Source organism: Nocardioides sp. Root122 (genome assembly GCF_001425025.1).
In the GTDB taxonomy this organism is placed as follows: Bacteria; Actinomycetota; Actinomycetes; order Propionibacteriales; family Nocardioidaceae; genus Nocardioides.
The window spans coordinates 55,566-167,594 of record NZ_LMDE01000015.1; the positions used below are offsets into that span (position 1 = coordinate 55,566).

Annotated in this window: 105 protein-coding genes, 5 tRNA genes and 1 other RNA gene (2 of these 111 running past the window's edge); 57 read left to right on the top strand and 54 right to left on the bottom strand. The window is 72.5% G+C overall.

Annotated elements, in window-relative coordinates; genetic code table 11:
* The 3 genes in view from ASC64_RS19870 to xylB are tightly spaced (at most 23 nt apart) and all read right to left on the bottom strand, a layout consistent with a single transcriptional unit that may run on beyond the window.
* Positions 1-992, bottom strand: partial view of an ROK family protein gene (locus ASC64_RS19870; RefSeq protein ID WP_056909294.1) — the 5' portion only. Its footprint begins 211 nt before the window's first position; only the first 992 of its 1,203 coding nucleotides appear in the window; it begins with the start codon at positions 990-992; its stop codon lies beyond the left edge, outside the window.
* A gap of 23 nt (positions 993-1,015) precedes the next feature.
* A complete protein-coding gene (gene xylA / locus ASC64_RS19875; protein WP_056909295.1) occupies positions 1,016-2,182 on the bottom strand; it encodes a xylose isomerase in 1,167 nt (388 codons plus the stop codon).
* Positions 2,179-3,597 (bottom strand): xylulokinase, encoded by a 1,419-nt coding sequence (xylB, locus tag ASC64_RS19880; RefSeq protein ID WP_056909296.1) that lies wholly within the window; start codon positions 3,595-3,597, stop codon positions 2,179-2,181. The genes xylA and xylB overlap by 4 nt, the downstream gene beginning before the upstream one ends.
* 127 nt (positions 3,598-3,724) lie before the next feature.
* Here xylB and ASC64_RS19885 point away from each other — a divergent pair, with 127 nt between their 5' ends.
* Genes ASC64_RS19885 through speB form a run of 3 tightly spaced genes read left to right on the top strand, consistent with a single transcriptional unit; the run spans position 3,725 to position 6,459 of the window.
* Positions 3,725-4,300 (top strand): TetR/AcrR family transcriptional regulator, encoded by a 576-nt coding sequence (locus ASC64_RS19885; RefSeq protein ID WP_056909297.1) that lies wholly within the window; start codon positions 3,725-3,727, stop codon positions 4,298-4,300.
* Positions 4,297-5,430: an SGNH/GDSL hydrolase family protein gene (locus tag ASC64_RS19890; protein ID WP_056909298.1), complete on the top strand. Its 1,134-nt coding sequence runs from the start codon at positions 4,297-4,299 to the stop codon at positions 5,428-5,430. The genes ASC64_RS19885 and ASC64_RS19890 overlap by 4 nt, the downstream gene beginning before the upstream one ends.
* Positions 5,431-5,448: 18 nt before the next feature.
* Entirely contained in the window at positions 5,449-6,459 is a 1,011-nt protein-coding gene (gene speB, locus ASC64_RS19895; RefSeq protein WP_056909299.1) for an agmatinase, read from the top strand.
* On the opposite strand, the gene ASC64_RS19900 is transcribed toward speB, so the two are convergent.
* Positions 6,456-9,374, bottom strand: a complete 2,919-nt coding sequence (locus ASC64_RS19900; RefSeq protein WP_156385310.1) for an ATP-binding protein — start codon at positions 9,372-9,374, stop codon at positions 6,456-6,458. The two genes, speB and ASC64_RS19900, sit on opposite strands and share 4 nt — an antisense overlap.
* 150 nt (positions 9,375-9,524) lie before the next feature.
* On the opposite strand from ASC64_RS19900, the gene ASC64_RS19905 reads away from it, so the two are divergent.
* Together ASC64_RS19905 and ASC64_RS19910 are read left to right on the top strand one after the other, a co-directional pair.
* On the top strand, positions 9,525-10,136 hold the full coding sequence (locus tag ASC64_RS19905; protein ID WP_056909440.1) for a ClpP family protease: 612 nt from the start codon (positions 9,525-9,527) through the stop codon (positions 10,134-10,136).
* Positions 10,133-10,735 (top strand): ClpP family protease, encoded by a 603-nt coding sequence (locus ASC64_RS19910; RefSeq protein ID WP_056909301.1) that lies wholly within the window; start codon positions 10,133-10,135, stop codon positions 10,733-10,735. Before ASC64_RS19905 ends, ASC64_RS19910 begins: the two co-directional genes overlap by 4 nt.
* Before the next feature lie 11 nt (positions 10,736-10,746).
* On the opposite strand, the gene ASC64_RS19915 is transcribed toward ASC64_RS19910, so the two are convergent.
* On the bottom strand, positions 10,747-11,046 hold the full coding sequence (locus tag ASC64_RS19915) for a helix-turn-helix domain-containing protein (RefSeq protein WP_056909302.1): 300 nt from the start codon (positions 11,044-11,046) through the stop codon (positions 10,747-10,749).
* Positions 11,047-11,208: 162 nt separating this feature from the next.
* Here ASC64_RS19915 and ASC64_RS19920 point away from each other — a divergent pair, with 162 nt between their 5' ends.
* Positions 11,209-12,414 carry a glycoside hydrolase family 16 protein gene (locus tag ASC64_RS19920; protein WP_056909303.1) on the top strand — a complete coding sequence of 402 codons (1,206 nt, stop codon included), beginning with the start codon at positions 11,209-11,211 and terminating at the stop codon, positions 12,412-12,414.
* A 25-nt stretch (positions 12,415-12,439) separates the two neighbouring features.
* Here ASC64_RS19920 and ASC64_RS19925 read toward each other — a convergent pair whose 3' ends face one another.
* Both ASC64_RS19925 and ASC64_RS19930 read right to left on the bottom strand, forming a co-directional pair.
* The gene (locus ASC64_RS19925) at positions 12,440-12,979 is read right to left on the bottom strand and encodes a hemerythrin domain-containing protein (RefSeq protein ID WP_056909304.1); all 540 of its coding nucleotides are present in this window, start codon (positions 12,977-12,979) and stop codon (positions 12,440-12,442) included.
* A 53-nt stretch (positions 12,980-13,032) separates the two neighbouring features.
* Complete coding sequence (locus ASC64_RS19930; RefSeq protein ID WP_056909305.1) at positions 13,033-13,845, bottom strand: DeoR/GlpR family DNA-binding transcription regulator; 813 nt, start codon at positions 13,843-13,845, stop codon at positions 13,033-13,035.
* 88 nt (positions 13,846-13,933) lie between these two features.
* Between ASC64_RS19930 and ASC64_RS19935 the strand changes: the two genes are divergently transcribed.
* Genes ASC64_RS19935 through ASC64_RS19965 form a run of 7 tightly spaced genes read left to right on the top strand, consistent with a single transcriptional unit; the run spans position 13,934 to position 21,640 of the window.
* Complete coding sequence (locus ASC64_RS19935; protein ID WP_056909441.1) at positions 13,934-15,286, top strand: family 4 glycosyl hydrolase; 1,353 nt, start codon at positions 13,934-13,936, stop codon at positions 15,284-15,286.
* Positions 15,287-15,288: 2 nt separating this feature from the next.
* Positions 15,289-16,653: an ABC transporter substrate-binding protein gene (locus ASC64_RS19940; RefSeq protein WP_082550673.1), complete on the top strand. Its 1,365-nt coding sequence runs from the start codon at positions 15,289-15,291 to the stop codon at positions 16,651-16,653.
* Positions 16,650-17,576 (top strand): SIS domain-containing protein, encoded by a 927-nt coding sequence (locus tag ASC64_RS19945; protein ID WP_056909306.1) that lies wholly within the window; start codon positions 16,650-16,652, stop codon positions 17,574-17,576. Before ASC64_RS19940 ends, ASC64_RS19945 begins: the two co-directional genes overlap by 4 nt.
* Before the next feature lie 17 nt (positions 17,577-17,593).
* Positions 17,594-18,520 (top strand): carbohydrate ABC transporter permease, encoded by a 927-nt coding sequence (locus tag ASC64_RS19950; RefSeq protein ID WP_200937921.1) that lies wholly within the window; start codon positions 17,594-17,596, stop codon positions 18,518-18,520.
* Positions 18,517-19,425: a carbohydrate ABC transporter permease gene (locus ASC64_RS19955; protein ID WP_235563846.1), complete on the top strand. Its 909-nt coding sequence runs from the start codon at positions 18,517-18,519 to the stop codon at positions 19,423-19,425. The genes ASC64_RS19950 and ASC64_RS19955 overlap by 4 nt, the downstream gene beginning before the upstream one ends.
* The gene (locus ASC64_RS19960) at positions 19,422-20,333 is read left to right on the top strand and encodes an ROK family protein (RefSeq protein WP_056909308.1); all 912 of its coding nucleotides are present in this window, start codon (positions 19,422-19,424) and stop codon (positions 20,331-20,333) included. The genes ASC64_RS19955 and ASC64_RS19960 overlap by 4 nt, the downstream gene beginning before the upstream one ends.
* 2 nt (positions 20,334-20,335) lie before the next feature.
* The gene (locus ASC64_RS19965) at positions 20,336-21,640 is read left to right on the top strand and encodes a D-tagatose-bisphosphate aldolase, class II, non-catalytic subunit (protein ID WP_235563847.1); all 1,305 of its coding nucleotides are present in this window, start codon (positions 20,336-20,338) and stop codon (positions 21,638-21,640) included.
* 185 nt (positions 21,641-21,825) lie between these two features.
* On the opposite strand, the gene ASC64_RS19970 is transcribed toward ASC64_RS19965, so the two are convergent.
* Positions 21,826-21,898 (bottom strand) — tRNA-Arg (locus ASC64_RS19970).
* A gap of 201 nt (positions 21,899-22,099) precedes the next feature.
* Between ASC64_RS19970 and ASC64_RS19975 the strand changes: the two genes are divergently transcribed.
* From ASC64_RS19975 to ASC64_RS20000, 6 genes are all read left to right on the top strand, one after another.
* Positions 22,100-23,938, top strand: coding sequence for a phosphoenolpyruvate carboxykinase (GTP) (locus ASC64_RS19975; RefSeq protein WP_056909309.1), 1,839 nt, complete (start codon positions 22,100-22,102; stop codon positions 23,936-23,938).
* A gap of 38 nt (positions 23,939-23,976) precedes the next feature.
* Positions 23,977-26,229: a putative bifunctional diguanylate cyclase/phosphodiesterase gene (locus ASC64_RS19980; RefSeq protein ID WP_056909310.1), complete on the top strand. Its 2,253-nt coding sequence runs from the start codon at positions 23,977-23,979 to the stop codon at positions 26,227-26,229.
* 47 nt (positions 26,230-26,276) lie between these two features.
* Positions 26,277-27,704 (top strand): glycosyltransferase family 2 protein, encoded by a 1,428-nt coding sequence (locus ASC64_RS19985; RefSeq protein ID WP_056909311.1) that lies wholly within the window; start codon positions 26,277-26,279, stop codon positions 27,702-27,704.
* A 10-nt stretch (positions 27,705-27,714) separates the two neighbouring features.
* Positions 27,715-27,999, top strand: coding sequence for a hypothetical protein (locus ASC64_RS19990; protein ID WP_200937923.1), 285 nt, complete (start codon positions 27,715-27,717; stop codon positions 27,997-27,999).
* Between the two features lie 127 nt (positions 28,000-28,126).
* Positions 28,127-29,974, top strand: a complete 1,848-nt coding sequence (locus ASC64_RS19995; protein WP_056909312.1) for a phosphoenolpyruvate carboxykinase (GTP) — start codon at positions 28,127-28,129, stop codon at positions 29,972-29,974.
* A 143-nt stretch (positions 29,975-30,117) separates the two neighbouring features.
* Positions 30,118-31,128 (top strand): TrmB family transcriptional regulator, encoded by a 1,011-nt coding sequence (locus tag ASC64_RS20000; protein ID WP_056909313.1) that lies wholly within the window; start codon positions 30,118-30,120, stop codon positions 31,126-31,128.
* Between the two features lie 193 nt (positions 31,129-31,321).
* On the opposite strand, the gene ASC64_RS23050 is transcribed toward ASC64_RS20000, so the two are convergent.
* From ASC64_RS23050 to ASC64_RS20010, 3 genes are all read right to left on the bottom strand, one after another.
* On the bottom strand, positions 31,322-31,453 hold the full coding sequence (locus ASC64_RS23050) for a hypothetical protein (protein ID WP_268788257.1): 132 nt from the start codon (positions 31,451-31,453) through the stop codon (positions 31,322-31,324).
* 172 nt (positions 31,454-31,625) lie between these two features.
* Positions 31,626-31,716, bottom strand: a tRNA-Ser gene (locus ASC64_RS20005).
* Between the two features lie 63 nt (positions 31,717-31,779).
* Entirely contained in the window at positions 31,780-32,241 is a 462-nt protein-coding gene (locus ASC64_RS20010; protein WP_056909314.1) for a hypothetical protein, read from the bottom strand.
* Positions 32,242-32,341: 100 nt separating this feature from the next.
* Between ASC64_RS20010 and ASC64_RS20015 the strand changes: the two genes are divergently transcribed.
* From ASC64_RS20015 to ASC64_RS20025, 3 genes are all read left to right on the top strand, one after another.
* Positions 32,342-32,426 (top strand) — tRNA-Ser (locus ASC64_RS20015).
* Positions 32,427-32,557: 131 nt separating this feature from the next.
* On the top strand, positions 32,558-33,430 hold the full coding sequence (locus tag ASC64_RS20020) for an AAA family ATPase (protein WP_056909315.1): 873 nt from the start codon (positions 32,558-32,560) through the stop codon (positions 33,428-33,430).
* Between the two features lie 7 nt (positions 33,431-33,437).
* Complete coding sequence (locus tag ASC64_RS20025) at positions 33,438-34,802, top strand: VWA domain-containing protein (RefSeq protein ID WP_056909316.1); 1,365 nt, start codon at positions 33,438-33,440, stop codon at positions 34,800-34,802.
* A gap of 101 nt (positions 34,803-34,903) precedes the next feature.
* Here the strand turns inward: ASC64_RS20025 and ASC64_RS20030 are convergent, their stop codons facing one another.
* Genes ASC64_RS20030 through ASC64_RS20040 form a run of 3 tightly spaced genes read right to left on the bottom strand, consistent with a single transcriptional unit; the run spans position 34,904 to position 37,576 of the window.
* Positions 34,904-36,229 (bottom strand): hypothetical protein, encoded by a 1,326-nt coding sequence (locus tag ASC64_RS20030; protein ID WP_056909317.1) that lies wholly within the window; start codon positions 36,227-36,229, stop codon positions 34,904-34,906.
* Positions 36,226-37,155: a hypothetical protein gene (locus ASC64_RS20035; protein ID WP_056909318.1), complete on the bottom strand. Its 930-nt coding sequence runs from the start codon at positions 37,153-37,155 to the stop codon at positions 36,226-36,228. Before ASC64_RS20035 ends, ASC64_RS20030 begins: the two co-directional genes overlap by 4 nt.
* 1 nt (position 37,156) lies before the next feature.
* The gene (locus ASC64_RS20040; protein ID WP_082550674.1) at positions 37,157-37,576 is read right to left on the bottom strand and encodes a hypothetical protein; all 420 of its coding nucleotides are present in this window, start codon (positions 37,574-37,576) and stop codon (positions 37,157-37,159) included.
* Between the two features lie 219 nt (positions 37,577-37,795).
* Here ASC64_RS20040 and ASC64_RS20045 point away from each other — a divergent pair, with 219 nt between their 5' ends.
* Positions 37,796-39,313, top strand: coding sequence for a potassium/proton antiporter (locus ASC64_RS20045; protein WP_056909319.1), 1,518 nt, complete (start codon positions 37,796-37,798; stop codon positions 39,311-39,313).
* Between the two features lie 15 nt (positions 39,314-39,328).
* Here ASC64_RS20045 and ASC64_RS20050 read toward each other — a convergent pair whose 3' ends face one another.
* Together ASC64_RS20050 and ASC64_RS20055 are read right to left on the bottom strand one after the other, a co-directional pair.
* The gene (locus ASC64_RS20050; protein ID WP_056909320.1) at positions 39,329-39,832 is read right to left on the bottom strand and encodes a LytR C-terminal domain-containing protein; all 504 of its coding nucleotides are present in this window, start codon (positions 39,830-39,832) and stop codon (positions 39,329-39,331) included.
* Entirely contained in the window at positions 39,829-40,128 is a 300-nt protein-coding gene (locus tag ASC64_RS20055) for a type II toxin-antitoxin system VapB family antitoxin (protein WP_056909321.1), read from the bottom strand. The genes ASC64_RS20050 and ASC64_RS20055 overlap by 4 nt, the downstream gene beginning before the upstream one ends.
* Before the next feature lie 69 nt (positions 40,129-40,197).
* Here ASC64_RS20055 and ASC64_RS20060 point away from each other — a divergent pair, with 69 nt between their 5' ends.
* A complete protein-coding gene (locus ASC64_RS20060; RefSeq protein ID WP_056909322.1) occupies positions 40,198-41,790 on the top strand; it encodes a helicase HerA-like domain-containing protein in 1,593 nt (530 codons plus the stop codon).
* Positions 41,791-41,852: 62 nt separating this feature from the next.
* Here ASC64_RS20060 and eccCa read toward each other — a convergent pair whose 3' ends face one another.
* The gene (eccCa, locus tag ASC64_RS20065; RefSeq protein WP_235563848.1) at positions 41,853-45,857 is read right to left on the bottom strand and encodes a type VII secretion protein EccCa; all 4,005 of its coding nucleotides are present in this window, start codon (positions 45,855-45,857) and stop codon (positions 41,853-41,855) included.
* A gap of 120 nt (positions 45,858-45,977) precedes the next feature.
* Here eccCa and ASC64_RS20070 point away from each other — a divergent pair, with 120 nt between their 5' ends.
* The 8 genes from ASC64_RS20070 (at position 45,978) to ASC64_RS20105 (ending at position 54,866) form a co-directional block, all read left to right on the top strand.
* On the top strand, positions 45,978-47,357 hold the full coding sequence (locus ASC64_RS20070; protein ID WP_056909324.1) for a hypothetical protein: 1,380 nt from the start codon (positions 45,978-45,980) through the stop codon (positions 47,355-47,357).
* A gap of 138 nt (positions 47,358-47,495) precedes the next feature.
* On the top strand, positions 47,496-47,807 hold the full coding sequence (locus ASC64_RS20075) for a WXG100 family type VII secretion target (RefSeq protein WP_056909325.1): 312 nt from the start codon (positions 47,496-47,498) through the stop codon (positions 47,805-47,807).
* A gap of 34 nt (positions 47,808-47,841) precedes the next feature.
* Positions 47,842-48,132, top strand: a complete 291-nt coding sequence (locus ASC64_RS20080) for a WXG100 family type VII secretion target (RefSeq protein ID WP_056909326.1) — start codon at positions 47,842-47,844, stop codon at positions 48,130-48,132.
* 171 nt (positions 48,133-48,303) lie between these two features.
* The gene (gene eccD / locus ASC64_RS20085) at positions 48,304-49,686 is read left to right on the top strand and encodes a type VII secretion integral membrane protein EccD (protein ID WP_056909327.1); all 1,383 of its coding nucleotides are present in this window, start codon (positions 48,304-48,306) and stop codon (positions 49,684-49,686) included.
* A gap of 4 nt (positions 49,687-49,690) precedes the next feature.
* A complete protein-coding gene (locus tag ASC64_RS20090) occupies positions 49,691-51,106 on the top strand; it encodes a type VII secretion protein EccB (protein WP_056909328.1) in 1,416 nt (471 codons plus the stop codon).
* A complete protein-coding gene (locus tag ASC64_RS20095; RefSeq protein WP_056909329.1) occupies positions 51,106-52,365 on the top strand; it encodes a S8 family serine peptidase in 1,260 nt (419 codons plus the stop codon). The genes ASC64_RS20090 and ASC64_RS20095 overlap by 1 nt, the downstream gene beginning before the upstream one ends.
* A gap of 79 nt (positions 52,366-52,444) precedes the next feature.
* Positions 52,445-53,524, top strand: a complete 1,080-nt coding sequence (locus ASC64_RS20100; protein WP_056909330.1) for a sugar phosphate nucleotidyltransferase — start codon at positions 52,445-52,447, stop codon at positions 53,522-53,524.
* A gap of 40 nt (positions 53,525-53,564) precedes the next feature.
* Positions 53,565-54,866, top strand: coding sequence for a UDP-N-acetyl glucosamine 2-epimerase (locus ASC64_RS20105; RefSeq protein ID WP_056909331.1), 1,302 nt, complete (start codon positions 53,565-53,567; stop codon positions 54,864-54,866).
* Positions 54,867-54,942: 76 nt separating this feature from the next.
* Here ASC64_RS20105 and ASC64_RS20110 read toward each other — a convergent pair.
* Positions 54,943-55,028: transfer RNA gene (locus ASC64_RS20110), tRNA-Ser, on the bottom strand.
* Between the two features lie 107 nt (positions 55,029-55,135).
* Here ASC64_RS20110 and ffs point away from each other — a divergent pair.
* From ffs to ASC64_RS20140, 7 genes are all read left to right on the top strand, one after another.
* Positions 55,136-55,225: signal recognition particle sRNA small type (ffs, locus tag ASC64_RS21825), an RNA gene on the top strand.
* 54 nt (positions 55,226-55,279) lie between these two features.
* Positions 55,280-57,442 (top strand): DNA polymerase III subunit gamma and tau, encoded by a 2,163-nt coding sequence (locus tag ASC64_RS20115; protein WP_056909332.1) that lies wholly within the window; start codon positions 55,280-55,282, stop codon positions 57,440-57,442.
* A 45-nt stretch (positions 57,443-57,487) separates the two neighbouring features.
* Entirely contained in the window at positions 57,488-57,865 is a 378-nt protein-coding gene (locus ASC64_RS20120) for a YbaB/EbfC family nucleoid-associated protein (RefSeq protein ID WP_056909333.1), read from the top strand.
* Between the two features lie 9 nt (positions 57,866-57,874).
* The gene (recR, locus tag ASC64_RS20125) at positions 57,875-58,471 is read left to right on the top strand and encodes a recombination mediator RecR (RefSeq protein WP_056909334.1); all 597 of its coding nucleotides are present in this window, start codon (positions 57,875-57,877) and stop codon (positions 58,469-58,471) included.
* A complete protein-coding gene (locus ASC64_RS20130; RefSeq protein WP_056909335.1) occupies positions 58,468-59,070 on the top strand; it encodes a DUF5063 domain-containing protein in 603 nt (200 codons plus the stop codon). The genes recR and ASC64_RS20130 overlap by 4 nt, the downstream gene beginning before the upstream one ends.
* A gap of 135 nt (positions 59,071-59,205) precedes the next feature.
* Positions 59,206-60,489, top strand: a complete 1,284-nt coding sequence (locus tag ASC64_RS20135; RefSeq protein WP_056909336.1) for an aspartate kinase — start codon at positions 59,206-59,208, stop codon at positions 60,487-60,489.
* A complete protein-coding gene (locus tag ASC64_RS20140) occupies positions 60,486-61,532 on the top strand; it encodes an aspartate-semialdehyde dehydrogenase (RefSeq protein WP_056909337.1) in 1,047 nt (348 codons plus the stop codon). Before ASC64_RS20135 ends, ASC64_RS20140 begins: the two co-directional genes overlap by 4 nt.
* Positions 61,533-61,569: 37 nt before the next feature.
* Here ASC64_RS20140 and ASC64_RS20145 read toward each other — a convergent pair whose 3' ends face one another.
* The 4 genes from ASC64_RS20145 to ASC64_RS20160 form a co-directional block, all read right to left on the bottom strand.
* Complete coding sequence (locus tag ASC64_RS20145; RefSeq protein WP_056909338.1) at positions 61,570-62,244, bottom strand: hypothetical protein; 675 nt, start codon at positions 62,242-62,244, stop codon at positions 61,570-61,572.
* Between the two features lie 65 nt (positions 62,245-62,309).
* Positions 62,310-62,383 (bottom strand) — tRNA-Pro (locus tag ASC64_RS20150).
* A gap of 87 nt (positions 62,384-62,470) precedes the next feature.
* Positions 62,471-63,100, bottom strand: a complete 630-nt coding sequence (locus tag ASC64_RS20155; RefSeq protein ID WP_056909339.1) for a dihydrofolate reductase family protein — start codon at positions 63,098-63,100, stop codon at positions 62,471-62,473.
* Positions 63,101-63,113: 13 nt separating this feature from the next.
* The gene (locus ASC64_RS20160; RefSeq protein WP_235563849.1) at positions 63,114-64,058 is read right to left on the bottom strand and encodes a metallophosphoesterase; all 945 of its coding nucleotides are present in this window, start codon (positions 64,056-64,058) and stop codon (positions 63,114-63,116) included.
* A 25-nt stretch (positions 64,059-64,083) separates the two neighbouring features.
* Between ASC64_RS20160 and ASC64_RS20165 the strand changes: the two genes are divergently transcribed.
* Positions 64,084-64,542 (top strand): GatB/YqeY domain-containing protein, encoded by a 459-nt coding sequence (locus ASC64_RS20165; protein ID WP_056909340.1) that lies wholly within the window; start codon positions 64,084-64,086, stop codon positions 64,540-64,542.
* A gap of 18 nt (positions 64,543-64,560) precedes the next feature.
* Here ASC64_RS20165 and ASC64_RS20170 read toward each other — a convergent pair whose 3' ends face one another.
* Positions 64,561-66,912 carry a transglycosylase domain-containing protein gene (locus ASC64_RS20170; RefSeq protein ID WP_162245825.1) on the bottom strand — a complete coding sequence of 784 codons (2,352 nt, stop codon included), beginning with the start codon at positions 66,910-66,912 and terminating at the stop codon, positions 64,561-64,563.
* Positions 66,913-67,105: 193 nt separating this feature from the next.
* On the opposite strand from ASC64_RS20170, the gene ASC64_RS20175 reads away from it, so the two are divergent.
* Positions 67,106-67,393 carry a WhiB family transcriptional regulator gene (locus ASC64_RS20175; RefSeq protein WP_056909341.1) on the top strand — a complete coding sequence of 96 codons (288 nt, stop codon included), beginning with the start codon at positions 67,106-67,108 and terminating at the stop codon, positions 67,391-67,393.
* 3 nt (positions 67,394-67,396) lie between these two features.
* Here the strand turns inward: ASC64_RS20175 and ASC64_RS20180 are convergent, their stop codons facing one another.
* Together ASC64_RS20180 and ASC64_RS20185 are read right to left on the bottom strand one after the other, a co-directional pair.
* Positions 67,397-68,533 carry an ArsA family ATPase gene (locus ASC64_RS20180; RefSeq protein ID WP_056909342.1) on the bottom strand — a complete coding sequence of 379 codons (1,137 nt, stop codon included), beginning with the start codon at positions 68,531-68,533 and terminating at the stop codon, positions 67,397-67,399.
* Positions 68,530-69,555 (bottom strand): ArsA-related P-loop ATPase, encoded by a 1,026-nt coding sequence (locus ASC64_RS20185; RefSeq protein ID WP_235563850.1) that lies wholly within the window; start codon positions 69,553-69,555, stop codon positions 68,530-68,532. The genes ASC64_RS20180 and ASC64_RS20185 overlap by 4 nt, the downstream gene beginning before the upstream one ends.
* A gap of 102 nt (positions 69,556-69,657) precedes the next feature.
* Here ASC64_RS20185 and ASC64_RS20190 point away from each other — a divergent pair, with 102 nt between their 5' ends.
* On the top strand, positions 69,658-70,479 hold the full coding sequence (locus tag ASC64_RS20190) for a CoA transferase subunit A (protein WP_056909344.1): 822 nt from the start codon (positions 69,658-69,660) through the stop codon (positions 70,477-70,479).
* A gap of 1 nt (position 70,480) precedes the next feature.
* Entirely contained in the window at positions 70,481-71,149 is a 669-nt protein-coding gene (locus ASC64_RS20195) for a CoA transferase subunit B (RefSeq protein WP_056909345.1), read from the top strand.
* Here the strand turns inward: ASC64_RS20195 and ASC64_RS20200 are convergent, their stop codons facing one another.
* The 4 genes from ASC64_RS20200 to ASC64_RS20215 all read right to left on the bottom strand — a co-directional run bounded on the left by ASC64_RS20200 (position 71,150) and on the right by ASC64_RS20215 (position 75,360).
* Positions 71,150-72,034 carry a hypothetical protein gene (locus ASC64_RS20200; protein WP_056909346.1) on the bottom strand — a complete coding sequence of 295 codons (885 nt, stop codon included), beginning with the start codon at positions 72,032-72,034 and terminating at the stop codon, positions 71,150-71,152. It lies immediately after the preceding gene.
* Positions 72,035-72,250: 216 nt separating this feature from the next.
* Complete coding sequence (locus ASC64_RS20205; RefSeq protein ID WP_056909347.1) at positions 72,251-73,186, bottom strand: hypothetical protein; 936 nt, start codon at positions 73,184-73,186, stop codon at positions 72,251-72,253.
* A gap of 159 nt (positions 73,187-73,345) precedes the next feature.
* Entirely contained in the window at positions 73,346-74,818 is a 1,473-nt protein-coding gene (locus tag ASC64_RS20210) for a hypothetical protein (protein ID WP_056909348.1), read from the bottom strand.
* A 164-nt stretch (positions 74,819-74,982) separates the two neighbouring features.
* Positions 74,983-75,360 carry a VOC family protein gene (locus ASC64_RS20215; RefSeq protein ID WP_056909349.1) on the bottom strand — a complete coding sequence of 126 codons (378 nt, stop codon included), beginning with the start codon at positions 75,358-75,360 and terminating at the stop codon, positions 74,983-74,985.
* 137 nt (positions 75,361-75,497) lie between these two features.
* On the opposite strand from ASC64_RS20215, the gene ASC64_RS20220 reads away from it, so the two are divergent.
* The gene (locus ASC64_RS20220) at positions 75,498-76,586 is read left to right on the top strand and encodes an alkene reductase (protein ID WP_056909350.1); all 1,089 of its coding nucleotides are present in this window, start codon (positions 75,498-75,500) and stop codon (positions 76,584-76,586) included.
* Here the strand turns inward: ASC64_RS20220 and ASC64_RS20225 are convergent.
* Positions 76,559-77,941, bottom strand: a complete 1,383-nt coding sequence (locus tag ASC64_RS20225) for an MFS transporter (protein ID WP_082550676.1) — start codon at positions 77,939-77,941, stop codon at positions 76,559-76,561. The two genes, ASC64_RS20220 and ASC64_RS20225, sit on opposite strands and share 28 nt — an antisense overlap.
* Before the next feature lie 97 nt (positions 77,942-78,038).
* Between ASC64_RS20225 and ASC64_RS20230 the strand changes: the two genes are divergently transcribed.
* Positions 78,039-79,073: an LLM class flavin-dependent oxidoreductase gene (locus tag ASC64_RS20230; RefSeq protein ID WP_056909351.1), complete on the top strand. Its 1,035-nt coding sequence runs from the start codon at positions 78,039-78,041 to the stop codon at positions 79,071-79,073.
* Here the strand turns inward: ASC64_RS20230 and ASC64_RS20235 are convergent.
* The 3 genes from ASC64_RS20235 to ASC64_RS20245 are packed head-to-tail and all read right to left on the bottom strand — an operon-like array spanning position 79,070 to position 82,187.
* On the bottom strand, positions 79,070-79,465 hold the full coding sequence (locus ASC64_RS20235; RefSeq protein WP_056909352.1) for a low affinity iron permease family protein: 396 nt from the start codon (positions 79,463-79,465) through the stop codon (positions 79,070-79,072). The genes ASC64_RS20230 and ASC64_RS20235 overlap by 4 nt on opposite strands.
* Positions 79,466-79,503: 38 nt before the next feature.
* On the bottom strand, positions 79,504-80,163 hold the full coding sequence (locus ASC64_RS20240; protein ID WP_235563851.1) for a response regulator: 660 nt from the start codon (positions 80,161-80,163) through the stop codon (positions 79,504-79,506).
* The gene (locus ASC64_RS20245; RefSeq protein WP_056909353.1) at positions 80,160-82,187 is read right to left on the bottom strand and encodes a sensor histidine kinase; all 2,028 of its coding nucleotides are present in this window, start codon (positions 82,185-82,187) and stop codon (positions 80,160-80,162) included. The genes ASC64_RS20240 and ASC64_RS20245 overlap by 4 nt, the downstream gene beginning before the upstream one ends.
* Positions 82,188-82,365: 178 nt before the next feature.
* Between ASC64_RS20245 and ASC64_RS20250 the strand changes: the two genes are divergently transcribed.
* Positions 82,366-82,989 (top strand): hypothetical protein, encoded by a 624-nt coding sequence (locus ASC64_RS20250; RefSeq protein WP_056909354.1) that lies wholly within the window; start codon positions 82,366-82,368, stop codon positions 82,987-82,989.
* Between the two features lie 64 nt (positions 82,990-83,053).
* On the opposite strand, the gene ASC64_RS20255 is transcribed toward ASC64_RS20250, so the two are convergent.
* The 4 genes from ASC64_RS20255 to ASC64_RS20270 all read right to left on the bottom strand — a co-directional run bounded on the left by ASC64_RS20255 (position 83,054) and on the right by ASC64_RS20270 (position 88,166).
* Positions 83,054-85,468, bottom strand: a complete 2,415-nt coding sequence (locus ASC64_RS20255) for an ABC transporter permease (RefSeq protein WP_056909355.1) — start codon at positions 85,466-85,468, stop codon at positions 83,054-83,056.
* Positions 85,468-86,214: an ABC transporter ATP-binding protein gene (locus tag ASC64_RS20260; protein ID WP_082550678.1), complete on the bottom strand. Its 747-nt coding sequence runs from the start codon at positions 86,212-86,214 to the stop codon at positions 85,468-85,470. The genes ASC64_RS20255 and ASC64_RS20260 overlap by 1 nt, the downstream gene beginning before the upstream one ends.
* Before the next feature lie 123 nt (positions 86,215-86,337).
* On the bottom strand, positions 86,338-87,009 hold the full coding sequence (locus tag ASC64_RS20265; protein WP_082550679.1) for a response regulator: 672 nt from the start codon (positions 87,007-87,009) through the stop codon (positions 86,338-86,340).
* On the bottom strand, positions 87,006-88,166 hold the full coding sequence (locus ASC64_RS20270; protein ID WP_082550680.1) for a sensor histidine kinase: 1,161 nt from the start codon (positions 88,164-88,166) through the stop codon (positions 87,006-87,008). Before ASC64_RS20270 ends, ASC64_RS20265 begins: the two co-directional genes overlap by 4 nt.
* A gap of 81 nt (positions 88,167-88,247) precedes the next feature.
* On the opposite strand from ASC64_RS20270, the gene ASC64_RS22585 reads away from it, so the two are divergent.
* Genes ASC64_RS22585 through ASC64_RS20285 form a run of 4 tightly spaced genes read left to right on the top strand, consistent with a single transcriptional unit; the run spans position 88,248 to position 90,570 of the window.
* Complete coding sequence (locus tag ASC64_RS22585; RefSeq protein ID WP_200937926.1) at positions 88,248-88,406, top strand: hypothetical protein; 159 nt, start codon at positions 88,248-88,250, stop codon at positions 88,404-88,406.
* Between the two features lies 1 nt (position 88,407).
* Positions 88,408-88,863 carry a RidA family protein gene (locus ASC64_RS20275; protein WP_056909358.1) on the top strand — a complete coding sequence of 152 codons (456 nt, stop codon included), beginning with the start codon at positions 88,408-88,410 and terminating at the stop codon, positions 88,861-88,863.
* A gap of 13 nt (positions 88,864-88,876) precedes the next feature.
* Positions 88,877-89,737 (top strand): NUDIX hydrolase, encoded by an 861-nt coding sequence (locus ASC64_RS20280; protein WP_056909359.1) that lies wholly within the window; start codon positions 88,877-88,879, stop codon positions 89,735-89,737.
* Positions 89,734-90,570 carry an MBL fold metallo-hydrolase gene (locus ASC64_RS20285; protein WP_056909360.1) on the top strand — a complete coding sequence of 279 codons (837 nt, stop codon included), beginning with the start codon at positions 89,734-89,736 and terminating at the stop codon, positions 90,568-90,570. The genes ASC64_RS20280 and ASC64_RS20285 overlap by 4 nt, the downstream gene beginning before the upstream one ends.
* A 1-nt stretch (position 90,571) precedes the next feature.
* Here the strand turns inward: ASC64_RS20285 and ASC64_RS20290 are convergent, their stop codons facing one another.
* Entirely contained in the window at positions 90,572-93,181 is a 2,610-nt protein-coding gene (locus tag ASC64_RS20290) for a multicopper oxidase domain-containing protein (protein ID WP_235563852.1), read from the bottom strand.
* Positions 93,151-93,441, bottom strand: coding sequence for a DUF2249 domain-containing protein (locus ASC64_RS20295; RefSeq protein ID WP_056909361.1), 291 nt, complete (start codon positions 93,439-93,441; stop codon positions 93,151-93,153). The genes ASC64_RS20290 and ASC64_RS20295 overlap by 31 nt, the downstream gene beginning before the upstream one ends.
* 106 nt (positions 93,442-93,547) lie before the next feature.
* On the opposite strand from ASC64_RS20295, the gene ASC64_RS20300 reads away from it, so the two are divergent.
* Positions 93,548-94,084, top strand: coding sequence for a TIGR03086 family metal-binding protein (locus ASC64_RS20300; RefSeq protein WP_056909362.1), 537 nt, complete (start codon positions 93,548-93,550; stop codon positions 94,082-94,084).
* Between the two features lie 64 nt (positions 94,085-94,148).
* Here ASC64_RS20300 and ASC64_RS20305 read toward each other — a convergent pair whose 3' ends face one another.
* The 5 genes from ASC64_RS20305 to ASC64_RS20325 form a co-directional block, all read right to left on the bottom strand.
* Positions 94,149-95,303 (bottom strand): hypothetical protein, encoded by a 1,155-nt coding sequence (locus tag ASC64_RS20305; RefSeq protein ID WP_056909363.1) that lies wholly within the window; start codon positions 95,301-95,303, stop codon positions 94,149-94,151.
* Positions 95,300-95,797 carry a SigE family RNA polymerase sigma factor gene (locus tag ASC64_RS20310; protein WP_056909364.1) on the bottom strand — a complete coding sequence of 166 codons (498 nt, stop codon included), beginning with the start codon at positions 95,795-95,797 and terminating at the stop codon, positions 95,300-95,302. Before ASC64_RS20310 ends, ASC64_RS20305 begins: the two co-directional genes overlap by 4 nt.
* A 68-nt stretch (positions 95,798-95,865) precedes the next feature.
* Positions 95,866-97,032, bottom strand: a complete 1,167-nt coding sequence (locus ASC64_RS20315) for a hypothetical protein (protein WP_056909365.1) — start codon at positions 97,030-97,032, stop codon at positions 95,866-95,868.
* Positions 97,029-97,520 (bottom strand): SigE family RNA polymerase sigma factor, encoded by a 492-nt coding sequence (locus ASC64_RS20320; RefSeq protein WP_056909366.1) that lies wholly within the window; start codon positions 97,518-97,520, stop codon positions 97,029-97,031. Before ASC64_RS20320 ends, ASC64_RS20315 begins: the two co-directional genes overlap by 4 nt.
* A 67-nt stretch (positions 97,521-97,587) precedes the next feature.
* Positions 97,588-98,265 (bottom strand): Crp/Fnr family transcriptional regulator, encoded by a 678-nt coding sequence (locus ASC64_RS20325; protein ID WP_056909367.1) that lies wholly within the window; start codon positions 98,263-98,265, stop codon positions 97,588-97,590.
* Positions 98,266-98,500: 235 nt separating this feature from the next.
* Between ASC64_RS20325 and nth the strand changes: the two genes are divergently transcribed.
* From nth to ASC64_RS20345, 4 genes are read left to right on the top strand one after another with little or no spacing between them, the layout of a single operon-like run.
* Positions 98,501-99,157, top strand: coding sequence for an endonuclease III (gene nth / locus ASC64_RS20330; RefSeq protein ID WP_082550694.1), 657 nt, complete (start codon positions 98,501-98,503; stop codon positions 99,155-99,157).
* Entirely contained in the window at positions 99,154-99,765 is a 612-nt protein-coding gene (locus ASC64_RS20335) for a TlpA disulfide reductase family protein (protein ID WP_056909369.1), read from the top strand. The genes nth and ASC64_RS20335 overlap by 4 nt, the downstream gene beginning before the upstream one ends.
* A complete protein-coding gene (locus tag ASC64_RS20340) occupies positions 99,762-100,490 on the top strand; it encodes an NUDIX hydrolase (RefSeq protein ID WP_056909370.1) in 729 nt (242 codons plus the stop codon). The genes ASC64_RS20335 and ASC64_RS20340 overlap by 4 nt, the downstream gene beginning before the upstream one ends.
* A 4-nt stretch (positions 100,491-100,494) precedes the next feature.
* The gene (locus ASC64_RS20345; protein ID WP_056909371.1) at positions 100,495-101,670 is read left to right on the top strand and encodes a MarP family serine protease; all 1,176 of its coding nucleotides are present in this window, start codon (positions 100,495-100,497) and stop codon (positions 101,668-101,670) included.
* Between the two features lie 26 nt (positions 101,671-101,696).
* Here the strand turns inward: ASC64_RS20345 and ASC64_RS20350 are convergent, their stop codons facing one another.
* Positions 101,697-102,095, bottom strand: a complete 399-nt coding sequence (locus ASC64_RS20350; protein ID WP_056909372.1) for a phage holin family protein — start codon at positions 102,093-102,095, stop codon at positions 101,697-101,699.
* 158 nt (positions 102,096-102,253) lie between these two features.
* On the opposite strand from ASC64_RS20350, the gene nhaA reads away from it, so the two are divergent.
* Positions 102,254-103,672, top strand: coding sequence for a Na+/H+ antiporter NhaA (gene nhaA, locus ASC64_RS20355; protein WP_082550681.1), 1,419 nt, complete (start codon positions 102,254-102,256; stop codon positions 103,670-103,672).
* Here the strand turns inward: nhaA and ASC64_RS20360 are convergent.
* The 7 genes from ASC64_RS20360 to ASC64_RS20390 are packed head-to-tail and all read right to left on the bottom strand — an operon-like array spanning position 103,625 to position 108,985.
* Entirely contained in the window at positions 103,625-104,770 is a 1,146-nt protein-coding gene (locus tag ASC64_RS20360) for a sensor histidine kinase (RefSeq protein ID WP_056909373.1), read from the bottom strand. The genes nhaA and ASC64_RS20360 overlap by 48 nt on opposite strands.
* On the bottom strand, positions 104,767-105,453 hold the full coding sequence (locus ASC64_RS20365) for a response regulator transcription factor (RefSeq protein WP_056909374.1): 687 nt from the start codon (positions 105,451-105,453) through the stop codon (positions 104,767-104,769). The genes ASC64_RS20360 and ASC64_RS20365 overlap by 4 nt, the downstream gene beginning before the upstream one ends.
* Positions 105,454-105,458: 5 nt before the next feature.
* The gene (locus ASC64_RS20370) at positions 105,459-105,872 is read right to left on the bottom strand and encodes a hypothetical protein (RefSeq protein ID WP_156385312.1); all 414 of its coding nucleotides are present in this window, start codon (positions 105,870-105,872) and stop codon (positions 105,459-105,461) included.
* A complete protein-coding gene (locus ASC64_RS20375) occupies positions 105,869-107,038 on the bottom strand; it encodes a molybdopterin-dependent oxidoreductase (protein WP_235563853.1) in 1,170 nt (389 codons plus the stop codon). Before ASC64_RS20375 ends, ASC64_RS20370 begins: the two co-directional genes overlap by 4 nt.
* Entirely contained in the window at positions 107,035-107,685 is a 651-nt protein-coding gene (locus ASC64_RS20380) for a methyltransferase domain-containing protein (protein ID WP_056909376.1), read from the bottom strand. The genes ASC64_RS20375 and ASC64_RS20380 overlap by 4 nt, the downstream gene beginning before the upstream one ends.
* On the bottom strand, positions 107,682-108,332 hold the full coding sequence (locus tag ASC64_RS20385) for a TIGR04282 family arsenosugar biosynthesis glycosyltransferase (RefSeq protein WP_056909377.1): 651 nt from the start codon (positions 108,330-108,332) through the stop codon (positions 107,682-107,684). Before ASC64_RS20385 ends, ASC64_RS20380 begins: the two co-directional genes overlap by 4 nt.
* The gene (locus ASC64_RS20390; protein ID WP_056909378.1) at positions 108,329-108,985 is read right to left on the bottom strand and encodes a glycosyltransferase family 2 protein; all 657 of its coding nucleotides are present in this window, start codon (positions 108,983-108,985) and stop codon (positions 108,329-108,331) included. Before ASC64_RS20390 ends, ASC64_RS20385 begins: the two co-directional genes overlap by 4 nt.
* A gap of 113 nt (positions 108,986-109,098) precedes the next feature.
* On the opposite strand from ASC64_RS20390, the gene ASC64_RS20395 reads away from it, so the two are divergent.
* A complete protein-coding gene (locus ASC64_RS20395; RefSeq protein ID WP_235563854.1) occupies positions 109,099-110,439 on the top strand; it encodes a hypothetical protein in 1,341 nt (446 codons plus the stop codon).
* A gap of 3 nt (positions 110,440-110,442) precedes the next feature.
* Here the strand turns inward: ASC64_RS20395 and ASC64_RS20400 are convergent, their stop codons facing one another.
* Positions 110,443-111,492, bottom strand: coding sequence for an NAD-dependent epimerase/dehydratase family protein (locus ASC64_RS20400; protein ID WP_056909379.1), 1,050 nt, complete (start codon positions 111,490-111,492; stop codon positions 110,443-110,445).
* Positions 111,489-112,029: the 3' portion of an S-methyl-5'-thioadenosine phosphorylase gene (locus tag ASC64_RS20405; protein ID WP_056909380.1), read on the bottom strand. Its footprint extends 263 nt past the window's final position; 541 of the gene's 804 nt are visible here — the last part of the coding sequence; the start codon falls outside the window, past its right edge; the stop codon is at positions 111,489-111,491. Before ASC64_RS20405 ends, ASC64_RS20400 begins: the two co-directional genes overlap by 4 nt.

A 112,029-nucleotide genomic window follows, 5' to 3' on the forward strand; every position in this document is an offset into this window, starting at 1 on the left:
CCGCCGAGCACCACGACCTCGGGGTCGAGCACGCTGCTGAGCATGGCGATGCCCAGGCCGATGTCGCGACCCACCCGGGCCAGCCCGTCCCGCACCGCCGGGTCGTCCGCGGCGCGGGCGGCGACCGCCTCGGCGGTGCGCAGCGGGGTGTCGAGCTCCGGCATGCCGACGGCCGCGAGCATCGCGTGCAGGCCGACCGACGCCTCCCAGCATCCGCGCCGGCCACATCCGCACAGGGCGCTCGAGTCGCCGACGGGCATGTGGCCGACCTCGCCGGCGAACCCGGCGCCGCCACGCATGAGCTCACCGTCCTGGACGATGCCGGCGCCGATGCCGACGGTGCCCGTGAGGTAGAGCGCGTGGGCGACCCCGACCGCGGCGCCGTGGTGTGACTCGGCGTACGCCGCACAGTTGGCGTCGTTGCTCAGCCGGACCCGGCCGCCGGGCACGAGCGCGCCGATCGCGTCGGCCAGCCCGGCGCCCTCGACGGCGAGGTTGGGTGCCCACGCCACCGTGCGGTTGTCCCCGCGCACCAGGGCGGGGACGGCCAGCGTGCTCCCGACGACGGTCCGGTCCGGACCGGCGTGCCCGGCGACGGCGTCGCGGGCGAGCTCGAGCAGGGCGCCGTTGACCGCGTGCCGGCTCTCGCTGAAGAGGACCTCGCCGGCCAGGTCGAGCACCACGGCCGAGACGTAGTCGACGTTGAGCTCGAGCCCGAGGGCGACGAAGCGGTCACCCGCCAGCCGGACCGGGCGGCCCGGGCGGCCGCGGACGCCCGGGCGCGAGCCACCCTCCGCCACGGCGCCGGCCGCCTCGAGGTCGGCCACGATCACGCTGATCGTCGCCTTGGCCAGGCCGGTCTGCTTGGCCAGCTCCGCCCGGGTGGAGGCGCCCTGCTGGCGCAGGGCGCGCAGCACCACCGCGGTGTTCTGACGACGCAGCCCCTCGGTGCCGGCGGTCGGCTTCGCCGGTCCGGTCGAGGGGCTGGTCATGGTGCGAGGGATGGTCGGACGTCTCAGCGGACGCCGTAGAGGTGCTCGAGCGCGAGCTGGTCGAGGTGCTCGGTCGCCGCACCGATCGTGGCGAGCGCCTCCGGGTCCGGGAGCGGCCAGTCGAGGAGCTGCTGCCAGCCCTCGCCGTCACCGAGCGTGGGCTGGGCGAGCTCCGGGAGCCGGGCGGCCTCGAGCGCTGCCTGCACCTCGGGGTCGGCCCGGAAGGCCTTCACCTTCTCGCGCAGGATCAGGTAGTTGCGCATGTTGGCCGCGGCGCTGACCCACACGCCGTCCTCGTCCTCGATGCGGGAGGGCTTGAAGTCGAAGTGCACCGGGCCGTCGTAGCCGCCGGCGAGCAGCGCGTCGACCACCCAGAAGGCACCGCGCACGTTGCCGGCGCCGAAGCGCAGGTCCTGGTCGTACTTCGGGCCGTTCTGGCCGTTGAGGTCGATGTGGTAGAGCTTGCCCTGCCACAGCGCCTGCGCGTAGCCGGCGGCAGCGTTCATGCCGGCCATCTCCTCGTGCCCGATCTCCGGGTTCACGCCGACCAGCTCGGGGCGCTCCAGCTGGTTGATGAACGCCAGCGCGTGGCCGATCGTCGGCAGCAGGATGTCGCCGCGGGGCTCGTTGGGCTTGGGCTCGATCGCGAAGCGCAGGTCGTAGCCCTTCTCTACGACGTAGTCGCCGAGGAGGTCGAAGGCCTCCTTCATCCGGTCGAGGGCCACGGCGGTGTCCTGGGAGGCGCCGTACTCCGCGCCCTCGCGCCCGCCCCAGGCGACGTACACCTTCGCGCCGAGCTCGGCGGCGAGGTCGATGTTGCGCATCACCTTGCGGAGCGCGAAGCGGCGGATCTCGCGGTTGTTGTTGGTGAAGCCGCCGGCCTTGAAGACCGGGTGGCTGAACAGGTTGGTGGTGGCGGTGGTGACCACCAGGCCGGTGTCGGCGAGACCCTTCTTGAACCGGTCGATGATCGCGTCGCGGGTCGCGTCGTCGCTGCCGAACGGGATCACGTCGTCGTCGTGGAAGTTGACGCCGTAGGCGCCGAGCTCGGCGAGCTTCTCGAGCGAGTGCACGGTGTCCATCGGCGGACGGGTCGCCCCGCCGAACGGGTCGACGCCCTGCCAGCCGACGGTCCAGAGACCGAAGGAGAACTTGTCCTCGGGGGTGGGGGTGGGGATCTGGGTGCTCATCGGGTGCCTTCCGTTCGGGTGGTCGGGGGAGTGGTCCAGGGAGCGGTGCGCTCGCGGAGGTCGGCGTAGGACTCGCGCACCTGCGAGGTCGGGTCGGCCTCGAGGACCGTGGTCTCGGGGGACGGCCACTGCGGGGGCTCGGTCGTCCCGGCGAGCGCCCAGGCAGCCTGCCGGGCCGCGCCGAGGGCGACGTACTCCGAGGGCGGCGGGAGGGTGACGGGCGCACCGAGCACGGCGGGAGCCAGGGCGCGCAGGGCCGCGCTGCGGGTCGCGCCGCCGACCATCAGCAGCCGGCGCGGCTGCTCGCCGGTCGCCGCTACGAGGGCGTCGACCGCGTCGGCGAGGGAGCAGAGCAGCGCTTCGTACGACGCCCGCGCGAGGTCGGCGCGCGTGGTGGCGGGCGTCAGGCCGGTCCAGGTGCCGACGGCGTCCGGACGGTTGGGGGTGCGCTCGCCGCCGTAGTAGGGGAGGAAGGTGGCCCCGCCAGCTCCGGGTGTGGAGCCCAGGGCGAGGTCGGCCAGCTGGTCGTGGTCGACGTCGAGCCAGCGGGCCTGCAGGTCCAGGATGCCGGCGGCGTTCATGGTCGTGACCATCGGCAGGAAGCCGCCGCTCGCGTCGGCGAAGCCGGTGACCACGCCGGTGCCGTCGGCGACGGCCGTCGTGCTGATCGCCGACGCGACGCCGGAGGTGCCGACCGAGACGAGGACGTCACCCGGCTGCAGGGCCATGCCGAGGGCGGCGCCCATGTTGTCGCCGGTGCCACCGGCCAGCAGCGCGCCGGTCGCGGTCTGCCCGGCCGCGGCGCCGGGGGCGACGAGGCGCGGCAGGGCCGCTCCGTGCCCGAGGGCGAGCTCGAGGAGGTCGGGACGCCACTCGCCGTCGGCGGTCGCGAAGTAGCCGGTGCCGGAGGCGTCGCCGCGGTCGGTGAACGCGTCAGTCCCCGGCGCGGCCAGGTGGAGCGAGACGTGGTCGTGCGGCAGCCGCACGCTCGCCACCCTCGCGGCCCGCTCGGGCTCGTGGTCGCGCAGCCACCGCAGCTTGGCGGAGGTGAACGAGGCGACCAGGACGCTGCCGATCGCGTCGGCGCAGGCCTGGGGCCCGCCCATCTCGTCGATCAGGTCACGGGCGGCACCGGCCGAGCGGGTGTCGTTCCAGAGCAGCGCGTCGCGGACCGGCCTGCCGGACTCGTCGAGGGCGACCATGCCGTGCTGCTGGCCGGCGACCGCGACGGCGTCGGCGCGAGCGAGCAGGCCGTCGGTCGCCGTGTCGACGGCGCTGAGCCAGGCCGCCGGGTCGACCTCGGTGCCGGGAGGGTGCGGGGCCGTGCGCTGGTCGACCACCGTCCCGTCGTCCGCGTCGACGAGCAGCGCTTTGGTCGACTGGGTCGAGGAGTCGATGCCGAGGACGAGAGCCACGTCACTATTAAGTACGAGACTCGAACTAAAGTCAAGGTGGTCTGGCCGGGTCCGGTCCCCGCTCGTGGAATGGCCGAGCCATACCTAAAAGCTTTAGGATAAAGCACAACCAACGAAGGGAGTCGTCGTGCCTCGTGTCGGACTGACCAGCGACCGCGTCACGCGCGCGGCCGCCGACCTCGCCGACGAGGTCGGGCTCGACGCGGTGACGCTGACCGCGCTCGCCAGGACCTTCGACGTCGCGGTGCCGAGCCTCTACTCGCACGTCCGCAACCCCGCCGACGTACGCACGCGGGTCGCGCTGCTCGCCCTGGAGGAGACCGCCGACCTCGCCGCCGACGCACTGGCCGGGGTCAGCGGTCGCGACGCGATCGCCGCGCTGGGCGGGGTCTGGCGGTCCTACGCCAGGCGCCACCCGGGCCGCTACGCCGCGACCCGGCTGCCCCTCGACCGGGAGACCGCGGCCGCGAGCGCCGGGCCGCGGCACGCCGAGCTGACCCGTGCGGTGCTCCGCGGCTACCGCCTCGACGACGCCGACACCACCCACGCCGTACGCCTCCTCGGTGCGACGTTCCACGGCTACGCCGCGCTCGACGCCGCCGGCGCGTTCGGCCACGGCACCGCCGTGCCCACCTCCGACGAGACCTGGGAGCGCGTGCTCGACGGCCTCGACAACCTCATCCGATCCTGGGAGACCTCATGACCGACCAGATTGACCAGACCGACCTGCCCGCCCTCGTCCACGGGGCGCTCGAGCTCGAGGACACCGGTCGCGGCCTGCTGCCGCACCGGCTGCCGGCCTGGGCCCGCGCCCAGACCGACGACCCGCAGCTCCACCTGGTCGAGGCCCAGCCCGCCGGCGTACGCCTGGCGATGCGCACGAGCGCCACCCGGCTCGAGCTCGACGTGCTGCCGGTGAAGCGGCAGTACGCCGGTGTCCCGCCGCGGCCCGACGGCACCTACGACGTCCTCGTCGACGGCGAGCTCGTCGAGCGGCTGAGCGCCCCGGGTGGCGACGTGCTGCTCGTCGACATGATGACCGGCGCCAACACCTGGGAGCCGGGCGAGCCCACCACGCTGGTGGTCGCCCTGCCGGCCGGCGAGAAGGACGTCGAGGTCTGGCTGCCGCACGACGAGCAGACGGAGCTGGTCGACCTCCGGGCCGATGCGCCCGTGGCTCCCCTCTCCCCGACCGGGCCGCGGTGGGTGCACCACGGCAGCTCGATCAGCCACGGGTCGGTGGCGACGTACCCCACCGAGACCTGGCCCGTCGTCGCGGCCCGCCTGGCCGGCCTCGACCTCGTCAACCTCGGCCTCGGCGGCAGCGCCCTGCTCGACCCGTTCGTCGCGCGCACCATCCGCGACACCCCCGCCGACCTGATCAGCCTCAAGCTCGGCATCAACCTCGTCAACCAGGACCTCGTCCGCCGTCGTGCCCTCGGCCCAGCCGTGCACGGCTACCTCGACACGATCCGCGACGGCCACCCCGAGACCCCGGTCCGACTGGTCTCGCCGATCTTCTGCGGCATGCACGAGTCCGTGCCGGGGCCGACCGGCGTGGACATGTCCGGGATCGCCGAGGGGCGCGTCGGGTTCGTCGCCGAGGGCGACCCGGCCGCGGTGGCCCGTGGCGGCGTCACGCTCGAGGTCGTCCGCGAGGTGCTGGCCGAGGTCGTCGCACGCCGCGACGACCCGCACCTGTCGTACGTCGACGGGCTCGCGCTCTACGGCCCGGCCGACGCCGAGCGGCTCCCGCTCCCCGACGACCTCCACCCCGACTCCGAGACCCACCGGCTCATCGGCGAGCGCTTCGCGGCGCTGGGGGACTGGTAGCCCCCTAGCATCGGACCCATGGCTCGCTACGGCGCTCAGTTCGGCCCCGACATCACCTTCCTGGGCGTGCCCGCCTGCGACCTCGACGACGAGTCGACCTACGCCGATGCCGACGTGGTGGTCGTCGGCGCTCCCTTCGACGGCGGCACGTCGCACCGGCCGGGCACCCGCTTCGGGCCGCAGGCCATCCGGATGACCGACTACCTCCCGCACGACGGCTCGCGTCCCTCCCTGGCGCTGCGCACCGACGGGCTCCAGGACCTGAAGGTCGTCGACGCCGGCGACGTCGAGCTCCCGCCCGGCGACATCGAGACCACCCTCGGCCGGCTCGAGGCCGTGGTGGAGAAGGTGGCGCGCGCCGGCGCGATCCCGGTCATCCTCGGCGGCGACCACTCCATCGCCTACCCGGACGCCAAGGGCGTCGCCAACGTCCTCGGCCACGGCCGCGTCTCGATGATCCACTTCGACGCGCACGCCGACACCGGCGACATCGAGTTCGGCTCGCTGTGGGGGCACGGCCAGCCGATGCGCCGGCTCATCGAGTCGGGGGCGCTGCGCGGCGACCGCTTCCTCCAGGTCGGCCTGCGCGGCTACTGGCCCGGACCGGAGACCCTCGACTGGATGGCGGCCGAGAGCATGCGGTCCTACGAGATGACCGAGATCGTGCACCGTGGCCTGACGGAGTGCCTGACCGAGGCGTTCGGCATCGCCACCGACGAGTGCGAGGGCGTCTTCCTCTCCGTCGACATCGACGTCTGCGACCCCGGCCACGCGCCCGGCACGGGCACCCCCGAGCCCGGCGGGCTCTCCGCCCGCGAGCTCCTCGACTCCGTACGCCGGATCTGCCTCGAGCTGCCGGTCGTCGGCATCGACGTGGTGGAGGTCAGCCCGCCCTACGACCACGCCGACATCACCGCCGCCCTCGCCAACCGCGTCGTCCTCGAGGCGCTCTCCGCCATCGCCCGCAGGCGGCAGGACAGCCGCGACGGCACCACCTGGGACCCCGCCCGGCCCCTGCTGGACCGCTAGGCGGGACGGCGGAGGGCCGCGATCAGCGCAAGGAGCGGGGCGTGCTCCTTCGCCTGCTGGGCCGCCCGTCGCAGCAACCGGTCCGCAGCCGCTGCCTGCCCGCTCGCGACGGCCACCTGCGCGGCGCGCCACCGGGCGTACGCCGCGTCGTGCGGGCGCTCGAGCCGGTCCCACTGGCGCGCCACGGCCACCCAGGCGTCGACGGTCTGCCGGTCCGCGAGCCGCGCCCGCTCGGCGGCGTACGCCGCGGCGTAGGCGGGTGTCGCGACGTCCATGTGGTCGTCGAGGTCCGGCGGCAGGGCATCCATCGCCCCCACGAGGCGGTCGACCGTGACGCCCAGCTCGCGGCGGCGCCCTGGCCGCGCGTCTCGAGGAGTCGCGACGACGATGTCTGCAGCGGACCGGGCGAGCAGCAGGAGCGCCCCGATCCCCGCTCGCGGGAAGCCGCCGGCGATGCGACGCTCGAGATCGCCGACGAGCAGGTCGAACGCCGTCTGGGGCTCGCACCGCCAGAGGCGGACCTCCGCGACGAACGGGACGAAGAAGACCCGCAGGGTGGGGACGATCTCGTCGAGGGCTCCGAGTCCGTCATGCGCGTCCGGCCGCCCGCGAAGCGTGTCGAGCATGGCGCGCGCGAGGTACAGAGGCGCTCGGTCCCCCACCAGCGGACCTGCGGTGAGAGGGTCGATCGTGGCGGCCGCCTCCGCGACCCTCCCGGCCACCCAGGCCGCCTCGGCGAAGTTCCAGGTGAGGTTCGCCGTCCCCCAGTCGTCGATGCCCCACGAGTCCGCGACCTCCAGCCCACGGCGTGCAGCAACCCGGACCTCGTCGTGACGCGCTCCCTCGAGGCGCAGGAGGTAGGAGTAGTCCTGCGCGGAGCGGATGTCGCCCAGCGGGTCCGGGCGGGGTGTCGCGAGCGCCGCCAGGTCGGCGACTCGCCCGAGCGCCGTCCGGTCACCGGTGAGGTAGTCGTGCGTGGCCTTGCGCAAGGAAGCCTCCCGGTGCCTCACCGGGTCTCCCAGGGCGCCACTCACGTCCACTGCAGCGGACCAGGCGGCAGACGCCTCGTCGTCCCGTCCGAGCTCGGCCAGCGCCTCGGCCCGCGAGCTCAGTGCGACCAGGTGGCCGGGTGAGGGCGGGAGGGGGGAGAGCAGCTCGATCGCGCGGTCCAGCAGGGGCAGTCCGGCTGCGGGCTCGCGGAAGAAGGTCCGGTAGCCGCCGGCGCGGGCGTACACCTCACCGGCCTCGAGCGGAGTGAGCTCCGCGGCCCAGGAGAGCGCACCCTCCACGATCTCGACCGAGCGCGGGATCTCTCCCGAGTAGTCCAGCGCGTCGATGGCCCCCCGACAGGCGGCCCAACGGCTGACCGCCGGCGTCCCCGCGGACGCGGCACCGGGGGGCCACAGCTCCAGCACGCGGAGCCACTGGACGGCGGCGTTGGCGAGGGCGAAGCGTTCCTCCGACGCCTTCGCGGCACGCACGCGCCAGTCCAGCTCCTCGCTGCGGTCTCCGGCGGCCTCCCAGTGCGCCGCCACCTCGGCCGCCGACGGAGCCGGACCCGCACCGAGCACCTCCGCCAGCCGGCGGTGCAGGTCCGCGCCCTCGCTCGCCACGACGGCACGGCGGATCGCCTCGGCGAGGAGCGGGTGCCCCAGCTGGACCTCGCGCGCCGAGACGTCGAACAGCAGGCGGCGTCCGGCGAGGGACCTGAGGCCGAGGGTGACGCCCTCGGTCGGGAGCCCGGTGACGGCGACCAGCTCGCGCGCGTCGAGCGGTCGGTCGGCGACGCCGAGTGTCGTCGCCACCGACCACGCCTCGGGACCCAGCCCCTGCAGCCGTTGGTCGAGCACGTCGGTCAGGGCACCGGGCAGGTTGTCGCCGGTCGAGGTGTCGGCGGCGAGGTGCTCGGTGAAGAGGGGATGGCCGCGGCTGCGGCCGTGGACCCGGTCGACGATGGCGGGCTCGACCGGCCAGGGCAGCAGCTGGGCGAGCTGGTCGGCGGTCTCGTCCCGGGTCAGCGGAGCCAGCTCGAGCACCTGCACGCCCGCGAGCCGGCGTACGCGCAAGAGCCAGGCGAGCGCCTCGGGACCGGTGTCCGGGTCGACGGTCCGCCAGGTCCCCAGCACGGGTGCGCGCAGGCCACGCGTCGCGAGGTGCTCGAGCAGGTCGAAGGTGGCGGCGTCGGACCAGTGGAGGTCCTCGACGAGCAGCGCGAGCGGGCGGGAGGCAGCGAGGGCGGCCACTGTCGCCTCCACGGCTGCGAACAGGCGTTGACGGGCCCAGTCGTCCTGCACGTCCGGCGCGGGGTCGGCCACCTCGAGCTCGGGCAGCAGGTGACGCAGGGCACCCGGCACGTAGGCCGGGCAGCCGGCGAGCGCCGCGGTGAGCCAGTGTCCGTCGTCGACGGACAGCACCGCCTGCAGCACGTCCGCCACCGGCAGCATCGGGACCTCGGTCGACAGGCGCAGGCAGTGCCCCGCCGCCACGAACACCTCGTCCGCCTCGAGTCGTGCCGCAGTCCCGACCAGTCGCGTCTTGCCCATGCCCGCCTCGCCCGTCACGAGCAGGAGCCCGCTCCCGGAGGTGAGGTGCCGCCGGACCTGCGGCAGCCCGCGGCGGCGACCGGCAAGGACCGGAGGGACCGCGGGCGCCGTCGCCCCGCCGGTCGCGGCGACCCACAGCGCCTTGAGCTCGCCCGCGTCTCCGCCCATGGACTCGACCAGCAGCTCGACGATGCCCCACGCCGGCACGCGGGACGAGGAGAACACCTTGGAGACCGTCGTGTGGCTGCACCCCACGTGCTGGGCGAGGACGCGCAGCCCCGGCCGTCCCGCGCGCTGGTGCAGCTCGTGGAGAGCCTCGTTGAGGTCGCGATGTGCCCCACGAGGCAGGTCTGGTCGTGGCAGCGCGCCCACAGGACCTCCTCGCACGTGCGACGGGCACTCCTCAGGATGCGCCGCCACGAGGCCGCTGTCACGGCACTTCCGCCGCCGCTCCGCCCGCAGCGGATCCGCCGCCGGCAGAGCACCCTGTGGTGCACCCTCGCGGCGCGTCACGCTGGCGGCATGACGACCACCACTTCCGAACGCATCGAGGACGAGCTCGTCCGCCGCCTGATGCACCAACGCATCATCGTGCTGGGGGAGGAGCTGCGCGAGGGCAACGGCAACCGGCTGATGCACCAGCTGCTCCTGCTCTCCGCCGAGGACCCCCGCGCCGACATCAGCATCTGGATCAACTCCCCGGGAGGGTCCGTCTCGGCGATGCTCGCCATCCACGACGTGATGCGGCTGATCCCCAACGACGTGAGCACCCTCGCGATGGGGATGGCCGCGAGCGCCGGTCAGTTCCTGCTCTCCGCGGGCACGCCCGGCAAGAGGTACGCCCTGCCGCACTCCCGCGTGCTGCTGCACCAGGGATCCGCCGGCATCGGCGGCACGGCCGTCGACATCGAGATCCAGGCCGACGACCTGCGCCACACCCGCGACACCGTGCTCGGCCTCATCGCCGAGCACACTGGGCAGGACCGCGACACCGTCGAGCGCGACTCACGGCGCGACCGGTGGTTCAGCGCCGAGCAGGCGCTCGCCTACGGCTTCGTCGACCAGGTCATCAGCAGCATCGACCACGTCACGCCCGCACGCACGCGACCGGTCGGACTGGCAGGTGTGCGATGAGCACCTACACGATCCCGTACGTCGTCCAGCAGACGCCGCGAGGTGAGCGGACCCTCGACCTCTACTCCCGTCTGCTGTCCGAGCGGATCGTCTACCTCGGCACGGAGATCGACGACGGCGTCGCCAACGCGGTCATCGCGCAGCTCCTCCACCTGTCCTCGGAGAACCCCGAGATCCCGATCAGCCTCTACATCAACTCGCCGGGCGGATCGATCGACGCGATGCTCGCGATCTACGACGCCATGCAGTTCGTCCGGCCGGCGGTCGAGACCGTGTGCGTCGGCCAGGCGACCTGGACGGCGGCAGTGCTGCTCGCCGGAGGTGCGCGTGGCAGCCGGGCGATCCTGCCACACGGCCGGGTGGTGCTCCACCAACCCGCGACCCAGGGGCGCGGCACGGTGCCAGACCTGATCCTGGAGGCCGACGAGGTGGCGCGCGTACGCCTCCTGCTCGAGGAGATCCTCGCCGAGCACACCGGGCGTACGCCGGAGCAGATCCGCCAGGACACCGACCGGACCCTGGTCCTGCCGGGCGCAGCGGCCGTCGACTACGGCATCGTCGACACCGTCCTGAGCGAGCAGGGGCCGGCGTTCGCCTGAGGGGCAGGAGGTCAGGCAGCGAGGGCGAGGGCCTGCGGCCGCGCCACGCGGGTGGCAAGCTCGCGCACGCCCAGGTCGAGCGCGCCGGCCATCGCGTGGAGCATCTCCGACGACGGGTCCTTGAGCCCACGCTCGACCTCGGAGAGGTACTGGATCGAGACGCCGGCCCGACCGGCGACGTCGACGAGCCGCTCGCCCCGTGCCGTGCGCTCGCGGTGCAGCTCACGGCCGACGAGCTCGCGCCACAGCGGCTCGGGTGCCTCGACTGGTTGCTCCGCTGCCCGCTCCGGGAATCGCACGATCTCGCCCATGCACCGACGGTAGCCACCGGTCGCAGGCTCCTACTACGGGTTCTGCTCACAGCAGAACGCCGATCCGCCGGGCGGGCGCCCTCGATTTGGCTCACTCCAGGACGCGGGACACCCTCGATGGGAGAACGACTGCTCATCGACCCCGACAAGAGAGATACCGCCATGCCTGCACGCCGTGTGCTCGCGGGCAGCGCTCTCGCGCTGCTGATGCCCGCGTCCCTGCTCCTGACCACCCAGACCGGGTCGGTCGCCGACCCGGCGGCCAGCGAAGCCGCTGCCGCGTCGTCCGCCCGTCCTGCCAAGCGGTCGCGAGCGCGGATCCAGGTGCTGCCGCAGATCGTGCAGCAGGGTCGCCGCACCGCCAGCCCCGACGCGGCACGGGTGGCTGTCGCCGCCACGGTCAAGCCCCGCCGCGCAGGTCGCCCCGTGCGGCTCCAGGCCAAGCGCGGCTCGCGCTGGAAGAACGTCGGGAAGGCCAGGCTGGACCGACGGGGCCGAGCGGAGTTCTCGGCTCGCGCCGTGCGGCGCGGGGGCCCCGTGACCTACCGCGTGAAGGTCGGCCGGTTCAAGGGCCTGCGCCCTGCGGTGAGCCGCCCGGCGAGCACCGCACGGTGGCAGGCGCCGCTCTTCACCGAGACCTTCTCCGGCCGCTCGCTGGGCCCGGTGTGGAGCCACCGCGGCCAGAGCTACGAGAAGGCCAGCAAGCGCAGGTGCTCCAAGGGCAGCCCCAAGGCCGTCAAGGTGCGCGGAGGTGCGGCGCGCATCAGCGTGATCAAGGACCGCAGCCGCACGGGCAAGTGCAAGGCGCTCAAGCGGGGGAAGTCCTCGGGCCGCTACGCCTACCGCCTCAACGGCCACATCTCGACCCAGAACAGGGTCGCCTTCAAGTACGGCTTCGCGGCCGCGCGCATCAAGATGCACGAGCGGCGCGGGCAGCACAGCAGCTTCTGGCTGCAGCCGCAGACCTCGCGACCCGGCAAGCCGCGCCGGGCGGGCGCCGAGATCGACGTCATCGAGTACTTCGGCAACAAGCACCCGCGTGGTGGCCTGACGAGCTTCATCCACTGGAAGCGGCGTGGCCACGTCGTCAAGACGGGCTCGTGGATCAAGAAGCCGAGGACCTTCCTGAAGAACAGGCGGGACGGCTGGTCGAAGAACTACCACGTGTTCTCCGTCGAGTGGACGCCCCGGACGTACATCTTCCGCATCGACGGCCAGGAGACCTGGCGCACCCGCAAGGGCGTGTCCGGGCAGCCGCAGTACCCGATCCTGAGCCTGCTTGCGTCCGACTACGAGCTCTCGGAGATGAAGGACAAGCAGCTGCCGCAGCACATGTCCGTCGACTGGCTGCGGATCTGGCAGGCCTGAGGCCGCAGGTCCCCGCCGGTGGCGGCTACACGCCGAGGCCGAGCAGGCCGAGCGGCTCGGCCATCTCGGCCTCCTCGTAGGCGAAGTGCGACTCGAGGTCGTGCCTCAGGTCCGCGACGGCGCTGACCAGCTCGGCGACCAGCGTCGGGTCGGAGGGCACCGCCACGGCCAGGTCGTCGACCCGTTCGAGGTGGGCGTGGATGGTGAGGTGCTCCTCGGCCAGCCGCGCCGCCACCGGCGCGTAGTCGTCCAGGGTCGCCACGGCCGGGAACAAGCTCTGGTCCTCGATGCTGTGGTGCATCGTGAGGAACCGGCAGACCTGCTGGCACAACCCGGACACCTGCTGCGCGGTCAGCGCCGGCCCGAGCCGGTGGAGGCCCGCGCGCACGGCTCCGACGTCGCCCGCGCCGTCGCGCAGCGCGGCGACCGCCGCGGAGAGCTGGGCGAGCTGCTCCCGGAAGTGGTCGTGGATCATCCGCAGGTGGTCGCCGGCGAGGCGCTGCGCCGGGGTCAGGTCGACCGACCCGGCCACGCGAGGACGGGTGGAGTCGTCGATGGGCGGCACGACGACGAGCCTAGGCCGTGCCCGGCGGCCGGGCCGTCGTCCTGACCGTCGTGCTAGGTGGCGTGCGGGACGACGGTCACCTTGAGACCGGCCTCCCGCAGCCGGTCCAGGTGTCCTTGGTCGGCGCTCGAGGTGGTGACCAGCTCGTGGACGTCGTCGATCGGCGCGATCTGGGCCATCAACCGGCGTCCCACCTTGCGGCCGTCCGCGACCACGACCACCCGGTGCGCGCGCCGGAGCATCGCGAGGTTGGTCTGCGCCTCGACCTCGTCGTGGGTGGTGAGCCCCGCGGCGGCCGAGACACCGTCGACGCCGATGAACGCATAGCCGAGGGTCAGGCGGGAGAGGGCCTGGATGGCGGAGGGGCCGACGACCTCGTAGGACTGGGGTCGCACGAAGCCTCCGGCCATGAACACGCGGGCGCGGGCCCGGACGGTCAGCTCGCTCGCGATGTTGACCGCGTTGGTCACCACGGTCACGTCGTCGCGGGATGCGAGCGCGCGGGCCACGGCGCTCGTCGTGGTCCCCCCGGTCAGCCCGATCACGTGCGAGCCCGGCGGCACCATCGCGGCGACGGCACGGGCGATCGCCGCCTTCTCGCTGTCGGCCTGCCCGTCGCGATAGCGGACCGGCATCTCGATCGCGGACTGCTGGGCATCGAGCGCCCCGCCGTGCACCCGGGTCAGCAGGTCCTGCGACTCGAGCAGTGCCAGGTCCCGTCTGAGCGTCGAGGCGGACACCCCGAGCTCGCGGGCGAGTGACGCGACCGACTGCTCGCCGCGCTCGGAGAGGGCGCGCAGGATCGCGGCCAGTCGCCCCGACCTCGCCGAGGTGGGGGCGACCGCTGCCGTCGCCTTGGTCGTCATGAGCGGACCGTACCCACTTTGCGCAGAATGAGCACCGTTGTTGCGCGTTTCGTGGCGCAAGTGCGCAGTTGACGTCTTTCATGTGCTCATGAGCACTGAGACCGTCATCACGTTCGTGGGCGCCGGCAGCGTCGAGTTCACGCAGGACCTCCTCACCGACCTGGCCGCCTGGGACGCCGAGATGGAGATGATCTGGCGCCTCCACGACATCGACCCCGACCGTCTCGGCGTGGCTGTCGGTGCTGCCGAGCAGCTGGTGGCCTCCCGCGGACTGCGGGCGCGCGTCGAGAGCCACCGGGACCGCGACACCGCTCTTCCGGGGTCGGACGCGATCGTGGTCACCGTGATGGTGGGCGGGCTCGAGGCCACCCGCGCCGACCTCGAGATCCCGCTGCGGGCGGGGCTGCGCCAGACGATCGGCGACACCCTGGGAGTCGGCGGCATCTTCCGCGGCCTCCGTACGGCGGGGTTCTACTCCCAGCTCGTGGAGGACGTACGTCGCCTGTGCCCGGACGCGTGGATCCTCAACTACACGAACCCGATGGCGATCAACGTCGACCTGATGAGCCGCCTGGCCCCGGAGCTCACCGTCCTCGGGCTGTGCCACTCCGTGCACTGGACCATCGACACCCTCAGCGGCATCCTCGGCGTGCCGATGGCGGAGGTGGAGTTCACCGCGGCCGGGGTCAACCACCAGTCGTGGGTCCTCCGGCTCGAGCGCGATGGTGAGGACCTCCACCCGCTGCTGGACGAGCGCATCGCCGCCGACCCCGAGCTGCGCCGTCGCGTCCGGGTCGACATGTACCGCCGGCTCGGCCGGTTCCCCACGGAGTCGAGCGAGCACAGTGCCGAGTACGTCGCGTGGTACCTCCCGCACGAGGCGCAGGTCGAGCGCTTCCGGCTCGAGCCCGGCGAGTACATCGGCATCAGCGAGCAGAACCTCGCCGAGTACCACCGCACGGCCGCAGCCGTAGCCGAAGGACGCCCCCTGGACTTCGGGACCGAGGCCGTCGAGTACGCGCCCCAGGTGATCCACTCCCTCGCCACCGGCACCCGTCACGACATCTACGCGACCGTCCCGAACCGCGGATGGATCGACAACCTCCCGGCCGAGGCAGCCGTCGAGGTGCCGGTCACGATCGAGGGCAAGGAGGCCCGACCGCACGCGGTGGGTGCTCTCCCCGAGGCCTGCGCGGCGCTCAACCGGCGGTTCCTCGACGTCGTCGGACTCACCGTGGAGGCAGCGCTCAGCGGCGACCCGGAGCTGGTCCGGCGTGCTGCGCTGCTCGATCCGAACGCGTCCGCGTCACTCGCCCCGGACGAGCTCGATGCCGTGCTGACCGAGCTCTCCCGGGTCCACGCCGCCCATCTTCCGGACGGGCTCGCGGACCACGACTACACCGTCGACCGCGTCGCCGCACCCACCACCACGAGGAGCTGACCATGTCCCACACCCCCACGAGCCCGAGTCGCCGTTCCGTCATCCCCCGCGGGCGCCGTTGGGTTGCAGGCCTCGCGGTCGCCGTGGCCGGCTCGCTCCTGCTCGCCGCGTGTGGCGAGTCGACCACCGGAGGGCCGGCGACCGACCTCGAGAAGGCGTCTCCCGACGACAAGGTGACCCTCACCTGGTGGACGGGCCAGGACGACAGCTCCGAGGTCTACATCGACAAGCTCGTCGACCAGTTCGAGGCCGAGCACCCCAACGTCACGATCAAGGCCACCCCGGGCTCGGCCACCACCGATGACCTCCTGGGCCAGCTCTCCGCGTCTTTCGCCGGCGGGACCTATCCCGACATCTCCTACGCCTACGGCTCCTGGGCCTCCGAGCTGGCCGACTCCGGCCGGACCCTCGACCTCACCGACACCATCGCCGGGGACGAGGACGTCAGCTGGGACGAGTTCTCGGAGGCCGCCCGCGCCACCGCGGCCCCGGGCGGCAAGACGATCGGGTTCCCAGCCGTTGTCGACAACCTCGCCGTGGTCTACAACAAGGAGCTCCTTGCCGATGCGGGTCTCGACGAACCGTCGCCCGACTGGACGTGGGACGACTTCCGCGACTACGCGAAGGCGATGACCGGGGACGGTGTCTACGGCACGAACCTGTCGGTGTCGGGAGGCGAGGACACCACGTGGCGGCTGTGGCCGCTGCTCTGGCAGAACGGCGGGGAGATCCTCGACGACGACCAGACCGCAGCGGCGTTCGACTCGCCCGAGGGCGAGGCCGCCCTGGAGACCCTGCGCGCGATGGCGGTCGACGACAAGAGCGTCTACCTCGACCAGACCGACGAGAAGTACGGACCGCTCTTCCGGGAGAACCGGATCGGCATGATGGTCACTGGGCCGTGGGAGATCTACGACACCGTCAAGGCCGGCATCGACTACGGGGTGCAGCAGCTCCCCGGCACGGACGGCGACCACACGACGGTCTCGGGTCCGGACCTCTGGGTGCTCTACGACCACCAGGACGCCAACCGGGCGTACTGGTCCTACGAGCTGATCGCGTGGCTGACCCAGAACGACCAGGACGCCCAGTTCAACCTGGCCCTCGGCAACCTGCCGCTGCGCAGCTCTGCCGTCGACACTCCTGCGTTCGCCACGTTCAAGGAGGAGTACCCAGGCGCGGAGGTCTTCGTCGCCAACCAGGAGAACGCGACCATCCCCCGCCCGACCGTCGCTGGCTACGTCGGCCTCTCGAGCGCCGTCGGTCGCTCGGTCGCCGAGGTGCTCCAGGGCGCCACGTCCGTCGAGGACGCCCTGGCTGAGGCCGCCGAGAAGGCTGACAACGCGCTGAAGGACGCGGCCCAGTGAGCGGGCTGGTCACCGAGGCCGAGATCCTCTCGCAGCCCACGATCTGGACGCGCGCCGCCGAGCTGGCCGCCGACGCCGCCGTCGGTCCGGCCCTCGCTGCCCCTGGGGAGCGGGTCCTGGCCATCGGGTGCGGCACGTCGGCGCACGTCGCCCTGTCCTACGCGGTCCTGCGCGAGCAGGCCGGCCTGGGTCTCACGGACCATGCCTTCGCCAGCGAGCTCCCCGGTCGGGAGCACGTCTACGACCGCGTCGTCACCTTCTGCCGCTCCGGCACCACGACCGAGGTCGTGGACGCCCTGCAGTCGCTGCCGGTCGACTGGCGCCGGGTGGTCGTGACCGGCGTGGCCGACTCCCCGGTCGCGGCTCTGGCCCACGACGTCGTGGACCTGGGGTTCGCCGACGAGACGTCCGTGGTGCAGACAAGGTTTCCGACAGCCACCCTGGTCGCGGCCCGGGTCGCCACTGGTGAGCTCGACGCCGATGGCTTCGAGACGCTGGTCGCCCAGGCCGAGGACGCCCTCGCCAGCGGCCTTCCGGACGGGCTCGACGCGGTCGAGCACGTGGTCTACCTCGGCACCGGATGGGCGCTCGGGATCGCGCACGAAGCCGCGTTGAAGGTCCGCGAGTCGGCACTGGCGTGGGCCGAGAGCTACCCCAGCGCCGACTTCCGCCACGGCCCCCTCGCCGTCGCCGGCGAGCGGTCGCTCGTGACCCTGCTCGGCGGTGACCCCGGTGGCCTCGCGGCCGACATCGCGGTGACCGGCGCGCGCGTGGTGGTCGGGGAGCGCGACCCGCTGGCCGAGCTCGTGCTTGCCCAGCGGGTGGCACTCCAGCTCGCGCGCCTGCGCGGGCTCGACCCGGACCACCCGCGACACCTCACCCGTTCGGTCGTGCTGTCCGACGCCCAGGCGGGAGCCAGCTGATGGCGAGGAGCGCGACGGTGGCCGTGCCTGAGGACGCGTCGACGGCGACCGGCGCAGGGCGGCGTACGCAGCGACGTTCGGAGCAGCTCGCCGGGATGGCGTTCGTCGCCCCGGCCGTGATCGTCATCGTCGGCCTGGGGATCTTCCCGGCGGCTTGGGCCACCTTGCTCGCGCTCCAGAAGTGGAACGGCTTCAGCGAGCCACGGTTCGTCGGTGCGGACAACTTCGAGCGGATGTCCCGCGACACCGACCTGGTCGCGGCCGCGTGGCACACGTTGCTCTACACGGGGCTCTTCATGCCGGTCTCCGTCGTCGGAGGACTGCTGCTCGCCGCCGCGCTCAACCGCCGGATCCGCTTCATGGGCCTCTACCGGACGGCGATCTTCGTCCCGTACGTCGCGTCCGCCGCGGTGACCGGCCTGCTGGCCAACTTCGTGTTCAACCCCGAGGTCGGCGTCGTCAACAACGTCTTCCGTGTCCTGGGCCTGCCCCAGCAGGGGTGGCTGGAGGACCCGTCCCAGGCGATGGTCGTGCTGGTGATCATGTCGCTGTGGGGGCAGCTCGGCTTCGTCACCGTGATCTACCTGGCTGCGCTGCAGGACGTCGACACGGCCTGCCTGGAAGCCGCCGAGGTCGACGGAGCGAGCGCTTCACAGCGGTTCCGGCACATCACCGTCCCGCAGGTCGCGCCGGCGACGGCGTTCGTGGTCATCTGGCAGACGATCCAGTGCATCCAGCTCTTCGACCTGGTCTACACGACGACGCGTGGCGGGCCGATCGGCGCGACGACGACCCTCGTCTACTACCTGTGGGAGCAGGCGTTCCGGCAGCTCAGCTTCGGCTACGGCTCCGCCATCGCGTGGGTCCTCTTCGTGGTCACGATGGTCATGACGCTGGTGCTGGTGGCGATCCAGCGCCGTCGCGGTGGGGAGCAGCCGGCGTGATTGCGACGACGACCGAGAACGACAGCGCGGAGCACCCCGCCGTTCCGACAGCCGAAGCGGACCGTCCGGCCCAGTCCGAGGCACGCAGGCGTCGGCTGCCCTTCAGCCCGTGGCACCTGCTGCTGGCGCCGATAGCGGTGCTCTTCGCCTTCCCGTTCGTGCAGATGATCATGGTGTCCTTCATGCCCAGCCGGGACATCAACCGGCTCCCGCCGCGCTTCATCCCCACGACGGTCACCCTCGACGGCTACCGCGGCCTCCTGGAGCGCTCCGACGTCCTGATCTGGCTGACGAACACGGTGATCGTCTCGACCGTGGCCGTGGGCTCCAACGTCGTGCTCTGCTCCTTGGCCGGCTACGGCTTCGCGCGCCTGCGCTTTCGCGGCCGCAACGTGAGCTTCCTGGCGATCCTCGGCACGATCATGATCCCGATCCAGCTGCTGATGATCCCGACCTACGTGATGTTCGCGCGCCTGCACCTGCTCAACTCGCTCGCCGCCCTCATTGTGCCGTGGCTGGCCACGGCCTTCGGGGTCTTCCTGATGAGGCAGTTCTTCCTCTCGGTGCCGCGCGAGCTGGAGGAGGCCGGGCTGCTCGATGGCGCGAGCCGGCTGCGGATCCTGTGGCACATCGTGCTGCCCCTGGCCCGGCCGTCCCTGATGACGCTGGCGGTGTTCACCCTCGTGGGCTCGTGGAACGACCTGATCTGGCCGGTGATCGCCATCTCCGACAGCAACCTGTTCACGCTCCAGATCGGCCTGGCCAACTTCCAGGGCGTACGCCGGACCGAGTGGTCGCTCCTCATGGCGGGCAACGTGGTCGCCGTGCTGCCGCTCCTGGTCGGCTTCCTGGTCGCCCAGAAGCACTTCCTGGCGACCATGTCGAGCACGGGGCTCAAGGGATGAGCGCCGAGCCGCGGCGACGCACCGGCGTCGTCGACGTCGGGGGCACGACGATGCGCCGGAGCGTGCTCGAGGTGGGCCCCGATGGGGAGCCGGTGCTCGGCGAGGTCGTCACGGAGCCGGCCGCCGTCGAGCCTGCCGGTGCCGTCGAGCAGGTGCTCGCCATGGCGGAGGTCGCCAGTCGCGGGGTCGACGCCCTCGGCGTCGTCCTCCCGGGGATCGTCGACGACGCCAGCGGCACCGGCACCTGGTCGGAGAACCTGGGCTGGCGTGACGTCCCGTTCCGCGCCCTCGTCCAGGAGCGCGTGCGGGTGCCGGTCGAGGTCGGTCACGACGTGCGCGCCTGGGGCGCCGCCGAGCGTCGCTGGGGTGCCGCGCGAGGTCTCTCGGACGTGGCCGTCGTGGTCGTCGGCACCGGCATCGCCGCGGCGCTCGTCGTCGACGGACGGCCGCTGGTCGCGCACGGCCTGGCCGGCGAGATCGGGCACCTCCGGGTCGCAGGCGACGAGCCCTGCGCCTGCGGTGGCACGGGGTGCCTCGAGGCGGTGGCCTCCGCCGCGGGCATCGTCCGCCAGTACAACGCCGTCGCGGACGCCCCCGTCCGGGGGGCGATCGACGTCGCCGACGCCGTACGTCGTCGGGAGCCGCTGGCCACCGAGGTCTGGCACACAGCGCTGGACCGGCTCTCCGACGGGCTAGCCGCCATGGCGACCGTCGTCGCGCCGGAGGCGATCGTGCTGGGCGGCGGGCTGGCCCGGGCGGGGGAGGACCTATTCCTCGCGCCGCTGCGGAGCCGGCTCGCGGCCCGGCTTCGCTACACCCCGGTCCCGGACCTGCGCGCCGCGCGGTTCGCGGGCACCGGCGGACTGATCGGAGCGGCCTGCCTGGCCGCCCGCACGACGGAGGAGTGAACGTGACCATCACCGACCCCATGGTCGAGACCCTGGCCGCCCACCGCGCCGCCACGACGGCGTCGCGCCGCGTCGGCGTCTACTCGGTGTGCTCGGCCCACCCGTGGGTGCTTGCCGCCGCCGTCCTGCAGGCCCGCGAGGACGGGACGGCCGCGCTCATCGAGGCGACGTCCAACCAGGTCGACCAGGACGGCGGCTACACCGGCATGCGCCCTGCCGACTTCCGCGACCTCGTGCTGGGCGTCGCTCGCGAGCACGGTCTGCCCACGGACCGGGTCGTGCTGGGCGGCGACCACCTGGGGCCCAACGTGTGGCGCGGTCTCGGCGCCGAGGCCGCCATGGCGAAGGCCGAGGTGCTCGTCGCGTCGTACGTCGAGGCGGGGTTCACCAAGATCCATCTCGACACCAGCATGGCGTGCGCCGGTGAGGACGCTCCGCTGCCGGACCGGGTCGTGGCCGAGCGGGCCGCGCGGCTGGCTCGCGCGGCCGAGGCAGCGGCGGGCCCGGGCGCCCACCGGCTCGGTTACGTGATCGGGACCGAGGTCCCGGTCCCCGGCGGCGCGCACGAGACGATCGACAGTCTGGCGCCCACCACGCCCGAGGCGGCCCGGACCACGATCGAGGAGCACCGGGAGGCCTTCGCGGCCGCAGGCCTCCACGACGCCTGGCAGCGCGTCCTGGCGCTCGTGGTCCAGCCGGGCGTCGAGTTCGACCACCAGCGCGTCTTCGACTACGACCCGGCGGCGGTCGGGGAGCTGCGCTCGGTGGTGGAGGGGACGCCGTTGGTGTTCGAGGCGCACTCCACCGACTACCAGCTCCGCTCCGGGCTGCGGGCGCTGGTCGAGGACCACTGGGCCGTCCTCAAGGTGGGGCCGGGACTGACGTTCGCCCTGCGCGAGGCCCTGTTCGCCCTCGCCGCGATCGAGGACGAGCTGGTGCCTGCCGACCGGCGGTCCGGCCTGGTCGAGGTGGTCGAGGCGGTGATGCTCGAGGAGCCGCGCTGGTGGTCCGGCTACTACGAGGGGGAGGCCGACGCCGAGCGTCTCGCGCGGCGCTACAGCTACAGCGACCGGATGCGCTATTACTGGCCGAACCCGACGATCCACGCGGCCCAGGACCGGCTGGTGGCGAACCTCAGCCACGCCGGGATCCCCCTTCCCCTGCTCAGCGCACACCTCCCCGCCCAGTACGAGAGGGTCAGGCGCGGCGAGTTGGCCGTCGACCCCCAGGCGCTGGTGGTCGACCGGGTCCGAGACGTGCTCCGCGACTACGCCGCCGCCTGCGGGACGTGCGCCACCCTCGGGTGAGCACCCGCCGGTGCTGGTCCCCGGTGCTCACGGCACGAACGACGAAGCCGCAGGCCAGATGGCCTGCGGCTTCGTCGATCTGCGCGCCTGGACCCGCTCGCTTCGCTCGCGAGCAGACGCTTGCTCGGCGTCAACGTGAGAGACCCCACCGGGGTGAAGCGTTCCGGTGGGGTCTCTCAGCGCTGCGCGCCTGTAGGGATTCGAACCCCAAACCTTCTGATCCGTAGTCAGATGCTCTATCCGTTGAGCTACAGGCGCCTGCCGTTCGCACCAGTGGCGCGAGGACCTGACGAGGATAGCCGACGGCACGCGGGCAGGTGAAATCAGGGACCCGCCCGGCCCGTGACGGTCCCGTCGCACTCGGGACTTCCGGCCCCATCGGGCCGGCCGAGCCGTGCCCTAAGGTGCAGGCACCAGACCGTAGGAGGCGGGGGTCCCGCCGCACGAGGAGGCAGCGCGATGGCAGATCTCGAGGCAGTCCTGGACGAGGCGGGGCTCACGAACCCCAGGGTCCGTGAGTTCGTGAAGGAGTACGCCGAGCTCACCGGCGCCGAGCACGTCGAGGTGGTCAACGCCTCCGACGACGCGCGGCTCCTCGAGGAGGCCGTGGCGGCCGGCGAGCTGCAGCGTGCCGGCGAGGGCCGCTACTACTCCCGCAGCTACTACAAGGACACCGCCCGCTCAGAGGAGCGCACCATCGTCGCGACGAACGACGAGAAGGACAAGGGCGTCTACAACAACTGGCGCCCGGCCTCGGAGATGAAGCCGATGCTCCACGACCGGATGCGGGGCGCGTCCGAGGGCAAGACGATGTACGTCATCCCCTACCTGATGTCGCCCCCCGGCAACGAGCTCGCTCCCTGGGCCGCAGGCGTCGAGCTCACCGACACCCGCACCGTCGTGCTGCACATGATCCGGATGTCGCGCGTCGGCGTGCAGTTCGTCAACGAGCTCGAGGACCCGGACTCCTTCGTCCGCGCGGTCCACGTCACGGGTGACCTGGAGAACCTCGGTCAGGGCACGCCCGACGACCAGCGCTACTTCGTCACCGTCGCCGACGAGCGCACGATCCTGCACTTCGGCTCGTCCTACGGCGGCAACGCGCTCCTCGGCAAGATCGCGCACGGCCTGCGCCAGGGTGCCTACGACGGCTGGGCGAGCAAGAAGTTCCTCGCCGAGCAGTACATGCTCATCGGCATCCACGACAAGGAGACCGGGAAGACCTACCACGTCTGCGGTGGCTTCCCGAGCGCCTCCGGCAAGACCAACCTGGCGATGATGGCGGCCCCCGACGCGCTCGGCGAGCGCTACCACGTCTCCTTCTACGGCGACGACATCGCGTGGCTGTGGGTCGACGAGGAGACCGGTCGGCTGATGGGCATGAACCCGGAGTACGGCGTCTTCGGTGTCGCCAAGGACACCAACGAGAGGACCAACCCCAACGCGCTGTCCTCCATCGGCGAGGGGTCGCAGGCGATCTTCACCAACGTCGCCTACAACCCCACCACGGGCGAGGTCTGGTGGGAGGGCAAGACGCCCAAGCCGCCGACCGACGTGCACGGATGGCTCGACTGGACCGGCGCCCCGCTGGCCGACCGCAAGTCCGACGACAGCGCCAACTGGGCCCACCCCAACAGCCGGTTCACCACCACGCTCGACAACGTGCCCAACATCGCGCCCGACTACGACGACGCCGCCGGCGTGCCGATCGACGCGATCATCTTCGGTGGCCGCACCCGTGACCGCGAGCCGCTGATCCGGGCCATCACCGACCTGGCCGAGGGCGTCTACGACGGCCTGACGCTGGGGGCCGAGGCCACCTTCGCCGCCGAGGGCGTGGACGGCCAGCTGCGCTACGACCCGATGTCCAACCGGCCGTTCATGGCCTATGGCGAGGGCGACTACGCCCGCCACTACCTCGACGTGGTGGGCGCGGCGAAGGAGCAGCCGATCTTCGCGCACGTCAACTGGTTCCAGAAGGACCCCGACGACGGCCACTTCCTGTGGCCCGGCTACCGCGACAACCTGCGCCCGCTCCTCTGGCTGCTCCAGCTGAAGAACGGCGAGGTCAAGGGTCGCCGCACGGCGGTCGGCATCCTCCCCACCGAGGACGAGCTCGACCTCGAAGGGGTGGAGATCGCGCCGGCGGACCTCGAGCGCATCCTCACCATCGACAAGGACCGCTGGCAGCAGGAGATGGGCTTCCGCGAGGAGCACCTGTCCCAGTTCGACCGGATGCCCGAGGAGATCTGGGAAGCGCACCGCCGGGTGGCCGCCGACCTCGAGAACGAGCAGTAACGCCACGGCGTCGCGCCCGACTGGTCTAGTCTGGTCGGGTGCGACGACCCCTCTCGGAGACCCGCGCTGCGGGGGCGCCGTACGCCGACCTGCGGCGGGGCTCGCCCACCCTGGCGGCGCCGTTCGGCGTCGTCGCGCTCCTGGCGCTGGGCACCGTCCTTCTTCCGCCCTACGAGCGTGCGTGGTGGGTGGCGGGGCTCGCGGCGCTCAACCTCGTCCTCGTCGCCGTGGTCTTCCTCCTCGCCCAGCGGCGGGCCGAACGGTCGTGGCTCGACCCCCTCGCGGCCTACCTGCTCTTCCCCTTCTCGGGCCTGGTGCACGACGCCGCGGGAGCGGGCTCGGGCGGGCACGGATCGGGGATGGCGGTCATCCTCCTGCTGCCGATCCTCTGGCTGGCGATCACCGGCACGCCGCGGCAGCTGTGGGTGGCGAGCGCCCTGGCGATCCTCACCTTCGCGGTCCCGATCCTCGTCGTCGGCGCGCCGAGCTATCCCTTCGGCGACTGGCGCCGGGCCGTGGTGTGGGCCGCGATCGCGCTTGTGGTCGCCCCCGTCCTCCAGCACATCGTCCGTGACCTCGAGCGAGAGACCCGGCGGGCCCGCGTCGCCACCGACCGGGTCGAGCGCCTCTTCGACGACGCCCCGCACGGCGTCGCGCTGCTCGACACCGAGGGCCGGATCATCCGCGCCAACATCTCCATGGCGGTCCTCGTCGGGCTCGACCCCCCGGACATGGTGGGCCACAAGCTCAGCGCCTTCGAAACGCCCGGGGAGGCCCGAATCGAGGACCACCTCAGCCGACTCGTGGCAAGTCCCGGCGAGTCCTACGAGACCGAGTGCAACTTCCGCGACTCCGGCGGCAACGACGTCAGCGTCGCGCTGAGCAGCACCCTCGTCGGCGACCGCGGCATGGGCGACATCGTCATGGTCAACGTGGTCGACATCTCCGACCGCCGTCGCTACCTCGACCGCCTCTCCCACCTCGCCGACCACGACGTCCTCACCGGGCTGGCCAACCGGCGCCGCTTCGAGACCGAGCTGCAGCGCCACATCGAGCGCTGCGGCCGCCACGGGCCCACCGGTGCGCTGCTGCTGCTCGACCTCGACAACTTCAAGCAGGTCAACGACACGCTCGGCCACAACGCAGGCGACGAGCTGCTGATCACCATCGCCGGCCTGCTGCGGCGCTCGATCCGCAGCTCGGACCTGGTGGCCCGGCTCGGCGGCGACGAGTTCGCCGTCCTCCTCACCGAGGGCGGTCAGGACGCCGCGCAGCGGGTGGCGGGTCTCGTGGTCGAGCGGGTCCGTGACCACGCAGCCACCCTCGACGGCGTTGGTCGCCGCGTCACCGCGAGCGTCGGTGCGGTGACGTTCAAGGCCGCCTCCGAGCACTCGGCCGACGTGCTGGCGCTCGCCGACATGACGATGTACGACGCGAAGGAGGCCGGCCGCAACCAGGTCGCGGTGCTGCCCGAGGGCGACGAGCGCGGTCCGCGCACGGCGGCCAGGCTGCACTGGCAGAGCCGGATCGAGGCGGCGCTGGAGGAGGACCGCTTCGAGCTGCACCTCCAGCCGATCATGAACATCGCCACGGGTCGGATCACCTCCGCCGAGGTACTGCTGCGTCTGCGCGACCAGGACGAGCTGGTGCCGCCGTCCCGGTTCGTCTACATCGCCGAGCGCGTCGGACTGATGCCGCGGGTCGACGCCTGGGTCGTCGACCACAGCCTGGCGCTGCTGGCCCGGATCCGCGCCGAGCACGACCCGGAGTTCGCGTTCGAGGTCAACCTGTCGGGCCACTCCATCGGCAACCCCGAGATCGAGCAGGCCCTGATCAGCTCGCTGTCCACCCACGGTGTGGACCCTGCCGCGCTCATCCTCGAGATCACCGAGACGGCCGCCGTGGCCGACGTCGCCATGGCCCGCGACTTCGCCGCCCGGATGACCGACCTGGGGTGCGCCTTCGCGCTCGACGACTTCGGTGCCGGCTTCGGCTCCTTCTACTACCTCAAGCACCTCTTCTTCGACTACGTGAAGATCGACGGTGAGTTCGTCGCCCATGTGCACGAGTCGCAGGTCGACCGCACGATCATGCGCTCGATCGTCGGGATCGCGCACGACCTCGGCAAGCGCACCGTCGCGGAGTTCGTCTCCGCGCCCGAGATCCTCGAGGTGTGCCGCGAGGAGGGCGTCGACTTCGCCCAGGGCTACCTCATCGGCAAGCCGACGACCTACGACGACTTCGTCAGCCAGTTCATGAGATCTCCCCTGGAGACGGTGCCGAAGGACTGAAGGACGCGGGGCGTCGCACCCGCGATCAGCGAAGGAGACTCGGGAACATGCAGTGGCTGCAACGCTCGGTGGGAGTGGCGATCATCGGCGCCGCGACGCTCGGGGCGACCGCCTTGTGGGTGGCGGTGGCCTCGGGGGACCCGGAGGCGGGCCGCGCACCGTCCACGGGGGTGCTGTTCGGCATCTGGCAGGTGTTCTACGACACCGAGATGCCCGCGCCTCGCGTGCTGCTGGCCGCTGTGGGCGTGGCGCTGCTGCTCGCGGCGGGGGTCGCCGGCATCGAGCGCCGCCTGCTCACGCGGGCCCGGCGCAGTGAGGACGGCCACCGGATGCCTCTGGCGCCCAAGCTGGTGATGAGCGAGACCCGTGGTGAGTACGCCGGCCCGGTGACGATCACGGTGCTCATCCCGGCGCACAACGAGGAGGGCTGCATCTCCGAGACCCTGGCCTCGCTGCTCTCCCAGTCGGTGCCGCCCGCACGGATCGTGGTCGTGGCCGACAACTGCACCGACGGCACCGTCCGGCTGGCCCGGGAGGCGGGCGTCGACGTCTTCGAGACGGTCGACAACACCCACAAGAAGGCCGGCGGCCTCAACCAGGCTCTGGCCGAGATCCTGCCCGGCCAGGGCGACAACGACTGCGTGATGATCATGGACGCCGACACCACGCTCGACGACGGCTTCCTCGAGGGAGCCACCAACCGGCTCACGTGGGACCGGGCCCTGATGGCGGTCGGCGGTCTCTTCTACGGCGAGGACGGCTTCGGCCTGATCGGACAGTTCCAGCGCAACGAGTACACCCGCTACCAACGCGACCTGCGCCGGCGCCGCGGCCGGGTGTTCGTGCTGACGGGCACCGCCTCGGTGTTCCGGCCGCGGGCGCTGCGCGCGGTGGCCGAGGAGCGCGGCAAGATCCTGCCCGGCGTCCCGGGCGACGTCTACGACACGATCGCCCTGACCGAGGACAACGAGCTGACCATCGCGCTCAAGACCCTGGGCGCCCTGATGATCTCCCCGAGCGAGTGCACGGTGGTCACCGAGGTGATGCCCAACTGGCGGGGCCTGTGGGCCCAGCGGCTGCGCTGGCAGCGCGGGGCTCTGGAGAACCTCGGCGCCTACGGCCTGCGCCCCCAGACGTTCCGCTACTGGATGCAGCAGCTGGGCATCGGCTACGGCGTCATCGCGCTCGCCGCCTACCTCCTGCTGATCCTCCTCATGGTGCTGGCGACCTCGAACTGGGTGTGGTTCCCGTTCTGGATCGGCATCGGGCTCGTCTTCACCTTGGAGCGCGTCGTGACGGTGTGGCGCGGCGGCTGGAAGGCCCGGTTGCTGGGGCTCTCGCTGTTCCCCGAGCTCTTCTACGCGATGTTCCTCAACATGGTCTACCTCAAGGGCATCTGGGACCTCTCCCTGGCCAAGCAGGCCGACTGGAAGCACGTCGTGCAGACCGACTCCGGCGTGAAGGTGGACAGCTGACATGGCACCCGTGCCGATCCCCTTGGTCCTCCCGATGGGGGTGCTGCTCCCCGACAGCATCCTGCGCAACCAGCTCGTGGCCGTGCTGGCCGCCTTCGTCGCGATCAACACGGTCGTCTACGTGACGCTGGCGGTGGGCAAGATGCTGCCCAAGTTCTACCTCCGCGACTGGCTCGCCTCGCGCAACCGGCGTGCCGAGACCCGCAGCATCCGCCCGGACGCGCCGGTGGGCGGCCCGGCCGGTGGCTCGCTCGGTGACCGCATCGCCCAGCCCCGGCGGCGTACGCAGGAGTAGCGAGAGCCAGGTCACACATCTGTGATCGATCCAATATGTGCGTGCAATCACCCGGGCTAGCGTCCGAGCAAGTCGCCGACAACGAGGCCGCGCGAACCAGCCGCTACGCACGCTCAAGGAAACGGTCATGACCGCCACGATCGACACGCAGACGACTCCTCCGACCACCCACCAGGGCATCCTGGCGTGGGTCACGGAGGTTGCCGAGCTGACCCAGCCCGACTCCATCCACTGGTGCACCGGATCCGACGAGGAGTGGGCGCAGCTCACTGCCTCCCTCGAGGCCACCGGCACCTTCACGCGCCTCGACCCCGAGGTCATGCCGAACTCGTTCCACGCAGCCTCCGACCCGACCGACGTCGCCCGCGTCGAGGACCGGACCTACATCTGCTCGGTGGACGAGCGCGACGCCGGCCCCACCAACAACTGGATGGCCCCGGACAAGATGAAGGACCTCATGCGCGGGCTCTACGCCGGTTGCATGAAGGGCCGCACGATGTACGTCATCCCCTTCGTGATGGGTCACGTCGAGGCCGAGCGCCCGATGTTCGGCATCGAGCTCACCGACTCGGCCTACGTCACCGTCTCGATGCGCGTGATGGCCCGCATGGGCACCGAGGTCCTCAACCGGATCGAGGAGCTCGAGGCGGCCGGCGAGTCCCCGCAGTGGGTCCCCGCCCTGCACTCGGTCGGCATGCCGCTCGAGCCGGGCCAGGCCGACGTCGCGTGGCCGTGCAACGACACCAAGTACATCGTCCAGTTCCCCGAGGAGCGGATGATCTGGAGCTTCGGCTCGGGCTACGGCGGCAACGCCCTGCTCGGCAAGAAGTGCTACGCCCTGCGCATCGCGTCGGTCATGGCGCGCGACGAGGGCTGGCTCGCCGAGCACATGCTGATCCTCAAGCTCACCTCGCCGCAGGGCGTCACCAAGTACGTCGCCGCCGCCTTCCCGAGCGCCTGCGGCAAGACCAACCTCGCCATGCTGAAGCCGACCATCCCGGGCTGGAAGGTCGAGGCCATCGGTGACGACATCGCCTGGATGCGCGTGGGCGAGGACGGCCGCCTGTGGGCGGTGAACCCCGAGTTCGGCTTCTTCGGCGTCGCGCCCGGCACCAACGAGCACACCAACCCGCACGCCATGGAGACCATCCGCAAGGGCAACTCGGTCTTCACCAACGTGGCGCTGACCCCGGACGGCAACGTCTGGTGGGAGGGCCTGGAGAACACCCCGGCCGAGGCCACCAGCTGGAAGGGCGAGCACTGGACCCCGGAGATCGCCGCCGAGACCGGTGAGCTGTCCAGCCACGCCAACAGCCGCTACTGCACCCCGATCAAGCAGTGCTCGATCCTCGCCGACGAGTACGACGACCCGCGGGGCGTGCCGATCGACGCGATCCTCTTCGGTGGCCGCCGCAAGACGACCATCCCGCTCGTGGCCGAGGCCCGCGACTGGAACCATGGCACGTTCATGGGTGCGACGCTCTCCTCGGAGACCACCGCCGCGGCCGTGGGCGCGGTCGGCGTGGTGCGCCGCGACCCGATGGCGATGCTGCCGTTCATCGGCTACAACGCCGGCGACTACTTCGGCCACTGGATCAACGTCGGCAAGGACAACGACGCCGCCAAGCTGCCGAAGATCTTCTACGTCAACTGGTTCCGCCGCGGCGAGGACGGGGACTTCCTCTGGCCGGGCTTCGGTGAGAACAGCCGCGTCCTGAAGTGGGTCATCGAGCGCATCGACGGCCAGGCCGCCGCGGTCGAGACCCCGATCGGGCACGTCCCGGCCCCGGGCTCCCTCGACGTCGAGGGCCTCGGCCTCACCGAGGAGCAGCTCACGCAGGCCCTCGCGGTCGACGCCGACGAGTGGAAGGCCGAGATCCCGCAGATCGAGGAGTGGTTCGAGAAGTTCGGCGACGACCTCCCGGCCGTCCTCTGGAGTGAGCTCGACACCCTGAAGGCGCGACTCGACGCCTGAGCCACGCCCGTACGACCACCTCCGACCCGTCCCCGGCTGCCCGGGGGCGGGTCGGTGCCGTCGTGATGCCTGCTTCCCGGCAGGACGGTGCACGGTGGTGTGGCACGATCCTCCCACTGGGTCGGGGAAGCGGGAGGTGAGTCATGCCCTTGGGACAGCGCGAGCGCAGCGTGTTCGAGGACCACGCCACCCCTCTCTACGAGGAGATCGTGACCTCCGGCGGCGTCAGCGCCGCCGACGAGCGCATCGCCAAGGGCGGCGAGCTGCACGAGGCGTTCGGGATCCTCGTCGAGCTCGGGCTCGTGGTGAAGTCGGAGGACGGCGCCCACTGGCGCGCTGTCGACCCTGCTGCAGTCCAGGCGCAGGTCGTGGCCCCGCTCGGCCAGCAGGGCGCCGAGCTGATCGCGGAGTCGGCGCACTGGGCGCAGGCCTTCAGTGCGCTCTCCCAGGCGTGGCGTCGCTCGCCGGGCGCCGTGGGTGGTCCCTTCGCGGAGATCCGCGGCACCGCGACGATCGGCACCTTCATCATGTCGCTGGTCGGCGACGCCCAGGAGGAGGTGCTCACCGCGCAACCCCAGTACCGCCGGGGGATCAAGCAGCTCAACGAGTCGGTCGCCCACGAGATCGCCGCCCTCAAGCGCGGCGTCACCATCCGCACGCTCTACCAGCACGCCGCACGTCGTGGCGCCGACACCCGCAAGTACGTCGCGACGGTGACCGCGGCCGGTGCCGAGGTGCGCACCCTGGACGAGTTCTTCAACCGCCTGATCGTGGTCGACCGGCGCACCGCCATCATCCCGAGCCACGAGGGCCTGGACGCGGCCATGGTGATCAGTGACCGCTCGCTGGTCGGCTACCTCGTGGACATGTTCGAGCGACACTGGGAGCGCGCCCGTCCCTTCACCAGCAGCGAGACCTCCCTCATGCGCGACATCGCCACCGAGCAGCGCGCGATGACCATCCGGATGCTCCTCGAGGGTCGTGCCGACCCGGCCGGCGCGAAGCGGCTCGGCGTCAGCCCGCGCACCTACGCCGGCTACGTCGCGGACCTGAAGAACGAGTTCGAGGTGGAGACCCGCTTCCAGCTCGGCTACGAGATGGGCAAGCGCGGGATCTCCGGCCGCGAGACCGACGAGACGGGCGCAGCGACCTAGGTCTTGGCCGAGTCCCTGGCTGAGGACGTGGCCGCACGGCCCGGAACGAGGTCGAGGGCAGCAACCAGAGGTTGCTGCCCTCGAGAGCTGAGGCTGGGCCTGTGGGGGAGGCCGTCGGACCAGGACTCGTGGGGGGTTGAGAGGGTCCGTGCCTCAGCTCTTCACTGCGTGCCCATCATGGCACGCCCGATCCTCAGTGAGGGGCCTTCGTCTTGCCCCACGTGATGTCGAGAGCGTCGGCGGCGGGAGCCATGCCGACTCCGGCAACTCCCAGCCCGAGCACGGCCACGAGGGCAGCGGCGGCGATGCGGCGTACAGGGGTCATGAGCTCTTCACCTCGATGATCGATCGTCACAGGGGATGACACGATCATTCTCCCCCAGCCGGTACTGGCGCGTAACGCGGAACAGACTGCAGGTCTGTGCATTGCAGGTTCCTGCAAATGCGGCGCTACGGCATGGCTGCGGCCCCCTTCCGTGGAAGGGGGCCGGCCACTGCGGAGGCGGAGGGATTTGAACCCTCGATGGGGTTTTAGCCCCAAACCCGCTTAGCAGGCGGGCGCCATAGACCGGACTAGGCGACGCCTCCATGCCCGACCAGCGCCGGGCGCACAGAAGGTTACAAGGCCGACGCCGCTCGCGCCGAATCAGGTCACAACTTGCGCAGCCCGTGGCCCCGCTGGAGGTGCGCCTGGACGTCGCGGACGAAGGCCTCGCGGTCCACGGCGAGCATCTCGACCGGGATGGTCGTGGTCCGGCCGTCCCGCAGCCGCAGCACCACGACCGGGGAGTCGGCGACGGTGGTGGTGACGGCGTCCTCGACGTCCTTCCAGCGCGCCGACGCGGCACCCACACCGCGCACCCACTGGACGCGGTAGCCCTCGGGGGTGAGCCGGGCGATCCAGCCCTTGGTGCGCCACGCCCACCCACTCGCCGCGAGGACCGCCACGGTGAGCAGCACCGGCACCAACAGGAAGACCGTGTGCAGGTCGAGGACCGCGATCGCCAGGGTGCTGGCCAGGATGAGCACCGCGACCGCCACCAGCGTCACGCCCAGCAGGCGTGCCGCCACGGCGGGTGCGAGGCGGTAGACGGTGGCGTTCTCGTCGGTCACGCCCCGATTTCACCACGCGCGCCCCACGCCCGCGGTCCCCGGGTCGCGCGCGTGGACGTTGGGTAGAGTCCCGCGGTGTGCGGCGCGCGTCGTCGTACGAGGAGGGGTGCCGGAGCGGCCGATCGGAACCGCCTTGAAAGCGGTCGTAGGGAGACCTACCGCGGGTTCGAATCCCGCCCCCTCTGCAGAGCCTGAGCGGAGCGAAAGCTCTGCAGAGGCATCTTGAACGGAAGGGCGTGAGCGAAGCGAGCGCTCCGCTGCACCTCGAACGGTCACCGGGACTGTCCGCGGGGCGAGCCCGGCTAGGCTCGCGCAGGTGACGAGCACCTGGTTCGAGTCCGCGGCCGACGCGACCGCGCGCCTGCGTGGCGTGGGCTACCTGACCGACGAGGCGACCGCGCTGACGGCGTTCCTCGCTGGGGCGCTGGAGAAGCCGTTGCTCGTCGAGGGGCCGGCCGGCGTCGGCAAGACCGAGCTGGCGAAGGCGGTGGCCCGGGCGACCGGGGCCGAGCTGGTGCGGCTCCAGTGCTACGAGGGCCTCGACGAGGCGCGGGCGCTCTACGAGTGGAACTACAAGAAGCAGCTGCTGCGCATCCAGGCGAGCCGCGGTGACGACTCGTGGAGCGAGACCCACGACGACATCTTCACCGAGGAGTTCCTCCTCACCCGGCCCCTGCTCAGCGCGATCCGTCGCGACACCCCGACGGTGCTGCTCGTCGACGAGGTCGACAAGACCGACGTCGAGGTGGAGGGCCTGCTGCTGGAGGTGCTGAGCGACTTCCAGGTGACCATCCCCGAGCTGGGGACCGTGACGGCGACGCGGCGCCCGTTCGTGGTGCTCACCTCCAACGCCAGCCGCGAGCTGTCCGAGGCGGTCAAGCGACGCTGCCTGTTCCTTCACCTCGACTACCCCGACGCCGAGCGCGAGCGGGCGATCGTCACCAGCCAGGTTCCCGGCCTCGACGACAAGGTGGCCGCCCAGCTCGTCGACGTCGTCGTACGCCTGCGCGAGCTGGAGCTGAAGAAGGCCCCCTCGATCGCGGAGTCCGTCGACTGGGCGCGCACCCTCATCGCCCTCGAGATCGGCGACCTCGACGAGGCGACCGTCGCGCGCACGCTCGGCGTGGTGCTCAAGCACGCGTCCGACCAGCAGCGGGCGATCAAGGAGCTGAAGCTGGCCGTGGGATGAGTGCCGGATGAGCCTGCTCGACACCCACATCGGTTTCATGGAGGCGCTGCGCTCCGCCGGGCTGTCGGTGTCGCTCGCCGAGGGGCTCGACGCGATCAGCGCGCTGGAGAAGGTGCACTGGCACGACCGGGAGACCGTGCGTGCCGCCTACGCCGCGACGCTCGTGAAGCGCCAGCCGCAGCGGGTCACCTTCGACGCCGTCTTCGACATCTACTACCCCCGGCTCATCGGCAGCGGTGTCGCCGGCGAGGACGCGGTGCCGGGCGAGGGCGTACGCGACTCGGGCCCCGAGCTCGACCGCTTCCGGGAGGCGTTGGCCGAGGCGCTCGCCGCAGGTGACCGGCAGGCGTTGCAGGACCTTGCAGTGGAGGCGGTGGCGCGCTTCGGGGCGATGCCCGGGCGCGGTCCCGGGCTCTCGAGCTGGTCGGCGTACACCTCCCTCCAGCGGGTCTCGCCGTCCGAGCTGATGGACCGCCTCGTGCAGGGGCTGCTGGCCGGCGGCCTCGACGAGGCGCAGGCACAGCGCGCGGCCGGCCGCCGGGTCGGCGACTTCACCCGGATGGTCGAGGGCGACGCGCGGCGGCGGATCGCCGAGGAGAAGGGGCCCGAGCACGTCGCCGACGTGACCGTGCGACCCACGATCGACCGTCTCGACTTCACCGCCGCCCGGCGCAGCGACCTCGACGAGATGCGGCGCGAGATCTACCCGCTCGCCCGGCGCCTCGCGGCCAGGCTCACCAAGGAGCAGCACGCGCAGCGGCGGGGGCCCCTCGACGTACGCCGCACGGTGCGCGCGTCGATCGCCACCGGCGGGGTGCCGCTCACCACGCACCACAAGCCCAAGCGGCCGCACCGCACGGACCTGGTCGTGCTGTGCGACGTGAGCGGGTCGGTCGCGAGCTTCGCCCAGTTCACCCTGCTGCTGGTCTACGCCCTGCGCGAGGCCTTCGGCGGCGTCCGGGCCTTCACGTTCGTCGACGACGTCGTCGAGGTCAGCGACCGGTTCCGGCCGGGCGCCGACGTGGTCGAGGTGATGGAGGGCCTGGCCGCGAGCATCTCGCACGCCGCGCTGTGGGGGCGGACCAACTACGGCCGCGCGCTGACCCGCTTCGCGGAGGACCACCCGGACGCGATCGGGCCGCGGTCCTCGCTGCTGGTCCTCGGCGACGCCCGGTCCAACTACAGCGACCTCGCCCTGCCCGTGCTGGCCGACCTCGCCGGGAGGGCGCGTCATGCCTGGTGGCTCAACCCCGAGCACCCGCGCCACTGGGGGACCGGCGACAGCGCCGCCGACCGGTACGGCGAGGTCGTGCCCATGACCGAGTGCCGCAACCTCGCCCAGCTCGGCGAGTTCGTGCACAAGATTGTCTGAGTTTGATGGCGCTCGCTCCGCTCGCGCGTGCTCGGCGCCCCCGGAGACGTCGTCTTCCCTCGGTGGTTGAGGTGCGAGCGCAGCGAGCCTCGAAACCCCTGTCAGCCGGCGAGGAAGCCGAGGTCGTGGAGGCGGGTGATCTCGGCGCGGACCTCGGGGTGCTCCGCGGTGTCGGCGGCGCGGGCGCCCTCGACGTAGACGTGGGTGCCCTCGGCCTCCCGGCCGTCGAAGACGACGGTCAGCCGGTTGGCGATCGAGGCGTTGATCAGCGAGCCGAGGAGGGCCACCGGGTCGGAGCGATCTTCCAGCGACAGGACGCGGGTGTCGCCCGGGATCCGCGGCACCTGCGCCGACGGAGCGCCGGCCGTGACGACCTGGTCGACGACGAAGCGCTCGGAGCGTGCGGTGGCCGCGATCTCTGCGGCGATGGCACCTCCGGCCGCGGAGCCCACGAGCATGACGCGGGCGTCGTCGTCGGTGACCGCCTGCTCGATGGCCCGCACGACCTGTCCGGCCGAGGTCGTCGGGTCGGCGCCGACGAGGCGGAGCCGGCCGTCGGCGTGGCCGAGGTTGCCGGGGAGGTAGGCGATGTAGCGGCCGGTGCCGACCCGCTGGACGCTGATCCTGCGGTCGTCCGCCAGCAGGTTGGCCATCAGCTCCTCGAGCGAGCGGGGCGGGTGGCCCTCGCCGGCGTCGGCCTCGGGCGTCGGGTGCTCGGCCTCGACGAACGAGCCGGCGGAGTCGCGGAACGCGGCGACGGCATCGGTCGGGAACGTCTCGACGCCGATCGCCCGCAGCCCGCCGCGGGCGGCCTGGGCTCCCTGGTCCTTGGTCAGCACGCCCGCGGTGAGCAGCGAGCGCATGTGCAGGCCGTCGAGGAGGCCGCCCCCACCCGAGAGGTGGTCCATCAGCTCGGGGTTGTTCTCGGCGAGCTCGTTGAGGTAGGCCGTGACCCCGTCGCGGTCCATCGCGTCGGTCTCGATGAGGCCGGCGCTGACGATCGCACCGCCGAGCGCCACCTCGGGGGCGAGGTAGCCGATCGCGCGCCCGGCGATCGAGCCGAGCGTCTTGTAGGCGGCCTGCTGGAGCTCGTCGATCCACCGGTAGGTCAGCACCGTCGCGCGTACGACGAGGGCGTCGGCATCGAGCTCCACCGAGCGGGTCAGCAGGCCGTGCTTGCCGGTGGTGGCCGCGCGGATGTCCTCCTCGGCCTGTCCCCACGTGGCCCGCGACAGCTCGCCGGAGTCGACCACGTCGTCGTCGGAGAGGATCTCCGACCCGAGCCGGGCGCGGGTGCGCATCTCGTTGCCCGAGGAGTCGAACAGGTCGGCCAGCGCGAGCATCTGGTCGTACTTGTCGGCCGCGACGGACGCCGAGGCCTCCTCGGGCGTCTCGCCCGGGCCGCGCGGGATGTCGAGGTTGCTCATGAGGTTGCCACCTGGGCCAGGACCGGGGCGAGCTCGGTCGCCAGGTCGTCGGGGTCGACGCGGACGACCGCCACCCGGGCGCCGTCGTCGTGGCGCGGGGTGAGGGAGTGCCAGCCGTCGCGGAGAAGCACCCAGGACACGACGCCGACCGCAGTCGTGGCGCGCTCGCCCACCTCGGCGGCGAGGATCCGGAGCCGGCCGCGGCTCTCGCTGTGAACGGCGGAGACCGCAGCGGCGGCCTCGGCGTCGCCCAGCGGGTCACCGTCGACGAGGACCGCACCGTCGGCCTGGCCGATCAGCACGGGGACGAGGTCGGAGCGACCCGAGTGGAGCGCCTCGCCGATCGCGTCGGCGAGGGCATAGGGGACGTCGAGCCGCGCCGGCACGTGGGACGTGCTGAGCGGCAGGTCCTCGGGGACCGCGGTCACCCGGGCGAGCTCCACCGTCCACTGGTCGGCGGGGAACCAGGCGAGCTCGAAGACGATGCCGTCGCACGTCGACAGGCTGGCCACTGCCCCGCCGCTGTGGCGGTGCCACGCCTTGACCTGCATGGAGCCGGCCGCGACGTCGATGTCGAGCGCGAGCCGCGGAGTGGCGAGCAACCCCACGGCCCCGACGACGCCGGGGTCGGCGCCGTCGTCGGTGAGCAGGCCACGGCGGCGCAGCGTGTCGTGCGGGTCGTGGAGCGTGCCGAGGGCGTCGGAGTACGCCGAGTCCTCGACGGAGCCGCGGCTCTGGCCGAGCCGCCCCGACAGGGAGCCCGCGCCGGGGGCGTCGGCGGTCGCGAGGTCGAACGGCAGCGGTGCCCCTCCGGCGAGCTCGGCGACCAGTCGCAGCTCGGGCAGGGTCAGCGCGAGACGCCGGGCCATGCCGTCGAGGAAGCTCGCCGGCGGTGCCGGGGGCGTGGTCAGGTCGATGGTCACCATGTCAGAGCCCCGGGAGGTCGACGGTCAGCCAGTCCTTGTGACCGGCCGGGGGAGGGTCGAACGCCAGCAGGGCGGCCTCGGCGCCGTCGGAACCGGCGTCGCCGGTCTCGCTGGCCCGGGTGCGGGCGTCCTCGACGAGGGAGGCGGCCTTGTGGGCCCGCACCTCGATGGCCTCCTTGAGCGAGTCGACCTCGGTGAGGTGCCTGGCGAGCGACTCGGCCGCGGTCTCGTGCTGCGCAGCCGCCGCGCGCAGGTGGTCGGCCCGCTCCTTGATGCGCTCGCGCATCGCCTCGGCGGCCTTGCCGTGCCACGGCACCGCCTCGGCCTGGGAGACCAGACGTGCGGCGAGGGCGCGGATGTCGCCGCCCTGCTCACGCAGCTGGGCAACGCGCTTGCGGCCCGCGGCGGTGTCGCCGTACATCGATCACACCCTCTCGTCGGCGGACCCCTACCCGCGGGGCGGTCCGTCCAAACGTGCTCCGGCGAACGATTCTGACGCACCGGACCGCCCGGGTCGACCCGCCCCGGGCGGCGGGCGGGCCCCGGCGTCGCGACCGTGGAATCCGCGTCCGAGGGGCAGGGCCCGACCGATAGGATCGCGGCACTGACCAGCCCGTCTCGCCGATGGCACGAGGATTGCATGACGTTCGACGTCCACCAGCTCGACGCGTTCGTGCTGGTCGGCGCGGTCGTGACGTTGGCGGCGATCCTCGCGGTCCGGGTCTCGGCGGGCGCGGGCCTGCCCTCACTGCTGATCTACCTCCTCATCGGGGTCCTGCTCGGTGAGGGCGGCCCCTTCGCCATCCCCTTCGACGACGCACAGCTCGCGCACGCGCTCGGCTTCGGTGCCCTCGCGATCATCCTGGCCGAGGGCGGCCTGACCACCGACTGGCGACAGATGCGCCCGAGCATCCGGCTCGGCGTCTCGCTGGCGACCCTCGGGGTCGCGGTGTCGGTCGCGGTGGTGGCGGTCGGCACCCACTACCTGCTCGGCCTCCCGTGGGAGCTGGCCATCCTCCTGGGCGCGGTCTGCTCACCGACCGACGCCGCCGCGGTGTTCTCGGTGCTGCGGGTCGTGCCGCTGCCCAAGCGGCTGACGGGTGCGCTCGAGGCGGAGTCCGGACTCAACGACGCGCCGACCGTCGTGCTCGTCGGCATCATCTCGACGGGCGCGATCGGCGGGGCGAGCCTGTTCGAGGTCGCCGGCACGATCGTCTTCGAGCTGGTCGCCGGTGGCCTCATCGGGGCCGCGGGCGGCTTCGCGGGCGGCTGGCTGATGCGACGCGTCGCGCTGCCTTCCTCGGGTCTCTACCCGCTGGCGGTGCTGTGCCTGGCCTTCACGGCGTACGGCGCCGCTGCCGCCGTGCACGCCTCGGGGTTCGCGGCCATCTACGTCGCCGCCCTGATCCTCGGCAACAGCGAGCTGCCGCACCGGGTCGCCACCAAGTCGTTCGCCGAGGGTGTCGCCTGGCTGGCGCAGATCGGGCTGTTCGTCATGCTCGGCCTGCTGCTGTCCCCGGGCCGGATCGACGTCGACACCGTGGTCGACGCACTGGTGACCGGTCTGGTGCTGACGTTCGTGGCCCGGCCCCTGTCGGTGTTCGCGAGCAGCGTCGTCCAGCGGATGGGGGCGCGCGACCTCTTCTTCATCTCCTGGGCCGGGCTGCGCGGCGCGGTGCCGATCGTGCTGGCGACCATCCCGCTCGCCGAGGGGGTCGAGGGCGCCGACCACCTCTTCGACATCGTCTTCGTGATGGTCGTGGTCTACACGCTGCTCACGGGCCCGACCCTGCCCAGGGTGGCCCGGCTGCTGCAGGTCTCCCTGCGGTCCGAGCCGCGCGGCCTCGACGTGGAGGCGGCCCCGCTCGAACGGGTCGCGGCCGACCTCCTCCAGGTGACCATCGCGCCCACGTCGAAGATGCACGGCGTCGAGGTCGGCGAGCTGCGGCTGCCCCAAGGAGCCTCGGTGTCGCTCGTGATCCGCTCGGGCGACGTCCTCGTCCCCGAGCGGCGTACGGTCCTGCGCTCGGGCGACGACCTCGTGGTCGTCACCCCGCGCAAGCTGCGCGAGGCGACGGAGTCGCGCCTGCGACAGGTGTCCCAGAACGGCCGGCTCGCCCAGTGGCTCGGCGACCCCTCGCGACGCGACGCCGACTGAGCCGGCGCCGGGGGCTCACTCCGAGCCGGTCGCCTTGCAGATCGTCGCGTCGGACTCGGCGACCACGGACTCGACCTGCTTCTTGCGCAGGGCCGTGAACTTCTCGCCGACCACCACGACGACCCCGACGCCGATCGGGTTCCCGGGGACGACCTCGGCACCCTTGAACTGCTTCTGGACCAGCTTGACCGCCGGGTTGGTGGGGTCGGAGCTCCAGATCTGCGTGGTGGCGGCCGGCTGTGGCGAGTCGGCGACGTCGCCGGCGACGAACCCGCGCTCCGCCAGCTGGGCGCTGGTCGAACCGGCCAGCCCGCTGCGGCCGCTGCCGTTGAAGACGCTGACCACGACCTGGTCGCGGCGCACCTCGCTGCCGGCGGTGATCGTCGCGTTCTCGCAGATCGGGACGGGCTCGTCCTTGGGGAACGGCTCGGTGAACGCCGCCCACCCCCAGAGGCTGGCCACGACGACGAGCAGCGCCAGGACGGCGAGGGTCAGCGCCGAGCGCAGGGCACCACTCATCGGTCGCCGGCCTGGTGCACCCGAGCGTGCAGCACGCTGCGCTGCTGCAGGGCGGCCCGCAGCGCACGGTGCAGCCCGTCCTCGAGGTAGAGGTCGCCGCGCCACTGCACGACGTGGGCGAAGAGGTCGCCGTAGAACGTGGAGTCCTCGTCGAGCAGCGCGTCGAGCTGCAGGGTGTCCTTGGTGGTCACCAGCTCGTCGAGCCGGACCTGGCGCGGGGGCAGCTCGGCCCATTCGCGGGAGGTGAGGCCGTGGTCGGGGTAGGGCCGGCCGACGCCCACCCGCTTGAAGATCACGCTGGGATCATAACGACGCCGTCGGAGGGACACCTCGTCGCCGACCGTCCCGCTGGCTAGTCTCCCCGTATGACCGAGACCCCTGAGGCACAGCCGGCGGCCAGCGACCCCATCTCCGAGGCGGTCGCGCCGGGCTACCGCTTCGAGGGGCCGGCGCTGGAGCTCGGCGGGCTGATGCTCGACGCCGAGCACCTCAGCGACGTCCACATCAAGATCCCGTTGGGCATGCTCAACCGGCACGGCCTGGTCGCCGGTGCCACCGGCACCGGCAAGACCAAGACCCTGCAGCTGCTCGCCGAGCAGCTCAGCGCGAACGGCGTGCCCGTCTTCGCCGCCGACATCAAGGGCGACCTGTCTGGCCTCAGCGTGCCCGGGCAGGCGAGCGACAAGCTCACCGCCCGTACGGCGAGCGTCGGCCAGACCTGGACGGCGACCGGCTTCCCGACGGAGTTCTACGCGATCGGCGGCCAGGGCACCGGCGTACCGGTGCGGGTGACGATGACGGCGTTCGGTCCGACGCTGCTCGCCAAGGTGCTCGGCCTCAACGAGACCCAGGAGTCGTCGCTGGGGCTGGTCTTCTACTACTGCGACCAGAACGGGCTGCCGCTCCTCGACCTGGCCGACCTGCGCGCGGTGCTGCAGTACCTCACCGGCGACGCGGCGGGGAAGGCCGAGCTCAAGGGCATCGGCGGCCTGTCGCCGCAGACCGCCGGCGTGATCCTGCGCGAGCTGATCTCCTTCGAGGCGCAGGGCGCCGACGTGTTCTTCGGCGAGCCGGAGTTCGAGACCAAGGACTTCCTGCGCACGACCGACGACGGCCGGGGAGTGATCAGCCTCCTGGAGCTGCCCAACCTGCAGGACCGGCCCGCGCTCTTCTCCACCTTCCTGATGTGGCTGCTCGCGGACCTCTTCCACGACCTCCCGGAGGAGGGCGACCTCGACAAGCCCAAGCTGGTGTTCTTCTTCGACGAGGCGCACCTGCTCTTCAACGACGCCTCCGACGCCTTCCTCGACCAGATCGCCCAGACGGTGCGGCTGATCCGCTCCAAGGGGGTGGGCGTCTTCTTCGTGACGCAGTCGCCGACCGACGTCCCCGACGAGGTCCTGGCCCAGCTCGGCTCGCGCGTCCAGCACCAGCTGCGCGCGCACACGCCCAACGACGCCAAGGCGCTCAAGGCGACCGTGAACACCTACCCCAACAGCGCGTACGACGACCTCGGCCAGGTCATCATGTCGCTCGGGATCGGCGAGGCCATCGTCACTGTCATGAACGAGCGCGGCGCCCCGACGCCCGTCGCGTGGACGCGCCTGCGGGCGCCCGAGTCGCTGATGGACGCCGCCGAGGCGGCGGACATGGAGGCGACCGTCGCGGCGTCCCCGCTGACGAAGAAGTACGCCGAGTCGCTCGACCGCGAGTCGGCCCGCGAGCTGCTGGCCAAGAAGCTCGAGGAGGGCGCCCGCAAGGCGGCCGAGGACGCGCGCGTCAAGGAGATGGCGCGCGAGCAGAAGAACGAGCGGGTCACGGAGAAGTCGCGGCAGAAGGCGGAGAAGAAGGAGGACTCGATGGTCGAGACCGTCGTGAAGTCCACCGCCTTCAAGGACTTCATGCGCACCGCCGCCCGCGAGATCGCCCGCGGCATGTTCAACTCCGGCCGGCGCTGAAGCGCCACTCGGATCGCCCCGCCGTCCTCACCCCGAGCACGCGCGAGCGGAGCGAGCGCCATCTACATCGTCGGGTCCAGCCAGGCCAGCTGGGCGGTCTCGGTGCCGCGGTCGCGGGTGACCACGCGCGCGCGGCCGGCGGGCGCGGGCTGCGGGCGCAGGTTGCCGATGAGCACGCCCTCGTCGCGCGGGCCCGAGAGCATCACGCCGGGCATGGCGAGGTCGCGCAGCGACTGGATGACCGGCTCGTAGAGCGCGCGCGAGGCGCCACCGGTGCGCCTGGCGACCACGACGTGGAGGCCCACGTCGCGGGCCTGCGCCATCAGCGGCTGGAGCGACGACACTGGTGAGGACTGCTGCGTGGCGACCAGGTCGTAGTCGTCGACCACCACGAACACCTCCGCGCCGGTCCACCACGACCGGTTGCGCAGCTGGTCGGGCGTCACGTCCGGGCCCGGGATGCGGCCCTCGAGGTAGGTCGCGATGTCCTTCAGCGTGGGGGTCGCCTGCGTCGCCGACGTCAGGTAGTTGAGGAGGTACTCGTCGGGCACCTCGCCGAGCAGCGAGCGCCGGTAGTCGACGAGGACGATCTGCGCCTCCTTCGGCGTGCGGGTGCGCATGATCTCGTGGACGTAGGCCCGCAGCAGCGCGCTCTTGCCCGACTGCCCGTCGCCGAAGACCAGCATGTGCGGCTCGGCGTCGACGTCGAGGCCGATCGGCGCGAGCTCCTTCTCGTTGATGCCGAGCAGGATCCGCTTCTCCGGCAGCTGCCGGCGCACGGCGTCCTCGCGGATCGCCTCGAGCGTGACCTGCTCGGGCAGGAGGCGGAGCTTGGGTCCCTGCGGGCCCTTCCACGCCGCGACCACCCGGTCGAGCAGGTCGTCGACGCCGTCACCGAGCGTGTCGGCGTTGCCGTCACCGTCGATGCGGGGCAGGGCACCGAGGAAGTGCAGCTTGGAGGGAACCAGGCCGCGACCGGGACGGCCGACCGGCACGAGCGCGGCGACCTTGCGGTCGACCTCGGAGTCGAGCGGGTCGCCGAGGCGGAGCTCGAGCTTGGACCCGAAGACGTCACGCATCGCCGCGCGGAAGTCGGCCCAGCGCGTCGAGGCGGTGACGATGTGGAGGCCGAAGGTCAGGCCGCGTGCGGCGAGCTGCTGGATCTCCATCTCGAGGTCGTCGAACTCCGCGCGCAGCGTGCTCCAGCCGTCGATGACGAGGAACACGTCGCCCCACCCGTCGTCGGCGCGACCCTGGGCGCGACGCGTGCGGTAGGTCTCGATCGAGTCGATGCCGTTCTCGCGGAAGTAGGCCTCGCGGCGGTCGACGATGCCCTCGACCTCCGCCATCACGCGGCGTACGACGTCGGGCTCGGAGCGCGTCGCGACACCCGAGACGTGCGGCAGCCGCGTCATCGGGGCGAAGGCGCCGCCGCCGAAGTCGAGCACGAAGAACTGCGACTCCAGCGGGGTCGTCACCAGCGCCATGCTCGTCACGATGCTGCGCAGCAGGGTGCTCTTGCCGGAGCGCGGGCCACCGACGACGGCGACGTGGCCGGCCGCGCCCGTGAGGTTGAGCGTCATCGTGTCGCGGCGCTGCTCGCGCGGCCGGTCGACGGTGCCGAGCGGGATCACCAGGCCGGGCACGTTGCGCCACTGCGGCGAGGTGAGGCCGAGGTCGGGGTGCTCGGCGAGGTCGGGCATGAGCTCGTCGAGGGTGTCGGGCACGTCGAGCGGCGGCAGCCAGACCTGGTGCGCCTCGGGGCCCTTGCCGATCATCCGCTGCACGGCGATGTCGAGCAGCGAGGGCTGCTCGCCCTGCTGCTGCGGCTGCGGCGTCGCGACCTCGGCACTGTCGTCGGTGACCGTCTCGAGCGACTGCACCTCCGAGATGGTGAACGGCAGGATGCCGCGGATCGCGCCGCCCTCGTCGCGGGTGACGCGGGCGCGGCTCGACGGGGGGCCGGAGACGTACGCCGCCTTGAAGCGCAGCAGCGTCGACTGGTCGGGCTTGAGGTAGCCCAGGCCGGGGACAGCAGGCAGCTCGTAGGCGTCCGGCACGCCGAGCACGGCGCGGGACTCGCCGGCCGAGAAGGTGCGGAGGCCGACGCGGTAGGACAGGTGCGACTCCAGGCCGCGCAGGCGGCCCTCCTCCAGGCGCTGCGAGGCGAGCAGGAGGTGCAGGCCGAGGGAGCGGCCGAGGCGGCCGATGGCGACGAAGAGGTCGATGAACTCGGGCTTGGCCGAGAGCATCTCGGAGAACTCGTCGACGACGATGAACAGCGACGGCATCGGCTCGAGCGGCTCACCGTTGGCGCGGGCCTTCTCGTAGTCACGGACCGACGCGTAGTTGCCGGCGTCGCGCAGCAGCTCCTGGCGTCGCGTCATCTCGCCGGAGAGCGCGTCCTGCATGCGGTCGACGAGGGTGAGCTCGTTGGCGAGGTTGGTGATGACCGCCGACACGTGCGGCATGTCGGCCATGCCGGCGAACGTCGCACCACCCTTGAAGTCGACGAGCACGAGGTTGAGCTGCTCGGAGGAGTGGGTCATCGTCAGGCCGAGCACCAGCGTCCGCAGGAACTCCGACTTGCCGGAACCGGTCGCGCCGATCACCAGGCCGTGGGGGCCCATGCCCTGCTGGGCGGACTCTTTGATGTCGAGGTGGATCAGGCCGCCGGAGTCGCCGATGCCGATCGGCACGCGCAGCCGGTCGCGGGCCGGGCGCGGGCGCCAGGCCGTGCCCGGGTCGTAGGCGAAGATGTCGCCGAGGCCGAGCAGGTCCATGTGGTCGGGCGTCGTCGAGGTGATGTCGACCGTGCCGCCGGCGGAGGACGCCTCGGCGCTCGCGGTCTTCAGCGGCGCGATGCGACGGGCGTACGCCTCGGCGGTCGCGATGTCGCACTGGTCGGCCAGCGCCTTGACGGGCTCGCCGCGCAGCCGAAGCGCGCGGACCGGGCGCTTGCCGAGCTCGTCGGGCCCGTCGACGAACTCCAGCCGCAGGCGGGTGGAGTCCTCGAGCTCGTCCCAGCGGGCCGGGAGGTCGAGCAGTGTCACGCCGTGCAGGCCGTCGGGCGGCACGATGTGGTTGCCGGGCGGCAGGTGCCCGCCATCGATCACCAGCAGGATGTGCGGGGTCGCAGGGCGCTCGTCGGCGCCGAAGCGCGGCCGGTCGCTGAGGTCGGGCGGGAGCAGGTTGCCCAGGTCGTCGAGCGAGGTGGCGACCATGCGCATCGGGCCGACCGCGTCCGCCTCGCGGGCGCTCTGGGCGTGGGGGAGCCACTTGACCCAGTCCCAGTGGGTGAGGTTCTGCTCCGAGCTGAGCACCGCGACGATCAGCTGGTCGGGGTTCTGGAAGGCCGTGGCCGAGCAGATCATCGCCCGCGCGGTCGAGCGCACCTCCTCAGCGTCGCCGCACAGCTCGATGCGGTCGAAGGCGCGCAGGTCGATCGATGCCGGCAGGTTCGGCTGGAGGCGGTGCACCACGAGCAGCCGGTGCAGCGCGGACGCGGCCGCCGGGTCGACCTGGTCGACCGGCGCGCTCTCCGGCGGCACGAGCTCCAGCGACAGCGGCTGCGAGCACAGGCCGTAGCGGACGTGGAGGAAGTTGTCGTCGGAGGCGGCGTGCTCCCACAGGCGGGTGCGGTCCTCGGCGAGCGCGGGCAGCGCCGAGGGCTCGGGGTGGTGCCAGTTCAGCGCCCGTCGCTGCTGGTCGGCGGCCTCGCGGGCGACCTTGCGGATGTTGCTGAGGTAGCGGAGGTACTCGGTGCGCGAGCCGGTGACCTGCTGGGCGCGCTGCTTCCGTTGGCGGTCGATCTGCACGACGATGAAGCCGAGGGTGGCGAAGAGGAACATGCCGGCCGCGAGGAAGCTGCGACCGCGGTTGGACCCGCCGCCCATCGTGGCCACGAGCACGATCGAGCCGAGGCTGCCCAGCATCGGGATGGCGTTCATCAGCACGCCGCCGGCGCCCTCGCCCTCCTGGAGCTCCGGCGGAGGCTGCAGGACGATCTGCCCACCCGGCATCTCGGGTTCGTCGAGCCGCTGCCCGCCCCGCAGTGTCGTGCTCACGCATCCCCCGTTGCCTCGCCCGATGAAGTCGCGATGATGATAGGTGCGCTCCCGTGAGGTCGCACCTGCGACTACTCTCCAGCGGAGAAAGCGCCCGCCCGGTGCACGAAGGGGGAATCCGTGTCGGACGTCGCGATGCCCAGCCCCGCTGGCGCGACCATCGCCGTGAGCGTGCACGGCCCTGCCGGCGTGCTCGACCTCGTCGTGCCGACCGGCGCCACGTCCGTCGACGTCGCCCGCGAGTACGCCAAGCAGGCCGCGGACGTCGGCGAGGCCGTCGCGATCCCGCTGCTGCAGACCGCGCTGGGCGAGCGCCTCAGCGCGGCCGTCCCGCTGGGAGAGGCCGGCATCCAGGCCGGCGACGTCCTGGTGGCGACGTCGGGCGTCCACCGCCCCCGCAAGCAGACGCTGCGCGAGGCCGCCAAGAACGCCCCCGAGAGCCCGGCGCTCGCCTCCATGATCGCCACGGTCGCCGCGCTCGTCGCCGTCCTCGCCGGGTGGTACGCCGCTCGCGCGGGCGAGGACACGGTCCGCACCGTTGCGGTCGGGGTGCTGCTCGCGTGTGCACTCGTCGGCGTGCTGCCGGTGGGGCGGCACGCCCGCCAGCGGGCCGCAGCCGCACCCGCCTTCGCCGCCGCGGCCGCCTTCGCCGCGGTCTACGAGCCCGGCGCGCACCTGCTCCCGGCGATCCTGGGCTCCGCCGCGATCGCCGCTGCGGTCGTCGCCGGCATCGGCCGCGCGCTGTCCCCGGGCGCCGACGAGGTCAGCACCGTGTGGATCGTGAGCGGCCTGACCGTCTTCACGTGCTGCGCGCTGACCGCGCTGCTGGGGTGGGACGCGCGGGTCTCGTGGACCCTCCTGGTGTTCTTGTCGATGATGGCCGCCCGGTTCGCGCCGTCGCTCGCCGTCGACGTTCCCGACGAGGCCCTCCTCGACCTCGACCGGCTCGCGGTCACGGCCTGGTCCGCGCGCGACAGCCACCGTCGCGGCCGCCGGGGCCGGATCGTCGTCGCCGCCGATGCGATGGAGCGCCTCGTGCACCGGGCCTCGCGCCTCGTCACCGGGGCCGCCGTGGCGATCCTGGTGACGGTCGTGGTCGCCAGCCCGCTCCTCCTGCACGCGGCCCGGATCGACCTCGACCGCATCGGGGCCCGCTGCCTGGTCCTCTTCGCCGGCTGCTCGCTGCTCCTCGCCGCCCGCTCCTACCGCCACGCCGCGGCCCGCGCGCTGCTGCGTCTCGCCGGCCTCGGTGCGCTCACCGCGCTGGCCGTGCACCTCGTCGCCGGCCCGGGTGCGGGGCACCTCGACACCTTCTTCTATGCCGTCGTCGGCCTCGGGGTCGTCGCGCTGGGCGCGGCGGTGGCCACCGGTCGTGGGTGGCGCTCGGTCTGGTGGGCCCGCCGGGCGGAGGTCGCGGAGTCGATGTGCGGCAGCTTCGCCTTCGCCTCGGCCGTGGTCGCGGCCGGGCTCTTCCGCAGGTTGTGGGAATTGACCTCGTGAGGTTTAGCCCCGGATCGCCCGGGTAGATGCCACGTCAGCACGGGGGGTCGGGACGTCTCCCCGAGCACCGGATCACCATCCAGCACCACCACATCGAGTAACTCGGTCGGTTCGGCCGCCGAGGGAGAAGGATCTTTCATGAGCGACATGTACGGCCAGACAGAGAAGGCCCTCTCCAAGGGCGCCGACTTCGTCGACCAGGCCCGCGGTGACGTCAAGAACAAGTGCGGCGTCCTCTCCGGCAACATCCAGACGATGATGGGTGGATGGGGCGGCCAGGGTGCCACCGCGTTCAACAACCTCATGATCGCGTGGAACGAGAAGCAGGAGACCATCCTCAAGGCCCTCGACCAGCTCTCGGCCTCGATGAAGGAGACGGAGCGCGACAACGTCTCGACCGACGAGAACCAGTCCGCCACCCACGCCAACCTCCAGGGCCGTCTCGGCTGACGCCGACACCTGACTTCAGATCTAGGAGATCGACATGACTTTCGACGGAATCAAGGTCCAGCACGGCCACCTCGACGCCGGTGCGGCCGACGTGATGAAGGCCGCCAAGGACATCGAGGCCCGCCTCGACCAGCTCGAGAACGAGCTCAACCCCCTCAAGTCGGACTGGAACGGTAACGCCAAGATGGCCTACGACCAGGCCAAGGCGAAGTGGGACCAGGCCATGTCCGAGATGACCCTGCTGCTCCAGCAGGCCAGCCAGGGTGTCGACGCGTCCAACGCCGAGTACAAGGCTGCCGACGCTCGCGGTGCCAACCGCTTCTGAGCGCAACACCGGCTCTTCGAGGCCGGTCGTCCCTCCGGGGACGGCCGGCCTCGGCCGTGTCCGGGGTCGCTCCGCGTCCGCGGACCGGCTCGACGTCGCCTAGGCTGCACCCGTTCGTCGACCGGGCTGCCCGGGCCGGCGCAGTGGAAGCACGATCAGGGGGAAACGCCAATGAGTCAGGGGTCCTCGGTTGCCTCGGGCCTGGTCCGGGTGACCATCGCCTCGGGGTCGCGACGGGTCGATCTGGTCCTGCCGGGCTCGATCCCGGTCGCCGAGCTCGTGCCCGAGCTCGCACGATCGGTCGGCCTGCTCGACGCCTCCACGGTCTACGGCGGCTACCGCCTGGTGACGCAGGAGGGGCGGGTCCTGGCCAACGACGCCGGACTGACGATGCAGGGCATCGAGGACGGCGGCCTGCTCACCGTGAGTGCCGGCGTCGACGACCCGGCCCCGCGGGTCTACGACGACGTGGTCGAGGCGATGGCCGACGTCGTCGAGAACGAGCTCAAGCCGTGGGAGCCCGCAGCCGGTCGGCGTACAGCACTGGGCGCGGGCAGCATCCTGCTCGGCCTCGGCGCGCTCGCGCTGCTCCTCCAGGGCGAGAGCGTGCTCGGCGGTGTGGCCGCCGCGGTCATCGCGGGCCTGCTCGTCGTGGGCGGCATCGTGCTGGCCCGGGCACAGCGCGAGCCGGAGGCCGGCGTGGTCGTGTCGCTGCTCGGCGCCCTCTACGCCGCCGTCGCCGGCCTGCTGCTCGCTCCGGGTGACCTGCCCGCGTGGGGCTGGCCGCTCGACGACGCCTTCTTCGCCGACCCGCTGCTCTTCGCCGGCCTGGGTGTCCTGGCCGCCGGCCTGGTCGCCGTGGTCGGCCTGCAGGAGGGCCGCCCGCTGGTGATCCCCGCGATCGTGGTCGGTGCGGTGCTCGTGGCCAGCTCGGTGCTGATCCGCGTCGCCTCGCTCGAGCCGGGCGTCGTCTTCACCGTGCTGATGACCCTCGTGGTGCTCGCCGGCAGCATCTTCCCGTGGCTGGCGCTCGGCGTCACCGGGACCAAGGTCGACCAGCTCTACTCCCTGCACGACATCACCGCCGACCCCGAGGACATCGACCCCGACGAGGTGGCCGACGACGCCCGGGTCGGCCACGAGATCCTGCTGGCCGTCTCGGCCACCGTCGGCACGCTGCTGGTGTTCTTCGCCCCGTTCGCCGTGGACCGGGGCGTGTTCGGCACGGTGCTCGCAGGCGTCTGCTGCCTCGCGGTCATGTTCCGCACCCGCCAGTACCGCACCGGTGCCGAGGTGCTGGCCGGCCTCGCTTCCGGCATCCTCGGCCTGGTCTCCGTGGCCGTCTCGATGCTGCTCATCCACGACGGCTGGCGAGCCGGTGCGGCGATCGGCCTCGCCGGCGTCGGCGCCGTGCTCCTGGCGCTGACCCTGGTGCCGGCCTCGGCATCGGTCCGGCGCGGCCGGATGGGTGACATCGTCGAGACCGTCACCCTGATCGCGCTCCTGCCGCTGATGGTGCTCGCGGCCGGCTTCGTCTCGGCCGTGGCGGGCTGAGCCCATGGCCACCAAGAAGGACCTGGTCGAGGCCCACGCCTTCAGCAGGCGCCGTCTGGTGACGGCGTTCGTCTCGGGCGCTCCCGGCGGCCGCGAGGTCGAGCCGGTGCGACCCGGACGGGTGCTGATCGGCGGCATCGCGCTGTCCGTGCTGCTGCTCGCGGGTGCGGCGATCGCTGGCTTCCTGCTGGGACGCCCGCCGGCGGAGTGGCTCAGCACCGGCAGCTTCGTGATCTCCAAGGACACCGGCGAGCAGTACGTCGTCCTCCGCGGCGGCGACGACCCCAAGCTCCAGCGGGTCCCCAACTACGTCTCGGCCCAGCTGCTGCTCGGCAAGGCGGACCTGACCCCCTACACGGTCCGCGACAAGTACATCCGCACCGTCCAGCTCGGCGAGGACCTCGGCATCGAGGGCGCGCCGGCCAGCCTGCCGTCGGCCGACGAGCTCGTCGACGACGGCTGGACCGCGTGCACCGGCAGCGGCGTGGGCATCAAGCTGGCGGTGCAGCAGGAGCGCACCGTCGAGGACCTGGTGGGACGGGCGTTCCTGGTCTCCAGCGACGGACAGCAGTGGCTGATCGCCACGGCTCCGTCCGTGGGCAACGAGCCGGGCAGCGCATTCCGCTTGCCCATGCCGGACGACGCGACCGCGGCCTCGACGCTCGGCAACAAGCTCGACTTCGGCCCCACCCCCGTCGAGGTCGACGAGGAGTGGCTCAACCTCTTCCCGCTCGGCGCCTCCCTCGAGGACGACTCGTTCGGCGTCGACGACGTGGGGCAGCGGGTTCCCTACGCCGACACCCGCGCCGACCTCTCGCGCTTCCGGGTCGGCGACCTGCTGCAGTCCAGCGCCGGCACCTACTACCTGCTGGGTGACGACAAGCCCCAGCGCCTCAGCGACTTCGCCGGCCTGGTCTACGACGTCGTCGGCACCCCGGTCACCCCGGTCGACGACGACCTGTTCGCCGACTTCGGCGACCCGACCTACCCCACCGAGTGGCCGACCGCGGTCCCGGCCGCGCTTCCCGGCGGCGCGCTGTGCGCCGTGCTGCACCCGTCCACCGACGACGATGCCGAGGTGAGCCTGGCGACCAACCCGACCGGCGCCGCCGACCCGGAGAAGGTCGGCCCGGGACGTCACGACGTCGACGTCGAGCCGAGCGCCGGTGCCTACGTCCTGTCGGGCTCCGGCGAGGCCTCCGACGAGGGCACCCGCTACGTCGTGGACACCAAGGGGGAGAAGTACCTCCTGGTCGGCCCCCAGGTGCCGGGCTACATCGGCTACGCCGACGTCACGCCGCCGCTGGTCCCCAGCGCCTGGCTGGAGTTCTTCCAGCCCGGCAAGCCGCTGTCCACCAACGCCGCGCGCCGGCTCCCCGAGGACGCGCCACCGGCCGAGTCCGAAGCGGACGCCGGCTGATGAAGCACCCCACGGGTCCCCGGAAGCCGTCCACCCGGATGCGTACGACGGTCGCGGCGGGGTTGCTCGCGAGCGCGGTCGTGCCCCTGTGGGCGACCCCGGCCGCGGCCGACCACGACGCACCGTGCCTGGTGAGCGAGGTCCCCGGCTCGGAGCAGCTCGCCGACACCCACGAGAAGGGCAACCCCGCCTTCGAGCGGATGCACGTGGAGCAGGCGCAGCAGCTCTCGACCGGCAAGGGCGTGAAGGTCGCGGTCATCGACAGCGGCGTGTGGTCCGTCGACGGGATCGACCGGGTCGGTCTCGCCGCGGTCGCGGGCGCCGCACCCAACGAGCTGCTGTCCGGGCACGGGACGATCGTCGCCGGCCTGATCGCCGGGCCGCACGGCGTCGCACCCGACGCACGGATCTACGACGTGAAGGTGTTCGACGCCGACGGCGCCGACACCGCCGAGGGGCAGAAGGCGTTGAGCTCGGCCGGCATCGTCGCCGGCATCAAGGCGGTGATCGACGCCTACCCGCGCGAGCGCTTCGACGTCGTCAACATCTCGCTGGCCGTGCGCTCCCCCGACCCGGCGCTCGAGGCGGCGGTGGCGAAGCTCGTCAAGCTCCCGCTGGTCGTCGTCGCCGCGGCGGGCAACCGCGAGGAGGACCCGGGCGACGACTTCGAGGGCACGCCGGGAAGCGACGCCGACGTCTTCCCGGCCGACTACCCCGGCGTCGTCGCGGTCAGTGCGACCCCGCCCGGCAACGACGACCCCAGCCAGTCCGTCGTACCCAACATGGACACCGACGTGGCGGCGCCGACGGTGGGCGCCATCTCCGCCAACGCCACCGGCCAGGTCTGCGTCGTCGGCGAGGTCGCGACGTCGTGGGCCGCCGCCGAGGTGAGCGGCCTGTTCGCGCTGCTGAAGCAGCGCTTCCCGCGTGACACCCCGCAGCAGCTGGTCGCCCGGGTGCAGGCCACGACCGAGGGCGCGGGCGCCCCGACCGGGCCGGACGGCCAGGTGGAGAACCCGTGGACCGGCGCGGGCGTGGTGCAGGCGCACGACGCCCTCACCCGCCAGCTCGCGGCCGGCCGCAAGGGCAAGGTCGAGACCACCGAGGCCGAGGTGCGGGCCGACGCGCAGGCGCCGCCGGCTCCCGAGCAGGTCGACCTCTTCGGCACCCCGCGCGCGATCCTCCTGTGGTCCGGGCTGGTGGCCGGCTCGCTGCTCGCCCTGGCGTTCATGCTCCGCCCGCTGATCCGGCGGCCATGACCTGCCGCTGGGTCACTGTTCGCGGGCTCCTTGCCCGATTGCGCCGGTGCCGCTGCGGTGCGCATGGTGGAATCGACGCATGAGTGACACCTCCGACGAGCCGGTCGCCGTCATCCTGGCTGGTGGCCAGGGGTCGCGCCTGTGGCCGATCAGCCGCGACCGGGCGCCCAAGCAGTTCCAGCCGGTGGTGCGCGACCGTCCGCTGCTCACCGGCACGATCGAGCGGCTCAGCCACATCGTCGACCCGAGCCGCATCCACGTGTCGACCCGGGCCCGGTTCGCCGACGCCGCCCGGGCCAACCTCGGTCCGGTGCCCCCGGAGAACCTGATCCTCGAGGAGGACCCCGCCGGACCGGCGACGGCGTTCGCCCTGAGCATCGCCACGCTGCAGCACCTCTACGGCAACGCCCCCGCCCTCATTGCGCCGTCGGACCACCTGATCAACGAGGAGGAGGCCTTCAACGCCGCCTCCCGCGACATGCTGGCCCAGCTGGAGAAGACCCCGCAGTCGATGGTCGTGCTCGGCGCCGAGCCGACGCGCTACGACGCGAGCCTGGGCTACATCCACACCAAGGGCGGCGACGGCAGCGTCGAGGTGATCGACTCCTTCCACGAGAAGCCCGACGAGGACCTGGTCGAGGAGCTCGCCGACAACGGCAAGCTCTACTGGAACACCGCCTGCTACGGCGTACGCGTCGGGCAGGCGTGCGACGCCTACCGCACCGCGCTGCCGCTGATCTTCGACTCGATCGAGCGCTTCGCCCGCGGCGCCGGTGCCGACCAGGCGGCCGACCAGGGCTACCGCGGCGCCGCGATCGGCGGCCACGAGATCTACCCGCTGATGTGGGCCGGGATGGAATGCCTGGTCGTGCCCCGACGGCTCGGCTGGACCGACGTCGGCACCTGGACCCGCCTCGAGCGGGTGCTGCACGACCAGCGGGTGACCTCGATCGGACCCGCGCTCCAGCTCGACGCTGAGGACACCCTGGTCGCGAGCATGGACGGACGCCCGGTGGTGACCCTCGGCGCCCGCGGCCTGATCGTGGTCACGCACGAGGACGCCGTCTACGTCCTCGACAAGAAGAAGGCACTCGACCCCGGCACCCTGGAGCGCCTGCGCTCCCTCCTCGCGGCCAGCACCCGCGAGGACCTCCTCTGACCAGCACCCCGCGACGCAGCGCGCCCCACCGAAGGAACCCATGTCCCACGAGAACAACCAGCACATCGTCGTCGTCGGCACCAAGCCCGACATCATCAAGCAGGCGCCGATCTACCACGAGCTCCGCGACCGCGGTCACGACGTGGTGCTGTGCCACACCGGCCAGCACTACGACCACAACCTCTCGCAGTCGATGCTGGACGAGTTCGGCGTGCGCGAGGACATCAACCTCGAGGTCCGCGGCGGCGTCAACGACCTGGTCTCGGGCATCACCGCCAAGCTCGCGCTCTACCTGCGCGGCTTCTCCCAGCGCGGCGGCTTCCCGATCACCTACGTCCACGGCGACACCACCACGGCGATGGCGGGCGCGCTCGCGACCTTCGGCGAGCGGCAGGCCCTGGTGCACGTCGAGGCAGGGCTGCGCACGCTCTCTCCGAAGCCGGAGGTGCTCAAGGGATGGATCGAGCAGGGGGCCGACCTCGACTGGGCGTCGTTCCGCGCGCAGTCGATCGACCGCGCCAGCTGGTCCAAGGGCAGCCGCGAGCCCTCGCCCGAGCAGTTCAACACCCGCGTCGCCGACGCCGGCTCCGACCTGCACGCCGCGCCCGTCGAGCTCAACCGAGAGTTCCTCGTCGACGAGGGCTTCGCCCCGGCGGCCATCGACGTCGTCGGCAACTCGGTCGTCGACGCGCTGGCGCAGGCGGTCGCCGGCAGCGACAAGAACCAGGTGCTGCAGAAGTTCCCGCAGATGGGCGACGGCTCGTTCCTCCGTTTCTGCGTGCACCGCCGCGAGAACACCACCAACCGCGACCGCTTCAACCTGCTGATGGACGCCATGGAGCAGCTGCTCGAGCAGGGCCACCACGTGCTGTTCATCCGCCTGCTCGGCACCGAGTCCGCCATCGATACCTTCGGCCGCCGCCAGTGGCTGGAGGACCTCGAGGCGAGGTACGGCGACGCGCTGATCTCGACGCCCGTGTGGGACAGCTACCTCGACGTCGTCGCGGCCATGTCGATGTGCGCGGTCATCGTCACCGACTCGGGCAGCATCGTGGAGGAGGCCAACGTCCTCGAGGTCCCGTGCGTGACCCTGCGATTCGGCTCCGACCGCTCGGAGACGTTCCTCGCCGGCAGCAACTTCCTCGCCCCGCCGATCAGCAAGGACCTGATGGTCAGCGTGATCCACCACGTCTTCGAGCACCGCGCGGAGCTCGCCTGGGACCGCGTCTACCCGGAGAAGGCATCGGCCATGCTCGTCGACGCCGTGGAGCGGCGCCTCGACGAGGGCAGCCTGCTGATCTCGGAGGAGTGGCGCTACGGCCTGAAGGCGCAGCTGCGCTGAGCGGCGTACGCCGTCCCTGGATGACCCCGGACATCACGAGGGCCCCGCACCGATCGGTGCGGGGCCCTCGTGGCGGCGGAGGTAGGGGGATTCGAACCCCCGAGGGCTATTAACCCAACCCGCTTTCCAAGCGAGCGCCATAGGCCACTAGGCGATACCTCCGCCGAGGAGAGTACCCGTCGGCTCGGTGGGCGGTGAAATCGCCCGGGCGGGGCCGGTTCGGGGGCCGGTGTTGGGCAGCCGGTCACGGCTCACCTAGACTCCTCGGCAACCCCCCACGCGGCGTCACCTCGCCCAATCCCCCAGGGCCGGAAGGCAGCAAGGGCAAGTGAGCTCTGACGGGTGCGTGGGGGGCCTCTGCATCTTCGGGCCGGCCTGTGGGCACTGTGGGTGCGCCCGGTTAGGGTTCACGCGTGGAGTCACCGCTCGCGCTCTATCGCCGCTACCGGCCCGAGACGTTCGCCGAGGTCATCGGCCAGGATCACGTCACGGAGCCGCTGCGGGCTGCGCTCGCGGCCAACCGCGTCAACCACGCCTACCTCTTCTCCGGTCCGCGCGGCTGCGGCAAGACCACCTCGGCGCGCATCCTGGCCCGCGCGCTCAACTGCGCGCAGGCGCCAGTCTCCGACCCGTGCGGTGAGTGCGACAGCTGTCGCGACCTGGCCCGCGGCGGGCCGGGGTCGATCGACGTCATCGAGATCGACGCCGCCTCGCACGGTGGTGTCGACGACGCGCGCGACCTGCGCGAGAAGGCGTTCTTCGCGCCGGTGCGCGACCGCTACAAGGTCTACATCATCGACGAGGCCCACATGGTCACCACGCAGGGCTTCAACGCCCTGCTCAAGCTGGTCGAGGAGCCGCCGCCGCACCTGCGGTTCATCTTCGCCACGACCGAGCCCGACAAGGTGCTGCCGACCATCCGCTCGCGCACCCACCACTACCCGTTCCGCCTGATCCCGCCGCGCCTGCTCAGCGACTACCTGTCCCAGCTCGCCGCCGAGGAGGGCGTCGCGATCGAGCCGGCCGCGCTGCCGCTCGTCGTGCGCGCCGGCGCGGGATCGGCCCGTGACACGCTCTCCGTGCTCGACCAGCTGCTCGGCGGTGCCGGTCCGGCGGGTGTCACCCACAAGCTGGCGACCGACCTGCTCGGCTTCACGCCCGACTCGCTGCTCGACGAGGTGGTCGAGGCGTTCGCCTCCCGCGACGGTGGCGGGGTGTTCTCGGTGGTCGACAAGGTCGTCGAGACCGGCCAGGACCCGCGCCGCTTCACCGAGGACCTGCTCCGCCGGCTGCGCGACCTCGTCATCGTCACCGCCGTGCCCGACGCCCCGGCCACCGGCCTGATCGACGTCTCCGAGGACGCCGGCGAGCGGCTGGTCGGGCAGGCGGCACGCTTCGGAGCCATCGAGCTGAGCCGGGCCGCCGACATCGTGGCGGCCGGGCTCACCGAGATGCGCGGCGCCACCGCCCCGCGCCTGCTCCTCGAGCTGCTGTGCGCCCGGGTCCTGCTGCCCGGCGCCGACCACACCTCCGACGGCGTGATGGCCCGCCTCGAGCGGCTCGAGCGACGGCTCGACGTGACAGGAGCCCCGACCCCAGCCGCGACGGCCCGCGCGGCCGTCGCTCCGGCCGCGCCTGTCGCCTCCGTGCCTGCACCGCCCGCTCCGGCCGCCTCGGTCGCCTCGGTCGCCTCGGTCGCCTCGGTCGAGGAGCCTGCGCCGGCGGCGCAGGCGCAGCCCACCACCCCCGAGGCCGCGCCGCCGCCTCCCGTGCCGTCGGGGGCGCCCCTGCGCGACGACGGCCCGCCGCCTCCGCCGCCCATGCCCACCGCGGCCCCGGCCCAGCAGTCCCAGCCTGCCCCTGCCCCTGCTGCCGCACCCTCGCCCGAGCCGGCCGCGGCTCCGGTCGCGGCGAGCTCCGACGAGCCCGTCGCCGAGCAGGCCGCCGGTCCCCGTGGCGGCCTCAGCCTCGTCGACGTGCGCCGCCTGTGGCCCGACATCCTCGAGCAGACCAAGAACCGCCGGCGCCTCGCGTGGATGGTGCTCTCGCAGCACGCCCACGTCGTCGACGTGGACGGCGCCCGACTGACGGTCGGCTTCGCCAACTCCGGTGCCCGCGACTCGTTCGTCAACGGTGGTTGTGACGAGATCCTGCGGCAGGCCGCGATCGACGTGGTCGGCATGGACTGGCGCGTGGAGTCGATCGTCGACCCGAGCGGGTCGGCCGCCGCGCAGCCGGTCGTGCAGAAGTCCGCGACCGACTCCCACGCCTCGCCCGCCCCCGCCCAGGACGCGCCCGAGGCGCCGCCCGCCTGGGTGACGGGTGACGGGTCGCAGCCGGCCGCGGCGCCCGCTCCTCCGCCCGCCGCGCCGCCGGTCTCGGCCGCCCCCGCCCGGGAGGCGCTGGAGGCAGCACGTGCCGGCGGCGGCCCCACCGAGCCCACCGAGCCGGTCCGCTCCGCGGACGACGACGTCCACCCCGACGACCCCGACGCCGAGTCGGGTGCGCTCGACACCGAGTCCCTCCTCAGCCAGACGCTGGGCGCCCGGCTGATCGAGGAGATCAAGCATGACTGACCGACCGGTCCACCATCCACCCATCCTCTCGACGTGGGAGACCCGATGACCCAGAACCCGTTCGACGCCCTCGGCGGCGGCTTCGACATGAATGCCCTCCTCCAGCAGGCGCAGCAGATGCAGCAGCAGCTCGAGGAGGCCCAGGCCAACCTCGCCCAGCAGACCGTCGAGGGCACCGTCGCCGGCGGCGCCGTGACCGTCACGGCCAACGGCGTCGGCGAGCTCGTCGGTGTCTCCATCAAGGCGGGGGAGTTCGACGGCACCGACCCCGACGACCTGTCCGACCTCTCCGACCTCATCGTCGCCGCCTACCGCGACGCGCGCGCCAAGTCCGAGGCGCTCGCCGGCGACCAGCTCGGCCCGCTGACCGACGGCCTCGGTGGCGGCGCGGGTGGCGGCCTCGGCTTCCCCGGCCTGGGCTGAGGGGCTTCGTTGTACGAAGGAGTCGTCCAGGACCTGATCGACGAGCTGGGCCGCTTGCCCGGGGTCGGGCCCAAGAGCGCCCAGCGCATCGCGTTCCACCTGCTCCAGGCCGAGCCCGCCGACGTACGCCGCCTCGCCGACGTGCTGATCGAGGTCAAGGCGCGCGTGAAGTTCTGCACGATCTGCTTCAACGTCAGCGAGGACGAGCAGTGCCGCATCTGCCGTGACGAGCGCCGCGACCCGACCACGCTGTGCGTGGTCGAGGAGTACAAGGACGTCGTCGCCATCGAGCGCACCCGCGAGTTCCGCGGCCGCTACCACGTCCTCGGCGGTGCCATCTCGCCGATCGACGGCATCGGTCCCGACCAGCTCCACGTCAAGGAGCTGATGCCGCGCCTGGCCGACGGCACGGTCACCGAGGTCATCCTCGCGACCGACCCCAACCTCGAGGGCGAGGCCACCGCGACCTACCTCACGCGCCTGCTCCTGCCCATGGGGTTGCGCGTGACCCGCTTGGCGAGTGGACTGCCTGTGGGCGGCGACCTCGAGTACGCCGACGAGGTGACGCTCGGACGAGCGTTCGCCGGAAGGAGATCAGCCGAATGACGGAGGGCCCAGTGACGGACGTCGACCAGACGAGGTTCGGTGAGCAGATCGCCGACTCCGTCGAGAGCTTCCTGCTCGCCCTGCGCGCCATCGCGCGCGAGGGCAACGGCGCCCAGGCGGTGTCGCTGCTGCTGCTCGAGATCAGCCAGGTGCTGCTCGCCGGCGCCCGGCTCGGGGCGCAGACCGACTTCACCCCGCGCGAGGAGTACCAGCCCGATGTCGGTCCCGAGGCCGACATCGACGACCTGCGGCTGCGCCTGGCCGAGATGCTCGGCGGCGTCGACGCCTACACGTTCGTCTTCGACCCCTACGTCCCCGAGGTCGTCGCGAGCCGCCTCTCCGACGACATGGCCTCGATCGCCATCGACCTCGAGAACGGCCTGCGCCACTTCCGCGCCGGCGACGTCGCCGAGGCGCTGTGGTGGTGGCAGTTCTCCTACGTCAACAACTGGGGCAACCTCGCCGGCGCCGCGCTCAACGCGCTGCTGACCGTGGTCGCGCACGACCGCTTCGACACCGACTTCGAGGCCGACGCCGAGGCGTTGGCGGTCGCCGACGAGATCCTCGAGAGCGCACCCACCGAGGTCACCTCGACCTAGCGTCCCGATGAGATGGGCGCAGCGCGTTCGCGCGCGCGCCGTAGAATCACCGGTGGCCCGCCGGCAAGGGCGCCGGAGGGCACGTCAGACGCACGCGGCCCCCGACGGCCGCACCCCGATCCCCGAGGACCAACCGTGGGCATTGTCGTGCAGAAGTACGGCGGCTCCTCGCTCGCCGACGCCGACGCCATCAAGCGCGTCGCGCGGCGCATCGTGGAGGTCAAGAAGTCCGGTCACGACGTCGTCGTCGCCGTCTCCGCCATGGGCGACACGACCGACGACCTCTACGACCTGGCCAACGGCGTCTCGCCGCTGCCGCCGGCGCGCGAGATGGACATGCTGCTCACCGCGGGCGAGCGCATCTCGATGGCGCTCGTCGCGATGGCGATCAGCGACCTGGGGTTCACCGCCCGGTCCTTCACGGGCTCGCAGGCCGGCGTGATCACCGACTCGGTGCACGGCAAGGCCAAGATCATCGACATCACGCCGGGCCGGATCACCCAGGCCATCGGCGAGGGCCACATCGTCATCGTGGCCGGCTTCCAGGGTGTCTCCGCCGACACCAAGGAGATCACCACGCTCGGCCGCGGCGGCACCGACACCACCGCGGTCGCGCTCGCGGCGGCGCTCGAGGCCGACGTGTGCGAGATCTACACCGACGTCGACGGTGTCTTCACCGCCGACCCGCGGATCGTGCCGAGCGCCCGCAAGCTCGACAAGGTCTCCTACGAGGAGATGCTCGAGCTGGCCGCCTGCGGCGCGAAGATCCTGCACCTGCGCTGCGTGGAGTACGGCCGTCGCTACGGCATCCCGATCCACGTCCGCTCGTCGTTCAGCCAGCTCCAGGGCACCTGGGTCGTCAACGACCCGACGCCCGCAGGAACCGAGGAAGAGACCATGGAACAGCCCATCATCGCCGGTGTCGCCCACGACCGCAGCGAGGCCAAGATCACCGTCGTCGGCGTGCCCGACAAGGTCGGAGAGGCGGCTCGCATCTTCGAGGCGCTGGCCGACGCGCAGATCAACCTCGACATGATCGTGCAGAACATCTCCGCCGCAGCCACGAGCCTGACCGACATCTCGTTCACGCTGCCGCGCACCGACGGGCAGACCGCGATGACCGCGCTCGCGCGGATCCAGGGCGAGGTGGGCTACGACAAGCTTCTCTACGACGACAAGATCGGCAAGGTCTCGCTGATCGGCGCCGGCATGCGCTCCCACCCCGGCATCACCTCGAAGTTCTTCGGTGCCCTGGCCTCGGCCGGCGTCAACATCGGGATGATCTCCACCTCCGAGATCCGCATCTCGGTCGTCGTCGACGAGAACGCCGTGGACGACGCCGTGCGGGCCACCCACTCGGCGTTCGACCTCGACGCCGACGAGGTCGAGGCCGTGGTCTACGGAGGCACCGGCCGATGAGCCTCGTGAACATCGGCATCGTCGGTGCCACCGGGCAGGTCGGCGTCGCGATGCGCCAGATCCTGCTCGAGCGCGCCTTCCCGGCCGACCAGGTCCGCTTCTTCGCCTCCTCGCGCTCGGCCGGCACGGTGCTGCCGTTCGGTGACCGCGAGATCACCGTCGAGGACGCCGAGACCGCCGACCCGAGCGGCCTCGACATCGCGCTGTTCTCAGCAGGGGCCACCACCTCGCGGGCGCTCGTGCCGAAGTTCGTCGAGGCCGGCGTGATCGTCGTCGACAACTCCTCGGCGTTCCGCAAGGACCCCGACATCCCGCTGGTCGTCTCGGAGGTCAACCCCGACGCGATGGCTGCGGTGATCGAGGCCGGGCGGGGCATCATCGCCAACCCCAACTGCACGACCATGGCGGCGATGCCGGTCCTGAAGCCTCTCCACGACGAGGCCGGCCTGACCCGCCTCATCGTCTCCACCTACCAGGCCGTGTCCGGCTCGGGCGTCGCCGGCGTCGAGGAGCTCGCCCATGGCGTGGCCGAGGCGGGAGACAAGGCTCGCGAGCTGGCCTACGACGGCTCGGCGATCGCGTTCCCGGAGCCGGTGAAGTACGTCGAGCCGATCGCCTACAACGTCCTGCCGATGGCCGGCTCGATCGTCGACGACGGGCTCAACGAGACCGACGAGGAGCAGAAGCTGCGGCACGAGTCGCGCAAGATCCTCGGCCTGCCCGACCTGCTGGTCTCCGGCATCTGCGTGCGGGTCCCGGTCTTCACCGGCCACTCGCTGGCGGTCAACGCCGAGTTCGAGCGGCCGATGACCCCGCAGCGCGCCAGCGAGATCCTCGCGTCCGCCGAGGGCGTGGAGCTCACCGACGTGCCGACGCCGCTCAAGGCGGCCGGCAAGGACCCGTCCTACGTCGGCCGGCTGCGCCAGGACCCGGGCGTGCCCGACGACCGCGGGCTGGCGCTGTTCATCAGCAACGACAACCTCCGCAAGGGCGCGGCGCTCAACACCGTGCAGATCGCCGAGCTGATCGCCGCCGCGCGCTGACCGCCTGCCTCGTCAGTGATCCCCGGCTGACAACCCCTCAGCGGACGTCGTGCGGCTCCGGGACCGCGGCCCCGGCGTCGTCGCCGACGACCGACGCGGTGACCCACCACGAGAGCGCGTAGCCGGCCACGGCCAGCACCGGGACGGCCACGAGCGCCCACCACTGGTCGAGGGCGTCGAGCAGGAACAGCATCACCAGCACGGACAGGACGCCGACGGCGAGGATGCTGGTGGAGCCCGGGTCGGCGACCCCGAAGAACCGCAGCAGGAGCGCGCCGACCCACGCGAGGAGCACGAGGCCGGCCAGCAGGAGTGGAAGGCCCGCCGCCCCGCCGCAGGCCGACGTACCCCGCACGGCCTCGCAGCCGACGCCGGTGAGCCAGGCGTACGCCACGGCGAGCAGTCCGACGAGCAGTCCGACGAGCAGCGCCGCCGGCAGGCCGGTGACCGGGGGAGCGATCCGTGCCCGGCGCCTCCCGACGTCCTCCGCCTCCGGCTCGTCGTGCAGCTGCGGCTCAGGGATCACCTGTGTCGGCTCGGGGACGACCGGGGTGGGCTCAGGCTGAGGCACGACCGGCTCGGGAGCCACGGGCTCCGGCTCGGGGACCGCAGGCTCCGGCTCCGGCGCGGTGTCCTCGGGCTCACGCTTGCGGCGCCGCAGCGAGAAGGAGGGCATCTCCAGGGAGGGTCCGTCGTCCGGCGTGTCGGCCATGGGGGCAGGGTGCCACATGACAGGAGCCCCCGGACCCAGCGATGTGGGTCCGGGGGCTCCGGATGTCGGGCTGACAGGATTTGAACCTGCGGCCTCCTCGTCCCGAACGAGGCGCGCTACCAAGCTGCGCCACAGCCCGCCGCCCGTTCCGGGGATCCGGTCGGGCAACGCGGGCGAGCATACCGGAGCGATCAGGTCGCTCCGAAATCGCCCCGGAGGCGTGGGCTCAGGACGAGGGCCTGCGGCTGAGGCTGAGGTGCACCACTCCGGTCGGCGAGGACACCGCCTCGATCGCGAAGGCCTCCTCCAGGCCGGCCAGCCCGTCCCACAGCCGGGTGCCGTGCCCCAGCAGGATCGGCGCCACGACGACGTGCAGGTGGTCGACCAGGCCGGCGGCCACGAAGTCGCGCACCGTGGTCGCGCCCCCGCCGATGCGGACGTCGAGGTCGCCAGCGGCCTCCTGGGCGATGGCCAGCGCTTCGGGGAGCGACGTGCTGAGGAAGTGGAAGGTCGTGCCGCCCTCCATCTCGAGCGGCTCGCGCGGCCGGTGCGTGAGGACGTACGTCGGAGTGTGGAACGGCGGGTCCTCACCCCACCACCCGCGCCAGTCGGGGTCGTCCTGCCAGCCCGGCGGACCGAACTTGTTGGCGCCCATGATCTCCGCGCCGAAGCCGACGTCCCACCGCTGTGCCCAGACCGCGTCGATCCCGGTCGGGGCGTCGTCCTCCCACGTGGCGAACATCCACTGGTGGAGCCGCATCCCGGCGTGCCCGAAGGGCGCCTCCAGCGACTGGGGCTCGCCGGCCCCGAAGCCGTCGAGGGAGACGGTGAAGTTGGTGACCCGGACGAGTGGCACGGAGGGCCTCGATTCAGGAGGGTTCGGTGGAGGGGACGAGGGTCAGCAGCGTCGCCTCGGGACGGCAGGCGACCCGGAAGCGGACGTAGGGGTTGGTGCCGAGCCCGGCCGACACGTGCAGCCAGGCCGAGCCCGCGTCGCCCGGCGCCGAGCGCGCGGGGTGGCGGTGCAGCCCGCGGGCCCGTTCGGGCTCGAGGTCGCAGTTGGTGGTGAGGGCGCGCCCGCCGGGGAGGCACACCTGCCCGCCGTGCGTGTGGCCGGCGATGATCGCGTCGTAGCCGTCGGCGGCGAACTGGTCGAGCACACGGAGGTACGGCGCGTGGCTGACCGCGAGCCGCAGGTCGGCCGTCGGGTCGGCCGGACCGGCGACGCGCTCGAGCTCGTCGTAGCCCAGGTGCGGGTCGTCGACCCCGGCGAACGCGATCGAGGTGCCGCCCACCGTCAGCGACCCGAAGCCGTTGGTCAGGTCCAGCCAGCCGGCCTGGTTGAAGCGGTCCTTGAGGTCGGGCCACGGCAGCTGGGGCACCGAGGTGTTGCGCTTGCCGGTGTCGGGCAGCAGGTAGGCGAAGGGGTTGCGGAAGCCCGGCGCGTAGTAGTCGTTGGAACCCAGCACGTAGACCCCGGGCACGTCGAGGAGCCCGCCCAGGGCGTCGAGCACCACCGGGACCGCGCGCTGGTGGGAGAGGTTGTCACCGGTGTCGATCACCAGGTCCGGCTCCAGCGCGGCCAGCCCGCGCAGCCACTCCTGCTTCGCCCGCTGGTCGGGCGCCATGTGGATGTCGCTGAGGTGAAGCACCTTCAGGGGAGCGTGGCCGGCCGGGAGGAGCGGCACGGTCACCCGGCGCAGGGTGTACTGGCGGGCCTCCCACGCGGCGTACGACGCCAGGCCGGCACCGGCCACCGCGCCGAACGCGACGGTGCGGCTGAGGGTGCGTCCGAGAACGGGGAGGAGGGCCACCCGGCAAGGCTGCCACAATGGCCGCATGAGTGCTCTCAAGGACCGCCTGCGCGCCGACCTCACCACCGCCATCAAGGCCCGTGACGAGCTGCGCTCCTCGACGCTGCGGATGGTGCTGACCTCCATCACCAACGCCGAGGTCGCCGGCAAGGAGGCCCGCGAGCTCTCCGACGACGACATCATCGGCGTGCTGTCGACCGAGGCCAAGCGCCGCCGCGAGGCCGCCGTCGCCTTCGAGGAGGGCGGCCGCACGGAGATGGCAGCCAAGGAGGCCGCCGAGGGCGAGGTCATCGCCGAGTACCTCCCCGCCCAGCTCAGCGAGGCGGAGATTGCTGACCTGGTGTCCGCTGCCATCGCCCAGACCGGTGCGGCCGGCGAGGGCATGCGGGCCATGGGCAAGGTGATGGGCGTCGTGACCCCGCAGGTCAAGGGCCGTGCCGACGGCGGCACGGTCGCCGCCGAGGTGCGCCGCCAGCTGGGCTGACGGGGACGAAGGGCCCGGTCAGCGTCGGCCCTTGCCGCCCTTGCCCTTGCCCTTGCCGCCGCCCTTGTTGCCGTTGGACGGCGGCGGGACGTAGCCGGTGGAGGTGTAGAGGACGACGGTGTCGCCGCTGCTCAGCGCCGTGCCGCCGCCGGGGGAGGTGTAGGCGACGAGCCCCTCGCCCACCTCGGAGTTGACCTGGCCGCCGTCAGAGACGGTGAACCCGGCCGCCTGGAGCTGCTGGGTGGCCGCCTCGACGGACTGGCCGGCGACGTCGGGGACGGAGACCAGCACGCCGGCGATCTCGTCGCCGGGCGGTGCCTGGAAGTCCTCGTAGGGGAGCTTGGCCGAGATCGCCGACATCGCGTCGCCCCAGATCGGGCCTGCGACGGTCGAGCCGAAGGCGCTGCTGATGTAGGTGCCGCCCACGGACTGGCCGTTGAGGGTGACCCACTCGCCGAACTCGTTGGCTCCGGCGACCATGGCTGCGGTGGCGAGCTTGGGGGTGTAGCCGACGAACCACACGGCCATGTTGCTGTTGTTGGTGCCGGTCTTGCCCGCCGACGGCTTGTCGATGGCGATGTTCTGGCCGAAGCCGCCCGGCTCCATGACGCCGCGGAGGATCGAGTTCACCGCGTCGGCGGTGGCGCCCGGCATCACCTGCTCGCACTGGGAGCTGAACTCCTTGAGCGTCTGGCCCGAGGAGTCGAGCACCGCGGTGACCGGGCGGGGGTCGCAGTGCAGGCCGCGTGCGGCGAAGGTGGCGTAGGCCTGCGCCATCGTCAGCGGGTCGGCGTCGGAGACGCCGAGGATCCACGACGGCACCTGCTGGGCCTTCGGGACCTTGACGCCCATGTCGGCGGCGAGCTGCAGCGGCTCGCACATCCCGGTGCGCGTCTCCAGCTGGGCGAAGAACGTGTTCACCGAGTGCTGGGTGCCGGAGTAGAGGTCGTAGGTGCCGGCGCCGGTGGAGTTCTCCGGGTCCCAGCCCTTCTGGTCGCCGGCGTAGGGACCGTCGCAGGTCTCGAAGTCCCAGTCGTCGAAGTGCATCGTCTGCGGGGAGGGGATGCTAGTGCTCAGCGGGATGCCCTGGTTGATGGCGGACGCGAGGACGAAGAGCTTGAACGTCGAGCCGGCCTGGAAGCCGTTGGCGTCGCCGTACTTCTTCGGGACGGTGTAGTTGAGGTAGGTCTCCCCGCCCTTCTTGTCCTTGCCCATCGGCCGCGACTGGGCCAGCGCACGTACGTCGCCGCTGCCGGGCTCGACCATCGCCAGCCCGCCGATCGCCTGGTCGGTCTGGTAGACGTGGGCCTTGACCGAGTCGTCGGCGGCCTTCTGCATGTCGAGGTCGATCGTGGTGTGGATCGTCAGGCCGCCGTTGTTGAGCGTGCGGCGCCGCTCCTTGGGCGTGTCGCCGAGCACGGGGTCCTTGAGCAGCCAGTTGACGACGTAGTCGCAGAAGAACGGCGCCTGCGACTGCTGGCAGCCGTTGGGTGCGGTCTCGATCTTCAGCGTCTTGCCGATCGGCGTCTTCTTCAGGCGCTCGGCCTTCTTCTCCGTCAGCACGCCGAGCTGCGCGAGCCGGTCGAGCACGGTGTTGCGGCGGCTCTCGGCCCGCTCGGGGTTGTCGATCGGGTCGTAGCCGACCGGGTTCTTCACCAGCCCGGCGAGCGTCGCGGACTCGAGCAGGTTGAGCTTGCTGGCGTTCTTGGAGAAGAAGTGACGGGCGGCCGACTGGACGCCGAAGGCGCCGTCGCCGAAGTAGGCGATGTTGAGGTAGCGCTCGAGGATCCAGTCCTTGGTGTGGTTCTTCTCGAAGGCGATGGCGTAGCGGAGCTCGCGGATCTTGCGCGCGTAGGTCTCCTCGGTCGCGGCGGCCTTTTCCTCGTCGGTCTCCGCCTGGTAGAGCAACGTCTGCTTCACCATCTGCTGGGTGATCGAGGAACCACCCTGGACGGCGCCGCCGTTGGCCTGGTTCGTGATGAACGCGCGGAGCGTGCCCTTGAGGTCGAGCGCACCGTGGTCGTAGAAGCGGTAGTCCTCGATCGCCACGATGGCCTTCACCATTGGCCGCGAGATCGACTTGAGCGGGACGTTGATCCGGTTCTGGTCGTAGAGCGAGGCGATGGGGTTGCCGTTGACGTCGTAGATGCGCGTCTTCTGCGACAGGTCCTTGGCCTCGAGCGACTCGGGGAGGTTGACCATCCCCTTGCTGACGTCCTTGGCGGCCACGCCGACCAGGCCGGCGAACGGGATCGCGAGGCAGGCGGTGAGGACGCCCATGACCACCGCGACCGCACCCATCACCGCGAGGTGGGAGGCGATGCGACCGGCTTCGGGGCGTCCGTCGGGGCGCTCAGGGCGGGAAGACATGTCCACAGGGTACGGGGGCGGGGCCATACCACCTGAATTACGCGCGCGCTGGGACCTAGTCACATTGGACTATGCGAATTGAGCCACCTGGTCCTGATGCCGACCCGGCGATTCGTTTACTTTTCAAGTCGAGTCGGGAATGGCCGCTATGGGGGCGGCCGGCTGGCTCGCACAAAGATCGTGGGGAATGACAATGTGGGTCGAGGACTGGGCAGCACGCGCCGCATGCAAGGGCGACACGCCTGACGCTCTCTTCGTGCGTGGCGCCGAGCAGAACAAGGCCAAGCAGGTCTGTGCCGGCTGCCCGGTTCGCACCGAGTGCCTGGCCGAGGCGCTGGACAACCAGATCGAGTGGGGCGTCTGGGGCGGGATGACCGAGCGTGAGCGCCGTGCGCTGCTCCGCCGCCGCCCGGGCTCCTCGTGGCGCTCCATCCTCGAGACCGCGCGTACCAAGGTCGAGTCGCCCGCCGTCAACGCCTGATCCTCAGCCCCCGTCGGCGAGCAGCTCTCCGATCGCTCGCAGACCGTCGAGGTCGTGGACGTCGCCGGCCATCGCCGGCACGACCGCGGTCGGCACGGCGGGGTGCGAGGCGGCGAAGCGCTCGCGCAGGTGCTGCTCGCGCTCGATGATCCGCACCCGGTCGGCGTGCAGCCGCAGCAGGCCGGCGGTCAGTGACGAGGAGTCGCTCGACCGGAGCCGGTCGGCGGCGGTGATCGCCGCCTCGGCCGAGAGCTCGGTGCGTGCCGACGGGCTGACCCGGTTGACCACCAGCCCGGCGAGCGGCATGTCGTCATCGGTGAGCCGGTCGACGAAGTACGCCGCCTCGCGCAGCGCGTCCGGCTCCGGCGCGGCGATCACGAGGAACGCCGTGCCGTCGGCCTGCAGCAGCGCGAAGGTCTGGTCGGCGCGCTGGCGGAAGCCGCCGAAGAGGGTGTCGAAGGCGGCGACGAACGTCTGCATGTCGCGCAGCACCTGGGCGCCGAGCACCTTGGTCAGCGCGTTGGTCACCACCGAGAGCCCTGCCGTCATCAGCCTCGCCGGGCCGCGCGCCGGGGCGAGGAGCAGGCGGATGAAGCGGCCGTCGAGGAAGCTGGAGAGCCGCTCCGGGGCGTCGAGGAAGTCCAGCGCCGAGCGCGAGGGCGGTGTGTCGACCACGATCAGGTCGTAGGTGCCGTCCTGCCGGGCGTCCCGGTGCAGCTGGCCGAGCTTCTCCATCGCCATGTACTCCTGGGTCCCGGCGAAGGAGCTCGAGAGCGCGACGTAGAACGGGTTGTCCAGGATCTGGCGGGCCTTCTCCGGGCTGGCCTGGCTCTCCACCACCTCGTCGAAGGTGCGCTTCATGTCGAGCATCATCGCGTCGAGCGAGCCGCCGGCCGCGCCGTCGACGGCCGGCACCGGCCGCGGGGTGTTGTCGAGCTGCTCGATGCCCATCGACTGCGCGAGCCGGCGGGCCGGGTCGATGGTGAGCACCACGACCTTGCGGCCGCGCTCGGCCGCCCGCAGGGCGAGCGCCGCGGACGTGGTGGTCTTGCCGACGCCGCCCGAGCCGCAGCACACGATGATCTCGGTGTGCGGGTCGTCGAGCAGGGCGTCGACGTCGAGCGGGGGAGCAGTCGTCATGCCATCCCCTGCCTTCGGAGGAGCTGGGCCAGCTCGAGGAGCGCGCCCCGGTCGATGCCGCCGGCCAGCCGGGGCAGCTCGTAGGTGGGCAGCCCCTCCTCGGCGACCAGCTCCCGCTGCTCGTCCTCGAGCTGACGGCGTACGGCGTGGTCACGCGCCTCGTCGACGAGCGAGGTGACCAGGTCGGCGTCGACGTCGACCTTGGCGCGGGCGAGGTCCGAGGCGACGGCGGTGGGGTCGACGCGGTTGCCGCGCACCTGGGCCAGCGCACCGGCGCTGAGGTCCCGCGGGCGGACCAGGTTGACCACGATGCCGCCGACGGGCAGGCCGGCGGCGCGCAGCTCGGCGATCCCGTCGTGGGTCTCCTGCACCGGCATCTCCTCGAGGATCGTCACCACGTGCACTGCCGTGCGGTCCGAGCGCAGCAGCTCCATCACCTTGTCGGCCTGGGTCTTGATCGGGCCGACCTTGGCCAGCCCCGCGAGCTCGGAGTTCACGCCGAGGAACTGGCAGATCCGGCCGGTGGGCGGCGCGTCGAGCACCACGGCGTCGTAGGTGATCTGGTCCTTGTGGCGTCCGCCGCGCGGGCGCTGGACGGCTTCGTAGACCTTGCCGGTGAGCAGCACGTCGCGCACGCCGGGAGCGATCGTCGTGGCGAAGTCGACGACACCGAAGCGGTCGAGCGCCTTCCCGGCGCGACCGAGCTTGTAGTACATCGAGAGGTACTCCAGCAGCGCCGACTCCGGGTCGATGTGGAGCGCGTGGACCTGACCGGCGCGGCCGTCGGTGTCGGGTGCGCCCTTGGTGATGCGGCGCTCCTCGTAGGGGAGGGGGTCGGTGTCGAACATCCGCGCGATGCCCTGGCGGCCCTCGACCTCGCAGAGCAGGACGTTGCGCCCGGTGGTGGCCAGCGCCATCGCGAGCGCGGCGGCCACCGTCGACTTCCCGGTCCCGCCCTTGCCCGTGACCACGTGCAGCCGCACGCGGGGCCAGTCGACCGGCCGATCGGTTGGAGCGGTCACAGTGCCCACGATAGCGAGGGTCCGCCAGCCACACGTCGGCCTGTGAAGAGTGGCTCCGGCCCACACAGTGGTGCCGATCACATGGCCGCTAGGGTGCCGGGCATGGACAAAGTGGTCACCTCGGCGGCCGACGCGGTCGCCGACATCCCGGACGGCGCGACCATCGCCGTCGGCGGTTTCGGACTGTGCGGCATCCCCTCGGTCCTCATCGACGCGCTGCTCGAGGCCGGCACCACCGACCTCGAGGCGGTCTCCAACAACTGTGGCGTGGACGAGTGGGGCCTGGGCCGGCTGCTGTTCCAGAAGCGGCTGCGCCGGATGATCTCCTCCTACGTCGGGGAGAACAAGGAGTTCGCCCGCCAGTACCTGCACGGCGAGCTCGAGGTCGAGCTCACCCCCCAGGGCACGCTCGCCGAGCGGATGCGGGCCGGCGGATCGGGCATCCCGGCCTTCTACACTGCCACCGGTGTCGGCACCCAGGTCGCCGAGGGCGGCCTGCCGTGGAAGTACGACGCCGACGGCAACGTCGTCGTGTCGTCGCCGCCGAAGGAGACCAAGGTCTTCTCCACGGCCGAGGGGGACAAGGAGTACGTCCTCGAGGAGGCGATCGTCGCCGACTTCGGGCTGGTGCGGGCCTGGAAGGGCGACCGCCACGGCAACCTCGTCTTCCGCCAGTCGGCGCGCAACTTCAACCCGCTCGCCGCGATGTGCGGTCGCATCACCATCGCCGAGGTCGAGCACCTCGTCGAGCCGGGCGAGATCGACCCGGCCGAGGTCCACACCCCGGGCGTCTACGTCCAGCGGGTCGTGGAGCTCACGGCCGAGCAGGCGGCGGACAAGCGGATCGAGAAGGTCACGACGCGCCCCCGCCCAGCGGGGGACGCGCTGGTCGACGACGCAGCGACGCACGGACTGGGAGGCTGAGATGAGCTGGAGTCGTGAGGAGATGGCGGCCCGGGCTGCGAGCGAGCTGAAGGACGGGTCCTACGTCAACCTCGGCATCGGGCTGCCGACGCTGGTGCCCAACTACGTCGCCGACGACGTGGAGCTGGTGCTGCAGAGCGAGAACGGCATCCTCGGCGTGGGGGCGTACCCCTATGAGGGCGAGGAGGACCCCGACCTGATCAACGCTGGAAAGGAGACGGTGACGCTGCGCAAGGGCGCCTCGTTCTTCGACTCCGCACAGTCGTTCGGGATGATCCGCGGCGGCAAGATCGACGCCGCGATCCTCGGCGCCATGCAGGTGTCGGCCAACGGCGACATCGCCAACTGGATGATCCCCGGCAAGATGGTCAAGGGCATGGGCGGCGCGATGGACCTGGTCCACGGCGCCAAGCGGGTGATCGTGCTGATGGAGCACACCGCCAAGGACGGCTCGCTGAAGATCCTCGACGAGTGCGACCTCCCCTACACCGGCAAGCGCGTGGTGCAGCGGATCATCACCGACCTCGCCGTCATCGACGTGATCGACCCGACGACCGGGGAGGTCGCACCCTCCGGCACCCTCGGCGAGCGCGCGCTCCGGCTCGTCGAGCTGGCGCCGGGCGTCACTGAGGACGAGGTGCGGGAGAAGACGCAGCCCCAGCTGGTCTGATCAGTCGCGGTCCCGGGCCGCGAACCACTCCTCGAGCTCGGCGAGGGCCTCGGGGTCGAGGGCGCGCTCCGGGTCCGCCAGGATCTCGCGCTGCAGGTGCTCGCGCGCGGCGTCGTACAGCGGCGGGGTGAGGGCGTAGGGCAGGTGCTCGACGTACCACCGTCGGAAGACCCGTGCGCCGAGCGCCTGCACCAGGGTGGCGACCAGGCCGGGCCGGCCCCGCCGGACCCAGAAGCCGACGGCGCCACCGACGACGGCGGCCACCCCGAGGGCGAGCAGCATGACGAAGATCGTCGAGACGATCTCGTCGCCGGCGAAGTTGTCGGTCAGGGTGAAGACGTTGCCGTAGTAGACCGGGATCAGCACGTCGACCTGCTGCTTGAACGGCTCGACCTGGTCGGCCACCTCCGCCAGCTGCCGCAGCGAGTCGAGGTCGGGCCGGGAGCTGTAGGCGTTGCCGATGTGCCCGATCGCCTCGCGCACGTTGTCGATCGTGCCGCTGATCCCGTCGAGCTGGAGCACGTCGCGTGCGGCGCCCACCTCGTCGTACGTCGTCTCGATGGCGCCGAGCGTGCGCAGGCTCTCGTCCGCGGTCCGCTGGAGCTCGTCCTGGGGAAGGGTGTGCTCGTTGAGGTAGGTGACAGCGGCCTGGATCTCTTCGCGGTGGCTGATGACGTAGGACGCCTCGTGGTACTTGTCCACGAGGTTGGGCACCGCCCGGACCGCGTCGTGCACCTTGCCGCCGGTCGTCTCCGAGTCGCTCAGTGCGACGCTCAGCGCCGCCGCGGCGCCGTACGCCCGGATGAACAGCTCGAGCGCCGAACCGAGCACCAGTCGCCCGGGCTCGATCCTGCGGCGGATCGTCTGGAGGTCCGGGCGCTGCATGCAGGTCCTTGTCGTCGGCTTGTCGTCGGCGGAGGACCAGTCTCCGACAGACGACGGCGTCTGGCGTGATGTGCCAGGCGGAAGCTCACCCGGAGGGGTGGCGGGGGATGGGTGATCGGCGAGGGTTGGAGGACGGGCGGACTGCAGTGGAACGCGCGATGCTGACCACTCGACTGATGAGTCCCGCCGAGCCCGAGTCAGCAGGGCCCTAGTGGCTCACCTGCAGGAGATCGACTCGACCGAGGTTCCGTCGCTTCGGCCGAGGAGCGGTGCGCCGGCATAGAGCGGCCGGCCGACTTGACCGATCTGCTGCTCGGAGAACTCCCAGAACGTGTCAGGGACCCACACGATTCGCGCCGGGTCGTCCCACGGGAGGGGGCCGTTTCCACTGCCGTAGTTCGGATCGGATTGCCGCAGGGCTCGTATCTGCTGGTGGTCGACGACGCCGCCGCTGGAAGAAGTCGAGTACAGGCCCCCGGCGGGAGTGTTCACGAACAAGTACGCCCCGGTGAATGCCGGCCACTTCGAAGTGGGTGGAGCGAACTCATACCGGGGAACGACCGCAACGTCGGACAGGATGCTCTCCATCGGCACGGTTACCGCACTGCAGGCGGGGATGCCGTTCACCTCCACGAGGAGCATGTCGAGGCTGCGAGAGCCCGATATGTCGCCGACGAGCCACGTGCCTGTCGACATCAACGCGACCTTGGACCTGTTGTCGATCCGCAACTCGTCCTCGTCGACGTTCACCTGTATCCCGCTGACCACGCCCCAGTCCGACTGCCGCTGGTTGGCAGTCAGCTGTCGCTGGGCGATCTTGGCTTCCTTTGCCGCCGATCTGGCCTGGTCTTCAGCGGCGGCGGCCTCGGACTTGGAGATGCTCGCCTGATACGCGGCGATGATGCATGCAATGAAAGACGCAAGGCATACGACTGCTGCTATCCAGTTGGCCCGCTCAGCCGCGCCTTTCTCGCTACGACCCGACTCACTCGAGTCGTGAGACGGCGGCGGAGCCGAGGCCAGGCTAGATCGAATCGACGTGATGTCGCTCTCGACAGCGTCCAGCCTCTCGCGCAGCCGCGCTTGTGCCTGGAGCCGCTCAACTTCCTTGGCGCGTCCGATCGGCCACCACTTCCCCCACGGATCGGTCATGAACGGACGGTACATGCGAGGTAGTGCGGCCGCACTGGGTGGTGAATGGCGACCCGTGTCAGGGACCTCGAGCCCCGGCACTGTCGCGAATCCGTCAATGCCCAGCGGCGGTCAGACGCGGCGAGCTGGTGTCTCGTCGCCGGCTACGCCCCACCGACCTCAGGCCACATAGAGGTCGACGCCGGGTGGGGCGTCGAGGATCATCCGCGCGTGCTCGGGGTGGATGCGGTGGGTGCCGGTGTGGTCGACGAGGAAGCCCTGACCGTGGGGAGTGAGCCAGACGTAGCGGCCTTCGCCGCACTGGCGTGACTGGTAGCCCGCGTGCGTCTTCCAGCGGTGGTGTCGTCGGCCGAGGGGGCCGGAGTTGTGTGCGCCGGTCTGGTCCGGCGGGGGATCTCGACCATCGTCCCCGTGGTCGTATGGCGTCGGGTGGTCGAGGTCGACGTTGCGCCTGGTGGAGGAGGCGTAGGGCCAGTAGTCGCCGCCGGTGACGAGGTGGACCTGGTCGCGCAGGGTCTCGGGGTGCTCGTAGGCGGTGTAGCGGACCCTGGAGGAGAGGTCCTTGACGGGTTGGACCTTCACGTCGAAGCGGCGCAGGAGCTCGGCGAGCTGGGTCATGGTGACCGGGCCGAAGCCCTCGATGCGGGCGACGCCGGCAGCGCCGTTGAGGACGGCTTCGTGGAGGTGGACGTGGAGCACTGCCTTGGGTGCCAGGCGGTTGAGGTCGAGGTCGCGGAGCGCGTCGAGGAGGTCGGCGGGGAAGGCGTAGGCACGCGGACGGGATGGGGCATGCGGCTCGTCCGGGCCGTCGACGTCGGGCCCGAGGTCAGCCTCGAGGTCTGGCTCGGGCTCGGGCTCGGGCTCGGCGTGCTCGAGGAGCAGCGTGAGCAGCTCGGTGGGGCGGGCGAGCCAGCCGAAGGCGATGGCACGGAGCTCGTCGGGGTGCGCCTCGGGATGGCGCCGCGCGATGATCTCGCCCACGCGGTGGACGATGGCGTCGACGGCGGCCGCGTCGCCGGCCTCGAGGCGGGCGATGAGGGTGCGCAGGCCGTGCTCGTCGGTGCGACCGAGGCCGACGTAGCGGCGTCGGCGCTCGGCCTCGCAGCGCTCCTCGTGCAGCTCGGTGTCGGCCTCGATGACCTTGGCCGAGGCGACCTCGAGGACCCGGCCGATGCCTTCGGTGGCGATCATGCGCGAGACCGCGGCGTCGACCACGTGGACGTTGGCGGCCGGCAGGTGGCGGGAAAGCCTGGCCACGCGCCGAGCCACCCACGGCTCGCACTCACCGCGCCTGGTCACCGCCCAGGTCAGGGGCAGCCGGTGCTCGAGGTCGAGGACGTCGGCGAGCAAGTTGCTGGTCGCGGTCACGCCAGCACCACGGGCGAGGGCGATCTCGCCGAGGCAGAAGTCCTGCACGCCCGGCGTGCCCTCCCCGCCGACCTGGCGGAGCACGTTGCCCACGCGACGGGCGACCCGACCATCCGGGCCCTGGGTCGGGTCGGTCGAGTGGACCGCCGCCCAGGCGGACAGGAGCTCGAGCTTGCGCACCTCCGCCAACCGTGCGGCACGCTCGGCCTCGGTCGCCGCGGCCAGGATGGCCTCCGCGTCGAGGTCGTGGAGCGTGACTGTCATGGGTTCATTCTATGACGGGCCACCGACACTCTGACCTGCGAGAACGACACTGTGGACAACTGTTTTCGAACAGGCGAGTGATGCTCGGACGTGAGGCTCGATACGCCGCTCTCTGCACTCGCGAGCTGCTCGACCACCTGTGGGGACGCCGCCTGTCCGAGGGCTCAGGCGTCGGCCGACCGGTCGGGCAGCTGCTGGAGCGTCCAGCGGTTGCCGTCGGGGTCGCGGAGCTGGAGGAAACGGCCCCACGGCTGGTCGTCGATCCCGCTCGCCTCGATGCCGCGCGCCACCAGGTCGGCGTGGGCCGCATCGGCGTCGGCGACGACCGCCTGCAGGTTGTCGAGCGACCCTGGCGCCATCTCGGTCAGCCCACGTCCGATCGCGATCGAGCACGCGGAGCCCGGAGGGGTCAGCTGCACGAAGCGGACCTCCTCGCTGACCGTCTGGTCGTGATCGGCGTGGAAGCCGACCTTCTCGTAGAACGCCTTTGCCCGGTCGACGTCCGTCACGGGCACCATCACCAGCTCGAGCTTCATGTCCATGGTCGGACGGTAGGTCGGTATCAGGTCAGCGAGTGTCCGCTTGCGGGCTGTGAGTCATCTCTCGATGGGGAACATCGACGGCGCCGGGGCGGCTGAGGAGGTCGTACAGTCCTCAACCACTGGAGGCACTTCTCCTCATGTCCCACGCATTCGAGCCCCTCTCCGTCGGCCCCTGGACGCTCCCGCAGCGCTTCGTGATGGCACCGCTGACCCGGAACCGTGCCGGCGCGGGCAACGCCCCCACGAGCCTCAACGCGGAGTACTACGCGCAGCGGGCCGGCGCCGGGCTGCTGATCACGGAGGGCACCGCGCCGAGCCAGGTCGGGCAGGGCTACCTGAACGTCCCGGGCCTCTACACCGACGAGCAGGTCGCCGGCTGGCGTGCCGTCGCCGACGCGGTCCACGCCCGTGACGGTGTCATCGTCGCGCAGCTCATGCACGCCGGGCGGATCGCCCACGCCGACAACAAGGAGGGCGTCGAGACCGTCGCGCCGAGCGCCGTGCGGGCGCCCGGCGAGATGGTGACCGCCGACGGCACCAAGCCCCACGACGTGCCTCGCGCGGTGGAGACCGACGAGGTCGCCGGCCTGGTCGCCGACTTCGTCACCGCCGCGCGCAACGCCGTCGCCGCCGGTCTCGACGGGGTCGAGGTGCACGCCGCCAACGGCTACCTGCTGCACCAGTTCCTCGACCCGACCGTCAACCTGCGCGACGACGTCTACGGCGGCTCCCCGGAGAACCGGGCGCGCTTCGTCGTCGAGGTGGTCACCGCGGTTGCCGACGCGATCGGCGCCGAGCGGGTGGGACTCCGGCTCAGCCCCGGTCACCAGTTCAACGGCATCGGCGAGGAGATCGGTCCGGACCTCGAGGCGACGTACCGCGCCGTCGTCGACGCGGTGGCCCCGCTCGGCCTTGCGTACCTCAGCCTGCTCGCCAGCCCGCTCGAGCCGCTCGAGTCGTTGGTGCGTGACCTGCGCGAGCGCTTCGACGGCGTGGTCCTGCTCAACGACGGCTTCGGCGACGTCACCACGCTGGAGTCGGTCGAGGAGCTGCTGGCGACCGGCATCGCGGACGCGGTCGTGGTGGGACGCCCGTTCCTCGCGAACCCCGACCTGCCGGTGCGGTGGCGTGCGGGCGCCGAGCTCAACGAGCCCAACCCCGACACCTTCTACGGCGGAGGGGCCGAGGGCTACACCGACTACCCGACGCTCGACGAGGCCTCCTGACCCGCGCGCCGGCCCGCGACCACGCCGACGGCACCGATGGCCACGGCCAGCAGGTAGACGACCGGGAACGGGTCGGCGTCGGCGCGCACCGCAGCGGCGTACGCGATGCCGCTCACCGAGAGTGCCAGCGCGGCGCCCAGTGAGTCGGCGACCGTGAGGGCCGAGGAGTTGAATCCTCGGTCCTCGTCGGTCGCCGAGGCGAGCATCGAGACGCCGGTGCGGGGGTAGGCGAAGCCCATGCCGATGCTGGCGAACACGTAGGCCGCCACCGGCGCGGCCGCGGGCACGCCGGTGCCGTGGCCGCGCAGCCAGACCACCAGCGCGATGGCGGCGACGCCGACGAGCACCACGCTCGTGCCGAAGCGGAACGCCGTGCCGTGGGACACGCGCTCGCCGAGGCGCGACGAGGCCTGGCTGGACGATGCCCAGACCACGCCGACGAGGGTGAGGGCGATGCCGGCCTGGCCGGGGGAGAGCTCCCAGCGCTCCTGGAGGACGTAGACGATGTAGGCCTCGGCGCAGAAGAACGACGCCGCCAGCAGGCCCCGGGTCGCGATGACCGAGGGCAGCCCGCGCCCGCCGGTCAGCGTCCCCGCCGGGAGCAGCGGGCGCAGGCCGACGACCACGAGCACGAAGGCCACGGCCGCGGCGGCCAGGGTGAGGCCGGTGCCGGACCCGAGCAGCTCGAGGGCCAGCACCGCCGCGGCGGCGAGCACGGACCAGCCGAGACGTGCCCACGACGCGGGGCCGGGCGCCTCGGGCACCGGTTGCCGACCGGCGGTCGGGGTGACCAGCGCGGCCGCGACCGCGACGAGGGCGACGATGCCGAGGAACACCCAGCGCCAGCCGACCGTGGAGGCGACCAGCGCGGCCACGCCGGGGCCGAACAGCGCCGGCAGCACCCATGCCGCGGCGAACGCCGCGAAGATGGCGGCCTGCAGGCGCTGGGGGTAGACGAGCCCGACCAGCACGTAGGCCACCACCGTCAGCAGCCCGCCGCCCAGCCCCTGCACGATGCGGCCGAGGACGAAGACCTCCATGTCCGAGGCCGTCCCGCAGACCACCAGCCCCAGCGAGAACGTGACCAGCGAGGCCACCAGCGGCATCAGCGGACCGCGCCGGTCGGCCCAGATGCCGGCGGCGACCATGCCGACCACTCCGCTGGCGAAGGGCGCGGCGAAGGACAGCGCGTAGTAGTCGAAGCCGTCCAGGCTGCGCGCCACGGTGGGCATGATCGTGGTGACGGCCATCGACTCGAAGGCGGCGAAGGCGATCAGCGAGAACAGGCCGATCGTGGTCGCGGCGTAGGCCGGGGAGAGGATCCGCTCGCGCGGGTCACGGGTGCTCGTCGTCACGGCGACGACGGTAGGACCTCAGGTGGACATGAGGTCAACCGACATCCGACCAGCGGCCCGGTGGAATAAGGAGCGGTTCGGGGACGCTGGGCCGACAGTGACTGCTCTCTCCGTCCTGGACCTCGTCCCCGTCCGCAGCGACCAGACCACCGGCGACGCGATCGCAGCCTCCCGGAGCCTCGCGCAGGTCGCCGACGAGCTCGGCTACCGCCGCTACTGGGTCGCCGAGCACCACAACATGCCGGCCGTCGCGGCGACCAACCCGCCGGTCCTGATCGCGATGCTCGCCTCGGCGACCTCGCGGATCCGCGTCGGCTCGGGCGGCGTGATGCTGCCCAACCACGCGCCGCTGGTCGTGGCCGAGCAGTTCGCGCTGCTCGAGGCCGCGTTCCCCGGCCGGATCGACCTCGGCATCGGCCGGGCGCCCGGCACCGACCCGCTGACCAGGTACGTCCTGCGCGGCAGCAGTGCCGAGTCGGCGGACGAGGCCGTGACGAAGTTCCCCGACTACGTCGAGGACATCCGGACACTGATGAGCAGCGAGGGTGTCGAGCTCCAGATCGGGCCGCGACGCCAGCCGTTGCGCGCGACCCCGTCGGCCCGCTCGGTCGCCGACATGTGGCTGCTCGGGTCGTCGGACTACTCCGCGCGGCTCGCTGCCGAGAAGGGCCTGCCCTACGTCTTCGCCCACCACTTCTCGGGCGAGGGCACGGGCGTCGCCCTCGACCTCTACCGGTCGTCCTACCAGCCCTCCCCGGAGTACCCCGAGCCGCGGACGTTCCTCACCGTCAACGCCGTCGTCGCCGAGACGGAGGAGGAGGCCCGTCGGCAGGCGCTGCCCAACGCCCAGCAGATGATTGCGCTGCGCACCGGCTCGCCGCTGCACCCGCAGCGCCTCGTGGAGGAGGCCGAGGCGGTCGAGATGACGCCGGAGCAGCAGGCCTTCGGGAACGCGATGTCCGGGCGCTGGGTGGTCGGTGATCCCGACCAGGCGCGCAAGCAGGTCCAGGACCTGGCTGCGACGTACGACGTCGACGAGGTGATGGTGCACCCGGTCGCCGGCGCCCATGCGGGCACCGACGTCCAGGCGTCGCCGAACCGTGAGACCACGCTGCGGCTGCTCGCTGGCTAGTGGCGTTCCTCCAGGCCGACGGCCCTGCGGAGCTTGCCGACCGCCTCGTCGAGCTCGGGGTCGTCGGCGGCGCGTGAGTCCATCAGGGCCGCGAGCGCCTCGGCCAGGACGTTGAGCTTCTCCTGCGCGGCCTCCTCCGAGCGACGGCCGGCGTTCTCGAGCAGGACGAGGAGCAGCAGGGAGAGGATCGACGAGCCGGTGTGGAGCGCCAGCTCCCACTTCGTGGTGGTCTTCCAGAGCGGGTAGCTGACCGCCCAGGCCGCCAGCGCCACGAGGATGACTGCGAAGAAGGGCGCCCGGCTGACCTTCTCGTTGACGGCGTCCACGAAACGCTCGAAGGGGCCGGGCCGGTCGGCCTGCTCGCGGGACTCGGCGGCTCCGTTGCGCTCCATGGACCGAGGCTAGTGGTGCACGGTCCCTTCGTCAGTCGTCAGGCGTCGCGGCCCAGTCCGGCGTCGCGCGCGCGGACGATCACGTCGGCCCGGTCGGTGGCCTGCAGCTTGGCCAGGATGCTGGTGATGTTGTTGCGGATGGTCTTGGGGGAGAGGAACAGCTGCTGGGCGATCTGCGCGTTGTTGCGACCGGCGGCGATGAGGTCGAGCACCTCGGTCTCGCGTTCGGTGAGCTCGGGGAACGGGCGCTCGGGACGAGATGCCGGAGCGAGGACCTCGGCGATCCGCGCGGCCAGCGAGGCGCCGAAGACGACTCCGCCGCCGTGCACGGTCTGCACCGCGCGAACGATCTCCTCCTGCTCGGCACCCTTGCGGAGGTAGCCGCGGGCGCCGGCCCGGAGCGCGGCCAGGACCGTGCCGTCGTCCTCGCCCATGGTCAGGACCAGCACGCCGGTCCCCGGGCGGGCGGTCACGATGGCGCGGGTGGCGTCGATGCCGTTCATCACCGGCATCTGCACGTCCATGACCACCACGTCGGGGTGGTGCTGCTCGACCATCGACACGGCCTCCGCACCGTCGGCCGCCCGGGCGACCACCTCGATCCCGTCGAGCGGGTCGAGCAACGACGCCAGTCCGTCGCGGTAGACGGGGTGGTCGTCGACGATCAGCATCCGGATCGGCTCGGTCGGGTCGCTCACGGGGTGCTCCTCTCGGGCGCGGTGCCGCGACCGTACGGCAGCACGGCGTGCACCGTCGTGCCCCCGGTGTCCGGGCAGACGACCTCGCAGCGACCGCCGAGCTCCTCCGCACGCTCGCGCAGCGAGAGCAGCCCGACGCCGGCGGTGACGTCGGCGCCGATGCCGCGCCCGTCGTCGGCGACGGTGACGTCCAGGGCGGTGCCGCCCGCCACGAGGCGTACGTCGACCCGATCGGCGCCGGCGTGCTTGACAACGTTGGTCAGTGCCTCGGCGACGATCCGGTAGGCCGCCACCTCCACGGCCGCCGGCAGCCTGGTCGTGCCGTCGGCCGACACCGTCACGTCGAGCTCGGAGCGCACCCGGTCCGCCTGCTGGCGGACCGCCGCCTCCAGGCCGAGGTCGTCGAGCGCCGGTGGGCGCAGGTCGTGCACCAGGCGGCGTACGTCGTCGAGGGCGTCGCTGACCTCCGTGCGGGCCAGGCCCACGAGCTCGCGCGCCCGAGCGGGGTCGGTGTCGATGGCGTTGCCTGCCGCCTGCAGCCTGAGTGCGACGCCGCCGAGCGCCGGTCCGAGCCCGTCGTGCAGGTCCCGGCGGATCCGGCGCCGGTCGTCCTCGCGGCCCAGCACCAGCCGCTCGCGGCTCTCCTGCAGCTCGGTGGCCAGCAGCCGCGCGCGGATCGCCACGGCGGCCTGGCGCACGAGGTCGACCAGCAGGCCCTGGTCGCGGTGGGACAGCATCGAGCGGAAGCCCTGGGCGGGCAGCGCCAGCCTTCCCACGCGCTCGCCCTGGTAGGCGATGTCGATCTCCTGCACGTCAGCCGGGGGTCTGCCGTGCGAGGCGGAGAGCACTCCTCCGTCGGGCGTGAGCACGTCCACCCGGACGTGCCCGACCTTGAAGGTCTCGGCGACCGCTCCGGCGAGGGCGGGCAGCTGCTCGTCGACGGTGCCGGACGTCTCGAGCCGCGCGGCCAGCTGGGAGACCGCGCCGTAGCGGTCACCGCGCCGCCCCAGCAGCACCCGGCGCACGTGGTCCCCGAGCCACGAGCGCAGCGGTCCGTAGACGACGACCGCCAGCACCAGCACGACGAGGGTGACCCCGCGCTCGTCGAGCCGATCGCCCAGCACGGCCGTGCCCGTGGCCAGCACGGCGAGGTCGAGCACCACGACCGCCACGGCCACTGCCGCGGTCGTGAGGGTCCAGGCCACGAGGGCGTCGACGTCGCCCAGGTCGGGGCGGACCAGGCCGATGCCCAGCGACGCCGCGAGCGTGATGACCGCGACGTCCAGCAGGACGGTGGTGACGCCCCCGCTGACCGACAGCGTGGCCCCCGCGAGGACCAGCAGCACACACATGATCCCGGCCCACAGCAGCCAGCGGAGCTGGGTCCGCTGGCGGGCGTCGGCGTGGCGGTGCCGCACCCACAGGAGGGCGACGGCGACGGCGACCGACCCGAGCGTCAGCACCTGGCCGAGGTGCAGGAGGGCCTCGGCCGCGGCGTCCGTCACGGGAAGGGTGACGAGCTCGGTCGAGACCCCGGGCACGGGCGTCGTGTAGACGACGTCGTCCGGTGCGAGCACCAGCATCACCGGCAGGGCGAAGGACGCAGCCAGCGCCGCTGCCGACACGGGCCGCCAGCGGCCACCGAGCAGCCGCCCGGTCGGGTAGAGCAGCAGCAGCGCGGTCAGCCCCGACAGCAGCACCGCCCCGAACCTGGCCACGAACCAGAACGCGGCGTCGGTGCCCACCGAGTCGTGCGCGTAGCCGTGGGCCAGCCACCCGGACAGCGTCCCGTCGATCGACCAGACGACGGCGACGACGCCGAGCACCCGGCCGACGGCGTCACCCGGCCGCTCGCGCAGCACCCACGTCGCCGAGGCGGCCAGCACGAGCCCGGGCAAGGCCACGGGGAAGGCGAACCCGATGTCGGCGGCCGCCCGCTCGGCGTCGGTGTTCGTCGCGTCGAGCCAGGCCGAGGCGAGCAGCCCGGCGAGCGCCACGGTCAGCGGGACGTACGTACGGGTCACGCGAGCAGGATCACCGCGAAGGTGTCCCGTCGTCCCGGGACCGAGGTCCCCCTCCGACGGGACTGCACGAGGGGACCGGGGTCGGGACGACGCTCCCTGCCGGCCGGGTCGCCGGGAGCGCGAACCTCCTGGCATGCCGCAACCGCGGCGCCCACCTCATCGAACAGGAGTCACGACCGTGACGATCTCGCACTCTCCCGCTCCCGCCCGCTCGGACGTCGCCACCGCGGCTCCCGGCGCCGCGACGAGCCCCACCCGGCCCTTCCTGCTGCACGGCCGGGTGCTGACCGCCGGCGCCGTCGCCTGGTCCGCCTCGATCCTCGCCGTGGGCCAGGACCCGAGCGACACCGTGGGCCTGCTGGTCTTCGGACTCGGCTCCGGGCTCTTCCAGGTCGGCGTGCTGTTCCTGCTGCGTGTGCTCTGGCGGACGCAGGCGCTGGGCGCCGGCCGGATCGCCCGCGGGGTGATCCGCGCCGAGACCGTCGCGCTCAGCCTGGCGATCGCCTCCACGGTCGTCGACGCCGTCGGGGTCTCCGACCTCAGCCAGCCGGGGTGGCTCGCGCTCGACCTGTTCTGGCCGCTGTCGATGCTGGGCATGTTCCTCATCGGTGTCCGGCTCGCCGTCGCCGGACGCTGGTCGGGCCTGTCCCGCTTCTGGCCGATGGTCGCCGAGAGCTGGGCGGTCGTGACCGTCCCCGCGATGGGCATCTTCGGCGCGACCGTCGGGATGTGGGTCGGCGCGCTCCACCTCCTCGTCGGCTACGCCGTGCTCGGGATCCTGGTCAGCCGCAAGACCGACTGACCGGCCCACCGACCGACGCCCCGGACCTCTCCCCTGCGGAGGTCCGGGGCGTCTGTGTGTCTCCTCAGTCGAGCGCGAGCCCCGCGGCCGGCGTCACCCGCGCCGCCTTCCGCGCCGGTACGACGCACGCACCGAGACCGGCCAGCGCGGCGACCACTGCGACGGCGGCGACCTGCGCGACGGGGACGGTCATCCCCGCGTCGTCGACCACGGTGCCGATCAGCACCTCGACGCCGATCCAGGCGAAGGCGAGCCCCAGCGCGGTGCCGAGCACGGTCGCCACCCCGGAGAGCAGCAGCCCCTCGGCCGCCATCGCCCGGCGCAGCTGGCTGCGGGTCAGCCCCATCGCCCGCAGGAGCGCGTTCTCCCGTCCGCGCTCGAGCACGGAGAGCCCCAGTGTGTTCGCGATCCCGACCAGGGCGATCACGATCGCGATCGCCAGGAGACCGACGACCGCGCCGGTCATCACGTCGACCTGGAGGTTCACCCAGGCGCGGTTGCTGTAGCCGCCGTCGAGCCCGGCGCCGGAGGCACCGGCGAGGGCCGCGAGGTCGCCGCGGAGGTCCTCGGCGTCGGCCCCGTCGTCGGCACGCACCCACACGGCCGTCGGCTGCGGGGAGGAGTCGAGGGCGGCGAGCGTCGCGCCGGAGACGATCCCCGCGCGACCCCACCCGGACGACGGCTCGACGGGCAGCCTGTGCTCGTGGCCGCCGACGGTGACGGTCACCTCGCGGCCCTTCCACGCCTGGTGAGCCATCGCGCGGGGGAGCTCCTCGATGACGTCGTACGGCAGCACCAGCACGTCGTCGGCGGGCGCCAGGTCCTCGGTGCCGCGCACGACTCCCGGCCGCCGGTCGATCCCGACCAGCGGCACCTCGATCCGTCCGATCGTGGCCACGGTCCCGTCGAGCGCCGCCACCTCCGCGACTCCCTCGACAGCGCCGGCCCGCTCGGCGAGGTCGGCCGCCAGCGGGGCGTCGACGGCGGTGATCGTCGCATCGAGCGGGTACTCGTCGTCCATCTCGCGGTCGAGCTCGGTGCGGGTGGACGCCAGCCCGGTGAGCACGGCGGTGGTGAGGGTCACGCCGATGAGCAGCGACGCCGCGGTGGTCGCCGTACGCCGCGGGTTGCGCACGGCGTTGCCGGTGGCGAGCTGTCGCACCGGGCCGTCGCCGACGACGCGGCCCACCGCCCGGATCAGCGTGGGCACCAGGACGGGGCCCAGCAGCAGCACGCCGATGAAGGCGGCGCTGCCGCCGGCCAGCATCACGGGGACGGTGTGGGAGACCACGGAGACGGCGAGCAGTGCGGCGCCCCCGGCCAGGAAGAGCCCGGCGAACCCCAGCCGCCAGCGACCGACCGCGGAGCGTACGTCGACCCCGGTGTCGGGCCGCAGCGCTGCGAGCGGAGGCACCGTGGTCGCGCTCCGGGTGGGGAGCCAGGCAGCGAGCAGGGTGACGACCAGGCCGATGACGAAGGCTCCGCCCGTCCACAGCGGGTCGGGCGCGGCGCTGCCCATGTCGGCGTGCCAGTGCCGGACGAGTGCGACCAGGCCGTAGCCGAGCGCGGCGCCGACGGCGACGCCGAGCGCGGACGCCGCCAGCCCGAGGGCGAGCGCCTCGAGCCGCACGGCCCGGCGCAGCTGCCGGCGGGTGACGCCGACGCAGCGCAGCAGCGCGAAGTCACGCATCCGCTGGGCGAAGAGGATCGCGAAGGTGTTGGCGATGACCATCACACCGACGAAGAGCGCGATGAAGACGAAGATCAGCGCCATGATCGCGAGCACGTCGACGCCGCGCGAGATCTCGGCCTGACGGGCCGCGACCCAGTCGTCGGCGGACTCGACGGTCGCGCCCGGGACGATGTCGGTGGCCAGCTCGGGCGCGCCGCCCCAGGCCACGGCGTCGACCCACAGCGTTCCGCGGAAACCTTCGAGCACCTGCCACGGCACGTAGAGCGACGCGCCCATGGCGGCGGGGCTGTCGACGAGCCCGACCACCTCGACGTCGGTCGCGGCGTCGCCGGTGCCGATGCGCAGCACGTCGCCGATGGCCACGTCGGTGCTCTTCGCGGCGTTCACGTCGGCGACGGCCTCGCCCGGTGCCGTCGGGAACCTGCCCTCCTGCAGGTCCTGCCACTGCAGGGCGGGCTCGAGGGAGACCTCGGAGATGTCCGCGGAGGCGGCGACCTGCACGCCGTCGCGGCTCACGGTCTCCATGGCGTAGCCCAACGACAGTGCAGGGATCCCGCGCTCGGCACCGGCGTCGAGGAGGTTGCTCGCAGCCTTCGCGTCGTCGACGGTGACGACGTGGTCGACCGCGGCGACGGGCGCGCCGACGTCGGCGGTCAGGCCCTCGCGGGTCGCGCCGGTGAGCATGCCGGTGACCACGACGAAGGCCACGCCGATGACCACGGCGAGCGCCGCGGCGACGTACCTGCGTGTGTGGTGGCGCAACGACGCCAGCAGCACCCCGCGCATCAGGCGCTCCGCCCGCGGAGCGCGGCGACGAGCTCGTCCTGGCTGGGGTCGGTCAGGTGCGCGCTGACGGCGCCGTCGTGGATGACCACCACGTCGTCGGCGTACGTCGCTGCCTCGAGCTCGTGGGTGACCATGACGACGGTCATGCCGAGCTCGCGGACCGACCGGCGGAGGTGGCCGAGGACCTCGGCGCCGGCCTCGCTGTCGAGGTTGCCGGTCGGCTCGTCGGCGAAGACGATGTCGGGCTGGGTGACCAGCGCGCGGGCGATGGCGACCCGCTGCTGCTGCCCGCCCGAGAGCTGGCTGGGCAGGTGGCCGAGGCGGTCGGCGAGGCCGAGCACGCCGACGACCTGGTCGTAGCGCGCCCGGTCGACGGCGCGCCCGGCGAGCTCGAGCGGGAGCAGGATGTTCTGCCCGGCGGTGAGCATCGGGAGCAGGTTGAAGGCCTGGAAGACGAAGCCGATGTGCTCGCGGCGGAAGAGGGTGAGGGCGGTGTCGTCGAGACCGGCGAGGTCGCGTCCGGCCACCGTGACCGTGCCTGCGGTGGCTGCGTCGAGGCCGGCCAGGCAGTGCATGAGGGTGGACTTGCCGGACCCGCTCGGGCCCATGATCGCGGTGAAGCGGCCGGCGGGCAGGTCGAGGTCGATGCCGCGCAGCGCGTGGACGGCGCTGTCGCCGTCGCCGTAGGTGCGGGTGAGGCCGCGCGCGCTGGCGGCCGTCGTCTGGTGGGTGAGTGTCGTCGTCATGGGGACAACGCTCGTCGGGATCGGCCCCGCGATCGTCCGCCCCGGGCACGGACTGGAGGTCGGTCCGGGGGCGGACGATCGCTCGTCGTCGTACGACCCGGGGAGGACCTGCCGGCCGTCGGCCTAGGGGACGACGAGCCCGGCCTCGTAGCCGAGCACGACGAGCTGGACCCGGTCGCGGGAGCCGGTCTTGGCAAGCACCCGGCCGACGTGGGTCTTGACGGTGGTCTCGGCGACGACCAGCTCGGTGGCGATCTCGGTGTTGGTCAGGCCGCGGGCGATGAGGGTGAGCACCTCGACCTCGCGCTCGGTGAGCAGGGCCAGCCGGTCGTCGGCGGCTGCGGGGGAGCCGGGGTCGGGCAGCGCCGCGAAGTGGTCGAGCAGCCGTCGGGTGGTGCTCGGCGCGACGACGGCGTCGCCGGCCTGCACGGCCCGGATCGCGGCCAGCAGGTCGGGCGGGGCGGCGTCCTTGAGGAGGAAGGCCGAGGCGCCGGCGCGGATCGCGGCGAAGGCGTACTCGTCGAGGTCGAAGGTGGTCAGCACGATCACCCGCGGTGGCGTGGGTCCGGCCAGCAACCGCCGCGTGGTCTCCACGCCGTCGAGGCGCGGCATGCGGACGTCCATCAGCACGACGTCGGCGCTCGTCACGGCCAGGCGCTCGAGGGCCTCGCCCCCGTCGCCGGCCTCGCCGACCACGACCATGTCGTCCTGGCTCTCGACGAGCATCCGGAAGCCGGCGCGCACCATCTGCTGGTCGTCGACGAGGAAGACCCGGACCGGTTCCGACGCGCTCACAGCGGCAGCCTCGCAGACACCACGAACCCGCCGCCGGTCGCCGGTCCGGCCGCCAGCGTCCCGCCGTGCACGGCCGCGCGCTCGCGCATGCCGACCAGCCCGAGCCCGTGGCCGTCGGACGGGGCGGCCGCCCCGCGCCCGTCGTCGCGCACCTCGACCTCCACCGCGCGCCCGACCGAGACCCGTACGGACGCGGTCGCGGCAGGCCCGGCGTGCTTGCGCACGTTGGTCAGCGCCTCCTGCACGATCCGGTACGCCGCCAGCCCGACGCCGTCGGCCACGTCCGTCGGTGCCTGGGGCAGGTCGGCCACGACGCGGGCCCCGGCGGCGCGCGCCTCGTCCACCAGGTGGCGTACGTCGTCGAGGCCGGGCTGCGGCGCCACGCCGGTGTCGCCGTCGCGCAGCAGCCCCAGCAGCCGTCGCATCTCGGTGAGCGCCTCGCGGCCGGTCGTCGAGATCGTCGCGAGGGTGTCGACCGCGACGTCCGGGTCCTTGGCCGCGGCGTAGCGGGCGCCGTCGGCCTGGACCACGATCACCGACAAGCCGTGGGCCACCACGTCGTGCATCTCCCGGGCGATCCGCGACCGCTCGTCGCGGGCGGCCAGCTCCACCTCGCGCTCGGCCATCCGCTCGGCCTGCTCCGCGCGCGCGACCAGCGAGTCGACGTACTTCTCCCGCGACTGGGCGGCGGAGCCCAGCGCCCACGCGGCCGTGACGATCGCGCTGATGGTGACGCCGTAGGGGGCGAGGTTGCCGGCGGTGATCTCCCCGGCACCGAAGCCGACCAGCCAGCGGGTCGCGGCGACCACGGCGCCGGCGTAGCCGACGAGGAGGGCCGCGACGCCCTGCCAGCGCGGTGCGCAGCGCGCCACGGACCAGACGGCGACGGGGAACGCGAGCTGCCCGACGGTCGGCTCGTCCACCGCGACGGCCTGCATGGCACTGATCGCCGCCACGGCCAGGAACACCGGCCAGGCGTGGTGCCGGCGCCACAACAGCGGCACCACCTCGGCCACGGAGAAGAGCGCGGAGGCCGGCTGGCCGGCGAGGACGTGACCCACGGCGAGCAGCAGCAGCCCGGCGACCAGCAGGCGGTCGAACCACCGCTGGCTGCGGGGCCCGAGACGCCACGGGTGCTGGTCCATCCTCGTCGGCATGGTGCGGACGATAGACGGCTGCGTCCGGTCGCACGTCCGCCCACGGGAGGACCCCCGTCCGCCCCGAGTAGGGTGCGAGCCATGACGAAGTGGGAATACCAGGTGGCGCCGATTCCGCTCCACAACGAAGCGCTCATGCTCAACAACTTCGGCCAGGACGGCTGGGAGCTGGTGGCGATCCACACCAACGCCCAGGGTGGTCTGGTCGCCTTCCTCAAGCGTCCCGGACAGGGGGCCTGAGATGGGTGCCGAGGCGCGTCTCGCCGAGCTGGGCATCACCGTCCCCGAGGTCGTCCCGCCGGTCGCGGCCTACCAGCCCACCGCCCGTACCGGGAACCTCGTCTTCACCGCCGGCCAGCTGCCCGCGCGTGACGGCGAGATGGTCGCCGTCGGCAAGGTCGGCGGCGCCGTCACCGAGGAGCAGGGCTACGAGTGCGCGCGTCAGTGCGCCCTCAACGCGCTCGCCGCGGTCAAGGCCGAGATCGGCTCCCTCGACGACGTGAAGCGCGTCGTGAAGGTCGTCGTCTTCGTCGCCTCGACGCCCGACTTCACCGGCCAGCCCAAGGTCGCCAACGGTGCCTCCGAGCTGCTCGGCGAGGTCTTCGGCGACGCGGGCCTGCACGCCCGGTCCGCCGTCGGCGTCTCCGTGCTGCCGCTCGACGTGCCGGTCGAGGTCGAGATCGTCGTCGAGGTCTGAGGCCCTGTCCCGCATGGACCGACTGCCGCTGCCCGAGGCGCTCGTCGCCCAGGCCCGGTCGTACGCCGCTGGCGAAGCCACGCCGGCCGAGCCCCGGGACGCGGCCACGGTCGTGCTGCTGCGCCCGGGGGCGTCCGGCTCGGAGGTCTACCTCCTGCGCCGCCAGACGTCGATGGCCTTCGCCGGGGGGATGTGCGTGTTCCCCGGCGGCGGCGTCGACCCCCGTGACTTCGATGACGAGCTCGTCGACCGCGGCCTCTGGGCCGGACCGTCGCCGGCGGAGTGGGCGTCACGGCTCGGGTGCGACGAGCCCGAGGCCCGGGCGCTGGTCTGCGCCGCGGTGCGCGAGACCTTCGAGGAGTCGTCCGTGCTGCTCGCCGGGCCGAGCGCCGACGAGGTCGTCGCCGACACGACCGGCGACGACTGGGAGGCCGACCGGGTCGCCCTGGAGTCGCGCACGACGTCGCTGACCGAGTTCCTCGAGAAGCGCTCGCTCGTCCTGCGCACCGACCTGCTCGGCGCCTGGTCGGGCTGGCTGACGCCCGTCTTCGAGCCGCGGCGCTACCGCACGTGGTTCTTCGTGGCCCGGCTGCCCGAGGGCCAGGTCACCCGCGACGTCTCCTCCGAGTCGTCCTCCGTCGCCTGGCTGGGTGCGCAGGAGGCCGTCGACCAGGTGGAGCAGCAGCAGATCTTCATGCTGCCGCCGACCTGGCTGACCTGCCTCGACGTCGCGCAGCACGCGGACCCCGACGCGGTGCTGGTCGAGGCGCAGACCCGCACCGTGGAGATGTTCATGCCCGAGGTGGTGGCCGACGGCGACGAGTTCATCCTCTCCACGCCCGCGCACTACACCGCCCTCGTGGCCGGTCGATGAGCGACGGAGCGGGCTGGGTCGGCGGGTCCTTCGGCTCGACCGGGCAGTGCGTGCTGGCGCCCAACGCCGACATCATGACCCTCGACGGCACCAACACGTGGGTGCTGCGCGACCCCGACTCCGCGCGGTCGGTCGTCGTCGACCCGGGGCCCTCGATCACCGCGCACCTCGACGCGATCGACGCGGCCGCGGGCGACGTGGCGGTCGTCCTGCTGACCCACCACCACGCCGACCACAGCGAGGCCGCGCGGGAGTACGCCGAGCGGCACGGGTGCGGCGTACGAGCCCTGGACCCGGCCTGCCGCCTCGGCTCCGAGGGCCTCGGCGAGGGCGACGTGGTCGCGGTCGGCGGGCTGGAGGTGCACGTCGTGGCCACGCCCGGCCACACCGCCGACTCGCTCTCCTTCGTCGTCCCGCAGGACCGCGCGGTGCTCACCGGCGACACCGTCCTGGGGCGGGGCACCACGGTCGTGGCGCACCCCGACGGCCAGCTCGGCGCCTACCTCTCCTCGCTCCAGCGGCTGCACGCGCTGTGCGGCGAGCAGGGCATCACCACCGTCTGGCCCGGGCACGGCCCGGTGATCGACGACGCGATCGGCGCCCTCGACCTCTACCTGGCGCACCGTCAGCAGCGGCTCGACCAGGTCCGGCAGGCCCTGCGCGACCTCCACGCGATCGAGCGGGAGGGCGGCGCCCCCTCCGGTGCGACACTGACGCACGAGACGCTGCCCCGGGCGATCGTCGAGATCGTCTACGTCGACGTCGACCCGGTGCTGTGGGGTGCCGCCGAGCTGTCGGTGCGCGCCCAGCTGGCCTACCTCACCGAGAAGTAGCTCACCGCGTCACCTCGACGACGCCGTGCTGCCCCCGCTCGGCGTCGACCATGACGTGGTTGACGAAGGGGTAGCGCCCCGGCTCGTCGAAGGTGAGCTCGGCGAAGCCGCCCTGGGCGGGAAGCAGCGGCAGCACCTGCGCCCCTCCGCTCGTGCCGGGCCGGAGCGTCCACGCGCCCTCGCTCCAGGTGGACTCGAGCTGCTCGCCCACGACGTGGAACGCCATCGCCCGGTTGGGTCCGGCGTCGAGGACCCACATCCGCACGCTCTCGCCGACCCGCGCGCGCAGGGGCGCGGTGTCGTACTGGAAGGCGCGCCCGTTGAAGGCCACCAGGTCGGGCTGCTCGGCCGCCACGGCGGTGTCGTCGACCTCATCGGCGCCCTCCCATGACGTGTCGTCGCCGAGGAAGGTCTCGGAGCCGACGAGCACCCACTCGTGGTCGACGGGCGCGAGGCCCGGCGGCTCGATGACGACCGCTCCGGCCAGCCCGGCCGCGATGTGGCTGCTCATCGGCATCGTCGAGCAGTGGTACATCCAGATCCCGGCCCGCCTCGCGGTGAAGCGGTAGACCAGCGTGCCGCCCGGCGGGATCGCCCGCATCACCCGGTCCGGTGCCCGCTCGCCGGCGTGGAAGTCGATCGAGTGGGTCATCTGCGCGGCGTTGTGGACGGTGACCACGAACCGGTCGCCGACGCGTCCGTGCAGCACCGGTCCGGGGACCTGCCCGTCGAAGGTCCACCGCTGCTGCCACACCCCGGGCGCCACCTCGAGGACGGTCTCGTCGATGGTCAGGTAGACCCGGTGGACGCGGCCGGACACGGGCGGGAGCGAGGCGTCGTACGCCGGTGAGGTGGCGGCGGCGTCGTGGTCCGAGCCGTGCGCCATGTGCTCGTGGTCGGCCGCGGGCGCGGCTGCCGGTGCGGAGGAGCCGACGCGGATGGTCAGCACCATGCCCATCCGCCGGTGGCCGACGACCGAGCACCATCCCTCGGTGGATGACCCGACGACACCGGCGTCGAGCGTGGCGGCGTCCCCGGGTGCGAGCCGTGGGGTGTGCGCCCCGTCGGGCAGCACCAGGTCGTGGGTGTCCTCGTCGTCGGTGTTGACCAGCTCGATCACCAGCCGGTTGCCGGCGGGGAGGTCGATCGTGGCGGGGTGGAAGGCCATGTCGTGGGCCTCGACGCGGACCGTGGTGGTCTCGCCGGTCGGGGTCGCGCCGGCGGCCAGGTCGGAGGACGCAGCGGGCCCGGCCAGCGCCCCGGCGACCGCGACGACCAGGGCGAGCATGCTCGTCGCGGCGGCCAGCTGGCCGAGCGACCACGGGGCACGCTCGGGCGTCTCGACGGGTTCGCCGGCGACCAGTGCGCGCCGGGCCGCTACGGCGGCCCGGATGCCGCGCAGCATCAGCGGCACGAACGCTGCGAACGCCAGCAGCACCAGCGTCGACGCCACGACGCGCACGCCCGACGGCACGGGTAGCAGGCAGACGACCAGGCCGCCGTTGACGAGGGTCAGGCGCAGCACGGCCCCCTTCTCCAGCCAGCGCTGACCGGCGCGTACGACGCTCGGCCCGCCGCCCAGCACGCTGGGGACGAGGTGGCTCAGTGCGCCGGTGAGCAGCTGCAGCCCGAAGCCGGCAGCGACGACGGCCGCGATCCGGCCGGTGAGGTCGCCGAAGTCGCCCACCCCGCGGACGGCGACGGTGACCGCGGCCGCGACCAGCCCGCCGGCCAGCCAGAGCAGCGCCAGGCCGACGGAGGCGGGGCCGAGCTCGCGGGGCGGACGGCGTCGCAGCGGCGAGACGAGGGCGCGTCCCCACCAGGCGAGGCCGGCCAGCCAGAGGACGAGGCCCGCGGCGGTGCCGGCGGAGAGCCCGAGCAGGGCGGTCGTGTCGATGACGACCAGCGCGGTGAGGAAGACCGGAAGGGACTGACGGGCGAGCCGCTCGGCGCGGTCGTCCATCCGGGTGCGGAGCATCGTCGGCCACAGCGTGACGAGGGTGCCGGTCATGGTGAGGCCGAGCCAGCCGAGGGCCATGGTCGCGACGTGGGCGGCCAGGAGCCGGCCGTGCCACGGGTCGGCCGGCTGGCGGGCGAGCAGGACGCCGAAGGTCGCCCCGACCGGCAGGCAGGCGGCGGCCGCGATGTAGAAGCGCACCGTCACGCGGAAGCGGCCGGGAAGCGCGCGGCGCAGGCGGCGTACGAGCTGCACGGCGTGCCAGCCGACCGCCGTGCTGACGGTGACCGCACCCACGAGCGTCAGGGGCCACCACGTGCTGGGCACGCCGACGACCACCATGGCCGTGCCGGCGAGCAGGAGCAGCAGGCGCCGGGACTGGACCCGGCGGTCGTCGATCGTCGGCGGCGACTTGAGGATGGTGGCGGCGAAGTGGGTGCTCCACACCATCGCCGAGTGGGTGAGCGCACCCAGCAGGACGAGGTGGGTGAGCAGCCACACGGCGTCGGGCACGAACGGGTGCGCCAGCGCCACCAGGACCGCCAGGACGAGCCACAGCACCCCGGGCCGGTCACGCAGCCCCCATGTGCCGCGCGCCTGCTGCGGCCGCCCCGCCGGGGTGGTCAGGCCGCGCGGGTCAGGAGCAGGCGCCACGCCTCGGGTCCTTCGGCGAGGTAGGTCACCGCGATCGCGCCCTTCTCCTCGCGGTCGATCTCGGCGAGCAGGGGGAGCGGGTTGTGCGGCGCGACGAGCACCATCGCGGAGCCCGGGCGGACCCGGGACAACGCGCCGAGGATGGCGCCGTGGCGCAGGGCGTGCGGGATCAGCCGCGCGTCCAGCTCGGGGTGCGTGGCGTCGTGCTCTCCGCAGGCGCAGGCGTGGTCCTTCTCGACAAGGGGGAGGTCTGGAGTCATGCCAGCAGATTTACCGGTAGGAGTCCGTGAAAAAAGAGGCGAAGGTCCTGCGTCGCGTCACTCACCGCCCCTTGCGCCCCGCACCGGTTGGCGATGGAGTGGTGGCATGGCAACTCCTCACCAGGCCATCGTGGTCCTCTCCCGCGCGCTCGACCAGGCCGGCGACGCCCTCGCCGCGATCCACGCCGACGACCTGGACAGGCCGACGCCGTGCGGCGACTGGTCCGTGCGCCAGCTCGCTGCGCACCTCGCTGCCGCCCCCGAGCACTTCCTGCAGCAGGCCCGGGGGGAGAAGGTCGACTGGAAGGCGCCCGCCGACGTCCCCGACGACCAGTGGGCGGGCCACTTCCGCACCCACGGCGACGACCTCCTCCACCACTGGCACGGCCAGCCCGACGAGCAGGCCGCGCAGGCCGACTGGCAGACCGCGGAGCTCGGCGTGCACACCTGGGACCTGGTCCGGGCGCTCGGCCGGCCGATGCCCCTCGACGACGAGGTCGCCGAGCGGGGCCTGGCCTTCATGCAGCAGAACCTGCCGCCCGAGCGGCGCGGCGGTGCCTTCGGCACGGAGGTGGAGGTGGGCGCGGACGCGTCGGCCTACGACCGCCTCGTCGCCTTCGCCGGCCGCGACCCCCGCTCCTGACCCGGGGTAGTCCCCTACGTTCTGCACCGCTGCCGGGCGCCGGGCAGTAGCAGAACGTAGGGGACTAGCCGAGGAAGCGGCGCCAGAGCCACCGCAGGCCGAGCAGCACGGCGATCGCTGCGGCGACGCCGAGGCCGATGAGCCACGAGATGTCGCGCTGGTCGGGCGCGAGCGTGTCGCCGAAGTCGTGGGTCAGCTGCTGCGAGGACGTGCCGTCGAGGTCGGGTACGAGGTCGACGGCGATGCTGAGGGGAACGGCGTTCTGGGGAATGTCGCGCAGGAGGATGCGGTAGGTCCACTCGGACTCGGGACGGTCCGGGGAGGTGAAGAGCACCAGGTGCTGACCCTCGACGTAGGAACCGGGGGGACCGTAGGCCTGGGCCACGACCAGGTGGTCGGCGGCCCAGCCGACAGGAGTCACGGCTGCACCGCTGGGGTAGAGGTCCTCCGGAAGGTGGCGTTCGACCACGCGACCCCTGCGACGCACGAACCGCGCGGCGTCGGACGGCAGGCTCGACGAGGTCGCGACCAGCTGGTTCGTCGGTGACGGGATGCCTCGGAGTGCCGAAGGGAGGAGGGGGCCTCCGATGTAGTCGCCGGCCGGCAGGACGCCGCCGGACTTCTCGCCGTCCTCGTTCGTGCCGTTCCACAGCAGCTGGCTGGAGTCGGGTGCCCAGCGCAGGGCGATCACCGAGGCGTGCTCGGGGTGGCTGGGGTAGTACGTTTGCGACCCGTCGTCGAGGTCGGCCGAGTGGATTCGGCCATGACTCGACCACGCCAGGTGTCGCCCGTCGGGCGAGAGCGCCAGGGGGCCGAGGTCGCGAGACAGGTCGGGGAGGTCGAGTGCGTGGTACCGGCCGTCGTCGGCCCCGACCACGACGGCCTGTCCCGTCTCGGAGAAGAAGGCGACCGAGGCGCGCCCGATCTCGAGGTCAGGCTCCAGCGTGAGCTCGCCCGGGTCCTCGATGCGGCTGGGGATGGCCCCGCCCTCGACGACCTCGGTGGACGCCGTACGGACCTCGCGGTCGGCGGAGACCAGCGTGACGACGCCACCGACAGAGGCGAGGACGGCGAGGACGGCGGCGACGGCGAGCACCCGGCCGCGGCGGCGGGCGCGCTGGCCGCGCCGCCAGAGGTCGTCGGCGACGGGGAGCGGGTCCGTGCTGTCGGCGATGCGGCGCAGGGTGGTGCTGAGGTCCTGGTCCGGGTGCGTGGTCATGCGTCTGCTCCGATCAGCTCGGCCAGCTCGGGCTCGAGCACCCGGAGCCGGGCCAGCGCCTGGCGCGTCGTGGACTTCACTGTGCTGGTCGAGAGCCCGAGGGTGCGGGCGGTCTCGGTCTCGGTGAGGTCCTCGTAGAACCGCAGCACCAGCACGGTGCGCTGCTTGGGGGTAAGGCGGGCGAGCGCCTGGTCGAGGGTGAGCCGCAGGTCGGTGTCGGCCGCGGCGAGTGCGCCGTCGTGGGACTCCAGCGTCGTCTCGGCGACCCTCCGGCGTCGCCACCACGAGATGTTCTGGTGGTACATCGCCCGGCGGACGTAGGCCTCCGGAGAGGTGTGGATCCGGCCCCAGTGCTTCGCGGCCTGCAGCAGCGCGGCCTGCACGAGGTCCTGGGCGAGGTGGTGGTCACCCGTGAGCAGGTACGCCGTCCGCGACAGCGCCGCCTGGCGTGCCGCCACGAACTCGGCGAAACCTGCCTCGTCGTCAGTGATCACTGCTACCCCCTTCACGACGTCAGACGCAGGCCCGCGCCGTGCCGGGTGGCACCCACCCTAGGAAATCTTCAGGCGCGCTTCTGCATCATCCGGACGAACGCCAGACCCGCGGCCAGCGCGGCGAGCCCGCCCAGCGCGTACGGCAGCGCGCCCGGGCCGTCGTCCGGCGCCGCGGCGAAGGCCGAGAAGTCGTGCGTCAGCTCCTGGTCGGGGTCGCCGGTGAGGTCCGGGACGAGGTCGACCGCGAAGCTGGTGGCCTCGGGTGGCAGGCGCGGCAGGAACTCGCGGTAGGTCCACTCCGCCTCCGGCCGGTCCGGCGAGGTGAGGACCGCCAGCCGGGGTCGCTCGACGACGTCGCTGGGCGGCGGGTCGATGATCGCGACCACGTGGTCCTCGTCGGCCCAGCCGACGGGAGTCACGACGGCACCGTCGGGATGGAGGTCGGCCGGCAGTGCGCGGTCGACCGGGATGCCCGTCATCCGGCCGCTGCCGCGCTCGGGGATCTGCTCGAACGGCGCCGCGGTGACCGCGCCGTCGGAGGGCAGGGCGATGATGTCGCGACTGGGCGAGGGGATGCCGCGGGAGCCGTAGCGGCCGGAGAAGTCGGGCGTCTCCGACGGGCCGGTCACGTCGATGAGAGCGGCGATCTTGTCACCGGCGTCGTCGCGGCCCCGCCAGAGCAGCTGGGCGGAGTCGGGCCGCCACGACAGGGCCTCCACCTGGCCGCCGCCTCCCATGTTGAACGCCCAGTCGGTCACCGCGCCGGTGCGCAGGTCGGCGATGTGGATGCGGTCGGGGTCCTGCCCGTCGCCGGACCACCACGCGACCCGGTAGCCGTCGGGCGAGAGGGCGACGAGGTCGGCGACGACGCCGAACCGGTGGTACGTCCCGTCCTCGGCGTCGACCAGGAGGAGCCCGTTGCCGCTGAGCGCGACCGACGCCCGGCCGATGGCGTAGTCCGTCTCGAAGTCGGCACCGAAGTCGGCGTCCCGCAGATCCACCCGGCTCGGGAGGGCGCCGCCTGGCACCTCGGCGGGCTGCGGCGCCTCCCGGTCCGGCACGAGGGTGACCGCGCCGGCGCCCACGACGAGGGCGACCGCTGCGAGTCCGGCGGCGGCGCGGCCGACGCGGGCGCGACGTCGCGCGCGGCGGCCGCGGTCCCAGGCGGACGGGTCGGGCGAGAAGGTCTGGGTCTCGGCGAGGGCGTCGAGCTCCTCGCGCAGCTGGGTCGTCATGCGTCTGCTCCCACCAGGTCGGCGAGCTCGGGTGCCAGGGTGCGCAGCCGACGCAGGGCGTCGCGCGACATGGACTTCACCGCACCGCTGGAGATGCCCAGCGCGGAAGCCGTCTGGACCTCGGTGAGGTCCTCGAAGTAGCGCAGCACCAGCACCGTGCGCTGGCGCGGCGTGAGCCGGCGCAGCGCCTGCTCCAGGGTGAGCCGGATCGTCGGGTCGGACGCGGCCACCGGGGCGTCGTACGACTCCAGCGACGTCTCGGCGACCTTGCGGCGCCGCCACCACGAGATGTTCTGGTGGTACATCGTGCGCCGCACGTAGGCCTCGGGCGAGGTCTCGATGCGCTCCCAGTGCTTCGCCGCCTGCACGAGCGCGGCCTGCACGAGGTCCTCGGCGAGGTGGTGGTCACTCGTCAGCAGGTACGCCGTCCGCGCGAGCGCTGGTCCGCGCGCGTGGACGAACTCGTCGAACCCGGATCGATCGGTCATCAGGCCCCCTTCACCACGTCAGACGCGCGGACGCGCCCCGGCGGGGGTCAGGAGGAGCGAGGAAGTTTCAGCGGGCGCGGCGGGAGAGGCGCTCGAGGTCCATGATCACCACGGAGCGGGGCTCCAGGCGCAGCCAGCCGCGCGAGGCGAAGTCGGCGAGCGCCTTGTTGACCGTCTCGCGGGAGGCGCCGACCAGCTGGGCGAGCTCCTCCTGGGTGAGGTCGTGGTGGACGTGGACGCCGTCGTCGGCGGTGCGGCCGAAGCGGTCGGCCAGGTCCAGCAGCGCCTTGGCGACGCGGCCGGGGACGTCGGAGAAGACCAGGTCGGCCACCACGTCGTTGGACTTGCGCAGCCGCGAGGCCAGCTGGGAGAGCAGGCCGCGGGCGACCTGTGGGCGGCCCTCGAGCCAGCGCAGCAGGTCGTCGTGCGAGAGGGAGGCGAAGGTGGCGTCGGTGACCGCGGTGACCGTGGCCGAGCGCGGGCCGGGGTCGAAGAGCGAGAGCTCACCGAACATCTGGCCGGGGCCCATGATCGCGAGGAGGTTCTCGCGGCCGTCGGCGGCGGAGCGGCCGAGCTTCACCTTGCCCTCGGTCACGATGTAGAGCTTGTCGCCGGAGTCGCCCTCGTGGAAGAGGACGTCTCCGCGGCGCAGGGTGGTCTCGGCCATGGAGCCGCCCAGAGCGGTGGCCGCCTCGTCGTCCAGCGAGCTGAACAGCGGTGCCTGGCGAAGCACGTCGGTGTCCACGTCAATCCTCCAGATAGGTGCGTCCCGCGTCACGCCCTCGGGATCGGCACGATCCTAGCCGTGGTGTGGCTCACAAGCCGCAATGCACTCACCCGTGAGTTGGGTTCGCCCGCCTCCCGCCTGGCTCAGGGGTGTCGGAGCCGAACCGTAGGCTGGGCGCGTGCCCGCAGCCCCCAAGGTCCAGCCCCACGAGATCGCCAAGCCCGACACGTCCCTCGTGCGGCGGGCCCGCAGGATGGACCGGATCCTGGCCGAGACCTATCCCGACGCCGCGGCCGAGCTCGACTTCACCAACCCGTTCGAGTGCCTCGTCGTCACGGTGATCTCGGCGCAGACCACCGACCGGCGGGTCAACGCGGCCAGCCCGGCGCTGTTCGCGGCCTACCCCACGCCCGAGGCGATGGCGGCCGCGCCGCGCGAGCACATGGAGCAGCTCCTCGGCCCGCTGGGCTTCTTCCGGCAGAAGACTGACTCGCTGCTCAAGCTCAGCCAGGCGCTGGTCGACACCTTCGACGGCGAGGTGCCCGCCCGGCTCGACGACCTCGTCACCCTGCCCGGCGTCGGCCGCAAGACGGCCAACGTGGTCCTGGGCAACGCGTTCGGCAAGCCCGGCATCACCGTCGACACCCACTTCGGCCGGCTCGTGCGTCGCTTCGGCTGGACCGAGGAGACCGACCCGGTCAAGGTCGAGCACGCCGTCGGAGCCCTCTTCCCCAAGCGGGACTGGACGATGCTGTCCCACCACGTCATCTGGCACGGCCGTCGTCGGTGCCACGCCAAGAAGCCGGCCTGTGGCGCCTGCCCGCTCGCCCGGCTGTGCCCGTCCTTCGGGGCCGGCCCGACCGACCCGGTCGAGGCGGAGAAGCTCGTCACCACGCAGGGGCCTGCATGAGGCGGCTCCGCCGGGCGATCCTGCCGATCCTGCTGGTCGCCTCGATGGCGGCGTGCAGCCCCGACGCGATCGACGTACGCCCCCCGGACGTGCAGGTCGACACCCCCGAGCTGCGCGAGGTCAAGGCCCGCATCGGCATGGAGGACTGCGCCCCCGGCGTCGGCGAGCAGGTCGACGGCGGTCTGCCCGAGGTGACGCTGCCGTGCCTCGGCGGCGGCCCCGACGTCGACCTGTCCACGCTCCGCGGGCCGATGGTGATCAACCTCTGGCAGGCCAACTGCGGCCCGTGCAAGAAGGAGATGCCCGCGCTGGAGGAGTTCCACCAGCAGCACGGCGACCGGGTCGCGGTGCTGGGCATCGACTTCAACGACGTCCACCCCGGCGGTGCCCTCGCGCTGGCCGAGGAGACCGGCGTGACCTACCCCTCCGTCGCCGACCCCGGCGGTGACCTGATGGTGGAGAAGGCCTTCGCGGTCGCCCGCCGCGGCATGCCGGCCTTCGTCTTCGTCGACGCCGACGGCGAGGTCGTCGGTGAGGCCTCCGGTGGCGTGGAGTCCGTGGCGGAGGTCGAGCGGCTCGTCGCCGACCAGCTCGGGATCACCCTGTGAGCACCGGGCTGCCCGGCTGGCTCGCCCCGGTGGTGGAGGCGGCGGCCACCATCACCGTCCACGAGCTGACGCGGTTCATGCCGCCCGAGGACGCCGAGGCACGACGCGGCGCGGTGCTGATGGTGTTCGCCGACCGCGCCGCCGACCCGACCGGCCCCGACGACATCGCGCACCGGGGCGAGCTGCTGCTCACCGAGCGCGCGCACCACATGCGCTCGCACCCGGGCCAGGTGTCCTTCCCGGGCGGCTCGCTCGACGAGGGCGAGACCCCGCGGGAGGGGGCGCTGCGCGAGGCCTACGAGGAGATCGGGCTCGAACCGTCCGAGGTCGAGGTCTTCGGTGAGCTGCCCGAGCTGTGGCTGCCGCCGAGCAACTTCGCCGTGACGCCGGTCCTCGGCTACTGGAAGGACCCGGGCGAGGTGCGCATCGCCAGCCCCGACGAGGTGCACGAGATCCACCACGTGGCGATCGCCGAGCTCCTCGACCCCGAGCACCGGATCAACGTCCGCCACCCGAGCGGCTGGACGGGCCCCGGCTTCCTCATCGGTCCCGACAAGGACCTCATCCTGTGGGGCTTCACGGCCGGCATCGTCGCCCGGCTCCTCGACTACCTCGGCTGGGCGCAGGACTGGGACCGGGCGCGGGTGCGTGACCTGCCGGACCACATGCTGCAGGGTGTGCCCAGGGGAACCGACCTGGCACCCAACACCAAGCTCGAGGAGTAGCACCATGAACGTCCTCGACTGGTGCCTGCTGGCGCTCGTGGGGATCTATGCCCTCTCCGGCTACTGGCAGGGCTTCATCACCGGCGCCTTCGCCACCTCCGGCCTGCTCATCGGCGGCCTCCTCGGCATTTGGGCCGCACCGACCGCCCTCGGGGACGCGGCCCCCTCGCTGTGGGTCTCGCTGGGCGCGCTGTTCATCGTGATCGTCTCCGCCTCGGTCGGCCAGGCGCTCCTCCAGTACGCCGGCTCGCGGATCCGCGACCGCATCACCTGGCAGCCGATCCGCGCCGTCGACGCGATCGGCGGCGCGGCCCTGAGCGCGGCGGCGGTGCTGCTGGTCGCCTGGGCTCTCGGCGTCGCGGTGTCCGGCACCCGGATCGGCGCGATCACGCCCCTGGTGCGCGACTCGACCGTGCTCGCCAGGGTCGACCAGACCCTCCCGGCCGACGCGAGCAAGGTGCTGCAGACCTTCAACAACGTCGTGGGCACGACCTTCTTCCCGCGTTACCTCGAGCCCTTCGCCCCGGAGCGCATCGTCGCGGTCGAGCCCGGCGACAAGCGGATGCTCACCGACCCCGACGTGGTCGCCGCGCAGTCCAGCGTGGTCAAGGTGCGCGGTGCCAACGGCTGCGGCAGCGGGGTCGAGGGCACGGGCTTCTTCTTCGCGCCGGGGCGGCTGATGACCAACGCCCACGTGGTCGCCGGCGTCACCCGGCCGGAGGTGGAGGTCGGTGGCTCGACGGTCGTCGCCTCGGTCGTCCTCTACGACCCCGACCTCGACATCGCGGTGCTGGCGATGCCCGACCCGGGTGTGCCGCACCTCGCGCTCGACACCGAGGCCCAGCCCGACGACAACGTCGCGGTCGTCGGCTATCCCGAGGACGGCCCCTACGACGTCGAGGCCGGTCGCATCCGCTCGCAGCAGCGGCTGCGCTCGCCCGACATCTACGGTGAGGGCACGGTGATCCGCCAGGTCTACTCGCTGCGCGCGCTGATCCGCCCGGGCAACTCGGGCGGGCCGATCCTCACCTCGGGGGGCGACGTCGCCGGCATGGTCTTCGCGGCGTCCGTCAGCGACAAGGACACCGGCTATGCGCTGACCGCTTCGCAGCTCTCCGAGTCGGCGGCCCGTGGGATCACCGAGGAGTCACCGGTCGACACCGGCACCTGCGTGCGCTGACTCGATCAGGGACTGTCGTTCAGCGACTACGGGCGGCCCTTGAGCGCCTGGGGGATCTGCTTGCCCTGCTGGATCGCGCGCTCGGGCGCCTTCACCTGCTTGACCTGCTTGATGCCGATGAAGGCCAGCAGCGCTGCGATGAGGACGTAGAGCCCGAAGACGATGAGGAACGCCCAGTGCAGGCCGAGCCCGGCCCAGTGGATGAAGTAGGCGATCGAGACCGACAGCATGATCACGGCAAGCAGGCCGAGGAACGCAGCACCGGCGAACAGGCCGATGCCGGTGCCACCGTGCTTGACGCTGATCTTGAGCTCGCTCTTGGCGAGCTCGATCTCCTTGGAGATGAGCGTCGAGATGTCGCGCTGCGCATCCATGACGAGCTTGCCCAGCGTCGGATCGCTGTCCTTGACCGGTTCGTGTGCCATGCGCAGCAGTCCTTCGTCGTACGTCGTCGGGTGACGGCTGCGACCCTACCAACGCGACCGTCTAGACTGGGCCCTCAGGTGAGCCGGGAAGTCTGGTCGGCCCGCGGCGAGCAGCCGCGGTGATCGTTACCCCGACCACCCCGGAAGGATGCGCCCGCATGGCATCGCGCTCCCACGACCCACACGCCGGCCCCGGCCCCGACGACGACCTCTGGGAGAACGGCCCGGTCTACCTCGCCAGCAACAAGCCGTTGGCCAGGCTCGTGGCGCGCCCGGTGCGCGAGTTCCTCCGCGTCGAGTCGGCCGGCTCCCTGCTGCTGCTCGCCGCCGCCGCCGTGGCGCTGGTCTGGGCCAACAGCCCGTGGGCGTCGTCGTACGACTCCCTGTGGCACACCCACCTCGTCCTCGACGTCGGCCCGCTCCACCTCGACGAGTCGCTGCAGCACTGGGTCAACGACGCGTTGATGGTCATCTTCTTCTTCGTCGTCGGCCTGGAGATCAAGTACGAGCTGGTCAACGGTGACCTCCGCGACCCGAAGACCGCAGCGCTCCCGATCGTCGCCGCGATCGGCGGCATGGTCGTGCCCGCAGGTCTCTACCTCGCACTCAACCCGCCGGGCAGCGACGGCGGCTCCGGCTGGGGGATCCCGATGGCCACGGACATCGCCTTCGCGGTCGGCGTGCTCGGCATCCTGGGGCGCCGGATCCCCTCCGCGGCGCGGCTGTTCCTGCTGACGCTCGCCATCGTCGACGACATCGGCGCGATCCTGGTGATCGCGGTGTTCTACACCTCCGACCTCTCGCTCGGCTGGCTCGCGATCGCGCTCGCGCTCCTCGGGGCGATGGTCGTGGCCCGGATGCTGCGGGTCTGGACCGTCGTGGTCTACGCGATCCTGGGCGTGGGCGTGTGGTTCGCGCTGCTGGAGTCCGGGGTCCACGCCACCCTGGCGGGCGTGGCGATCGGCCTGCTGGCGCCCGCCGGCCCGCTTCTCAACGAGAACGTGGCCCGCGGGCACGCCCGGGCCGCGCTGCGCGACAACGTGCTCGACCCCGACGAGCTGGCCAAGCTGCGCTTCCTGCTCAAGGAGTCGGTCTCGGTGGTCGAGCGGCTGCAGAGCGCACTCCACCCCGTCTCCGCCTACGTCGTCCTGCCGGTCTTCGCGCTCGCCAACGCCGGCGTCGAGCTCGGCGCGGTCGGCAAGGTCTTCACCGAACCGGTCGGCATCGGGATCGTGCTCGGCCTGGTGCTCGGCAAGCCGGTGGGCATCTTCGCGGCCTCGCTCATCGCCGTACGGCTGGGCCTGGGCCGGTTGCCCCAGGACACCACCTGGCCGATGGTCCTCGGCCTGGGGGCGGTCGGTGGCATCGGGTTCACCGTCTCGCTGTTCATCGCCGGGCTGTCCTTCCCCGGCGCGGACCTGCTCACCGAGGAGGCCAAGATCGCGATCCTGCTGGCCTCGCTGGTCGCAGCCGCAGTGGGTGTCGTCGTGCTGCTCGCCGTCACTCGGGGCACGCGCCCGGGTGACGGGTCAGCCGACGGGGAGGACCACGCGGAAGCGGCAGCCGGCACCCGGTGAGGTCTCGGGTCCGACGTTGTCGACCGCGACCTCGCCGTGGTGGGCCTCGACGATGCCCTTGACGATCGCCAGCCCGAGGCCCGCCCGCGACGTGTGCACGTCCTGGAGGGGGTCGTCGGGCGTGCGAGCACTGGTCCCGCGGTAGCCCAGGTCGAACAACCGCTCGCGCGCGTCCTCGGGGATGCCGCCGCACCCGTCGGTCACGGCGAGCTCGACGCCCCCGGCGACGGACCGCGCGGCGACGTGCACGGATCCGTCTGCCGGGGTGTGGCGGATCCCGTTGACGATGAGGTTGGCCAGGACCCGGGTCAGGCCGGCCGGGTCCGCGGCGACCTGGAGCCCGTGCGGGACCTCCCCGCCGAGCCTGACGTGGCGCGCGCGGGCGACCGGGTCGGCGGCCGCGAGCGCCTCGCTGACCAGGTCGCCGACGACGATCGCCTGCGGCTCGACGACGAGCTGGCCGGCGTGGATGCGGGACAGCTCGAAGAGGTCGTCGACCATCTGGACCATCCGGTCGACCTCCCCGCGGATCTGCCGGTGGTAGCGCGCCGGATCGGTCGTGATCGAGTCCTCCAGCGCCTCGGCCATCACCCGGATCCCGGCCAACGGGGTGCGCAGGTCGTGCGAGACCCACGAGACCAGCTCGCGGCGCGACGCCTCGAGCCGCTGCTCGCGGTCGCGCGCCTCGGCGAGCCGGCGGTGCGCCGAGGCCAGCTCGGTCGACAGCGCCTGCAGCTCGACCGGCCCGCGGCGACCGCCGACCACCGCGTCGCCGTCGCCGACACGGCGTACGTCCTCGCGCAGCGACCGGGACCACCGCACCAGGGCGGTCGACAGCACCAGCGCCACGGCCAAGGACACGACGGCGGCAGCGCTCGTGACGATCAGCACGACGGAACGGTCGTGGTCGGAGATGAGCATGCGCCGCGAGATCGCCTGCACGCCGAGCAGGATGGTGAGGGTGGTGACAACGCCGACGATCGCGAGCTGCCAGTGCAGTGAGCGGTGGCGGAGGAACCATCCTGCGAGCAGTCCCAGCAGGCCGACGGTGGTGCCGCTGGCGGCGGCCACGAACCAGATCTCGGCGAGGTCGCTCATGACTGCGGCTCCCAGCGGTAGCCGACGCCCCACACGGTGAGCAGCCGGGTCGGGGTGGTCGGGTCGGCCTCCACCTTCTCGCGGAGCCGGCGCACGTGGACCGTGACGGTCGACTGGTCACCGAAGGACCAGCCCCACACCTGCTGGAGCAGGTCGTCGCGGGAGAAGGCGATGCCGGGATGGGCGGCGAAGAACGCCAGCAGGTCGAACTCGCGCCCGGTCAGCGCCGCCTCGCGTCCGGCGAGCGTCACCAGGCGGCGGCCGCGGTCGACCACGAGATCGCCGTCGACCAGCACGGAGGGCACATCGGGGTCGGCGCCGCCCGAGGTGCGGCGCAGGATGGAGTCGACGCGCAGCACGAGCTCCCGCGGGCTGAAGGGCTTGGTGACGTAGTCGTCGGCGCCGATCTCCAGTCCCACGACGCGGTCCTGCTCGGCCCCGAGCGCGGTGAGCAGCACGACCGGTACGTCGGAGTGCCGCCGCAGGCGCCGGCACACCTCAAGGCCGTCGATGCCCGGCATCATCACGTCGAGCACGACCAGGTCGGTGCCGACCGTGCGGACGGCGTCGAGAGCCCCGGCCCCGTCGACGGCCTCGTGGACGTCGTGGCCGGCGTTGCGGAGGTAGTCCACCACCACCTCGCGCACGGTCGCGTCGTCGTCGACGACCAGCACCTTCGCCATCCCGCTCACCCCTCGCCGTGCGCCCGGCGGGTCCGGAGGAACCCGGTGACCGCCACCAGCAGGACCACTGTGGCACTGACCACCCACCAGGTCGCGATGTACGGCCGGTCGAGCAGCGTCGGGTTGTCGGCCCGGACGCCGCCACCCACCAGCACCGGGACGGCGACCACGCTGAGGCCGCCCCACACGACCAGCGCGATCGCCGCCGGTGCCCGCCACGACGCCGGCAGCAGCCGGGAGCCGAGCAGTCCGGCCCCGACGACCAGCGCGGAGAGCAGCACGTCGTGCGCCACCACCCCGGCGCCGAGCCACAGGGCGACCTCGAGCCACTGCCGAGGCTCCTGCCGGGTGAGCAGCAGGGCCAGCCCGTAGAGGGCGAGGCCCGCGCCGGCCGCCGCCAGGAGCAACCGTGCCCTCATCCGTCCACCTCCAGCCGGGCGAGCCACTTGGTCTGCAGCACGCCCGGGCGGTCGGGTGCGATCAACCGGCACGGGAACCCGTGGTCGAGCGCGAGCGGCTCGCCGGCGAGGTCGAGGGCCACGAGGGTGCGTGCGTCGGCGGCGAAGTTGGCCGGCAGCGTGGTGCGGCGGAACGCGCCGGCCCGCTGCAGCGACGTCACGACGACGTCGCCGGCCCTCGCGCCCGCGCTGCGCAGCAGGTCGACGAGGCGCACGCCGGACCAGGTGCCCTGGGCGCTCCAGCCCTCGACGCAGGCGATGGGGAGGTCAACGGTGTGCTGGGGCATCGCCCGCAGGTCGTCCAGGGACAGCACCGCTGCCACGGTGCCGCCGACGACCACCTCCAGCCGCCAGTCGGGCGACGTCGCCGACTCCTCGACCCCGGCCGCGGTCGCGGACTTGTTGATGGGCACCCCGCCCGGTCCCTCGCCGGTCCGGGTGGCGAAGACCGACACCCGGCGCAGCCACGGCACGGTGCCACCAGCGGTCGCGAGGACGGCGACCCCGGCGGCAGCGAACGTCGTACGGACCAGGGCGCGGCGCGACAGTGCGCCGGCCTCGCGGGCGCCCGGGCGGTCGTGGGCCGTGTCGTCGATGTCGCGGGCCAGCACGTCGCGGATCAACGGCAGCTTGACCGCCACGTGCACCAGGAGCGCGCCGATCGCGATCCACGCCAGGGCGTAGTGGGTGGTGCGGAAGGAGAAGGTGGTCCAGGGGTACCACTGCGCCGCATTGAGCAGGCCGGTCGCGAGCTGGAACACCGACGCCGCGACCAGCACCGCGATGGAGCCACGCTCGAGGGCGGTGAGCAGCAGCCGGCGCGGGTCGCCGAGGGGTGGCGCCTCGAACAGCCGGGGCAGCACGGACCACAGCTTCACGAGGAGCAACGGGATCGCGGCCACACCGGTGGTGACGTGCAGGCCCTGGGTCAGTCGGTAGCCCCAGCTCGGGCTGGTGGGGAAGGGGATCGGATGGGTCGGCTGCTGGGCGTAGTGGCTGACCAGGCCGGTGACGAAGCACGTGGCGAAGCACAGGCCGAGCCACAGACCCACCCGGGCCGCCACCGCCGGGCTCCGCAGGCGTGAGGTGAACGAGTCGGGGGTCGGCAGCCGCAGCCGCGACGTCACCACGACGACCCCTCGCCCGGCTCGGACAGCACGGCGGCGTGACGATCCCCCAGCCGGTGCGTGCCGCGGACCGTCAGCCCGGCCGAGGAAGCCGTGCGGGCGAGGTCGTCGAGGCCGAGGGTGGCCCAGCGGAAGGGCCGGCTGCGACGTCCGGTCGACTCGAGCGAGGCCCAGCCCTGCGCCATCCGCATCCCGGGCGCGTCCACCTCCACCACGACGCGCCCGCCGGGACCCAGCAGGTGGCGGACCCGGCGCAGGAGGGCGACCGGGTCGCCGCCGATGCCGACGTTGCCGTCGGCGAGCAGCGCGGTGGTCCACCGCCCCTCGCCGGGGACACGGTCGAACACGTCGCGCTTCACCGCCGGCACGCCCCTCGCCCGAGCCAGTGACACGGCGGCGTCGACGACGTCGATGCCGAGCGCGATGTGGCCGGCGGCGGCCAGTGCCTCGGTCAGCCGCCCCGGCCCGCACCCGACGTCGATCGTCGGCCCCACGCACAGCCCGACCAGCGCCCGGTCGTGGTGGTCGGCAGAGCGGCTCCAGACGTCGACGGGGAGCGTCATCGGCTCCTCGCCGTGGCGCACGACCACGGTGGGCGTGCCGTGCAGCGCGCTGGCGAAGACCTCGGTGAAGGACGCGTCGATCACGGCGCACCGCCGGGACGGGCCTCGCGCCAGGCGCGGGCGAAGCGGGTGTGGGGAGCCAGGAGGGCGACGCGGTCGGCGTCCGCGACCGTGTCCACGTCGGTCATGACCGGCGCCGGACCCACCCGGCATCCCGCGTGCTCGAGGGCGCGACGGGTGCCGGTGAAGGTGTCGGCGGTGGACATCTCCACCTGCGCGACGTGGCGTACGACATCCGGGTCCAGGCGCCCGAGGGCCCACCACCCGCCGTCCTCGGCCGGAGCGAGCACCGCGTCGTGCCGCGCCAGCCCGGCGGCGACCCCGCGGAGGGCGACGGCCGTGACGTGGGGGGTGTCCATGCCGATCTGGACGACCACGCCGGGACCGGCATCGGCGTGGGCGCTCACGAGCCGCTCGGCGAGGCCGTCACCGCGTTGCGGACTGATCGTCCAGCCGGTGAGGGCAGCCTTGAGGGCGTCCCCCTGAACGGCGTCGCGGAGGTCGCCGGCGAGGCTCAGGTGGCCCTCGGCGCCGGTCATGAGGCAGGCCTCGATCGTGTCGAGCAGGGCGGCGGCGGCGAGGGCGGCGGCGGTGTCGGCGCCGACCACGGCACCCAGGCGGGTCTTGACCTGCCCGGCGACGGGAGCCTTGGCCACGAGGAGCACCTTCATCGGAGGACCTGTGCGAAGTCGAGCGCCGTGCGCACCGTGCCGCGCACCGATCCGGACACCTTCGACCGGGTGCCGGCGGCCCGCGGGTGGTAGTCGACGTCGTGCTCGGAGACCTGCCACCCGGCGCGGGTGATCGCCTGGAGCAGCTCGACGGGGTAGCCGAAGCGGCGGTCGCGCAGGTCGAGGTCGAGCAGCGCCTCGCGGCGGCACACCCGCATCGGCGCGATGTCATGGGCGTCCATCCCGATGCGGTGCCGCAGCCAGGTGGCGATCAGCGCGTTGCCGGCCCTGGCGTGCCAGGGCCAGACGCCGCCCCGGACGGGTCGCCGCCGGCCTACCGCGATGTCGGCCAACCCGGCCTCCACCTCGGCGAGCATCGGCAGCAGCTGGGCGGGGTCGAAGGAGCCGTCGCCGTCCATCACCGCGACGTGGTCGTGGGTCGCGGCGAGCATGCCGGCGTGGACCGCCGCGCCGTATCCCGGCACCGGCTCGACGACGACGCGGGCCCCGTGCTCGCGGGCCACCGCGGCGGTGTCGTCGCGCGAGCCGTTGTCGACGACGATCACGGAGAAGGTCGACGGCACCCGCGGCAGGAGGGCCCTGAGCGCGGGCGCTTCGTCGCGGCAGGGGAGCACGAGGTCGCAGGTGGGCACGTCGTCGACGCTAGTGACGGGCGGCCCCGAACTCGATGGTCCGCGTCCTTACGAACTCGTGACGTCCGGCCGCCGAGCGCCGGTCGCGCCCGGTCGTCCCTAGGCTGCCACGCATGAGCGAGGAGACCGCGGGCACGTCACCCATGGCCCGCCCCGCGATGGCCGGGCTCGTCGTCGGGCTGGTCGTCCTGGTCGCCTCGTTCGCCGTGCCACCCCTGACCGGATGGGACGTCGACGCCCGCAGCGACATGCTCGGCGCTCCTCCCACGCACGGCTACTGGCAGGCCACCGTCGGGGTGGGCACGCTCCCGGCCCTGCTGCTGGCGGTGGTCGGCGTCGCCCGGGCCGAGCAGTGGGCCCTGCGCTGGTCGTGGCGTCGCGTGCTCGTGGCGTCCTACGTCGCGGCTCTGGTCTGGCTGCTCGCCCTCGCCCTGGTGGACGGCGAGTCGGGGCTCACCCGGGTGATGACCAACGACCACGAGTACCTGATCACCGCCCGGAGCATCACGGACGTGCCGGCGATGCTCCGCGAGTACGTCGACCGGATCCCCAGGGCCCATCAGGACAACTGGCCAACCCACCTCGCCGGGCACCCGCCCGGAGCGGTCCTCTTCTTCGTCGCACTCGTGCGGGTGGGCCTCGGCGGCCCGCTCGCCGCGGGGCTGGTCGTGGTCGCGGTGGCGGCGAGCATCCCCGCCGCGACGCTGGTGACCCTGCGGCGGCTCGGGCTCGACCGCGGTGCCCGCATCGCCGCGCCCTTCCTGGTGCTCTCACCGGCGGCGGTGTACCTCGCCGTGTCCGCGGACGCGGTGTTCACCGCGTGCGCCGCCTGGGGCCTGGCCGCGCTGGCGGCCTCCGCAGCTGCACCCTCTCGACGCGGTCTCGTCGGCTGGGCCGTGGTGGCCGGGCTGCTGCTCGGCTGGTGCGTGATGAGCTCCTACGGCCTGCCGTTGCTCGGCCTGCCCGCGCTGGCGGTGCTCTGGCTCGCCCGGTCGTGGTGGTCACTGCCGCTCGCCGCGGCCGCGGCGCTGGCCGTGGTGCTGGGCTTCGCCGGGCTCGGCTTCTCGTGGTGGGCGGCCTACCCGGTGCTCGTCGACCGCTACTGGGACGGTATCGCGGCCACCCGCCCGGCGGCGTACTGGGCGTGGGGCAACCTCGGAGCGCTGCTCGTCTCGGCCGGGCCGCTCCTGGGCGCAGGCGTCGCGGTCGCCGCGCGCCGCCACAGCGGTGAGGCGCGGGTGCTGTCCGTGCTGGGTCTCGCGGCGCTGGCGTCCGTCGTCGCCGCCGACCTCAGCCGGATGTCCAAGGCCGAGGTCGAGCGGATCTGGCTGCCCTTCGTGCCGTGGCTGTCGCTGACCCTCGCGCTGCTGCCCGGCGGCTGGCGCCGCTGGGGGCTGGGCCTCCAGGTCGCCACGGCGCTGCTGGTGCAGCACCTGCTCTACACGACGTGGTGAGTCTCAGGCCCGCAACGGTGCCGTGGCGAACGCGGGGAGCCCGTCGTCGGGGCTGATCGACGCGGTGAAGCCGAGCTCGCGGGCCGCCAGCGCCGGGGAGGCGACCACGTGCCGCACGTCCCCTGACCGGAAGCCGCCGGTCACCTCCGGGTCGATCGCCCGCCCGGTGCCCTCCGCCACCCGCGTCGCGACGTCGAGGATGGTGACCGGTCGCCCGGAGCACACGTTGTACGCCGCCCAGCGGGGCGTGGTGCCCGACGCGACGGCCTCGAGTGCCAGGACGTTGGCGCGGGCCACGTCGTCGACGTGCACGAAGTCGCGCACCTGCCCGCCGTCCTCGAAGACCCGGGGCGCCTCTCCGCGCTCGAGGGAGGACCGGAACATCGCCGCCACGCCGGAGTAGGGGGTGTCGCGGGGCATCCCCGGCCCGTAGACGTTGTGGTAGCGCAGCGCGATCGCGGCAGCCCCCGCCTGCCGCACCCACGACGAGGCGTAGTGCTCCTGGGCGAGCTTGCTCGCGGCATAGCTGCTGCGGGGGTCGAGCCGTGCGTCCTCCGGCACGAGGCCCCACGCGAGCGCACGAGCGCAGGCGGGACAGTGGTTCTCGAAGTCGCCCGACTCGAGGGCCCCGACGGCGCGGGGCGGCGGCTGCTGGTCGCCGTGCTCGGTGCAGGTGTAGCGGCCCTCGCCGTAGACCACCATCGACGACGCCAGCACCAGCCGGTCGACCTGCGCCTCGTGCATCGCGGCGAGCAGCGAGGCGGTGCCGACGTCGTTGTGCGAGGCGTACGACGGCAGGTCGCCCACGCGGACCCCGGCCCCCACCAGGGCGGCCTGGTGGCACACCACGTCGCTGCCGCGCAGCAGGGCGGTCCACTCCGGTGACCCCGCGTCCCGGACATCGAGGCGGTGCACCCCCGGCGGGGGCTCGGTGGTGCCGTGGGCGGAGTCCAGCATCAGGTCGACGGCGACGACCTCGTGGCCGGCCTCGACGAGCCGGCGCGCGATCGCGGAGCCGATGAAGCCGGCGGCCCCGGTGAGCAGGACCCTCATCGGCCCGGCACCTCGTAGGTGAGCGCGACGTCGTCCCACCAGGTGCCGCAGGTGCAGCCGGACGGGTCGGGGAGGGCCTCGATCGCGGCGGTGAGGAGGCCGGTGAGGCGCTCGAGGTTCTGCCGGAACAGCGCGAAGACCTGCTCCTGGCCCACGCCGTCGCCGGACGCGGCGCCGGCGTCCATGTCGGTGACGAGCGCGAGGGAGGCGTAGCACTGCCCCATCTCGCGGGCGAGCGCCGCCTCGGGCGCCCCGGTCATGTTGACCAGGTCCCACCCCTGGTCGGCGTAGTGGCGCGACTCGGCGCGGGTGGAGAAGCGCGGGCCCTCGACGACGACCATCGTGCCGCCGGTGCGCACGCCGGCGTCCGCGGCTGCCAGCGCCGCCGAGACCCCGGGACAGTAGGGGTCGGCGAACGGCAGGTGCACCGCGCCCGACTCCACGAACGACCCGACCCGGCGGTGGGTCCGGTCGACGAGCTGGTCGGGGACGACGAGGTCGCCCGGCGCGACGGTGTCGCGCAGCCCGCCGACGGCG

Bases quoted from the DNA above. Each gene is read 5' to 3' on its own strand.
- xylA (WP_056909295.1), bottom strand. From the start codon at position 2,182: ATGAGCACCCAGATCCCCACCCCCACCCCCGAGGACAAGTTCTCCTTC.
- ASC64_RS19890 (WP_056909298.1), top strand. From the start codon at position 4,297: ATGACCGACCAGATTGACCAGACCGACCTGCCCGCCCTCGTCCACGGG.
- speB (WP_056909299.1), top strand. From the start codon at position 5,449: ATGGCTCGCTACGGCGCTCAGTTCGGCCCCGACATCACCTTCCTGGGC.
- ASC64_RS19905 (WP_056909440.1), top strand. From the start codon at position 9,525: ATGACGACCACCACTTCCGAACGCATCGAGGACGAGCTCGTCCGCCGC.
- ASC64_RS19910 (WP_056909301.1), top strand. From the start codon at position 10,133: ATGAGCACCTACACGATCCCGTACGTCGTCCAGCAGACGCCGCGAGGT.
- ASC64_RS19915 (WP_056909302.1), bottom strand. From the start codon at position 11,046: ATGGGCGAGATCGTGCGATTCCCGGAGCGGGCAGCGGAGCAACCAGTC.
- ASC64_RS19920 (WP_056909303.1), top strand. From the start codon at position 11,209: ATGCCTGCACGCCGTGTGCTCGCGGGCAGCGCTCTCGCGCTGCTGATG.
- ASC64_RS19930 (WP_056909305.1), bottom strand. From the start codon at position 13,845: ATGACGACCAAGGCGACGGCAGCGGTCGCCCCCACCTCGGCGAGGTCG.
- ASC64_RS19935 (WP_056909441.1), top strand. From the start codon at position 13,934: ATGAGCACTGAGACCGTCATCACGTTCGTGGGCGCCGGCAGCGTCGAG.
- ASC64_RS19940 (WP_082550673.1), top strand. From the start codon at position 15,289: ATGTCCCACACCCCCACGAGCCCGAGTCGCCGTTCCGTCATCCCCCGC.
- ASC64_RS19960 (WP_056909308.1), top strand. From the start codon at position 19,422: ATGAGCGCCGAGCCGCGGCGACGCACCGGCGTCGTCGACGTCGGGGGC.
- ASC64_RS19975 (WP_056909309.1), top strand. From the start codon at position 22,100: ATGGCAGATCTCGAGGCAGTCCTGGACGAGGCGGGGCTCACGAACCCC.
- ASC64_RS19985 (WP_056909311.1), top strand. From the start codon at position 26,277: ATGCAGTGGCTGCAACGCTCGGTGGGAGTGGCGATCATCGGCGCCGCG.
- ASC64_RS19995 (WP_056909312.1), top strand. From the start codon at position 28,127: ATGACCGCCACGATCGACACGCAGACGACTCCTCCGACCACCCACCAG.
- ASC64_RS20000 (WP_056909313.1), top strand. From the start codon at position 30,118: ATGCCCTTGGGACAGCGCGAGCGCAGCGTGTTCGAGGACCACGCCACC.
- ASC64_RS23050 (WP_268788257.1), bottom strand. From the start codon at position 31,453: ATGACCCCTGTACGCCGCATCGCCGCCGCTGCCCTCGTGGCCGTGCTC.
- ASC64_RS20025 (WP_056909316.1), top strand. From the start codon at position 33,438: ATGAGCCTGCTCGACACCCACATCGGTTTCATGGAGGCGCTGCGCTCC.
- ASC64_RS20030 (WP_056909317.1), bottom strand. From the start codon at position 36,229: ATGAGCAACCTCGACATCCCGCGCGGCCCGGGCGAGACGCCCGAGGAG.
- ASC64_RS20035 (WP_056909318.1), bottom strand. From the start codon at position 37,155: ATGGTGACCATCGACCTGACCACGCCCCCGGCACCGCCGGCGAGCTTC.
- ASC64_RS20040 (WP_082550674.1), bottom strand. From the start codon at position 37,576: ATGTACGGCGACACCGCCGCGGGCCGCAAGCGCGTTGCCCAGCTGCGT.
- ASC64_RS20045 (WP_056909319.1), top strand. From the start codon at position 37,796: ATGACGTTCGACGTCCACCAGCTCGACGCGTTCGTGCTGGTCGGCGCG.
- ASC64_RS20050 (WP_056909320.1), bottom strand. From the start codon at position 39,832: ATGAGTGGTGCCCTGCGCTCGGCGCTGACCCTCGCCGTCCTGGCGCTG.
- ASC64_RS20060 (WP_056909322.1), top strand. From the start codon at position 40,198: ATGACCGAGACCCCTGAGGCACAGCCGGCGGCCAGCGACCCCATCTCC.
- ASC64_RS20075 (WP_056909325.1), top strand. From the start codon at position 47,496: ATGAGCGACATGTACGGCCAGACAGAGAAGGCCCTCTCCAAGGGCGCC.
- ASC64_RS20080 (WP_056909326.1), top strand. From the start codon at position 47,842: ATGACTTTCGACGGAATCAAGGTCCAGCACGGCCACCTCGACGCCGGT.
- eccD (WP_056909327.1), top strand. From the start codon at position 48,304: ATGAGTCAGGGGTCCTCGGTTGCCTCGGGCCTGGTCCGGGTGACCATC.
- ASC64_RS20090 (WP_056909328.1), top strand. From the start codon at position 49,691: ATGGCCACCAAGAAGGACCTGGTCGAGGCCCACGCCTTCAGCAGGCGC.
- ASC64_RS20095 (WP_056909329.1), top strand. From the start codon at position 51,106: ATGAAGCACCCCACGGGTCCCCGGAAGCCGTCCACCCGGATGCGTACG.
- ASC64_RS20100 (WP_056909330.1), top strand. From the start codon at position 52,445: ATGAGTGACACCTCCGACGAGCCGGTCGCCGTCATCCTGGCTGGTGGC.
- ASC64_RS20105 (WP_056909331.1), top strand. From the start codon at position 53,565: ATGTCCCACGAGAACAACCAGCACATCGTCGTCGTCGGCACCAAGCCC.
- ASC64_RS20120 (WP_056909333.1), top strand. From the start codon at position 57,488: ATGACCCAGAACCCGTTCGACGCCCTCGGCGGCGGCTTCGACATGAAT.
- ASC64_RS20130 (WP_056909335.1), top strand. From the start codon at position 58,468: ATGACGGAGGGCCCAGTGACGGACGTCGACCAGACGAGGTTCGGTGAG.
- ASC64_RS20140 (WP_056909337.1), top strand. From the start codon at position 60,486: ATGAGCCTCGTGAACATCGGCATCGTCGGTGCCACCGGGCAGGTCGGC.
- ASC64_RS20145 (WP_056909338.1), bottom strand. From the start codon at position 62,244: ATGGCCGACACGCCGGACGACGGACCCTCCCTGGAGATGCCCTCCTTC.
- ASC64_RS20165 (WP_056909340.1), top strand. From the start codon at position 64,084: ATGAGTGCTCTCAAGGACCGCCTGCGCGCCGACCTCACCACCGCCATC.
- ASC64_RS20170 (WP_162245825.1), bottom strand. From the start codon at position 66,912: ATGTCTTCCCGCCCTGAGCGCCCCGACGGACGCCCCGAAGCCGGTCGC.
- ASC64_RS20175 (WP_056909341.1), top strand. From the start codon at position 67,106: ATGTGGGTCGAGGACTGGGCAGCACGCGCCGCATGCAAGGGCGACACG.
- ASC64_RS20180 (WP_056909342.1), bottom strand. From the start codon at position 68,533: ATGACGACTGCTCCCCCGCTCGACGTCGACGCCCTGCTCGACGACCCG.
- ASC64_RS20190 (WP_056909344.1), top strand. From the start codon at position 69,658: ATGGACAAAGTGGTCACCTCGGCGGCCGACGCGGTCGCCGACATCCCG.
- ASC64_RS20195 (WP_056909345.1), top strand. From the start codon at position 70,481: ATGAGCTGGAGTCGTGAGGAGATGGCGGCCCGGGCTGCGAGCGAGCTG.
- ASC64_RS20200 (WP_056909346.1), bottom strand. From the start codon at position 72,034: ATGCAGCGCCCGGACCTCCAGACGATCCGCCGCAGGATCGAGCCCGGG.
- ASC64_RS20205 (WP_056909347.1), bottom strand. From the start codon at position 73,186: ATGACCGATCCGTGGGGGAAGTGGTGGCCGATCGGACGCGCCAAGGAA.
- ASC64_RS20210 (WP_056909348.1), bottom strand. From the start codon at position 74,818: ATGACAGTCACGCTCCACGACCTCGACGCGGAGGCCATCCTGGCCGCG.
- ASC64_RS20215 (WP_056909349.1), bottom strand. From the start codon at position 75,360: ATGGACATGAAGCTCGAGCTGGTGATGGTGCCCGTGACGGACGTCGAC.
- ASC64_RS20220 (WP_056909350.1), top strand. From the start codon at position 75,498: ATGTCCCACGCATTCGAGCCCCTCTCCGTCGGCCCCTGGACGCTCCCG.
- ASC64_RS20235 (WP_056909352.1), bottom strand. From the start codon at position 79,465: ATGGAGCGCAACGGAGCCGCCGAGTCCCGCGAGCAGGCCGACCGGCCC.
- ASC64_RS20255 (WP_056909355.1), bottom strand. From the start codon at position 85,468: ATGCGCGGGGTGCTGCTGGCGTCGTTGCGCCACCACACACGCAGGTAC.
- ASC64_RS20260 (WP_082550678.1), bottom strand. From the start codon at position 86,214: ATGACGACGACACTCACCCACCAGACGACGGCCGCCAGCGCGCGCGGC.
- ASC64_RS20270 (WP_082550680.1), bottom strand. From the start codon at position 88,166: ATGCCGACGAGGATGGACCAGCACCCGTGGCGTCTCGGGCCCCGCAGC.
- ASC64_RS22585 (WP_200937926.1), top strand. From the start codon at position 88,248: ATGACGAAGTGGGAATACCAGGTGGCGCCGATTCCGCTCCACAACGAA.
- ASC64_RS20275 (WP_056909358.1), top strand. From the start codon at position 88,408: ATGGGTGCCGAGGCGCGTCTCGCCGAGCTGGGCATCACCGTCCCCGAG.
- ASC64_RS20280 (WP_056909359.1), top strand. From the start codon at position 88,877: ATGGACCGACTGCCGCTGCCCGAGGCGCTCGTCGCCCAGGCCCGGTCG.
- ASC64_RS20285 (WP_056909360.1), top strand. From the start codon at position 89,734: ATGAGCGACGGAGCGGGCTGGGTCGGCGGGTCCTTCGGCTCGACCGGG.
- ASC64_RS20295 (WP_056909361.1), bottom strand. From the start codon at position 93,441: ATGACTCCAGACCTCCCCCTTGTCGAGAAGGACCACGCCTGCGCCTGC.
- ASC64_RS20300 (WP_056909362.1), top strand. From the start codon at position 93,548: ATGGCAACTCCTCACCAGGCCATCGTGGTCCTCTCCCGCGCGCTCGAC.
- ASC64_RS20305 (WP_056909363.1), bottom strand. From the start codon at position 95,303: ATGACCACGCACCCGGACCAGGACCTCAGCACCACCCTGCGCCGCATC.
- ASC64_RS20315 (WP_056909365.1), bottom strand. From the start codon at position 97,032: ATGACGACCCAGCTGCGCGAGGAGCTCGACGCCCTCGCCGAGACCCAG.
- ASC64_RS20320 (WP_056909366.1), bottom strand. From the start codon at position 97,520: ATGACCGATCGATCCGGGTTCGACGAGTTCGTCCACGCGCGCGGACCA.
- nth (WP_082550694.1), top strand. From the start codon at position 98,501: ATGGACCGGATCCTGGCCGAGACCTATCCCGACGCCGCGGCCGAGCTC.
- ASC64_RS20335 (WP_056909369.1), top strand. From the start codon at position 99,154: ATGAGGCGGCTCCGCCGGGCGATCCTGCCGATCCTGCTGGTCGCCTCG.
- ASC64_RS20345 (WP_056909371.1), top strand. From the start codon at position 100,495: ATGAACGTCCTCGACTGGTGCCTGCTGGCGCTCGTGGGGATCTATGCC.
- ASC64_RS20350 (WP_056909372.1), bottom strand. From the start codon at position 102,095: ATGGCACACGAACCGGTCAAGGACAGCGATCCGACGCTGGGCAAGCTC.
- nhaA (WP_082550681.1), top strand. From the start codon at position 102,254: ATGGCATCGCGCTCCCACGACCCACACGCCGGCCCCGGCCCCGACGAC.
- ASC64_RS20360 (WP_056909373.1), bottom strand. From the start codon at position 104,770: ATGAGCGACCTCGCCGAGATCTGGTTCGTGGCCGCCGCCAGCGGCACC.
- ASC64_RS20365 (WP_056909374.1), bottom strand. From the start codon at position 105,453: ATGGCGAAGGTGCTGGTCGTCGACGACGACGCGACCGTGCGCGAGGTG.
- ASC64_RS20370 (WP_156385312.1), bottom strand. From the start codon at position 105,872: ATGAGGGCACGGTTGCTCCTGGCGGCGGCCGGCGCGGGCCTCGCCCTC.
- ASC64_RS20385 (WP_056909377.1), bottom strand. From the start codon at position 108,332: ATGAAGGTGCTCCTCGTGGCCAAGGCTCCCGTCGCCGGGCAGGTCAAG.
- ASC64_RS20395 (WP_235563854.1), top strand. From the start codon at position 109,099: ATGAGCGAGGAGACCGCGGGCACGTCACCCATGGCCCGCCCCGCGATG.
- ASC64_RS20400 (WP_056909379.1), bottom strand. From the start codon at position 111,492: ATGAGGGTCCTGCTCACCGGGGCCGCCGGCTTCATCGGCTCCGCGATC.